The following is a 93,983-nucleotide window of genomic DNA, read 5'->3' as shown; positions in this document are numbered from 1 at the left end:
AAAAAAACCTTATTGAAACTGATTTCAATAAGGTTTTTGTAAATAATTTTAAATCAATACGTTACAGGGTTTTTACCAACTATTTTTGACCATTAGATCTTTTTTTAATATAAAAAACCGAAAAGATAAAGAGGGATTTTGTTTCCCATTCCATAGAGCATTTCATCTGCTGCAATGTAGGAATTTGGGATATTGGCTATCTGATCGAAAGTTTTATTTTTCCCTCCTACTTCAAATTCAAACTGATTATTAACTAAAAAATCCCCATTCTTGGCTGTAGTGAGTATGGAGCCACTATTTTCTAGTTGATTATAGAAAAATGTCTCTCTAATATTGCCAGAATTTTGATTTTCTAAAGCGAGAGCGTAAATAAGGTTAGTATTTGATAGGTAAATCTTGTCTGGTTTATTCATCATGCTTATCCCTTTAGAAGAGCTTCTCAAACTTTTGATCAGTTTAGAAACTTCCAGCATGTGTAGCATTTCGAGCAGTCTTGGTCTTGTTGTGTCTGTTTTTTCAGCAAGCTTGGTTATGTTTGGACTGAATGGTACAGAGGTGGAAATTAGATAGAGAAGTTTTTTCAATTTTGCCTGAGTACTTGTCGAAATGTCTTTGCCTTCCGGTAGATCATAATCAATGATAACATTGATGAGTTGGTTGATTTTTGAAATATAGTCTCTTTCATCTTCTAAAAAGAAAGGGTATGCTCCAATCTTTTTGTAGTTTTCAAAATGTAGCATCACATCTGGAACTGAAGCAAGAATGGGGTCGATTAGTTTTTGGTGATCTTTTAAAATTTGAGTAAGGTCGTATTTTTCCAACTCAATCTTCAATTTGAGACTCAAATATTCCCTAAAAGATAGTTCAGGTAATTCATAATAAACAAGTCTTCTACTCAAATCCGCTTGTGATTTTTGTAAAGCCAAAATTGAAGATCCAGATATGATTAGCTTGAGATCAGGATAGAAATCATAGATGTTTTTTACAGCGCTTTGCCAATCTTCATATTTATGTACTTCATCCAAAAGTAGATTTCTACCTCCTAATTGATAGAATCTCTCTGCTAAATCAACCAAGCTGTTTTGTTTGAAAAACAAATCGTCTAGACTTAAATATAAAGATTGATCTAGCGGTAGGTTTTCTTTAAGGTACTGAAGCATTAATGTAGATTTTCCTGTACCTCGAGCACCCAAAATACAGATAGCTCTGCCGTTCCAATTGATTTTATTGTAATGGCTCCTTTTAAAGTCTGTTTTGACAGACTTTAATAAGTTTCTATATCTATTGATTAATCCTTCCATTATATTTTCAAAGATACATAATATATTTTAAAGTGTATCTTTTAAGGTACGAAAAATACAAAAATTGTATTTCTAAAAGTACAATTGATTCATGCCAACTGGATTAAAAGAATTCGGTATTGGAAATTTTGGCTAAAGCCAACTCAAATTATGATCCTTTCTGAGGATGGGCTAAAACCACATCCCAATTGAATTATAAATACTTCTTCAATTGCCTCCTGCTTTTGCTGGAGGGAATTAGGTCAATGATTTTATCTAGGCTTTAGCCAAATAATTCCGCATTTATGTTTTTAGAATAAATAGAAAAAAGCCCCCCTTAAAGGGCTTTTAAATCTCAACTCAATTAACCAATAACTTATTCAACTTTCAACTCATTTGATCTCCAAAATCCAGCTTTCCAAAGGCTTTAAATCAACTCGAATTTTTGCTTGGCCAGAAGATACATAAAGTTTGGTTTTTGCCTTGCCATAGAGTTTTTCATCAAGTGTATATTCACCTTCTGACAATTCCCAAAGGTCCAAAATGCTGGGTGGCAGTTGTAATTCAAAACCGAAAGACTGTTCTGTGTCAAAGTTGGTGATGACGAGTAATCTTTGATCATGAGACCATCGGATATAGGAAAAAACACGATCATTGTACCATTCAGTATTTGTTCTGTTGAAGGAATGAATCTCGGCATAGTTTCCTGCTAGAGCAGGACTTTTGATGGTGAAGTTGAGTAAGCGTTTGTAAAAGTCTCTGAGTTCTTTTTCAGCTGGATTAAGTTGTCCTCCATCAAATTTTCCTTCATTCATCCATCTTTGGTGATGGGGAACACCTATATAATCGAAGATAGAAGTTCTGCTCGAAGTTCCAAAACCAGCATTTTCAGCACCTGGTTCGCCAACTTCCTGTCCAAAGTAGAGCATCATGGGAGCTTGATCTATTGTAGCAGACAAGACAGCCGCAGGCTTGGCAATTTCTGCCTTTCCAACAAACTCAGGGCTTGCGATGCGCTGTTCGTCATGGTTCTCCAAGAAATGCAACATGTGCCCGCTGATATCGGACAAACCTTGTTGGATGGATACTAAGTTATCGGTAGATCCACGACCTTGCATAATATTTTTGAGCGTGTCATAGAGTTCAACTTTATCATAGAGATAACCCATCTTCCCTAGTTGAATATAGTTTCTATACTCTCTTGGATTGTAGATCTCAGCAAGGAGGAAAGCATCAGGATTTTCCATTTTGATGGCTGAATTCATATAACTCCAAAATTCAACTGGTACCATCTCCGCCATGTCAAATCTAAATCCATCGACACCTTTCTTGGTCCAGTAAAGAGCCATATCTCTAAATTTCTTCCAAGAATCGGGTACATCCTTATCTTGCCAAAATTCATAATGTGCTTGATATGCTTCCTCTCGGAATTGTACAGGCAATTCAGGAAAATCTTTTGTGCCATCAGGCTTTATACCATAGTTGATTTTTACAGTTTCGTACCAGTCGTGGAAGTAAGGCTGAGCTTCACGAGAGCCATTTCCTGTCCATTTTGCGGGGTTTTCCTCGAATTTTCCATCTGACAAAGGATGATTTGCTCCTCCCAAAGGTTTATAATCATTCAAAGGTTCAGGTACTTGAAATGCTTTGCCTGGGATGTAATAAAAATTATTATCACGCTTGTATTCCATAGTCAGATCATCATCTGCTCCGAAATCTCTCACTCCCTCAGGATTGTTCTTTCCTTCATAATGACGAGCCACATGATTGGGTACGATATCAATCAAGACTTTCATTCCTTGCCGATGGGTTCTTGCTATCAGCGCCTCAAACTCCTCCAATCTTTTGGTAGGATCATCAGCCAAGTCGGGGTTGACATTGTAATAATCTTTGACAGCGTATGGCGAACCTGCACGGCCTTTGACCACATCGGGATCATCATTGGAAATCCCGATTTCAGAATAGTCTCTGATGACAGCATGATGGGGGATACCTGTGTACCAAACATGTGTCACACCCAAATCTTTGATTTCCTGAAGTGCTTTATCCGTGAAATCAGAGAATTTACCGACACCATTTTCCTCCAAAGTCCCCCAAGGCTTGTTGGTGGTATTGGTATTTCCAAAAAGTCGAGTAAAAACCTGATATACGACTACTTTATGCGTTTCTTCCATTTGGGATGCTGTTTCAATTGGTTTGTCGTCACATGCAAAAAAGCCAGCCAAGAGACCTGCTGCCAATGACAATGAGGTGATTAATTTCTTCATAGGCTTAAAGATAAAAAATGTTGGATATCCAAGAAGGAAAACTTCTGTATTTAGATTAAACATCTTTAAAAAATAGGTTTAGATTGGATTAAAATATATCCAATCTTTTGGTTTTATGTTAATATGTATATCCGCTTTCACACCAGCAGCGAGACAAAAATGGTGTGTTTTAAAGTAATTGATTCGCTGATAATTCATCGACTAATAACGATTATCCACAAAATTATTTGGCATCTATTTCGCCTAAGTTTTGTGTGTTGCCTCATTTGTGACATTTTTTAAAGATTGTGAGCCAAAAAGGAGACACGAAGTATCAAAGCGTTTTTTTTACAGAAATTTTATTTGAGCAGTAAATTTACACCTCCTATTTTAATCAATAATTAATAAAGCAACCGATAAACAAACAAAGTGCTTCTTTTGATCAAATCAGGATATTGCTTCATATTGATAGTTTCTGCTGGAGAATGGGCGCCTGATCCTGATGCACCAATACCGTCTATGCAATCCAAATATTCAGCGACATAAGAAATATCTCCAGCTCCTCTCGAGCCTGGATCTCCAGCTTTTACCACACCATAACCCATATCCAAACTCACTTGGCTCAAGATGTCTACTAAAGCTAGATTCCCTGCTGTCGGTGGCATCGATGGAATCCCATCTTCAAATTCTATTTCTGCAGTTGTCCTGTTCAAACTTTGACTGACGATATTTCGCATTTTTTCTCTAGCGGCTTCTTTCTGTGGTTCACCAAGGAATCTCAAATCTCCAGTTACAAATGCTTCTCTGGAGACAATATTGGTTTTGCCCAAAGCTTCTCCTTTTCCAGTTTCTGCATTGTAGCTGACATCTGAGCCGCCGATAAATTGACCAGGATTGAAGGTTAAATATTGTTCATCTGCGAGTTGAACTCTGAATTCGTTCAAAATTCTTGCAGCTTCGTAAATTGCTCCGTAACCCGCATTCTCTTTGAAAACTCCTGAAGAATGCACTTGCCTACCCGTGGTTTTCAAAGTCCACCCAGAAGCTCCTCTTCGAGCGACTGTGGCGATATTGAATCCTTGGGCAGTTTCATAGCCTAGGGCAACATCATGCTGCTTTGCCCGCTCTACAAAATCCAGCCTACTTACCCAACTTGGCTTGCCTGAATTCTCTTCATCTCCTGTGAAATAGACGGTGATTGTTCGGTCTTCTAATAATCCCAAATCATCAAGTGCTTTCAAAGTAGCGAAAATCATAGCATTGCCACCTTTCATATCATTGGCTCCTTGTCCTTTGGCAGTGTTTTCATCTACCATTTCAAAAGGATAAAAAGGCATGTCTTTTTCGAAAACCGTATCCAAGTGGCCGATGAAAAAAAGTTTCTTCCCCTTATTTCCTTTTCTAGTTGCTACAAAATGTCCTGCTCTTCTAAGTGAATCAGGCAAAGTGATCCACTCTGTTTGGAAACCAATTTTCGTAAATTCTCTTTCATAAACCTTGGCAACAGCTTTGACTCCTTCAAGATTGAAAGTGCCGGAATTGATGTTGACAGTTTCTTCTAAAAGCTTTACAGTTTCATGGTAGTTTCTGTCAATTGCTTCAATTAGCTTCCGTTCGGTGTCACTCAGTTGTTGTGCGGAAACTTGATATGAAATAATGAAAATGAAGAGGGTGATCAGCTTTTTCATAACTATTCAATTTCAACTCCTGTAAACCAAATAAATTTCACACCGTCAGCATTGAAATGCTCGGTAGCGAATGTAACACCATCAATCGTTTTTTCAGCTTCCCAAGTAAATGCTCTGCCTTCTGCGCCATTGCCTTTTCTGAAAACCCATTCTCGGATCATAAATGCTTCATCTAAATACAAGTCGTAAGCATCACCCGGCGTGTAGCCATCTTCATTGTTGTAGATAATGGTGAGTTTGGTACTGTTTTCTCCTGAAATTGGAGCAGCTACATCAGCAGTTTCTTCATAAGTATATCCGGTGTCCCAGATCAACTGAAAAGGATACATCAACCAATATTTATCATTGATAAAGCCAGCATCAGCTTTTGGTAATTCCTCCTTTGGAAGGTCAAGGCTGTAGGTGTAACTCGTATCTGCATCTGCATAGTACACAGTTCTATCCTTGATATTCCATTTCCAATCGCGTGTTCGAACTACATCCCCAGCCTGCACATTCCAAGTGTATGCAATGGAATTTACCTTGTCAAAATTATCATAGCCATAAGCCTTAGCTACTTTTTGTGGAGTCGTGAGCTCCTCTTGTGGGGTGGAACAGGCTAAAAGCAATCCTAGTACGAAAATGCTAAATATTTGAATTGAATTTTTCATTTGATTGGAGGTTGTATTTGTTTGATCTACAATTTAATTGATTCTTGAGTTAAAAAAAGAACCACCAACAAATAAATGCTGATGGTTCCAAAATATCTTGATTTTCAAAATAAGATTATATCATAATGATCTTAATCAATCCTCACAATATCTGCTCCTAATGCATTCAAACGCTGATCGATGTATTGATAACCTCGGTCGATCTGCTCGATATTATCGATGACAGACGTTCCTTCAGCAGAAAGTGCAGCGATTAAAAGCGCAACACCCGCTCTAATATCCGGTGAAGTCATTCGAATTCCTCTTAAGGGATATTTTCTGTCCAAACCGATAACCGTAGCTCTATGTGGATCACAAAGAATGATTTGTGCGCCCATGTCTATGAGTTTATCGACAAAGAATAAGCGGCTTTCGAACATTTTTTGATGAACGAGAACAGTTCCTTTTGCTTGCGTGGCAGTCACTAAGACGATACTCAACAAATCCGGTGTAAATCCTGGCCAAATTGCATCAGCTATCGTCAAGATAGAACCATCGATAAAAGTATCGATGATGTAATGCTTTTGAGCAGGAATAAAAATATCATCACCGCGGAATTCTAAGTTGATTCCCATTCTTCTGAATGTATCAGGGATTATACCTAATCTATGGATTTGAGCATCTTTGATGGTGATTTCAGACTGGGTCATGGCTGCTAGACCGATGAATGAACCAATCTCAATCATATCCGGAAGTAGCGTGTGCTCTGTTCCTTTCAAGGATTTTACCCCTTCGATATTCAATAAATTAGAACCTATTCCAGTGATTTTTGCGCCCATTCTATTGAGCATTTCGCAAAGCTGCTGTAAGTAGGGCTCACAGGCTGCATTGTAAATTGTCGTTTTGCCTTCTGCCAAAACTGCTGCCATTACAATATTTGCTGTTCCTGTCACCGAAGCCTCGTCAAGGAGCATGTATGCACCTTTAAGGTTTTTTCCATCGATATGGTAAATCTCTCTTTTACTGTCATAATGGAATTCTGCACCTAGTTTTTGAAAACCTGTAAAATGCGTATCCATTCTTCTTCTTCCGATTTTATCACCTCCCGGCTTGGACAATCTCCCTGTTCCAAATCTCGCCAAAAGTGGGCCCAAGATCATTACAGAACCTCTAAGGGCTGAGGCTTTTTGTAAAAATTCTTCTGTATCCAAATACTTCAGATCTACCTGATCGGCCTTAAAAGCATAAGATTCAGGGCCAGTTTTTTCCACTTTCACACCCATGTCAGAAAGCAGATCTATTAGCTTATTGACATCACGGATGTTTGGGATCTTGTTGATGGTGATTTTTTCTGGAGAAAGTAATACTGCGCAAAGAATCTGAAGCGCTTCGTTTTTGGCTCCTTGAGGAGTGATTTCCCCTTTGAGCTTTAATCCACCTTTTACTCTGAATGAAGACATTTATCGACGTTTTTTGGAGTGACCTCCGTTATTGTTATTTCTTCTTCTGTTATTTCCGCTGAAATTTCTTCTGTTGTTTCCAGTGTTTTCAGCCTCGATTGGAATCTTAAAATCTCTTCTTGTATTGGTTTCAAAAAGACCCATTTCCTTTACTTTCTCCAAGTCGATATGCAACTTGTCTTTTGAAAGCGTTTTGATATCGTCGAGGATAATTTGATCATCGAAGTTGTCTCTGTTCCAAGTGGAATGGAAACTTCGCATCAGCTGACCGATATAAATTATCGCTGCTTCCTGCTCTTCGTCATCTTCGATTTCTACCGCTTTTTCGATCAGCTTTTCAATGTTTCTACCGTAATGCTTGAACTTCACTTCTCCAATTGGGTAACCAATAGGAAGTGGTTTTTTGCCAAGCAATTCTTTTTCCGGCATCGGATAGGGACCGTCAATTTCTAAAGTAAAATCTGACATGATATACAAATCATCCCAAATCTTCTGATCACTTTCTAATTTCAGGTTTGGATTGAGCTGCTTGATGATTTCTACCAGTGTGTAGGCACTTTGAGTGCGCCTCTCACGATCTTCTAAGCCAGCAATATGCGTGACCAGTCTTTGGATATTCTTTCCGTATTCTTTCAAAATAACTGTGTGTTTGTTTCTTTCATTTAGTTTCATTGCCAAACCATTTGCTCCACCTCCTTGAAGGTACAAAAAATCATTTAAAATCAGTTTGGTTTATTTTGCTGTAATAATTTGGAAGCCTATGCTTCTCAGTCTATTATTCTGAGCTTTGCAAAGCTAAGTAATAAAGTCTTTTCTCCAAAATTCTCGAATTGTATCGTGGCTTTTTTATTGATTCCTTCTATTTCAATCTTCAAAACCTTGCCAAAACCGAATTTTGGATGCTCTACTAACATGCTTTCTGCAAGATTGTTAGTATTCGAAGGCTTAAAATCCGGACTTGGAGTGTGAACTTTGGCCGTGGTCTGTGGACGCATGGATGGATTTTTTTTGATGCCGATAAATCCATTTCTGCCCTCACTTCCTTCGTTTCTCAAAGCTCCCGATGGTGCTGAAGTCATCCGTTTGTTCACCCGGATACATGCAGGGTCGACTTCTTCGAGGAACCTACTCGGCTCACAATTCAGCAATCTCCCATAGCGGTAGCGTGTGAGTGCATAGGTAAGGTATAGCTTGTCCATGGCACGAGTCGAAGCGACGTAGAATAAACGTCTTTCTTCTTCCAAATCTTCTCTGCTTTGCATCATCATCTGCGATGGAAAAAGATCTTCTTCCATTCCCACCACAAATACCTGCTTAAACTCCAAGCCTTTGGAAGAATGTATAGTCATCAAGGTCACCGAATCGGTAGTGTCTTTGTCACGGTCATTGTCTGTCAAAAGTGCAATTTCCTGTAAGAATGCGCCTAAAGACTTATCCTCATTTTCAGGATTGTCAACATATTCCTTAATGGCATTCAGTAATTCTTGGACGTTTTCATACCGGTTGAGCCCCTCAATGGTCTTGTCTTCATACAAATCTTTCAACAAACCCGATTGCTTGGAGATTGATGTCGCTGCTTCAAAGGCATCCTTACGCTCCACTTCGATGCTGAAACTTTTGATCATCGTAGTAAAATCTTCCACTGCATTGGAAGCTCTTCCTGATAAGAAACTAGTCGCATTGGTCATGACTTCCCAAAGTGGAATATCATGCTCGTAAGCAGCCACGAGCATTCTCTCTACCGTTGTATCTCCAATTCCTCTTTTTGGATAGTTGATGATTCTTTTAAAAGCTTCTTCGTCGTCTCGATTGACCACAAAGCGCATGTATGCCATCAGGTCCTTGATTTCTTTTCTTTGGTAAAATGAAAGTCCACCGACAATTTTGTAGTTGATATTCATTTTACGCAAAGCTTCTTCCATCGATCTAGATTGAGAGTTGGTGCGATAGAGAATGGCAAAATCGCTGTTATTGAGCTTTTTGTTGTTCTTTTCTTCAAAAATTGTCGTTGCTACCACACGCCCTTCTTCATTGTCAGAACTCGCTTTGATCAGTTCGATCATGTCGCCTTCTACATTCTGTGTCCAGACGTTTTTTTGAAGTTGAGCTTTATTTTTGGCAATGATGCTGTTGGCAGCTTGGACGATGTTTTTGGTAGAGCGATAGTTCTGCTCTAGTTTGACTATAAAAAGATCAGGATAATCCTTTTCAAAATTCAAGATGTTTTGAATATCCGCACCTCTAAAAGCGTAAATACTTTGTGCATCATCCCCCACCACACAGATATTTTGATGGACAGCAGCAAGTTTTTTGGTGATCAGATATTGGGAGAGGTTTGTGTCCTGAAACTCATCCACCATCACATATTTGAAGCGCTGTTGGTATTTGTTGAGAACATCAAGGTGGTCTCTGAAAAGAATGTTGGTATTGAACAGCAAATCATCAAAATCCATCGCAGAGGATTTGAAAAGACGCTTTTGGTAGGTTTTGTAAATCTCGCCCATACGAGGCTTCATGGCTGCATCGTCGTCGGTTTTGATGTAAGGGTCGGTCAGGTAAGTTTCCCAAGAAATCAATCTGTTTTTTGCACCTGAAATTCTAGAAAGAACCGTATTCGCCTTGTAAACTTTATCGTCCAGTTTCATTTCCCTGACGATAGAGCGAATCAGTGATTTGCTATCATCAGAATCATAAATGGTGAAGTTGGAAGGGTAACCGAGTTTTTCTGCTTCCACACGGAGGATTTTGGCAAAGGTAGAGTGAAAAGTCCCCATCCAGGTATTTCTAGCTTCTAGGCCAATCAATCTTTCTATCCTATTTTTCATTTCGGCAGCAGCCTTATTGGTAAAAGTCAGGGAGAGTATATTGAAAGGGTCAACACCTTTGGCATTGATCAAGTGGGCAATTCGGTAAGTCAGTACCCGTGTTTTGCCCGATCCGGCGCCTGCAATGATCATCACAGGTCCATCAGTGTGTTCTACAGCTTCTTTTTGTGGGGGGTTCAGTCCTTTGAGGTAATCCATTCTTAATCTATCCGTTCTACAAGCTTCAAAGTTAATGGATTTTTTGGCTTTAATAGAAAGTGGATGACATGGATTTGAGGAATGGAAGTGGATAAAAATCATAGTATAATTGTTTACCCAATCGAACTTTTAAATAGTTTATTGAAGTTTGATTTTTGAAAGAAGTTTTTAATATTAGATCTTTGATATAGTTAGTTTAGTGGTTAAGACTAAATTTTTTCTTAAAAGTATTGAGAAAAATTATCTTGGATTTTAATGAAAATAAAGAATCATCAGCTCTTTTGAGTAAGGTTCCCCAAAATGATTTTGACTACAAGTTATAGTCCTTAATAAAAAGAACATTTAATATAAAAAATATAATCCTAATTACCTTAGTTACGGTTCTTTGCTTTGCATGTAAAAGTGAAAATGAAGTATTCATTATTCCCTCGACTTTGGAAATCATTGATGAAGTAGAAGGAAGCAAAGAGGTCTGTTTAGAATGTGAGCAAAAAATTGTTATTTATTGTGATTACTCTCTGAGAAGTTTGTATTTTCTGAAGCCCCTTATGTAAAGTTGGGTTGAAATCTCAGAAGAGTATCCTGATGTAGGTTTTTTATTTGTTTTTCACGGAAAAAATAAATCTACACTTGAACGTATTTTAAAAGAATATGAATTTCCCTTTCAAGTAATGTTTGATCAAAATAATGAGTTTTACTTTTTAAACAATCTTGATAAGTCTTCGACTGAGAATAAACCTTTGCAGGCTTTTCATCTAATTGGAATGAAGAAAATCATAAATGCGGAAATGGGAATGCCTAATTTGCTTAGAAAAGAGATCGAAGAGGTTAAGAAAAAGTAAGTGAACTTATCATATACTTACAAAATATTTTATTTATCTGTTCAATCAGTATAATCCCGATGATCAGGTCAGGTTCAGTGTTCTATTCTTCTTTCAGTTAGCTTGTGAGGTCTTTTAGTTTTAGCTATATTTCAAATCAAATATTAATTTAAAAGTATTTATTATGATAAAGAGAATTCGTGTTATTTCTGTTTTTTTGATCATTTTGTCTTGTAATAGTAAGCCCGGATTTTATGATGAAAGTGGTGTGCTACAGTTGAAACTTGAGGATGCAAAGTTGATAGATAACAAGTCATTTGAAATTACTGATCTAATTCCATTGGAGACGAATTTGCAAAATCTTATGACTATGGAACTCAGAATCAGAGCGCATAAGGATGGTTTTTTCATAATGGATGCTGAAAAATTTGATGCTGTTTATCATTTTGATCAGAGCGGAAAATACCTCGGTAAAAAGGCAGAAGTTGGTGAGGGTCCGAATCAATTGTTGGGACTTCAAGATTTTCAGGTTTCAGAAGACGGTGATTTGCTTCTTTTATCTTCAATCGGAGATCAAACTTCGATCTATCAGAAATCAAAATCTGGTGAATTGTCAAAAATTTCAGATGTTGACTACTTAGCAGGTTCATTTTTTAATCTCAAAGATCAGGGGTTTTTATTAGCTGGTGGGTATAATTCGCCTTTCGTATCTCATAGAGTGGTGAAGAGTGATTCCAAGGGGAATATTCAAGATTCTTTTCTTCCAAACGATTATACAAATACGATGATTCCTCTATCAGAACGTAGCTTTTATGAATCTATTGATGGGGTTAACTACACTGAAATTTTCAACAATAAAGTTTATGAATATTCAAATGGTAAATTTTCTACTGTATTTGAAATAGATTTTGGAAAATACTCGATTCCAGGTGAGTTTTGGGATGTAGATATAAATGAAGGTTTTGAAATCCTAATGGAAAATGGTTTTGCGACCTACAAATCGCTTTTTTCTAACTCAAATTTTTATTTGACAAACATCCATGTTCAGAGCAAATCAGGTTTTTACAAAAAAGTAGTTCTGATTAACAAAGAAAACGGAAGGTCATACTTTTGGGAAGCGAATACTCAAGATGAAGATTTATTTAGTGACCCAATTGGTTTTAAAAATGGCGAAGTGATGTTTTTGTCTTATCATTCTGTGCTTACTGCAAAGCTTGGTAATCAAGTGCCTATATCTTTTGAAAGCAAGCTTGAAGAAACTGAATTCGATTATCCTGTACTTGTGCGTGCTAAGATAAATGTTAAATAAATAGAAAATGATAGCTACAATTCCTCAGCTTATGAAATCTCTTTTCCTTGTAACAATTTTGACATTCATACTTAGTTCCTGTTCAGATAGGCCTCCTGAAACGATAGAATTTCCTGAAGGTTTAGAGCAAATTTATGTTGGTGAGGTAAACGAAAACTTATGCCTTGATTGTGATAAAAAAATGGTAGGTTATTTTGGGTTGCAAACAGGAAGATCTACCAATTATCTTATGCTCATTTCCAAGTCAATACATGAATTGAAAGAGAAGAACGAAGATCTTCCTGTGATATTTGTCTTTGGGGGTCAACATCCAAAAGGAGTTATCGATAAGGACTACCTTTTGAGAGTTTTAGAAAAAATAGATTTTCCATATCCTGTACTATACGATAGGGATGACCAATTTTATAAATTAAATAAGCTGGAGAATTATCCTCAAAAGAAAGATATTCAGATCTATTTGGTAGAAAAAAACCTGATTCACTCAGAAGCTGCACCAGGAATACCAGGATTTGATAAACAAATAAAAGATTTTTTGGAATAGCTATTTTAGTTTTTAGCTGGATAGAACACGGATAATGCGGGTTGAGCGGATGGTCACAGGTTAAAAAAATCAGTGAAAATCTGCTCGATCAGCGTCATTAGCGTGCTATAGAATATCATCGACTGACTTTCCAGCGGTTGTGGCTCCAAAGATAAAGATCTGGACTTTTGCGGATACTTTGCTCTGTTCGGCGGATAAATTCATCAGTGATGCTATGTTCCGCCGCATGATCATAAGGAGGACTGTCCATAAGGCTGTAGGTAAAGATATAATGGCCGCGTTTGGGTTTGCGTACTTCAGAATATATCACCGTATGCCCAAAGCGCTTGGCAAGCTTCTCTGCACCTTCAAAGAAAATTGTCTCTCGATTCATGAAAGGTGACCAATAACGGATTTCAGCTTTAGTTGGTCTTTGGTCTGCAGCTAGGACGATCAAGCGTGGGGTGTTCCTATTTCTCAGGTATTCCCGTTGAAAAGCCGCTCGTTCTACCAGCATTCCCCCAAATCTACTTCGGATGGTTTTCATCAGTTTTTCGAAAAAAGGACTGTTTACTTTGAGGTACACTACCTCGCATTGCGTACTGACATTGGCCATCATATGGAGCAAATGCATCTCCCAATTGAAGAAATGTCCCGTCATACCTACTACAACTTCACCTTTTGCGACAAGATCTAACGGAATGTGAGCATTTTCGATTTGAACTCTTCTCGTCAACTCCTCTTTTGATATGGTGTGCATTTTGATAATTTCCGCAAAAGAATCTGTCAGATTTCTAAAAAATTTCCGTTCAATTTCCAATCGCTCCGCTACTGATTTTTCTGGAAAAGCATGCAGTAGATTTTCTTTGATCACCTTTTTCCTATATCCAATCCCATAATATCCTATCAGATATAACAAATCTGAAAACAAGTAAAGGATGCTTAAAGGAAGGTAAGAAATAAGTTTGATTAGGAACATTACATGTTTGATCTAGAGGGTGAAGGTTAAAGTTAGGCTTTACAATTGACAAACGAAATCATGCTCATTATATGTCAACTGACAACGGTCGACAGTCCACAGCATTTTGGAAGTAACAAAGAGGGTTAGCTTTAATCGTTATTTGAGTAGAAAATGGACTTAATATTCAACTAGGCTGGTCTTTTTTCATCCACAAATATCTAAAATAGTAGCAATGTATAAACCTTTTACTACCTGATTTCTCAAAACTGTGGGCAATTGACTGTCGATTGTGGGCAGAATGAAAATCACTTTTTTCAAAAAAATTAGCTATAATTTGACCCATTGCTTACTTTTGATACTTATGTCTGAAGTGCAGAGAAAAAAATATTCCGATCAGGAAAAAAACAGGATTTTCGACGGGGAATTTATGCCACACATAGATTCCATGTATAATTTTGGTTACCGGCTAACCTTCGACGAGGACGATGCCAAAGACCTCGTGCAAGATACTTACCTCAAAGCCTACCGATTTATCAATTCTTTCGAGCAGGGTACCAATGCCAAGGCTTGGTTGTTCAGGATTTTGAAAAATAGCTTTATCAACGATTACAGAAAGAAAAGTAAGCAACCTGCTAAAGTTGATTATCAAGAAGTTGAAACTTATTACAACTCAGATGATGTTGATTATGGCATCACGTCTGACTTGCGGGTGGATTCTGTTAAGGATATGCTTGGAGATGAGATTTCCAATGCACTCAATAGTCTTGCTGTTGATTTTCGTACCGTGATCATTCTTTGTGATTTGGAAGGCTTTACTTACGAAGAAATGGCGAAGATCTTGGATATTCCTATAGGGACTGTAAGGTCTAGATTGCATAGAGCGAGGAACTTATTGAAAGACAAGCTACGTTCCTATGCTCAAGATATGGGCTACAAGACAGACGAAGAGGAATAATACAAGAGATTAGATAGAATAAGAGATATTATAGATTACCCTAGATTGAAAAGTAAATGGACAATAATTTAGAAGGAACAGGAGAAAGGAAATTGCAGTGTAATGATGTGAGCAAATGCTTTCAGTTGCTGGAAAGTATCTTGGACGGAAACGATGCGCCTGATTCACAGGAAGTCTTGAAGTCGAAGCTTGCCAAATGCCAACCTTGCTTTGAGCATTATCATCTGGAGGCTGCAATCAAGGAAGTGCTTAGAACTAAGTGTACCAAACATGAAGTGCCTTCTCAACTTGTGGAGGATATCCGTCAAAAAATCGAAGAGATTAAATAAAAAATATGTCATCAGGTAAAGCGATTATTTTTTCAGCTCCATCAGGTTCAGGCAAAACGACCATAGTCAGACATTTAATAGGGAAATATCCAAATTTGGGATTCTCCATTTCCGCTTGTACGAGAGATAAACGGGGGAGAGAAGAGGAAAATGGAAAAGATTATTACTTTTTAAGTCCCGACGAATTCAAGTCAAAAATTGATCAAGACGCATTTATAGAGTGGGAGGAAGTGTATGAAGGTAACTTCTACGGAACCCTCAAAGAAGAAATTCAGCGCATTTGGGATTCTGGAAAGCATGTAATTTTCGATGTGGATGTTAAAGGTGGTCTTAATCTCAAGAAATACTTCGGCGATCAAGCCATAGCGATATTTGTCAAAGTGCCTTCTTTAGAGGTTTTGACCGAAAGGCTGAAAGACCGAGGAACAGAATCAGAAGAGAGTCTTTCTCGTAGGCTTTACAAGGCCAAATTTGAGATGGGCTTTGAAAATAAATTTGATGTAACCATCGTCAATGATGATATGCAAAAGTCATTTGCAGAAGCAGAGACGCTGGTAGGAGAATTCTTAGCAAAATAAATTTGAAAATCGGGCTTTTTTTCGGATCTTTTAATCCTATTCACGTCGGCCATTTGATTATCGCCAATGTGATGCAAGATCAGACTGATTTGGATGAAGTGTGGTTTGTGGTCAGTCCTCAAAATCCCTTCAAAGCTAGAAAAACATTATTACATGAATTTGATCGGCTTAAGATGGTAGAGCTCGCCATCGCCGATCATTTCTTTTTTAAGGCTTCAGATGTGGAATTTCACATGCCCAAGCCAAGTTTTACGATAGATACCCTGACTTTTCTTTCAGAAAAAAACCCACAGCATGAATTTAGGCTGATTATCGGAGGTGATAATCTGCAGCATTTTCACAAGTGGAAAAATCACGAGCAGGTTCTCGAGCATTATGGGCTTTATGTTTATCCCCGCCCTGGTTCCAATCCAGATTTTGAGCATCCCAATGTACAGTTTATAGCTGCACCATTGATGGATATCTCAGCCACATTCATCAGAGAATCCATCAAATCAGGCCATTCTGTTCGCTATTTGTTGCCGGATAAGGTGGAGGAATTTATTAAGGATAAGAAGCTTTATTTTTAGATCAACTTGGTTTCAGTGATAGAACGCAGATAATGCGGATGGTCACGGGTAAAAAATAAAATCAGTGAAAATCTGCTCGATCAGCGTCACCTGTGTGCCAATAGAACGCGGATAAGGCGAATGGGCGCAGATAAAAAAAGAATCAGCGTTGATCTGTCCAATCAGCGTCATCAGTGTGCTAATAGACCAGAGATGACTTTGATTGAGCAGATTTCCATGGGTGATAAAAATCAAATAGACTTCCAAATCTTTCAATCCGCCACGGCGGACGAGCTCTTAAAACTTTTAGATATGCTTTTCTTTCCCTGAGGCGATTTCGAAAAGCAATTCTCTTGATCGGTGAAGTTGGGCCTTTACCGTTCCTAGAGGTTTGTCGAGTTCCTTAGCAATTTCGTCGTAAGAGAGTTCTTGGAAGTAGCGGAGTTCTACGAGTTTTCGATATTTGGCTGGTAATTTATCCACAAACACCCTCACCATCTCAATTCTTTGAGATCTGATGAATTCGTCCTGAGGGTTGTTTTCATCATCTTCTACGTCAATGGTCACAGAGTTTCCCCCATCATCACTGAGTGTAGTGTTGAGACTCATGGTTTTGAGTTTTTTCTTTCGGATAAAGTCAATGGTATTGTTTGTGGCGATTCTAAAAAGCCAAGTGCTAAAAGTATAATCTTTCTTGAATTTATGAAGGTTTTTGAAAGCTTTGGCGAAAGCTTCCATCGTGAGGTCTTCGGCATCGTCTGCATCGCGAATCATTTTCAGAATCATGAAGTACACCGCTTTTTTATAGCGCTTCATCAACGCAGCATAAGCTTGCTGATCATTTTGATCTACCGCACGATCGATGAGATCAAAATCTTCTAATGCTTTATTTGAAAAACCTCTTGAATTTACTTCCATCTAACTTTTTTTGACTGATACCCTAATGTGCCGATGATCCAAAAATACCCTAGATAAATGACATCATAAAGCGATGTCCAAAACACTTTGGTATTTCCTTCGAGTTTTTTTCTTGCCGATGTGACTACTGAAGTGAGCAATATCGATCGAACAATAGTTATACCCATAATTAGCGAAAATTGTTCCCAATTTTGACTTAAGCCTAAAAATATAGCTAGGGTAATACCTGATCCCCAAAATAATAGATGGGAAAATGAGTAAAGTCCAATTTTCTGTTTGTCTTTGCCCCTGTAATATTTCCCGGCATGAAAGTGCCTCTTCTTTTGTCTAAAGTAACTTTTCCATGTGGACTTGGGTCTGGATAAAGTAATGCTATCGGGGTGGATAACCACAGATGTATTTTTGCCATTCGCATATTTATTGATGAAAAGATCATCATCGCCACAGTCAATTTGCCAAAGATCTTTGAAGGCTTTTTTCTCCATAAAAAACCCTCTACGGTAGGATAGATTCCTACCTACACCCATAAAAGGAGCGCCCCAAAGTGCGAAGGAGAAATAAAGCAACCCTGTCCACAACGTCTCAAATTGTATCCATTTATTCAGAACTCCATGGTCCCTTTCATATGGAGAATAGCCAAGGGCGAAAGTTTTCCCTTCTTCCCGAACTGGTGCGGTCATCAACCGAATCCATTGATCTGACTGAGGAATGCAGTCAGCATCTGTCAATAATAGGACATCATTTTTAGCTACTTTGATCCCCAAAGTAAGCGCATATTTTTTTGAGGTGACATGGTCGGGAGTATATTTGATGGTTACGGTGCGGAGTTGTGGGTATTGGCCCATCATTTTCTCAAGAAGCACACGGGTACCGTCAAAGGAGCGGTCATTGATGATCATCACATCATAATTGGGATAATCTTGACTGCAAAGAATCGGAATCAACTTCTTTAGATTTTCTTTTTCATTATGCGCAGCGACGATGATGGTAACTCCCTCAGATGTGTTGGAGTTGGAAGTCGAAATTTTATTCCGATTAAAAAAAGAAAGCCGAGTAAAAATAAGAAGGATGTATATCAATTGCACGCCAAGCGCAACCAAAAACACAATCCACAAAACATCATTGATCATTCCAGATTATTTAACAGGCAAATATAAAAGCAAATTCAGCATTCAATTAAGAATAAGCTTATATTTTTGTGCTTGAATTTATCATTAAGTGCCAGCAATGCCTAAATTATTGCTAGGCTTCTTAAAAAAAATATATGAAGTTTACCTTACAACATACAGATCCTCAAAGTAAAGCGAGGGCAGGACTACTCAAAACTGATCATGGAGATATAGAAACTCCTATTTTTATGCCTGTCGGTACAGCGGGTTCGGTGAAAGCCGTACATCAGCGTGAGTTGACCTATGATATCAAAGCTCAGATTATTTTGGGAAATACTTATCATTTGTACTTGAGACCGGGACTGGGTGTGCTGGAGAAAGCAGGAGGACTTCATAAATTCAATGGCTGGGAAAAACCCATCTTAACAGACAGTGGAGGATATCAGGTTTTTTCTTTAGCCGGAACAAGGAAAATCACCGAAGAAGGGGTCGTTTTCAAATCCCATATAGACGGATCAAAACATATTTTTTCTCCTGAAGGTGTTATGGATATCCAACGTAGCATTGGGGCAGATATCATCATGGCTTTTGACGAGTGTACGCCTTATCCATGTGAGTTTGAGTATGCAAGAAAATCCATGGACATGACTCACCGTTGGTTAAAGCGTTGCATTGAGCGATTTGATAGTACAGAAGGGAAATATGGCTACAGCCAAACCTTATTTCCAATTGTTCAAGGTTCAGTTTATAAAGATTTGAGGAAACAATCTGCTGAATTTATTGCTTCCTGTGATCGGGAAGGGAATGCCATCGGTGGACTTTCAGTCGGAGAACCTGCAGAGATGATGTACGAAATGACCGAAATGGTCACGGATATCTTGCCGGGAGATAAGCCTCGATACTTGATGGGTGTAGGTACTCCTGCTAATATTCTGGAGTGTATCGCACTTGGCGTGGATATGTTTGACTGTGTGATGCCAACGCGGAATGCCAGAAATGGAATGCTCTTCACTTCAGAAGGGATTATCAATATCAAAAACGAAAAATGGAAAGAAGATTTCAGTTCGATAGACCCTGCGATCAATTCTTACGTTAGTAGTTTTTATTCCAAAGCCTATTTGAGACATTTGACGATTTCCAAAGAAATACTTGGTGCGCAGATAGCAAGTATTCATAACTTAGCATTTTACCTTTGGCTGGTAGGACAGGCGAGGGAGAAAATCAAATCAGGAGAATTCTCCTCGTGGAAAGATCAAATGGTCAAAAAAGTCAGCACAAGATTGTAATATGAAAATATTGGATAAACTTATCATTAAGGATTTTCTCAAGACCTACTTTTTTGTGGTTTTGATGTTGATCCTTATTGTGCTTGTTCTGGATTTTACAGAAAAGAATGATGCCTTTATCCGAAATAAAGTACCTGCAGTCCAAATCCTCAAGTATATGGCTAATTATGGCTTGTACTTGAATAATTTACTAACTCCGATAACCGTATTTATCTCTGTTATTTTCATCACTTCCAAAATGGCAGGAAGGACAGAGATAATTGCAATTTTGAGCTCAGGAACCAGTTTTGTCCGCATGTTGATTCCTTTTTTTGTAGGAGCAGCGATGATTGGTGCAGCCTCTTTTTTATTGAATGGATGGGTTTTGCCTGTGGCGACAGCAGGAGTGACTGAGTTCAAAACTCAGTATCTCGAAGAGACCAAATTTTACAACGAATCCAATATCCATATCAAAGTAGCCCCTGATGTCTATGCATATATTTCTAGGTATTACCCTGTGGGGAATATGGGCTATAGTTTCACCTTGGAACAAATCAGAGATGGAGAGTTGGTTGCTAAGTTCTCTGCGGATAGGATTGTTTGGGATACCGCCATCAACTCTTGGAGTGCCAGAAACTGGAATTTAAGGGTATTAAATGAAAGAGGAGAGACATATACCAAAGGAGATAATTTAGATACCTTACTTTCTATCACACCAGATGATTTCGATCTGCCTTCCAATCATCATGAAACCTTAAAACTCCCTGAGCTGTCTAAGCAAATCCAAGTCCTAGAAGATAGGGGTGCTGACAATGTGAATTATTATAAAATCGAGCGCTATGTGCGGTATATGTCACCTTTTGCAGCGATTATCCTAACATTTATCGGCGTGATTGTTTCCTCCAAAAAAACTAGAGGTGGCTCTGGTTTTCAGATTGCTTTGGGCTTTTTGTTGGCTTTTGTTTATATCATTTTGTTTCTCCTTTCCAGGACTTTTGCAGAAGCAGGGACGACCTATCCTTTGTTTGCTATATGGTTACCCAATCTAGTATTTGCTGTCACGGGTTTGGTGTTGTACAAAACAGTGCCTAGATAATTATGCTTCAGAACTCTACGATCAAGGATTATTTGATGCTTCATTTCATCGTGGTGATTTGGGGGTTTACTGCCATTTTGGGATTGCTGATAAGTATTCCTTCAGTTGAAATCGTCTTTTACAGAACTTTGCTGGCAAGTGGGTTTCTAGGCTTGGTTTTTTTAGTGAAAAAGCAAAAAATCAAACTCTCCAATCAAGAACTTGCTAAAGTCATCGGAACAGGCTTTTTGATCAGCTTGCATTGGATTTTGTTTTTCTGGGCTGCTCGGGTTTCGACCGCTTCGGTATGTCTTGCAGGCATGGCAACTACCTCGCTGTGGACAGCACTTATCGAACCAATGGTCAATAAATCAAAAGTAAAATGGTTCGAAATTCTACTTGGCTTGATGGTGATATCTGGGCTTTATGTAGTTTTCAGCTTTGAGGGAGGCTATTGGCTGGGTTTGACTATGGCAGTGGCTTCGGCTTTGATTGCAGCAATTTTTACTGTCATCAATGGCAGGTTGACCAAAAGACATTCACCTTATGTATTGACCTTTTATGAAATGCTGGGAGCTTGTATATTTTCGGTTTTATTTATGCCATTTTATGCAGCTTTTTTCACAGAAGGAGCAGGGTTACAACTGATTCCACAAGGTTGGGATTGGTTTTGGCTGTTTCTTTTGGGTGGTGTTTGTACAGTTTATGCTTTTTCAGTTTCTGTAGAATTGATGCGTCGATTGACAGCTTTCGCCATTAACCTTACCGTAAACCTAGAGCCTGTTTATGGCATTGTGCTAGCAGTTTTGATTTTTGGAGAAAAGGAGCAGATGACTCCAGGGTTTTATCTGGGAACATTGATTATTTTGATTTCCGTGTTGCTCTATCCAGTTTTCAATTATTTCAATAGGAGGAGGCAAGCGAAAAGGGTTTTGGGGGTTTGAATTAAAAATTAGGATAGGATGCAGATGACACCGAACCTGTCCCGATAATCGGGATTGACCTAATTTTCACAGATTGAAAAATCAAATAGAGTTTGAGGGGTGAAGTTGAATTTTTCTCTAGGATTTAGAGCCTTTCGTGATCATTAAGACTAAAGCGAGTTTCTATGATATTCAATCTAGAATCATTTACTAAAAAGTCTCCTTAAAGGTAGGATGTCTAAATGATAAGTTTCATTTTCTTGACGATATTCGTTTTTTAAATAGGTTATATTAAAGCCAATTTATCTTCAATAAATTATAAAATGTGAATTACAGAAAGTTCCGAGGTACTTATAGCGTTGTAATATCCCCCAGAGTTGTCAAAGCCATTTGAAGTTCCTTGTCGGAAATTCTCCCTATTTTTTCTACCAAGCGTTCTTTTGAAATGGAGCGAATATGAAACACCATCATTTCAGATATTTCCATCAGGTTGTTGGCAGTGTCAGGGATTAAAATTGGATTGCCTTGATAATTTTTGATTTTGGAAGTCAAAGGAACTGTAATGACTACTTTGAGGTGTTTGTTGAGCAAGTTTCCACTGATAATGACCACCGGACGGAATCCAGCTTGTTCGGAACCTTTGCTTGGATTCAGATCAGCATACCAGATTTCACCTTGTTTCATCTTCTATCTGCTTGAAATATTCCACCATCCCTTCTTCTGCCAAATCGATCATGTCCTTGTCTTCTTTGGCTTGACTATATGATTTTACATATGCAGCTCTTTTAAGATGCTCAAGGTATAATCTCAAGGCTTTTTCAATTAGCTTGTTTTTAGGGATTTCTAATTTCTTGGCATGCTCATCGAGCATTTCCAATAAGTCATTTGGAAGTGAGCTGGTGAAAGTTGTCATATTTTTACATTTGAAGTAAAAATACAAAACATATTTATGAAATGTAAATATAGATCTGTCATAAATGATTTATGAACTTTTCTACATCTCTCCCTCAAACACAAAATAACCTTCCTTCCAATTTCCCTTTTCAGGCTTTTCGTGAAACAATCCAAACACAGTTGAGCCTGACCCTGACATCGCAGCATAAAATGCACCCATTTCATACAGGTGTGATTTGATCGAAGCTATTTCTGGGTAGCGAGGGAAGATGCTTGCTTCAAAATCATTAACCAATTCATCCTTCCATCGACTTCGGTCTGCAAGTACTTCTTTTAAAATAATGGAGGAAGCTTTTGGAGCTACTCCAGCATAAGCTTCTTTGGTTCCGATATGAATATTAGGATTGATCAAGAGGAGGTGTTTTCCTGAAAGGTCCACCTCGACAGGTTCCAAGATTTCGCCTCTACCCGTAGCTATTTTAGGTGTATTTTCTATAAAAAATGGACAATCACTCCCCAACTGCGCCGCATAGTCTTCCAAAAACCAATCTTCTAGCAACAGATCAAAAAGATTGTTCATCATGCTCAAAGCAAAAGCAGCATCAGCAGAACCTCCTCCCAGACCTGCACCCATTGGGATGTTTTTATGCAGGTGGATATTTAAATGCGGTAATTCATTAAAATCCTTTCTCAGGAGTTTTAGTGCTTTGAGGATAAGGTTGTCTTTTTCAGAACCAGGGATTTCCAATCCTGTGTTCGTAAAAGTAGTTTTCTTATCCAAAATCATTTCCAAGGCATCATAAAGTGGAATCGGAACCATACAAGTCTCGATATCGTGATACCCGTCTTTTCTTTTGGCTGTAATATGGAGGCCAAGGTTGATTTTTGCGTTTGGAAAACTGATCATGTGCCGAAATTAAAAATTCCTGATCAAAATTAACTCATTCTTAAAAATTCATTTGTTTTTTTAATCTAATCGAAACAAAGTTTTGAAATCACCCTTTTATTCTTTCTAAAAAATTACGGGTTTTGTTGTGTATTCAGTTAATAGTAATTTTTTTTGTTATAAAAAAATCAATAAAAATAATCATTTATTAACATTAATGAAATTCGAAGCTTTATTTCAAAAATTTTAAATTATATTCATTTTTTGAAAATTTAATTTTGATATAATATAAAAAGCATTGCTTATATTTTTATAAAATAAATAATGGCAGATTCAAAAGATTGTCTTAATAATAAAAAAACAATTAAAATATTGTATCTGTGGAAATTGAGGTTTAATATTGTATCGTTGATTTATAACATAAAGAAATATTATCACATGCCACGATTAGTCAGCCTTATTGGATTTATTATTCTCATCATTGGAAAACAATGAGGCGCTAGACTATATAAATTAAACAACCATATAAATCTAAGTGCCTCATACAAGTGAGGCACTTTTTTTATACAAGCCTATCAAATAAACCTATTGAACCATGAGTTTGAAGAAATACAGTTGGGAAATCAGCCAAAATGAAGAGCATCCAGCAGGAAAGGCCATGTTGTATGCCACAGGAATGACTGATAAACAAATGAATCAACCCTTCGTGGGTGTTGCCAGTTGCGGATACGAAAGTAATCCCTGCAATATGCACCTCAATGACTTCGCCGGTCTGATCAAAGATGCCACCAAGGCAGATGGTCTGACCGGTTTGGTTTTTAATACCATCGGGATATCTGACGGTATCTCCATGGGTACTGCAGGAATGCGCTATTCTTTGGTTTCTCGTGAGATCATTGCAGATTCCATCGAGTCTTTTATACTAGGCCACTCTTTTGACGCATGTATTGCCGTGGCAGGTTGTGATAAGAATATGCCGGGTGCTGTCATGGGCATGCTACGCATCGATCGGCCCTCCATTATGGTCTATGGAGGCACAATCCGATCAGGGAATTACAAAGGAGAAAAATTAAATATCGTTTCTGCTTTTGAAGCCTATGGCAAACGTGTCAAAGGAGAAATGAATGATGTCGACTATCAAGGAGTTATTCAAAATGCCTGCCCAGGTGCGGGTGCTTGTGGTGGTATGTACACTGCCAATACCATGTCTTCGGCTATTGAAGCCATGGGAATGTCTTTGCCCTATTCCTCTTCTAGCCCTGCGGATAGCCCAGAAAAACTGAATGAATGCAAAGAGGCATCGAAATACATCAAGATACTTTTAGAAAAAAACATCACTCCAAAAGATATTGTCACCCGAAAAAGCCTTGAGAATGCAGTAAGGGTTGTCATTGCTTTGGGTGGGAGTACAAATGCAACCTTACACCTCTTGGCAATCGCGAAAACTGCTGGGATTGATTTTACGCTGGATGATTTTAAGAAAATCAATGACGAAACACCTTTGCTTGGAGATTTCAAGCCATCAGGGAAATTTTTGATGGAAGATCTTTACGAACAAGGAGGCCTTCCTGCATTTATGAAATACTTTTTGAACAATGGCCTTCTGCATGGAGACTGCATGACGGTGACTGGAAAAACGCTCGCAGAGAATTTAGCAGATATTGATCCAGTTGTTCCTTCTTTGGTCAATGTCATCCATCCGATCGAACAACCACTCAAAGCTTCAGGGCATTTGTGTGTTTTGAAGGGAAATTTAGCACCTGAGGGTTCTGTAGCCAAGATTTCTGGCAAGGAAGGCAAATCATTTACAGGTCCAGCAAGATGCTTTGATTCTGAGTTGGATGCGAATGAAGCCATCAAAAACAAGCAAGTTCAAAAAGGAGAAGTGATCGTAATCAGATTCATTGGTCCAAAAGGTGGTCCGGGTATGCCTGAGATGCTCAAGCCCACATCGATGATCATTGGTGCAGGACTTGGGTCTGACGTAGCCTTGATTACGGACGGTAGATTTTCTGGAGGAACACACGGCTTTGTCGTCGGCCATGTCACCCCAGAAGCGTATTTGGGAGGTCCAATTGGATTACTGAAAGATGGCGATTTGATCACCATAGATGCTGATTCCTTGGAATTAAGCTGTAAGGTGTCTGAGGAAGAATTTGCCGAAAGGAAAAAAACTTGGAAAAACAAAGACCTCAGCGGGCTTCAAGGCACATTAAAAAAATACAATTTATTGGTTTCCACCGCTTCAGAAGGTTGCGTAACTGACAAACAATAAAATCCTAACACCATGATAAGAGGAGCAGATATCGTAGTGAGATCTTTGATTGCGGAAAATGCCAAACACATATTTGGCTATCCTGGTGGAGCCATCATGCCTGTTTATGATGCGCTTTATGATTACAGTGATCAGATCAGGCACGTTTTGACACGTCACGAGCAGGGAGCAATCCATGCGGCGCAAGGTTATGCACGTGTTTCTGGTCAAGTCGGAGTAGCATTAGCAACTTCTGGTCCCGGAGCGACTAACCTTATTACTGGCTTAGCTGATGCGATGATAGACAGTACACCATTGGTTTGTATCACTGGCCAAGTGGCTGCTCATCTTTTGGGAACAGATGCTTTTCAGGAAACTGATGTAGTTGGTATTTCCATGCCTGTGACAAAGTGGAATATTCAGGTAAGAAGGGCTGAAGATATCGCACCGGCAATTGCCAAAGGCTTTCATATCGCAAGATCAGGTCGTCCAGGGCCAGTTTTGATTGACATCACAAAAAATGCACAGACTGAGGCTGGAGAGTTTAATTATGTGCCTTGTCTAAGTATTAGATCCTATAGACCTTATTTTGAAATCAAAAAAGATGAGGTTCAGAAAGCAGCTGAATTGATCAAAGCTGCACAAAGACCCTATGTTTTATATGGTCAAGGTGTCGTGATTGGAAAAGCAGAGGCTGAGTTAAAAGCTTTTTTAGACAAAACAGGGATACCAGCAGCTTGCACCTTATTGGGCTCGGGAGCGATTTCTGAAGAGCACCCTTCTTATGTAGGCAAGCTTGGTATGCATGGTAATTATGCTCCAAATATGCTAACTAATCATTGTGATGTGTTGATCGCTATTGGGATGCGATTTGATGATCGTGTGACGGGGGATTTGAAGCGCTATGCAAAGCAGGCGAAAGTTGTCCACTTAGAATTGGATCCTGCAGAAATCAACAAAAATGTATTTGCTGATGCTCCTGTTTTGGGAGACTGTAAGCAGAGTTTGTCCATGTTAACCGAGGCAGTTGAAATAAATAGCCATGATGAATGGCTTTCTAGATTCAAAGAATTGGAATTGCTAGAAAAGGAATCTGTCATCGCTAATGATCTTTCTCCAACCAAGGTTGGGCTCACGATGGGCGAAGTGATTCGTTTTATCAATCAATATAAAGCCGATGATGCTATTTTGGTCACAGACGTTGGTCAACACCAAATGATCGCTTGGAGGTATTTTGACTATAAAACTTCCAAGACCCAAGTGACATCTGGTGGATTGGGAACCATGGGTTTTGCCCTTCCTGCTGCGCTTGGTGCGCAAATGTATGATTATAGTCGTCAGGTTATCTGTGTTGTCGGAGATGGAGGAATCCAAATGACTATCCAAGAACTCGGGACGATTATGCAGACCAAAGCTCCTGTAAAAGTTGTGCTCTTGAATAATAACTTTCTTGGGATGGTAAGGCAGTGGCAGCAGATGTTCTTTGATAGAAGATATTCATTTACAGAACTGGATAATCCTGATTTTATCAAACTCGCAGAGGCTTACAGTATCAAAGCGTCAAAAGTTTCAGTAAGAGATGGACTGAGTGAGGCAGTGGCAGACATGTTTTTACATGATGGTCCCTATTTCTTGGAAGTGGTTGTGGAAAAAGAAGACAATGTATTCCCAATGATAGCCACGGGATGCTCAGTAGAAGAGGTAAGATTAAGCTAAATCCAGAATTTATGAATCGCTATACCATACTAATTTATACAGAGAATTTCATCGGTATCCTCAATAGGATTACGATCATTTTCACCAGAAGGGGGATCAATATTGATGCACTTACAGCTTCTGAAAGCCGCTTGGATGGAATCCATAAGATCACGATTGAGTGTGCTGTCACGGAAGAACAAATCATTCAATTGGTCAAGCAAATTGAGAAAATCACAGACGTGATCAAAGCGTATTATTTCATGGATACCGAAGTGGTCTATCAGGAAATAGCGCTATACAAACTTCCAATAGACAGCTTAGATGCGAGTTTGGAAAAAGTAATCAGACAATATAATGCCCATATTATCGCAGCTGAGAAGGAATTTGTGGTCATAGAATTTACTGGGCACAAAGAAGATACACAGGCTTTGTTGGAAACACTCAAGCCTTACAATCTTCTTGAATTTTCTAGGTCAGGCCGTGTTGCCATCGCCAAGCCTAGATTTTCTGTATCAGAGTATTTAAATAATCAAACCTTATAAAACCAAAAACTATGAAACTGAAATTTGGATCAGTAGAAGAAAATGTAGTAACCAGAGAGGAATTTCCACTGGAGAAAGCTAGAGAAGTATTGAAGGACGAAGTAATTGCTGTATTGGGTTACGGAGTACAAGGTCCTGGTCAAGCATTGAACTTGAAAGACAATGGCTTCAACGTCATCGTTGGTCAAAGAAAAGATTCTAAGACTTGGGACAAAGCAGTCGCTGATGGTTGGGTTCCTGGAGAGACACTTTTCGAATTGGAAGAAGCCTGTGAAAAAGGGACAATCCTTCAATTCTTACTATCTGATGCAGGACAAATTGCACTTTGGCCTACAGTGAAAAAACACCTTACTCCTGGAAAAGCTTTGTATTTTTCTCATGGATTTGGCGTGACTTACAAAGAGAAAACAGGTATCGTTCCGCCAGCTGATGTGGATGTGATCTTGGTAGCTCCAAAAGGTTCTGGAACATCTTTGAGAAGAATGTTTGTAGAAGGTAGAGGATTGAATTCTTCCTATGCCATCTTCCAAGATGGAACAGGAAAAGCAAAAGATAGAGTAGTAGCACTTGGAATCGGTGTTGGATCAGGGTACTTGTTTGAGACTGATTTTTACAGAGAAGTTACATCTGATTTGACAGGTGAAAGAGGGACTTTGATGGGGGCGATCCAAGGGATTTTTGCTGCACAATATGAAGTATTGAGAGCGAATGGACATACTCCTTCGGAGGCTTTCAATGAAACAGTGGAAGAATTGACGCAGAGTTTGATGCCATTGGTGGCAGAAAATGGCATGGACTGGATGTATGCCAATTGCTCTACTACAGCACAAAGAGGAGCCTTGGATTGGTGGAAGCCTTTCAGAGATGCAACTAAGCCGGTATTTGAAGAGCTATATGATTCTGTGAAAACAGGAAAAGAAGCACAAAAATCAATTGATTCAAATAGTAAATCTGACTACAGAGTAAAATTAGAAGCTGAATTGAAAGAATTGAGAGATTCTGAAATGTGGCAAGCTGGCGCAACCGTCAGGAAGTTAAGACCCGAAAATAACTAATATTATGAGTGAAAAGCTATGGATATTCGATACCACCCTTCGTGATGGGGAACAGGTACCGGGTTGTCAATTGAACACCCGAGAAAAGATTGTGGTCGCTAAGGCATTAGAGGAACTGGGAGTTGATGTGATCGAAGCTGGATTCCCAATATCCAGTCCAGGTGACTTCAATTCAGTTGTTGAAATTTCCAAAGCTGTATCAAATCCCATTATCTGCGCCCTTTCCAGAGCTGTGGAAAAGGATATTGATGTAGCTGCTGAAGCACTGAAATACGCCAAAAAAGGAAGGATTCACACTGGAATCGGTGTGTCTCCTTTTCACATACAATACAAACTCAGATCTACGCCAGATGAAATCATTGAACGGGCGGTCAGGGCGGTAAAATATGCTAAACGCTATGTAGAAGATGTGGAATTTTATGCAGAAGATGCCGGCCGTGCCGAAAAAGAATTCTTAGCAAGAATCCTAGAGCAGGTTATCAAAGCTGGCGCTACTGTAGTCAATATTCCAGATACTACGGGTTATTGTCTTCCCGAGCAATATGGCTCTATCATCAGACATTTAAAAGAAAATGTCTCTAACATTGATAAAGCAATCATAGCGACGCATTGCCACAATGACTTGGGAATGGCAACAGCAAATACCATCGCAGGGGTTCAAAATGGAGCCAGACAAGTGGAAGTGACGATCAATGGTATCGGTGAAAGAGCTGGAAATACCTCCATGGAAGAAGTAGTCATGGCGATCAAATGCCACCATGATATTCCAATTCATACCAACATCGTCACTCCAAGGATATATGAAACGAGTAGGTTAATCTCCAAGCTGATGAATATGCCTGTTCAGCCGAATAAGGCAATTGTTGGAAGAAATGCCTTTGCACATTCTTCGGGAATCCATCAGGATGGTGTATTAAAGCACCGAGAGAATTATGAAATCATCGATCCTAAAGATGTTGGAGTTCATGAATCATCGATTGTCTTGACAGCAAGAAGTGGAAGAGCTGCATTGAAGCATCATTTGGATGCTTTGGGAGTGGTATTGGAGGGTGAGGCCTTGAATGAAGTGTATGAAGAGTTTTTGGTATTGGCAGATTCTAAAAGAGATATTACGCCAAAAGATCTTCTTTCCTTGGTTGGAAAATACGTGGACGAATCTACTTTTATCGAATTGGAAAAAGTAAGTTACGAGTCTAATGGATCTATCAAAGCAACTGTCACTCTGAAAGTCGGTGACAAAACCGATCAAGCTTCTTCAAGTGGAAATGGCCCTGTTGATGCAGTGCTCAAGGCTATTGAGCAGATTGTAAAGCCTGATATTGAGTTGGAAGAATTTCTTATTCAGGCCATGACAGCAGGAAGCGATGATGTAGCAAAAGTCCATATGAGAATTATGCAAGAAAAAATCCCTTACTACGGTTTTTCTTCCAATACAGATATTGTGGTTGCCTCTGCGCAGGCATTTGTGGATGCTTTGAATAAAATACCCGTCAAAAATAAAGTGACAGTAGCTTAATTATGGAAAAGAAAACATTATTCGATAAAATTTGGGATGCACATGTGGTCAAATCTGTTCCTTCTGGACCGGATGTATTCTTCATTGATAAGCATTTTATCCATGAAGTAACTAGCCCTGTTGCATTTTTGAATTTGGAAAAACGTGGTGTTGGTGTACTTCATCCTCAAAGGACTGTGGGCACGCCAGATCACAATGTTCCTACAGTAGATCAGGATAAAACTATCAAAGACAAGCTTTCAAGAATGCAGGTTGAGAAGCTTCGTGACAACTGTAAGAAGCATGGCATTGAATTGCATGATTTGGGTTCTGCCCATCATGGCATTGTCCATGTGATTGGTCCTGAATTGGGAATTACGCAGCCAGGAATGACCATCGTTTGTGGAGATAGCCATACTTCTACCCATGGTGCTTTTGGTGCCATCGCATTTGGTATTGGTACATCAGAAGTGGAAATGGTCTTGGCTACGCAATGTATCATGCAAAGCAAAGCCAAGAAAATGCGCATCACAGTAGATGGTGACTTGGGTGCTGGAGTAACTTCAAAAGATATTATTCTATATATTATTGCAGAGATCTCTGCGGCAGGTGCTACAGGTTACTTTGTGGAATATGCAGGTTCGGCAATCGAAAGCCTTAGCATGGAAGCAAGGATGACAATCTGTAACATGAGTATCGAAATGGGGGCCAGAGGAGGCTTAATAGCTCCTGACGAAACAACTTTTGACTACCTCAAAGGAAAGCAATATGCTCCAAAAGGAGAAGAATGGGAGAAGGCAGTTGCTTATTGGAAGTCGCTAAAGACGGATGATGGAGCTGTTTTCGATAAAGAATATCATTTTGATGCAGCGGATATTGAGCCAATGATCACTTATGGTACCAATCCAGGTATGGGGATCAAAATCAAAGGGAATATCCCAAGTACCGAAGGTATGGAAGGAAGCAACAAATCTTCCTACTTGAAGTCATTGGACTACATGGGTTTTGCCCCAGGTGAAGCGATCCAAGGAAAGAAAGTTGATTTTGTCTTCGTAGGAAGCTGTACCAATGGCCGAATCGAAGATATCCGATCAGTTGCCAATTATGTGAAGGGTAAGAAAAAAGCGGATAACATCACTGCTTGGATCGTTCCGGGATCTAGGGAAGTAGAGAAAATGGCTCACGAAGAAGGTTTGGTGAAAATCTTGGAAGAAGCAGGGTTTGAGTTGAGACAACCGGGATGCTCTGCTTGTTTGGCGATGAATGATGATAAGATTCCTTCTGGAAAATACGCTGTCTCCACTTCAAACAGAAACTTTGAAGGCAGACAAGGGCCAGGAGCCAGAACTATGCTCGCTAGTCCTTTGACTGTGGCAGCTGTGGCTGTCAAAGGTGAGATATGTGACCCTAGAGAGATCTTTTAATTCTTAAAAAAGAAAAAAATGGCTTACGATAAATTTAATGTATTGACTTCAACAGTCGTCCCGCTTCCAAACGAAAACGTGGATACAGATCAAATCATCCCTGCAAGGTTCTTGAAAGCTACGGAAAGGGAAGGTTTTGGAGACAATCTTTTCAGAGATTGGAGATATGATGTAGAGGGCAATCCAAAAATGGATTTTGTATTGAATGACTCCACCTATTCTGGAAAAATTCTCCTCGCAGGTAGAAATTTTGGTTCTGGCTCGAGTAGGGAACATGCTGTTTGGGCACTGTATGACTATGGGTTTAGATGTGTCGTATCAAGTTTCTTTGCCGATATCTTCAAAAATAATTGCTTGAATATCGGTGTACTTCCTGTTACTATCAGCGCTGAATTTGCAGAGGTATTGTTTTCAGCAGTTGAAGCTGATCCGAACACAAAAGTAGAAGTGGATATAGACACACAAAAAATAACCCTGTTGAGCACAGGCCAATCAGAATCCTTTGATATCAATGCCTACAAAAAGGAGAATATGAAAAATGGCTTTGATGACATAGACTACCTTTTGAATTTAAAAGAAGAGATAGAGGAGTTTGAGAAAGAAAGAAAATAGAAAGGATGAAGGTTGAGGGATCAAGGATGAAAGATTCAAGAACCAAGACAGAGGATTTATATGTGGGAAGGTTAAATTTCGGTAAGATGGGAACGCTGAACCTGTCCCGAGCATCGGGATGACACTGATTTAGCTGATGATCACATATAATTGGGGATCTTGAGAGTATAAACTTAACTAATATTTGCTTAGAGCTTGGATAGGGTAATCATCTTCAAACTTCATCCTTCCTCCTTTCAAAATCTAAAATCTACCCTCTACAATCTAAAATCACATGGGAACACACCGAAAAATAGAAATCATGGATACCACACTGAGGGATGGAGAGCAGACCTCGGGCGTGTCCTTTTTACCTTCTGAAAAACTTCAGATAGCCAAGTTGCTATTGGAGGAATTGAAGGTGGATAGGATAGAAGTGGCGTCGGCAAGGGTTTCTCAGGGTGAGATGGAAGGTGTTAAAAAAATCACCCAATGGGCCGCCGAAAAAGGCTATTCCGACAGGGTGGAAGTACTTGGTTTTGTGGACACGCCTGCTTCGGTAGATTGGTTGGTGGAGGCTGGAGCGAAAGTTATGAACCTATTGACCAAGGGTTCTCTCAATCACCTGACCCATCAGCTCAAAAAGACTCCAGAACAACATTTTGAAGATATCCATACCTGTGTTAATTATGCTAGGAGCAAAGGGATCACAGTCAATGTTTACTTAGAAGATTGGAGTAATGGGATGAGAAATTCTATGGATTACACCATGGAACTGATCGGGTTCCTGAATGAAATCCGAGTGCGAAGAATTATGCTTCCTGATACGCTTGGGCTGCTACATCCTAGAGAAGTTTCCCATTTTGTGAAATTAATCACAACCGAATTTCCGGATTGTCATTTTGATTTTCATGCACACAATGACTATGACCTTTCCATTGCGAATGTGCTTGAGGCTATTTACAATGGCATTGCGGGAATTCATACCACTGTCAATGGACTTGGAGAGCGAGCTGGAAATGCCCCGTTGGAGTCAGTGACAGCTGTGCTCAAAGATTTCACAGATTACAAAATCAGTCTCAATGAAAGCAAAATCTACCGCGTCAGTAAGTTGGTGGAGCAGTTTTCTGGACAACATATTCCCGCCAATAAGCCTGTAGTTGGGGAAAATGTATTTACCCAAACTGCAGGAATCCATGCGGATGGTGATAACAAAAAGAACCTTTATTTCAATGACTTGCTTCCAGAGAGGTTTGGGAGACAAAGAAAATATGCCCTTGGCAAAACTTCCGGAAAAGCCAATATTCTCAAAAATTTACAAGAATTGGGAATATCGCTTGAGCAGGATGAATTGACCAAAGTGACGCAAAAGATCATCGAGCTTGGCGACAAAAAAGAACGGGTGACCACCGAGGATTTGCCATATATCATTTCCGATGTATTGCAGAACAATTCGATTTCGAAGAATATCTTTATCGAAGGTTACCACATGACCCATTCCAAAGGATTGAAACCAACGGTGCAATTGAAACTGAGCATTCATGGTAAATCCTTTGAAGAATCTTCTTCTGGAGACGGTCAATATGATGCTTTTATGCGCGCATTGGTGAAAATCTACAAGTCGCAGGGATTCCAGCTCCCCAAATTGACGGACTACCATGTTTCCATTCCTCCAGGAGGAAAAACAGACGCTTTTGTGGAAACAGTCATCACTTGGGATTTTGGGAAAATTTTCAAAACCAAAGGATTGGATTCCGATCAGACTGTGGCTGCGATGATGGCGACTGAAAAAATGTTGAATATTATTGATAAAATGGATACGAGGGCTTCTGATAAAGTGAAATTTCAGGAGCTGAAAAATCAAAACCCAGAACAAGACAAAGAGAATTTCTATGGAAATGAATATAGCGCTACTGCCAGGTGATGGCATAGGACCTGAGGTAATTGCTCAGGCAGTAAAAGTGGTCAATGCTGTTGGAAAGAAGTTTGGCCACACGATCAATTTCGAAGAAGCGGCTGTTGGTGCTGCTGCAATAGACTTAACAGGTAATCCCTATCCGGAAGCAACCCATGAAGTTTGCTTAAGAGCAGATGCGGTGCTTTTTGGGGCTATCGGAGACCCTAAATATGATAATGATCCCAAAGCCAAAGTAAGACCGGAACAAGGTCTTTTGGAAATGAGGAAAAAATTGGGACTCTTTGCCAATATCCGACCGACATTTACTTTTCCTTCCTTGATTCACAAATCTCCTTTGAAACTGGAAAGAGTGGAAGGCGTAGATTTTGTTTTCTTCAGAGAACTGACTGGCGGAATTTATTTTGGTGAGCCAAGAGGAAGAAACGAGCAAGGAACAAAGGCATTTGATACCAATGTCTACACCAAAGAAGAAATTACTAGACTTGCTAGAATGGGCTTCGAAGCTGCGCAAAAAAGAAGAAAATTGCTGACATGTGTGGACAAAGCCAACGTCCTAGCTACTTCCAGGTTGTGGAGGGAAACAGTGCAGGAACTTGCACCTGAGTACCCAGATGTCAAAGTGGAATATGAATTTGTAGATGCGGTGGCGATGCGCTTGATCCAATGGCCAAAGGCTTACGATGTTTTGATTACAGAAAATCTTTTTGGAGATATTTTGACTGATGAAGCTTCTGTGATTTCAGGTTCGATGGGTTTGATGCCATCAGCGTCGGTTGGTACAGAAAATAAGTTATTCGAACCAATTCACGGTTCTTACCCGCAAGCAGCAGGAAAAGACATCGCCAATCCATTGGCAACGGTGCTTTCGGCAGCTATGATGTTCGAGTATGCTTTTGATATGAAAGCAGAAGCCCAAGCCATTTCTGATGTGGTAAACAAGTCATTGGATGAAGGAATAGTAACCGAGGATATCGCCGAAGGTAGCAAAGCCTACAAGACCTCGGAAGTTGGAGATTGGTTGGCGGAGAATATTTGATTTTGAAATATTAAAGAATGAACAGCTGTTAAAGTTCAGTGTTTCTTCATTCAAATAAATATGAAAAAGCCCTGATAGAATGATTTCTATCAGGGCTTTTTTGATTAAATATTAACTCTAGGCAATATTCAGAAATCAGCTTTTTAGATTGTTATTTAAAGAAATAGTTTGTTTATTGTATTTTATATTTAGTTATGGAACTTTAATTTTATGATGTTAATATGAGGTTTTTTTCAGTTTTAACTCTTATTATTTTAATTTCTGTCTTCAACAGTTATGAATTACAAGCTCAATACAAGATTTCTAAAACTAGCGAGTTTAGCATTAATTCATTGAATTCAGTTGAGATTGTCGATTATGATCCAATCAAAAAGCACTATTTAGCTTATGAAAATAGGAGCAAAGGTTTTGTAGTCCTTCTGTTAGATGAAAAGGGGAGGATCCTTGTAAAAAAAGACTTAAATGGTCAAGGTCCTGGACAGTTTACAACTGCAATGAATTTTTTGGGTTTTGTAAATACAGGAGATGTATGGGTAATTACTCCAAACAAAGTGATCTCATTCGATAGGAAATTGAATTTTAAGGAAAGCACAAATTTTGTAATCGATAATCCATTCTTTGTTTATGGCTCAACTACTTCACCAATATTTTACTACAAAGATAACTTAAAGAATAATTTAGTTTTCGCTACTTATCCCTCAGGGACATCCAGATTTATGAGGGCAAAGAGTTTGGAAAAGCAGCATTTAATCGAATTTCATGACCTAAAGTCGAAAGCTACTTTCCATTTGGCTCCCGTGGTACAAAGACCTATCTACAAAAATTTTGATAATACAATAAACACGATGTATAAGCCGATCTTTACTCAGGATAAAAAGAGTAATAGACTTTTTGTAACAGCTTCGCTTGATAATGAAATTACAGTAATAGATCTTTTATCAGGAAAAACTATCTCCAACATCAAAATCAATCATGGAGATTTCGGCAGCTTTAAGAAATTGCCAATTTCTGATAAAACCTTGCCAAGTTACCCACCTTACACACTCGCTTCAGTGAATTTGAATATTTTACATTTGGATGGTGGACTTGTTTTACTGGATTATGTAAGAGAAATCCCATATGGTATTTTTGAGAAAAAGAATGAAGAGGATAAATACTATCATCATTTTTCTGACCCTGATTACCATAGAATAATCCTTTTTGATGAAAACAAGCAACTCAGCGAAGATATGAAAATTCCCTATGGGCAAATCAAAATCGCTATGCCCAATAATTCGATACTTATAAAGCTGATAAATCCCGATGAAGAAGAGGATTTTATCAGATACGGGGTGTATCAAGTTGCGAATGAGTAAAAGCTGAATCATAACTAGGATATTAATGAATAAGACTCTTTTATACTTATTATTTCTAACCTTCACATTTTCATGTAGCCAAAACAACAATGAAGGAAAATCTACTCAAAATGGAAATTTAAAAAACATCACTCTTGAAAAGATAGATAGTATTCAAATAGAGTATTTAGGAAATCCGATTGTTCATGACATTCATCCTAAATCGAAGACAGTTTTGTTTATGGAGATTGAGGAGTTTTCAAATGACATTATGCTGGCCGATTTTGAGGGGAATATTATCAACTCTTTTTCAAAGTTTGGCGATGTGCCAGATGGATATGGGAAACTTTTGGCACCTTTACAAATCCTTGGAAAAGATGAATTTTTAGCTCTTGGATTGAAAGGATTTTCGATTTATGATTTTCTGGGCAATTTACATTCTCAGGTTAGGCTAAATGAAATTTACTTCCCCGATTTCAGAAGAATTGCTATGGGGCATACAATGTATAAATTGGGGAACAAACATTTGAACATAGAGGGAGGAACAAGAGATATTAATTATGATAAGATAAATCTTCATTCTGACATTTTTTTATTTAATTTACTTGATCCAAGTACTGGATTTAAAGAACCAATAATACAATTTCCCAAAACCAGTATTTATAAAAGTGGAAAGACGTTTTATCGACATGCTTGGTCTCCTGTATTTACAGTAGTGGAGAACCAAATTTTTGTGGCTTTTGGTGGGGAACCAGTGATTTATAAATATAGTGGAAAATCACCTTTTGAATTGATTTCAAGGATTCCGCTTAATCTAAAAGATTACAACTATTTCGAAGGGCAAAACAGTGAATATTTGGAACATGATTTTTTTGGATTATTTAAGGCTTCTGGAAGAATAGAGAATATTAAAAAATTTGAAGACAAGTTTATAGTTGCCTATTTTCAGGGATATGATGAAGTTGATAAAGAGTTTCACTTTGCCAAGAAAACACCTGGTGAATCGAAAGAATTAAGAGAGAGACTGGACGAAAAATATCCTTTTAGACTAGCAATTTTTGATAGTTTAGGGAATCTATTAAATGATTTTGTACCAGAAGATTATGATCCAACTAGTATGCTTTTAAGAGAAGGGCAACTTTGGGTTAAGGAAAAGCCTGATCCTAATATTGAGAAGGAATATTTTAGATTGTATAGATTGGGGCTTAAAGATTAATAATTTTATGAATAAGGTATTTATTAGGTTGATTTAAACGCTTAATCTACTAATATTAAGTCAATGAATTTATTTCCTTTAATCTATCTCCTATTCCCAAGAGAATATATCTGCCTTTACTATGAGTTTTGAATTTTGGTTTCTGTAATTTTCGGCATCAACTCAACTTCAATGCAAAACAAACCCTTCACCTACCTTTTTTATATCCAATACCTAGGCCTTCGCTATCATGGCTGGCAGAAGCAGCCTGGTTTGAAAACGATCCAAGGGAAATTGGAAAAGGTTTTTAGGTATGTACTTGGTCATGAAGAATTCAATATTTTAAGTGCTGGAAGAACAGACTCGGGAGTTTCCTGCCACCGAGGAGCCTTCGAACTCTTTCATATTTCAGAGATTGACTTGGAGGATTTCATCAACCAAGTCAACGAAAATCTCCCCGATGATATCAGGTTGTTGGAGGGAAAGCGAGTTTCCTTAGATTTCAATATAATTCAGGATGTTATTGCGAAAGAATATCGATACTACTTTTCAACAGGGGAAAAGTTTCACCCCTTTGCAGCTGGGAATTTGACATACTTTATAGGGGAACTTGATATTGATTCGATGAAAGCTGCAGCTGCTGTTTTTGTTGGCGAGCATGATTTCCGAAGATTCTGTGCCAAGCATAAGCAATCTGATAACTACCGCAGACAGATTTTTGAGTCTGAGATTTTGGAAGATAACTTGTTACTGGCTGATGGGTCAAGTCTAAAAAGATATTGCTACAGGGTAAAAGGAAAAGGCTTTCTGATGCACCAAGTTAGACTGATGATGGGGAGTTTACTGGAAGTGGGAAAAGGAATCATCACCAAAGCAGACATTCAAGAAGCTTTAAAAAGCCAAGAGACAAGTCCTTTGAGTGGAAAAGTTCCTGCCAATGGATTGGTCTTATATGATGTGGAGTTTTAATGGCAATATATAGTTCTTGATTTTGCTTGAATCTGGAAATTTAGCATATCAAAATATGCACTCAGGCATACCTTTCTGAGACCTTGTGCGCTAACTCAAAAAGTGGTTTTGTAGCTGGAAATATTAAGGTTAAAATTGCCAAAATGATATTATGTACATATATTTGTACTAAATTAAATACAATATTATGCAAATTACAACTGTCTCAGAGTTTAGAAAGGACATTAAGACTTATTTGGATAGAGTTGCAAAAAACTTTGAAACTTTGATTATAAATCGTGGTAAAGATTCTGGAATTGTAGTCATGTCTCTGCAAGAGTACAATTCTCTTATGGCCACAAATCACGAATTATCTTCTCGAAAAAATGAACTAAGATTAGACGCTGCAATTGATAAACTAAAGAAAGGAGAAGCTTTTAATAATGACTTAATTGAAATTAAATGAAGTATATTTTTGTAGATGAGTCTTGGGAAGATTATTTGTATTGGCAAAAAACCGACAAGAATAAGCTCAAGAAAATAAATGAACTTTTAAAAGATATTGCGCGAAACCCTTTTGATGGAATTGGAAAACCTGAGCCTTTGAAACATAAGTACGCTGGATTTTGGTCTAGACGGATTGATAGCGAACATAGACTTATTTACCAATATAGAGAAGGTGAAATATTAATTGCAAAATGCCGATTTCATTATGACTAGAGTAAAAACATTAGGGTGAGAATTTTAATGGCACATTAAATCTTTGCGATTTTAGGTGAATTTTCTGTAATGAAATTTACAATTATTTCTCCAAATAAGAAAAGCTACCCAAAAGGGGCTTTAGCCCTGTGATCTTCCTAGAAAAACAAATGAAATTTATTCATTGTAGGGGCGTAGCCCTGACATCTTTTTGGTCCATCAAAGAATAATTCTTTAGCAAAAAATAGATTACAGGGCTACGCCCCATGTTTCACCTATATTCAATTTTTCTGCGAAGATATATGGACTACGTCTCTAGTTTTAGATAGAAATGATTTATAAAGATTTTACCCCAAAAAATAAAAGCTGCCCTTTCGGACAGCTTTGAGATTATTTGATACTGAATGGCACGCTTACTTTGATTTGATCCCAACTGAGGGAGATGACTCCTTCAGTGTCTGAGACTTTTTCAACTTCGTAGGTTAATCGCTGTACTTCATTATCTAGTTGGATTGGCTTGACGCTTACCCTTACCAGATCATCTGCTTCATCATATTCGTCTGCCAAATGTTGGTCATAATGCTTATTGATAATCAATGTCCATTCCTCTCTTCCGGGGATGGTAAAGAATCCATACATCCCAGCAGGTACTTCGACATCATTGATAACTACAACTTCTGAAAATGTCACTGCTGTGGCCCAGTGCGAACCACTGACCCATACTTGATCATAAGATACCAATCCATTCCAGATTACACGTCCTCTTTTTCCTGGAGAACCATAATTGATCGTGACAGTAGCATCACCAATGGAGCCAATAGCTTCTCTTCTAGCACTGCCTTTGAAGGTATCTTCTACCAAACCCGCATTTACACTGTCAGCATAGGCTGTTTTTTCAAGTGTATGTTCTTTTTCCAAATTTGAAAGTTCTTCCGTGTCCGCTTCAAGGGTAACTTCAGCAACTTCTTTTGTTTCTCCACCACAAGAGAATAATAAAGTGGCGGAAAGTATGGTAATGAGTGTTTTTTTCATGCTTTTAAATAGATATGAGACGTGAGACATGAGATTCAAGACATAAGAAAGTGAGATGGATTATTTTTGTATCAAGTACGATGTACCAAGTACCAAGAACTGAGGATTGTAAGGGTATGATTTTCAGGAAGGCTTCCAATCCAGATATTTATGACAAACGCTAAATCTTGCGCAAGCCAATCCCGATACTCGGGACAAGCTTTTCCAACTTTGAAACCTGCCACGGCGGACAAGCTATTCTAACCTTTCAACAATTTCTCAATTTTTCAACTTTTCAATTTTCCAACCTTCGAACCTTTTAACGGTTCGACCTCATTCCCCAGTCAATCCTTCCATCAATTCTTCAGATATTCCTGTTGTAGAATATCCTCCGTCGTGGAATAGGTTCTGCATGGTCACGTATCTGGTAAAGTCTGAGAACATGGTGATGATGTAATCTGCGCAAGCTTCTGCTGAAGCATTGCCAAGTGGAGACATCTTGTCTGCAAAGTTGTAGAAAGTATCAAAACCTCCGATTCCTGTTCCAGCTGTTGTTTTGGTTGGAGATTGAGAGATGGTGTTGACTCTTACTTTTTTCAACTTGCCATATCTGTAGCCATATCCTCTAGCGATGCTTTCCAAAAGTGCTTTGGCATCAGCCATATCTGTGTAGAAAGGATATACTCTCTGCGCAGCAATATAAGAAAGGCCCATGATGGAACCCCATTCGTTCATCACATCCATTTTCTCAGATATCTGCATCATCTTATGGAATGAAATAGCAGAAACATCATAAGATTTGTTAGCCCAATCGTAATTCAGGTCACCGTAAGATCTTCCTTTTCGAATGTTTGGCGACATGCCAATGGAGTGAAGCAAAAAGTCAAAATTTCCACCTAAATATTCCTTTGCCTCGGTATAAAGTTTTTCGATATCTTCCAAAGAAGTCGCATCAGCAGGAATGACAATCGTACCGCACTCCTGTGCCAATTCGTTGATTGCGCCCATTCTCATGGCGATAGGAGCATTGGTCAATACAAATTTAGCTCCTTGTTCGTGCGCTTTGAGGGCTGTTTTCCAAGCAATTGAATTTTCATCCAAAGCACCGGTGATGATACCGACTTTTCCTTTTAGTAGATTCTCAGGCATAATATTTTTGTTTGTTTTTTACGAATTTGAAGAGGTAAAAATACAGAAAAATTTGAGACGATTGTTGATCTTTTATGGTTTAGATGGCTTTAATCAAATTGAAAGTAGGTTCAATCTAATTTTTTAGCAATTCCCGTGCACTTTCAAATGCGCTTTCGGAAGGGTTAGAACCCGCAATCATCTTGGCAATTTCTGTGATGCGTTCCGTGTTTTCAAGCAGACGGATTTTAGAAATTGTTCTTGCCGAACTGTTGTCCTTGTACACAAAATAATGTTGATCTCCCTTGGCTGCAACTTGTGGCAAATGACTGATACAGACCACTTGGTGGTTTTTAGCAATTTGTTGCATCATGCGAACCATCTGCAAGGCCACTTCACCAGAAACTCCGGTATCAATTTCATCAAAAATCAAAGTCGGCAAAGCCATCTTGTCTGCCATGATATACTTGATACCAAAGATCAACCTTGAAAACTCCCCACCAGAAGCCACCTGCTTCAAAGCTTGTGGTTTCACACCTTTGTTGGCTGAGAAAAGTAAGTCGATCTGATCTATGCCATGCTTGCTAGGAGCAATCAATTGATGGGAGAATTCCACTTGAGCATTTTCCATTCCCAACTGCACAAGCAGAGATATCAGTTCCTTGGAAAATGCTTGAAATCCTGTTTTCCGTTTTTTACTGAGCAGCGCTCCTTTTTCTAATAGTGACTTGTGGGCGGCATGCATTTCAGATTTCAAGTCTTCCAATTGTTCATCCAAATTCTCTATCTGAAAGGCTTTTTCAGCCAATTCTTTCTCTAAAGTGATTAGCCCATCTACGGAATCCAAACCATGTTTTTGTTGGAGTTGGTAGATCTTGCTCAAGCGTTCTCTAGTGGCTTCAAGTTTTTCGAAGTCTACTTCGACTTTACTGTCTTCGTCTTCTAGACTTTCGGCGATATCTTTAAGTTCTATTAAAATGCTTTGGAATCGTTCTTTGAAAGGGTCGAATTTTTGGGCAAATTTCCCTAGTTGCTGAATGCCAAGATTTGCTTGACTTAGGATATTCAATCCTCCAAACTGCTCATCCTGAAGTTGAACAAGGATTTCTTGAATTTTGCTTTTGATCTCTTCGGCATTTTCGAGGATTTCCTGGTCACTTTCCAATTCTTCTTGTTCCCCGGATTTTAAACTTAGGGAACTCAATTCCTCAAGTTGAAATTGATTGAAGTCAGCTTCTTTCTTTAGTTCTAAAGCTTGTTCAGCTAATTTTTCGTAAGCTCTTTTTGCTTTTTGATAGCCTGAATAGGCTTGTGAATAGGAAGTGAATTCCTGTTGAGATTGAGTGTAGGCATCGATCAAGTCCAGTTGGTATTCTCCTTCACCTAGTTGCAAACTGTCGTGTTGAGAGTGAACATCCATCAAGGATTTTCCGAGTTCTTTGAGGATTTCTAATCTGACAGGCGTATCATTGATAAATGCACGAGATTTTCCATTTGGGCTGATTTCTCTGCGGATGATACAGACTTCTTCGAAGTCTAAGTCTTCACTTTCGAATAAATCTTGCAGTTTGTAATTTTTAATATCAAAGACACCTTCTACGATACATTTTTTTTCTTCGTTAAAAAGTGCTTTGGTATCGGCTCTATTTCCCAAAAGTAATCCAACCGCTCCGAGCATAATGGATTTTCCTGCCCCGGTCTCTCCTGTAATCATATTTAGAGAAGCACAAGGTTCCATCTCAAGTGATTGAATCAAAGCGTAATTGGCTATGCTAAGGCTTTTGAGCATGAATTTTTAAATTTTTTAATGATGCAAAACTAAGAAAATGAAATCAACCTTTCAGTAGGTCATTGTATTTTCTAGCATTATTTGGATCCACTTTCAACAAGAGTTCCACCGCTTCTGTTCGAATTTCCAAAGGAGCATTTTTGAAAATCTTGCTGATTTCATCTCCTTTTGCATCCATAAATGAGATAGTAAAAATACTGTTTGGCTGAGCGGTATTGGCTTCTTCGACCTTTTTGATGGCTTCAAGCATATTTTTGTAAGCTTCATTAGGGTCTTTATTCAGCAAATCCATGCCTTTTCGATGATAAAGGTAGATGGCTTCTCGAATCGGAGCGAATACCGAAGAAGTATAAATATCGTTGATCAGCCAATAGCGATTCCTTCTATCAGTCGGACTTTGATTCCATCCTGGACGATTTGACTGTTGGGCATTATTGACGATGCCATTTGCTATTTCAAAATATGGGTCTCCTCCTCTCAAAGTAAAAGAATCGTAATCAATGCCTAAGGCCATATTAGCATAGTAGGCTAGGAGAGAGCTGATGTTGTTAAGGTATGAAAATCGGTTGAATTCAAGTGGCTGATTTTGAAGAAATTCGAAAGTCCAGTTTCTATCAATAAAATTGAAAGTCATGCTCTCGTAATTCGTGCCATAGATAGGTCTTACAACTTGCACCTGAACAGTAGCATTGTAAAAACCAACCTGAGGCATGTCATTGATCGTGATGAGCATACTTCCTTTGATCCTTTCGATGGGTCTGAACTCGTCATTTGTCCAATTTCTACCATTTAAGTATTGTTCAAATGTCGTCTTCATATCTTCAAAGACATCTTTTTCTTGTGTTCTTGCTCTATCTGAATTGATAATCACTTGGAAATTCAATTCTTGAGAAAAAACGAAAAGTGGGGAAAGAATAAGAATGGTAAGGAAAATGAATTTTTTCATATCGATCTTTTATTGATCTAAAGATAACGATAAAAATATGTTTAGATTTCGACAGGAAGATTTTTAATACCCTTCAGAATCAAATCTGCGATTTGTGCTTTTGGTAAAACCTCTGAAGTTTGCTCGGATCCAGATTTAGAGAAAAGAGTAACTTTGTTGGTGTCAAGCTGAAAGCCTGCACCAGCCTCTTTCATAGAATTGAGTACAATCAAGTCGAAGTTTTTCTTCTTTAATTTTTCTTTAGCATGAAATGCTTCATTCTCCGTCTCGAGAGCAAAGCCAACATGGATTTGATGTGCTTTTTTCTCCTGACCTAATGCAGCTGCAATATCCACATTCCTCACCAACTCAATAGTCATCCCTTCCCCTGCTTTTTTGATTTTCTCTTTCGCAATTTCTTTGGGAGCATAATCTGCTACAGCTGCCGCAAAGACACAAATATTCATTTTTTGATGAAGATTTCGCGAAGCTTCATACATTTCAGAAGCACTTTTGACTGGATAAATATGGATATTAGAATGATCTGGTTTGATTGAGCCATGACCTAAGACTACATGCACTTCTGCACCTTGACTGGCAAAAGCTTCTGCTAAAGCAGCGCCCATCTTTCCACTTGAGTGGTTACTGATAAAACGAACTGGGTCTATAGCTTCTTGGGTTGGACCAGAAGTAATTAGGACTTGCTTACCTTTAAAGGTTTGCTTTGCTGAAAAATGATTCAACACATTTTCCAGGATGTGTTCAGGCTCCATTAATCTGCCTTGACCGGAAAGTCCGCTTGCAAGTTCTCCAGCCTCAGCATCAAGAATAAGGTTACCAAAGCTAGCTACTAAGGATAGATTTTTTCTTACTGATGGATGTTGATACATGTCTAAGTCCATTGCTGGAGCTATCATCACAGGACATCGGGCAGATAAATAGGTTGCTGTAAGTAGGCTATCGCAAATACCATTTGCAAATTTGGCCAAGGTATTGGCGGAAATGGGTGCTACTAAAAATAAATCAGCCCAAAGGCCTAGTTCGACATGATTGGTCCATACCCCATTTTCATCTGAGTGAAACTTATGATGAACAGGGTTTTTGGAAAGTGTAGCTAATGTCAATGGGGTTATAAAATCAAGAGCAGAGGTACTCATGATGATTTGTACCTCTGCTCCTTCTTTTACTAATAAACGTGTCAAATGGGCACTTTTGTAAGCAGCAATACTGCCTGTTACGCCCAGTAGGATTCGTTTACCTTTTAATTTCATTATCCTTCGATATCAAGATCTGGATGACGAGAGTAGATTTTTCCTTCTACAAACTCTTCCATTGCCAAAGTAGATGGTTTTGGCATTCTTTCATAGAACTTAGAAATTTCGATCTGCTCTTTGTTTTCAAAAACCTCTTCAAGGTTATCTACCGTAGATGCAAATTCAGAAAGTTTGCTATTGAGCTCTTCTTTCATTGTAGAAGAAATCTGCTTTGCTCTTTGGCCGATAACATGAATAGACTCATACAGGTTGCCAGTTGGTGCTGCAATTTTTTCTAAGTCTCTTGTGATGATAGATGGATTAACTGCCATGTTTATATATTAATTATTGTTTTCTGTAATTGGGATTGATTTAATGATTTCACCTTCTGGGGAAACTGCTTTTTCTTCTGCTTCAAGTTTGGCTTTTGCCATTCTCTCTTCAAAATCTTTCTTTATTGTCAAATGTGCGTTGTATTCTCTTGTCGCACTCAATACGATGGTTTCAACTTTTCCTAAATATTTGCTACTTGGATATTTCCTTTTGAATTGCTCCGCAAAAGCAAATGATTCCTTCAGACGTTCTTCTTTTTTGTCAAAAACACTTCTCTCTCCATATGCAGCTGATACTTCAACGAGTTTAAATGCGAGCTCTTCATTGTATTTGCTATCTGGATAACTTTTGGCGAAGTTCTGAAAATTGATAATGCAGGCTTTATAAAAATCACCAGGATATAGTCCTTCTGTTAATCTCAAGTACATGGAGGATTCTTGATATGCCTTCTCTTCGAATCTTTTTTGCAAATCATCAATCATGGCCATCGCTCTTTCGTAAGAATCTGACTCAGGGAATTTGTTGATGAAAAGCTGAATGGCATTCACAGCATCTCTGCTACTTCTTTGATCTAGATTGTAATCTGGAGAATCTAAGTAAAGAGAGTAGGCATTCATAAACATGGCTTCTTCTGCCATCGGACTTCTATTATAAGTCTGATAGAATGTGTTGAAGTAACCTGCTGCTTCTATGTATCTTTTGGTTCTGAAATGACAATAAGCGTAATTAAAATCAGCTAATTCTGCCCTTTCACTTCCTCTGATTACAGGGAGTACCTTGTCATAAAGTATAATTGCTTTATTGTACTCACCTTTTTCATAGTAGCTATTTGCCGCTTCATATAACTCTTCCCAATTGGTGCTTTTTTCCAGCTTGTAGAAGCTACCGCAAGAGGAAATCAGTATCAATAAAAGAAAGGGTAAAATATAATGGAGGGATTTTTTCATAATTTTCAAGGTGCAAATATAAGGGAATATTAATTTGTATCAAACTTAGGATGAACACCTAAGTGCTTGGTATTATTCGACAACGAGTTTTTTGGTAACTATATTTTTATTGTCTACAAATAAAGTGTAAAAATAAACACCTGGTCTTAGGTCTTCTACGTTCATTACCAATGTTTTTTGTCTTGGGTCAAGTCTGAATTCTGCCACTGGATTGCCAATAAAGCTATTGATGCTTATTTTGGCCGCAGCTCTGGGGTTTTTGAAATTATAATCAATTTGAGCAATGCGATTGCTTGGATTGGGATAGACACTTCCTATTGAAATATCTTTGTGATCCACTTCATTTTCATCATTGCTTGGATTTGAAACACTATAAATAGCGTCTATCACAAATAAATCTCTGTTATTTTCAGGGTTGATGAAATGTAATTCAAAATTCCCTTTCGTTTCAACTATCCCAAACTCTAGTTCTAGATATAAATCTGTGACAATCTCACCTGGTTTTAAAATTAGTTTAACTTTAGAAAGTTCTTTCCTCGGATCAAAACAAGTATCTCCAACGCAAATTTTAATGTTTTGAGAAGTTCCAATATTACCTCTCAGAAACCTTAAATTGTATTCTTTTCGTTGATTACTTTCGTTTTGGAGGATAAGTGATTTTCTTTGAGCCGCGCCAATTTTTCCATTAAATTCAATATTTTCTGACAACACGCGTACCTGTGCTTCTGAATGAACAGGAAGCAACAAGATGAAACATGTGCATATGAAAAATAAAGATTTCATGTAAAATTTTATCTATAAGCCTTTTGAATAATTGATAACACTAATTTCTAATACGTATAAATTTACCTAATAGGTTTGAGCATCAAAAGGATTAGGGGTTAAATTTTGTTAACCAAAATAAAATTTTTTAAAAAAGCTTACGTTCCTCGAAATTTGATCGTCTTTGAAAAAGATTTAGCCCACTATTTAATCTTATTTTTCAACCTTTCTTCAATGGATTTTTGGATTTCCTCGTCTGTTGGAATCGGAATGTTGACCTCAGGGATGTTGAAAAGATTTTCATCAAATCTTTTTCTTGATCTTGGAGTTCGCCATGCATATATAATCTCCATAGTGGGTTTCTCCTCTTCCCTCCATATAAAACCCTCTAATTGCTTATTTTCTTCCTTCAGCATATGCGGCGGAGTGAATTGGCCCTCAGGCTTGATCAAATAGTTTATTTTATGGACATTTCCTTCTTCAAAAAACATAATCATGTTGGCACAGATACTTTTATTTACACCTCGTAAAGTGCTGTCATTGAGTAGGTTGAAATAGAGAGATTCTCCATTTCCTGTAACATCGAGCCGTTGGATTTCCCCATCTTTAAAAGTCCCTATCATTTTCCGCCCTTTCAATTGATTAAAATTCCCAAGTGTGTCTCTCGTGACATTGAAGGCTTTCTGAGTTAAAAAAACCTTATCTAATTCTTCATTTGCTATCAAAATCCTAATGCTGTCAGCGGTAATTTGGCTTTTGTCATTCCATATTATTGGATCTTGGTACAAGTGAATTGTGGAGTCTGAATAAATATATGTTAAGGAATCTGCGCGACCGGCTAACTCAGATTTGATCAATCTTACATTATAAAAGGCTTGAAGAAATCTCTCTGTCTCCAATTCGCTATCCTGCGAAATCAAAGTGTCAGCAATCATAAACATGGTGTCGAGCTCAAAGTATTTTTGGACCAGAGCATTTCCATATACTTTACTATATTTTCTGTCTTCCCAATATTTGCCTTCTTCTCCAAAAATCTCGATTTCTCGCTCTTTATTGTAGACGCTCACATCCCCTCGGCCTTCATAATACTTTTGATTTTCATCATAATAGAGATTCTCCGCATAGACAAGCGAAGTTTCTGTCTCCACTTCACCATCGTAAAATCTAAAAAGTTTGTTTTCGGTATCGTAAAAGCTCCCTTTTTGTGCATTCAGTTTGTTTCCTTCAGCTGAGACAATATTAGTCAAGCCAACCGTTTCAGCTGTTTTTGGGATGGTTCTGTAAATCAAAAAGTTTGTTTTGAGTGTGTAGTCAGGATTGACCAAAATCACATTATCAGTAAAAGTGATTTTCTCAATTGATGTTTCATAAATGCCATTAGAACTTGTTAGTACGTTTGTACTATCGACCACTTTTCCGTCATTGAAATAATTGGCAATGCCAGTTTCTCGGTTATAATCCAAAAACTCTGTGTACAAAGTGGTAGACTCGTTTTTGAAGACGACCCGATTTCTCAATTTCGCAATTCTTGTGTTGCCATCATATTCGGCATATCTGCTTGTGGTAACCACGGGATCTTTTTGATCAACAATTCTAACATTACCAAAAAGTTTGGCTTTATTTTCTGTTTCGTAAAAGTAAGCAGAGTCACAGTAAATCAATGAATTTTGATGTCTCATGACAGTATTTCCTATCAAGCGCTGAAATCCTGAACTCCCGATCAGACGATCAGCCTTTTGGATTTCGAGCATGGTTTCTTGTTGTGCGAAAGTGGTGCTTGAAAAAAGAAGGAAAAGAAGGAAAATAATTCCGCTGTTTTTGATCATTTGATTAAGAGTCGACGACAAAATTAAGCAAAAATGGTATTTTTGAGTTATGGTTGACCATTTTATCCAACATATACGAGCAAAAAATCTTTTTGATGTAAGTAAACGCTATTTGCTGGCCATCAGTGGCGGGGTAGACAGTGTTTGCTTGGGACATTTGCTTCATGCTGCGGGAATTCAGTTTTCTTTAGCGCATTATAATTTTAAGCTTCGTGATCAGGAAAGTGATGGAGATGAAGTCTTTGTTAGGGAGATGGCAAGATTTTGGAATGTGTCGCTCTTTATTGAGCACGCCAATCCAAGTGATTTTGAAAAATCGGGAAAGTCTGTACAGATGGTCGCTCGTGATCTTCGCTATCAATGGTTTGGGAAGTTGATGAAAGAAGGGTTTTATGCCGGAGTCATTGTAGCACATCATTTTGAGGATCAGCTGGAGACGGTTTTATTGAATCTACTCAGAGGAACAGGTATCGAGGGTATTTATGGTATGGCAGAGAAGCGGGATTATTTGATTCGTCCAATGCTTTCCTTTAGTAGAGCAGAGATAGAGAAATTTATGGTGGATAATAAATTTCATTGGAGAATCGACAGCAGCAATGAAAAGAATATCTATAAGAGAAATTTTTTGAGGAATGAAATACTTCCGCAACTCCAATCGGGTTTTCCTGATGCTTTGCAAACGCTTGGCGACAGTTTTCAAAGATTGAAAGATACGGGAAAGGCATTTTTCCATTTGTTTACCTTATGGAAAGTAGAGAACATCATCGAGGAAGGTGCGTTTCAATATTTGAGAATCGCTGCTGTGGCCAATTTATCCGGAAAGCATTCCATGGTTTATTATTGGTTGCGGGATTATGGGTTTGGCTATCCTGATGTGGTAGAAATCTTAAATTCAATCCCCAAAGGTGAATCAGGAAAGTCTTTCTATGCAGGCAAATACATGGTCAACTTGGATAGGGATATGATTATTCTTGGAGAATATGACCTGAAGGAGGAAGAAAAGCTATTGGATGATACTTCCATTGCTTTGCAATTGCAATCTGGAAGTTATGATATTTTGCATTTGCCTAGCCCCGTGGAAGTTGACAGAAATACAGAAAATGCTATGTTGGATTTTGATAAACTTGATTATCCATTGACCATCAGGAGTTGGGAGCTTGGAGATAAATTTATGCCTTTGGGTATGAAAAATGATAAGAAAGTTTCCGATCTTTTGATAGATTTAAAAGTCCCTTTGATTCAAAAAAAATCTGTTTCAGTGCTTTGTTCGAAGGGAGAAATAGCTTGGGTAATTGGGTACAGGATTAGCGAGCAGTTCAAGTGTGATTTGAGTACCAAAAAAGTTTTATACTTCAAAAAAAGAAAATCATGATCAATCCATTTTCAAAGACATTCACAGCATCAGAACTTGCGATTTTTGAATTTCTTTCTCAAGTGAAGTTTTTTGAGAGACTCAAGCATTCAGAGATGGCGCGGTTTCTCCCGACTATTCACAACAGGAAATATGTCAAAGACGAGGTAGTTTTCTTTAGAAATGATCCTAGCCAAGCACTTTATATCCTGCGAAGAGGGCATGTGAGGCTAACCGTGGATGTGCTCGATACTTTTGAAACTATACTTGATGTGGGAAAGGGAGGAGCTTTTGGAGAGAATTCACTTTTGGAGAACACGAAGAGAATATACACAGCGATTGTGGATTCTGAAGAAGCTGAACTCTTGGTGATTCCACATTTCTCCGTACAGGAGATTTTTGAATCCCATCCAAAGATCAAAGCCAAAATGATGACTTCTTTATCAGAGTTTTATAATCAAAACAATCAGAAACTATTCAAGTCCTATCAAAATTCCTTTGGCTTTTTCAATTTGGCACAGATGTTTGATAATGAATCGTGAGTATTGTCTCAACCAAATGATTGCTTTTTATTCAGTAACTTCTTTTAATTTGAAGATTCGTCTATATTTTATTAGCAATTCATTTCAATCCAAAAGCAAGTATTCTAAGTCATTCCTTCATTAAATGTCCTTTGTTTAATAACTTAGCGCAACTTTTGAAAAATTCAATAATCTAATAAAAAAACATATAAATCATGGCAAAAGTAACCGTAGTTGGAGCTGGTAACGTAGGAGCAACCTGCGCAGACGTATTAGCTTACAGAGAGATTGCTGAAGAGATCGTTTTGATCGATATCAAAGAAGGTGTTGCAGAAGGCAAAGCTCTAGATATTTGGCAAAAAGCTCCAATCAATCAATATGACAGCAGAACTGTCGGAAGTACCAATGATTATTCAAAAACTGCAGGTTCTGACGTAGTTGTCATCACTTCAGGTCTTCCAAGAAAACCAGGGATGACAAGAGATGACTTGATCGAAACCAATGCTGGAATTGTAAAGTCTGTAACAGAAAACGTAATCAAACACTCTCCTGATGCGATCATTATCGTGGTGTCTAATCCACTTGATGTAATGACTTATCAAGCACATATCACGTCCAAACTGCCAAGAGCAAAGGTGATCGGTATGGCTGGAATCTTAGATACCGCAAGATACAGAGCATTTATTGCCGAGGAATTGAATATTTCTCCAAAAGAAATCCAAGCAATCTTGATGGGTGGACATGGTGATACGATGGTTCCACTTCCTAGATATACTACAGTAGCGGGTATTCCTGTGACTGAGCTTATCGCCAAAGATACTTTAGATGCGATCATCGAAAGAACAAAATTCGGTGGTGGTGAATTGGTAAAATTGATGGGGACATCTGCTTGGTATGCGCCAGGATCAGCTGCCGCACAAATGGTAGAAGCGATTTTGAAAAATCAAAGAAGAGTATTCCCAGTTTGTATCAAATTGGAAGGCGAATATGGAATCGATGATTGCTACTTAGGCGTACCAGTAATCTTAGGAAAGAACGGTGTCGAGAAAGTGATTGAATTAGACCTCAATGCTGAAGAAAAAGAACTTCTTGAAGTTTCAAGAGGACATGTCAAAGAAGTAATGAGTGTCTTAGACAAATTGTCAAGCAAGTAATTTGAATTTATTTTTAACCTAAAAGTCCCGGTTTTTTGATCGGGACTTTTAGGTTTTTATATTTATTTACTGATAGTAATCTACCAAACCCAGACCCAGTTCAGTGCCTAATTTCAAGCAAATCTTAATTTCTTTATTGATTATTGCCTTCGCAGTAGGAGGTTATTTTTTTTACAACAGTTCCTTATGGAAAGGGGAGAAAAATGCGCTGGAAGTAGTGTCACAGGATGCCATTTTTGTCTTTGAAACGGAAGAACCGGTGATGGCGTGGAATCAGCTCGTCAGCCAGCCGATTTGGACACGATTGACAGAAATCCCGTCCGTGAAAAATGCAGAGACACAATTGGTGTCACTTGATAGTTTGGTGGGAAGATCAGGGAATCTTGACAGGTCATTAAAAGGTAATCAAATGGTAGTTTCTTTACATCCTGTCGGGAAAGAAGAATTTGATTTCCTGTTTACGCTTTCTTTTAAAAATGGATCAGACCAGTCCTTTGTCCAAGCTCTTGAAGAAAATCTCCCGGACCTTTCTCAAATTACTACAAGAAATTACAGTTCAGTTCCTATTTATGAATTCCAAAGTGTGAATTTGAATAGGATGCTTTCATATTCAAAAATCGGAAATATTATAGTTGTCAGTTACACGTCTTTTCTGGTAGAAGAAGCGATTAGACTTTATCAAAACTCCTCTGAGGCAAATTTTAAATCCGTAAATCAAGAGCTTTTCAAAGCCTTGCAAAAACCTAAAGGTCTAGGAGTTTTTAGATTGTCTAGTTCGGGATTATCAAAATTCATCGCTGGAATCAGTAGAGACGACAATCTAAATCTTGTCAAACAGTTTTCAACAAATGAAATTTCCGGGAATTTTGAATTAAAGTTTTCAGAAGGAAAAATCACCTTGGATGGGACAACGTTCTTTCAAAATGGGAAGGAAGTTAGTTTTGCTCCAGGAAATGCTGATTACAGAAAGTTGATAGATTTTATTCCAAACCGAACAGCAGTTTTATTCCAATATAACCTTCAAAATTTCAATCAGCTAGCAACTCTTAAAAATGATAATTTTCAAGGTAAAGCAACCGTCAGTGGTGAGGTTGAAAAAAAATTAATTCAACGAGACTTTTTTAAAAGGCTATCTGGTGAAATGCTTTTTATGATTTTTGAGACAGCAATGAATCAAGAAGAGGATAGAATAGTTTTGATTGAGACAGAAGAATTAGCAGATCAAATTGATTTACTCAAAGGGTTTAGTGTGGATTCGGAAAATGTTCCTGTAGGATCAATTCCCGTGGATTTTTATCAAAACAATGAAATTTTTGTTTTGAATACAGAAGAATTCCCAGCTCATCTTTTTGATGGTAAATTCATGGGATTTCCTCAGACTTATGTAACAGGAGTGGAAGGAATGCTTGTTTTCGCAAATAGTACTAAGTCGATGAAAGTATTTTTGGATGACATCAAGGCTGACAATACATGGGGAAAAAGTTTGGCTCAAAAGAGGATTTCTACTAGCTTATCCACAAATTCAGGATTCAATTTTGTCATCAATGTTCCACGAATCTGGAATAGTTTAGAAGAAATCAGTTCGCCAAATTGGAAGGTGTTTTTTCAAAAATATGCTCCACAAATCCGTTCTTTAGATATCCTAACGTTAGGTGTTGGTGGTGATGAAAAAGTAAAACAATCCAAAATTAACATCTTGTATTCTCAAGGTCCCATCAAGGCTGTTAGCAGCGTGACGCTCACAGAGAATAGAATAGTACAATTTAGAGATGACTTGATTTTTGGGCCGAAAAGTATTCAGAATTTCAATGATAGAAGTTTTGAGTTTGTTGTTCAAGATGCTTTGAATCAAGTGCATCTGCTATCAGGAGAAGGTGAAGTGGTCTTTTCTCAAGCATTAGAAGGACCGATTATTTCTGATGTTTTTCAAGTTGATTTTTATAAAAATCAAAAGCTCCAGTTGTTATTTGCGACCGAAAGTCGGATTTATATAATTGATAGATTAGGAAGTATTGTTGCAGGATATCCACTTGAGATACCAGGTAGGAAAATCACCCACCTGAATCTTGTGGATTACGATGATAATAGAGATTATAGATTTTTTGTTGGGACAGATCAGGCAGAGCTCTATTTATTCAATAAAAATGGTGACGCTCTGGAAGGATGGGATCCAAAAAATATTGGGTCGAACTTGGCCGTGAAACCAGCACATCATCGTGTAGCTGGTGTTGGCGATCAAATGCTAGCCCTCAGTCAAGGTGGAGAGCTTTATTTTTTCAACAGAAGGGGAGAAGTTATGTTAGATTCACCAATTAAGTTAGGCGAAGGGCAGACATCTGACTATATCATAATTGAAAGAGGAAATGCTTCCTCAAGCAGATTTGTGACTGTAACTAAAGAAGGAGAAGTAGTCAATGTGAATTTTCAAGGTGAAATGGCTTATCGCAATCAGTTGTTGCGCCCTGATCCTGAGAGTCGGTTTTACTTGATCAAAGATCAAAAAGAAGACCGATTCGTGTATGTGGTACATGAATTCAATAAAATCACCATAATGAATGCTGAATATGAAGTTTTGTTTGATTACAACATTTTCTCAGAAAACTTGAAGTTTCAGCTATTCTCTTTTGGTGCTGATCAGAATATCTTTGTATTAGTGGATCCTGTTCAGGAATTTACTTATTTGTTTGACCTAAAAGGCTCGTTTTTGAATACATTGCCTATTAGCTCTAAAAATGAAATAGATATCAAATACTCTAGTAGTAAAAATGAGTATAGTATATATGCTACATCTGCAAATACATTCGTAGAATACAGACTACCGCTTTAGAATTATTACCTTTGCAATCTAAAAAAAACAAAGTTTAATGCGATTCAATTTATTAATAGTACTTTCTTTTTTTATACTTCAGACAACTTCAGCCCAAGTTTTACTTGATGAAAACCAAATACCAATAGCGCCTGAGGAGTTACATAGCTTTACTTCTCCATATTCCACTACGCTGACTTTTTTTTATAATCTTAGGGAGGATAATTATGATCCTAAGATAGCAGCTGAGGCACTTCGCCTTACAGATCAAGCTCCAGCGGAAGCAGAAAGATTAGCTGTTCAACTGAAGCAGATATTTGATGGGAATGGCGTGTACGTTAAGCTCAATAACATCCCGAATGACCCCAATTACATTGATTCTTTACACAACAATCAAGCAAGGTTTTTCTTTGATGTCAGGCTTCTTCCCGGAGTATATTTAGAAAAAAAGGATGGAGAATGGAAATTTAGTGATTTTACAGTCGATCAAATTAGAGACTTGCATCAAGAGACTTATCCTTATGGAACAGATAAGCTTTTGAATGTATTGCCAAAACTTGGAAATGAGGTTTATCTAGGCTTGCATTTTTGGCAGTTAGCAGGATTGTTTTTTCTGATTTTACTCTTATTTCTCTCTCACAAAGTCATTACACTGGTCTTAGACAAGGGGTTTTTGTACGCTTTGAATAGGTTTGGGTATGGCTATATAGGAGAGACATATTTATTACCCGTCGCCAAAATAACAAGTATCTACTTTATCATTTTGTTGACAACCTTATTTATCAAAATCCTTCAACTTCCGATTGAAGTCGTGTCGTGGGTTCTTCTTCTGTTGAACGCAGCCAAGCCATTCGTTGTCACGATTGTTTTTTATAAAATCGTCGATATTGTAGCCATGTATTTTGCAAAATTGGCCGAGAAAACGGAGTCTACTCTTGATGATCAATTGGTGCCGCTTTTGAGAAAAACGCTGAAAGCCTTTGTGGTGATTATCGGTACACTTTATGTTCTCAAAGAAGGATTGCAAGTTGATATTGTGCCATTCTTGACGGGTCTTTCTATAGGTGGTTTGGCCTTTGCTCTCGCTGCCCAAGATACCATCAAAAATTTCTTTGGTTCTATTATGATTTTCATTGATAAGCCATTTCAGGTGGGAGATTGGATTACGTCTGGGGATGTAGATGGTACGGTGGAAGAAGTGGGTTTCAGATCTACCCGGGTGCGGACTTTTAGGAACTCTGTCATGTACATTCCTAACGGAAAAATCGCTGATGCTACCATTGACAATCATGGGCTGAGACAATACAGGAGATTTTATACAACCTTGACTGTTACTTATGATACCCCACCACATTTGGTGCAAGCTTTTGTAGATGGGTTAAGGAAAATCGTAGAGAATCACCCAGATACGCGGAAAGATTATTATAATATTTATTTCAATAACCTTTCTGCCTATAGCCAGGATGTGATGTTTTATGTGTTTTTTGAAGTCCCAAATTGGACTGAGGAGTTAAGAAGCAGACATGAATTACTGATCTCGATCGTTACTTTAGCCAATCAACTTGGAGTACGTTTTGCTTTCCCGACACAAACTTTACACATGGAAAGTTTCCCAGAGAAGAAAACACTTGTACCAGAGTACAATTCAGATGCAAAATCCTACCAAGCAAAACTTCAGGAATTCTTGAATAATGAATTGACCAAAAAGGATGATGTAAACTGATCAGCGTTTTACAATTGAGTAAGTTACGCACCAAAAATAAGTGCATAGATCATCACGGAAACAAAAGCTAAAATTGGTCCTAGTACGATCATCAATAGACCCCCACTTCGGAAGTTCTTTTGCTCGATCATTCCAGTAGAAAACGCAATTGCATTTGATGGGGTAGAAACGGGTAGGAGTAGAGCGGATGAACAGCTTAATGCGACAATCAGTGGTACTGCAAATCCCCAAATCCCCGGCAAGGCAAGTCCAAGCGGAACTAGAATTGAGGCGGCTGCAGTATTGCTCATGATATTAGAAATCAAAACTGCAATAATTGAAAATACAATTCCTACTCCAAATAGCGGGATCGGAAGTTGATTGATTTTCTCCATGACAATATCAGTCAATCCAACATCTACCATCGCAATACCCAAAGCTAACCCACCTGCTACGAGCATCAAGGTGTCCCAAGGAAGTCGCCGAACATCCTCTGCTTTGATGATTTGAAATAAAGTGAGAAGCACGATTGGAATCGCAGATGTTGCTGCAATTGGGATATGATGAATCGGTTCTGTTAGCCAAGTAGCAACTGTAATGATCAAAGTAAATAAAACAGCATTTTTCTCAAATTTCTTTGGATTGCTTGTCTCATAGCTGAGCTTACTGAGATCAATTTCAATTGCTTTGATTCTTAAAGATCTTGTGAGGAATTTCCAAAACAAATATGTGGCAAGCAAAGCAGTGGGCAGTCCAAAGATCATCCATTCTATAAAAGTAATATTGATTCCTTTTTCCTGAAGCGCACCTACTGCGATAGCATTTGGAGTACTTCCGATGATGGTTCCCATTCCTCCCAAGGTAGCTGCTGCAGGAATTCCCACCAAAAGCGCCTTGGTATAAGCTGAGTTTTTGCCCATCATATGAGCCAAAGGCAAAATTGAAGAGATCATCATCGCAGTGGTGGCAGTATTTGACATTACCATGCTTCCCACGGCTGTGGTGAGCATCAGGCCCATCAGTAATCTCTCGGGTTTACTGCCAAATTTATCTAAGGTAAAGCGGAAAAGTGCTTTGTCTAATCCAACTTGGGACATAGCCTCAGCGAGGAAAAATCCGCCTAAAAGCAACCATATCACGTTGCTGGTCCATGTGCCGAGGTACATCTCTACTGGAGTCTTATGATCTTCTAGGATAAAATCGGTTCCAAAGCCAAGTAGAAGCCCTGCGATTATAAAAATACCTACCGCAAATGGAGGGATAGCCTCTGTGATCCAAAGTCCAATTGCCAAGACTGATAAGAAAAAAACGTAGTTCACATCATCAGGATATCCTAGTTTTTTGAAAAAATAACCGACTAACAGAGCGAGTAAAAAATTGCCTGTGAAAGTTGATGTATTAAATATCCATCCCAATCTGAGTTTTCGATATAAACGAATGGCTGTTTGCCTAGAGTCATTATAAGCCATATTTGTTTTTTTTTAGGAATAAACCTCCAATTTTATTTCATGCTCATCCTTTGAAATTTATCGTAAACTTGGTCCCAACATTTACTTCACTTTCGACATCTATAGTGCCATTGAGTTTGGTGATTTGATTGTGTATAAGGTACAAACCGATGCCTTTACTGTCTTCATGTGAGTGAAATTTTTGATTGAGTCCAAAAATCTTATCCTTCACTTTTTTCATGTCAAAGCCCAAACCATTGTCTTTTACAGTCAACTGGACATTGTTTTTAATTTTGGAACTTTTAATGACAATATGTGGAGGAATTCCAGGCTGAGCATATCGAATTGAATTTGTTATTAAGTTTAGAAAAACACTTTCTAAGTAGTCTTTATTGAAAGTGATTTCTTCGGCTTCGGAAAAGTCAAATTCTATTTTTGTATTTGAAGATTTGATAAGGGAATGAATAGATTCCATTATCTTATCAAGTGTGAAGTCGAATCGAATCACCTCTATTTCATTTTCACTTGAACTTCTTTTACTCAGTAAATCGATATAATTGTCCAATGTTTTTTTCAAATTCTCACTAGATGACTTTAAAAGGTCTAAAAGCTCTAAATTTTCTTCATCCTCAATTTTGGTCAGGTCGATTAGATTGAAAATCGAGAGAAAATTATTGACAGGGGATCTTAAATCATGGGTAGTCCTATAGGTGAGGTTTTCCAATTCCTTATTGATTGAAGTAAGATTGGAAAGTAGGAGATTGCGTTCTTTTTCTAGCTTTTTTTTGTAGGTAATATCTTTAGCTATCGCGAAAATTAGCTCTTCTTTCTCGAGAAACATTGAGGTCCAAGAAAGCCAGACAATTTCCCCTGATTTTGTTACATACCTGTTTTCAAAGTTGAGTAAAGGATTTTTCTTCGTCAATTCTTTCCTTGCTTTTGCTGTCAGTTCTTTGTCTTCTGGGTGAACAAATTCATTAATTGGAGTATTGAAAAGTTCCTCTTCATTATATTCCAATAGTGCGCTGACAGCGGGATTGATTCGCTTGAAGTAACCATCATATCCCGCGATACAAAAAAGGTCAGGAGTGATGTTGAAAAAAATTTCCAGCTTATTCAGTATTTCTGAATTCAATTTATCATTCATCGTAAAGTAAAATAGGTTTCTAGTAGCTTAACTGAGTTATTACAAACTTACATGCTTTACCCGAAACAATAAGAAGAGTTTATAATAAGTTGTCAATAAACTTATCAAAATTTTTATTCATCAAGCCCCATTTAAATTCATGATTAGGAGTTCGATAGCTATAGCCTTTGAAGCTGTTTTTGGTGACGACAGGAGATTTACTTACTTGAAATCCCGTCAGCCAACCATAAAATCCAATTTCTTCTTGAAGGAGATCGACCCAACCAATGACGACGAAGTCTTTGCTAATTGGATTTTGCTCTTGTGGATACCCATAAGTCCAATTATCATTTGGTGAGTTTGTGGTGGATTTGAGCGCTACTTTGACATCAATCTTTTTACCATTGATCAAGAAATCAAAATCATCTGAATTTCTGTTTTCGAAACCTCGATCGTCGATTTTATATGTTATTCTTTTTTCCTCTAGCCAATGTGTAAAGGCCAATTCCCCAAGGCATCCGAGATAAGCTTTATCTAATCTTTTGGTTGTATTGAGGCCAAATCTAGAGTATAGACCGTGTTCGATCATTTTAGAAGCTATTCTTCTAGCCCGTTGCTGCTGTGCCTCAAAGTCAAAATCCCTTACAATCATAAAAATCCATTTAGATGAAAGAATATTCAAGTCAATATAGGCAGGGGTATCTGCCTTGGTATTTATTTGGATTCGGTCAGTTCGTAGTACTTAAATCCAGAATCAATTCTTGAATTTAAGACAGATAATTTGGAGTGCAAGACAGTTAAACGTTTATGTGTGATTTCGGCAATATTTTTAAAATCATTTGTGTAGGCCTCAGAGTTAGGTCTTATTTCTTCTGGGATTTGCACGCAGATGTACTTTCTCTGTCCTTGGTCTTTTTCATTCATTTCTAAAACCGCCTGCGCTGTCGCTCCTGAGCCAGCAAAAAAATCCAAATAAATCCCCTCAGGATCGTCTGAAAACCCAAACAAATACTTGATCAAACTTGGAGGTTTTGGGAAATCAAAGACTTTAGCGCCTAACATTTCTCGAAGTTCCTTGCTTGCTGTTTCATTCGTACCTACTCCAACTTTATAATTGATCAAATTAGGTGGAACTTCTTCATCGTAAGCTAATTTCTCGTAAGACGGGCTAAGTTTGAGTGTTGGGATTTGGATAAGCGTACCATTTTTTATTTCTTCATCAAGCTTGGGTTGTGTCCATTTAAATTTGGCTTGAAGGATTACTTTTTTTATGAAGCATCCGTTTTGCACTTCTGTATCTTCTAGCAGTTTGACGCTATACTTATCGGTGCCATAATCTCCCTTAGGAATGATTCCGTCTGTGATTTTTGTTGAGACTTTGTTTTTGGGAAAAGTAAGGATGTTGACTGCATTGCTTTGGTTGAGGAGTCCATTGCTACTTGGACTACTTTTTTTGATGCCTTTGAATTTGGTTTTGTCTTTTTGCTTTTGGTAGCAAAGCACATACTCAGTGACCTTTTTGCTTTTTCTTGAAAGATTGGCAGGAGTTTCAGATTTCACCCAAGAAAAAATCTCAATGTAATTTTCTTCACCAAATACTTCGTCCATCAATAGTTTTAAGTTGGCCAATTCGTGATCATCAATACTCACAAACATGATCCCATCATTCCGAAGTAGCATTCTTCCTAAAATCAACCTTGGATATATCATAGAAAGCCAATTTCCATGCAAAGCTTCGAATGACTTAGAAGTGTTTTGATTTAATTTGGAGGAAGGTTTTTGTTCAGCAAATTTATCGGAGTACACGAAACTTTCAGAACCAGTATTGTAGGGTGGATCGATGTAAATGGCCTTGACTTTTTCCTGATGTGTTGGCAGGAGAAGTTTCAAAACTTCTAAATTATCCCCCTCAAAAAACATATTTTCCGTATTGCTTGAATCAATTGATTTTTCTCGATTTAGGTTTAGCTTGAATTTAGAAGAAGAAAAGGCTTGATTTTTAGCAGCCACTTTACCATTCCATTGCAAACCTGATTCCTTTTCATCAGATTCAAGAATTGCCTTCAGTTTTTCGAAATCAAGTTCATCATTCAAAAATGCCGATGGGTGCTTTTTTTTAAGCAAGTTCAAAAGATTTTCAAGAGTAAATGGGGTCATTTTGATGAAATAAGTAATTTGAAAATTTGAATTTCAATTTGCATAAAAAATCACATAAATTCATGTTATCTCAAAGTTTAAGTAGGTTTGTAAAAATGATGTTTAGAATATTTGTCTAAACTCTTTATTCTAAAAATCAATTAGTAAGACTCTCAGTTATAAAAGGAGACAATGAAAAATTTGAGTTATGGCAAAAAATGTATTTGGTGAAGAGTTGATGCTTTGTAGTTCTGATCCTTTGACAGGATATTATAGAAATGGCTGTTGCGAGACAGGCGAAGATGATTTGGGAACTCATACTGTCTGCGCAGTCATGTCAGATGAATTTCTGCGGTTTAGTTATAACAGAGGGAATGACTTGATTACGCCAAGACCAGAATACGCATTCTCAGGATTGAAAGCTGGTGATAAATGGTGTCTATGTGCTTCAAGATGGATGGAAGCCTACGCCGCAGGCTGTGCGCCAAAAGTAATATTGGAAGCTTGCAATGAAAAAACGCTCCAATACATCTCTCTCAAGGAGTTGGTTGAATTTGCTTATGTTTGATTTTGGCTGAAGCCTCAGATTGCCTCATAATTGATTTATCCTCCTGCTAAAGCAGTAGGCAATTGAATTAGAAATCAAATAACTAAACTGATTCTAGAGAAAGGATGCTTAGAATTATTTTTTAAGATTCAAAAAAGCAGAATAGTAATTCACGTCAAGATTAATTTTTCATTTCCTAGAAAAATTCAATTGGAATGTGGCTTTAGCCCATTCACTAATACAAAGATTATTTACAAAGGCTTTAGCCGAAAGAATTGATAAAGTACATACAAAACAGTTGATTTTCGAAAATCAACTGTTTTGTATCAACTTCAAAAAAGCAATCAAGCCAATCACTTCTGTATCATTTTTTATTGGGAATTGATCTGTACCGGAATAAAGTACAAATTTCTTTGTTGCTTGGATGTCCTCAGCTGCTCGGTGGAAACCCGAACTGATATTTGGGGCAAGTGATTTTTTGATTTCTATTGCCCAAACAACATCATTTGGTCCTTCCAATACCAAATCAATTTCATTTTGATTACTTGAGCGATAGTAGGAAGATTTCCAAGTGGATGGGAGATGATTGAGAATATTTTCTATCACAAAACCTTCCCAGCTTGATCCTACCACGGGATGGCCAAGTAGCTGATCGAAACTCGAAATATTCAATAAACTATGTAACAGTCCTGAGTCGCGAATATATACTTTTGGAGATTTGACCAATCTCTTTTTCGTATTGCCTGACCATGGCTGGAGCTGTCGGACCATAAAGAAATCCTGCAAAGTATCAAGGTATGTTCTGATCGTCGTATGACTCACTTCGAGACTTTTTCCTATTTCGCTGAGCACAGCTTGCTGCCCATGGTAGTGTGCCAACATGGTCCAAAACCGTTTCATTCTTGCTGCAGGGACTTGTGGACCAAAAAGAGGAATGTCTTTTTCAACATAAGTCGTGATAAAGTCATAGCGCCAGTCCCAACTATCCTTATCATTCACTGCCAAATAACTGTCTGGAAAACCGCCTCTAAACCACAGTTTTTCAAAATTGAATCCCAGAGAATCATCTTTAAACAGCTCCCAAGCGGTAAAAGGAGTCAGTTCCAAATATCTAATTCTACCTGCTAAGGTTTCGGAGGACTGTTGCAAGAGTTCTTTGGATGCAGAACCGAGTAGTAGAAAATGCCCTGCTTTTTCACCTGCTCTCTTGCGAATATCAATAAGCCCTCGGAGCGTCTTAAAAAGCTCGGGCTTCCTCTGTACCTCATCTATGATCAAAAGTTGATTATCAAATCGTCTCAAATAGCTTTCTGTATCATCCAGTTTTGCCAAATCAGAATCCAGTTCCAAATCCAAATAATGGATTGGTTTATCAATTGCCGCACGCGAAAGCTCCAAAGCCAAAGTAGTTTTTCCAACTTGCCTTGGTCCTAAAATCACAGCTACTGGCATGGTACTTAAACCGTGTTTCAACTTATCCTCAAGCTCTCTCTGTATCATTATAACTTTCAATTTGCATGAAAAATAATAAAAAAGTATGTAATCTGAAAGTTTAACTTTCAGATTACATAAAATAATTATTTTATTTATGCAAATTGAAAGTTTGTGTAAATGTTTAGATTTAGTAAAACTATTTGGCTGAAGCTTCAGATGACATCATGATTAATTGATTTTTCTGCTAAAGTAGGATGCAATTGATCGTAGAAAGGATGTTGAATGATTATAAATGGGATGATTTCTTTTTAAATCAGAATTTATTAATTCCATAAATTCAGCCAAAATTTAATAGGAATACGGCTTTAGCCAATCTAAAAATGAATGAGAAATTAGCTCTAGCCGAAAAAATCAAAATGCCTATTTTATACCGATTGCTTCTCTAAAATTGGTCATTATGTTATTAAATCATTTGTCCCACCACCATTTGATTTTTGAAAAAACGAAAACTTAATCAAGATGATAAAGCAATCATGTGGGGATTGTTCCTTTTTATAGTTATTTAACTACAACAAGTACTCTCAAAGGTTAGAAATTGCAAGCCGAATTTTTAGGTTTCCAATAAACTTTAACATTTTGAATAGAATTGAAATTGATACCTTCCCCTTCAGAAAAACTTAAAAACCCTAATAAATTTTCCTCAGAATCATAAACCGGAGCAACAGAATTGCAATTTGGACAACAGTTTCCAAAAATGTAAACTGTAATCCCTTCATAAGTTCCGGTTAGTATATTCAAATATTTCCCGAATTCTTGATCTTGTTTCATGTTTTCTATTCTTAAGTTCAACCAAGCAATATCTTCCCTTGGCTCCTCTTGTTCACCACAAGAAAATAGAAATGCTGACACAAAGATCATAAGATAAAGAAGTGTAAAGTGATTTTTCATATGAGTTGTAGTTTAAAATAAATGGTTTGTGTTAAAGTAAAATTTACAATACTAGAAAATAAGGTTCAATTTTATGATTTTTAGTTACATAAGCCTAAACGGAAAAAGTAAACTTTATGTCTCAAAACTATAAGAAAAATACTAATCCCAGTTTTTTTTAACAAATTAATTTAAAAATCACTTGGCAAAAGGTCTTACTTAGAATAGTGGTTTATTCTATCATATTTGATATTTTAAAAGGAATAGTAGGGATTGAAAAAATATATGTCTACTATAATTTCAGATTGTAGCTAATAAAAAAAGCTCCATCTAATAAAGAAGGAGCTTTTTATGTACCCAGAGCCGGAGTCGAACCGGCACGCCTTGCGGCATTGGTGTTTGAGACCAACGCGTCTACCAATTCCGCCATCTGGGCAAATGGTTTATCCATTCCTTGCTGAATGGGATGCAAATATGATTACTATTTTTTTTCTGTGCAAGCCTCTCAAGGGAGTTCTACTAATTTTTTTGCACTGAAAGTGCTGGGTTTTTCTGAGAAAAGTGGCTTGGTGACCGCCCATACAGATTTAAAGAGTTCAGAATCACGATATTGATTCAATGCCGATTCATCATCCCAAAAACTATAAGTCATGAAAATATTTTTGAAATTTTCATCTTGCCATAATTCCAAATGGTGACAACCGGGGAAGTTTCTGATTTTTTCCTTGTTTTGATGGAAATTCTCCAAAAACTCTTTCACTTTATCTTCCTGAAAAGTCATTCTGACTACACGTCTAAGCATTTTGTTCGGCAATTTCAAAGTTGATGTAAATAGGACTGTCTAGTCTGAGTCCTAGTAAATCCGAACCATGACCATGATTGATCCCAATTTCTAAAAGATCGAGGCTATTGAAGAAAGCAAAGCAGTCTCCTGGTTCTACGTTATCATAAGATTTATTGATCTTGGTCAGTCCCTCCCTGCTAAATTCAATCACAAATTTTCCAGGATTGAGTTTTTCAAAAGCATCTTTTCGGATGTTCGTGATTAAGTTTCCATAATTATCCACACGGACAACATGTCCTACAATTTGCTTGCGGGTAGCTTTAAACTGACGGGACATCATCTTTTTCATTTGCATCAATGGACCACCAAAATCATGAATAGCAGCTCCAGAGGCTACTTTCGCAGCAATCGGGGCAAGAATATCTTTCGCAGGGAAGGTGCTGTCTTTGAGGTGAATATCTGCAAATTGAACTACTATGCCTGGGTCATAATCAGCCAAAAGGCTCAAAACACCATTGTTGGGACCAATAAAAATATGTTCCTCCAATTTGATTCCGATAAATCCCTCAGTCATGTTACTTGTCCCATTGAGCGCTACAAGATGAACAGTTCCTTTTGGGAAATCTTTATACACTGCCCGCAAAATAAAAGCAGCATGGGCAATATCATAGGTGTCAATTTTATGGGAAATGTCAACAATATTCAATTGGGGGTTAATGGATAACATTTTCGCCTTTACTGCCGGAACGTAATAGTCCCCGTCTCCAAAATCTGAAATGAATGTTATCAGTGCCATAAGAGCAAGTCGATTAAAATTTATATTTTTGTGATAGGTGTGAACAAAAATAGGGATTTTATCCTTACACCTTAAAGAAACTCTTAAATCAAATTCAATAGATTGGTAGAAAAAGTAATTACTTTAGAAAATATTTCGCTGCTGGACTTTTTGGGCTCAGAAAACGAGAATATCCGTCAGATTGCAGCTGCTTTTCCACAAAGCAAGATTGTATCCCGAGGTAACGAAATCAGGATTCAAGGTCGTGCACCAGAGATTTTAAGGATAAATGACGTCATCAATATGCTGCTTCAGCATTTCAATAGATTTGGACACATTACACCTGATCATGTAAAAGAGTACATTACATTGGAGGGTGTTCCTTTTGAAGAAAATCAGAGAAATGACGTCATTGTCTATGGAAATAAAGGACTTGTAGTAAAGCCAAAATCGGCCAATCAGCGCAAGCTAGTAGAATCAGCTTTCAAGAATGACTTGGTTTTTGCACTAGGTCCTGCGGGTACTGGTAAAACTTATATCGCTGTAGCATTGGCGGTAAGGGCTCTGAAAAACCGTGAAGTCAAGAGAATCATCATTACGAGACCTGCTGTGGAAGCAGGGGAAAATCTAGGTTTTTTGCCTGGTGATTTGCAAGAGAAATTGGATCCTTATTTGAGACCCATCTATGATGCATTGAGTGATATGGTTCCTTCGGAGAAATTGAAGTTCTACCAAGAAACACGTGTGATCGAAATTGCTCCTTTGGCCTATATGAGAGGGAGGACTTTACATGACGCATTTGTTCTGTTGGATGAAGCGCAAAATACGACAAGTGAGCAGATTAAGATGTTTTTGACTAGAATGGGGCCAAATTCAAAGGTGATCATCACAGGAGATCAAACTCAGGTCGATCTTCCAAAAAGACAAAAATCTGGATTGAGTGAATCTTTACACGTACTCAAAGATGTAAAAGGAATTGGGGTGGTAAATTTGAGTGGTAAGGATGTAATCCGACATAGACTTGTAAAATCCATCATTGAAGCCTACGAAAAGGACGAGGCTGAGAAAGTTCAAAAAAGAGATGAGTATAAAAGTAGAAAAAGCAAAGACGAAGGAACAGTTTGATGCGATTTTTAAGATACGGAAAGATGTTTTTGTAATCGAGCAAGAAGTAGATCCTGCCGAAGAATATGATGAATTTGAAGATTCATCAACTCATTTTTTGGCAAGTGTAGAGGGTTTTCCTGCTGGAACAGCTCGATGGAGATTCACAAAAAATGGTATCAAGCTGGAAAGATTTGCTGTTTTAAAGAATATGCGAGGCGAAGGTATAGGGCAAGCGCTCGTGCAGGCAGTTTTAAGTGATATAGCCGAATCTCAGGAAAGTAAAGGTAAATTACTTTATATGCATGCTCAACTTCCCGCAATACCGCTCTATGCAAAGTTTGGATTTGAGAAAGTTGGCGAGATGTTTGAAGAGTGTAACATCAAGCATTTCCAAATGGAAAAGTATTTATAACAATACAGGCATTTAGATTTAAAGAATTTAGGAACTAAAATTTTATAGACATGAAAAAAATAATACTCTCAACATTTGTTTTTTTTCTGATAGGCACTGCTACATTTGCCCAGATAGAAACTGAAAAAGACTACAGCACTGGCGAAATCAAAGTAAACTTTCTGAATACAATCCTGCTGGGATCTGTGGAGCTTGGTTACGAACATTTTATCGCAAAAGATCAATCTATTGGTATCGAGGCGCATTTCAACGATAGATTTGCTTATGTCAGAACAAGTGATAGCAAGAAATTTGATGCTACATCGATTCAAGCTTCTTACAACTTTTATTTTGAAGGAGATGAAACAGGTAAAATCTACATTTTCCCATTCCTTAAATATAGATTCGGAGAATATACAGAAATCTCTGACGGACTTTTGAATACTACAGACATGAACAGCTTCCTACTTGGCTTAGGTGGTGGTTACAAATGGATATTCAATGATAAGTTTGCTTTTGGACCCTACGCTTCAATAGCTAGAGGTTTTAGTTCTGAAGTTAATGACACTTTCGCCGCAGTAGAATTCAAAGCAGGTTTTTCTGTAGGCTTTAGATTCTAAAAATAAACGTTTAATTTACTTGAAAAGGAGTCATTTATGGCTCCTTTTTTATTTTTCTTGACTAAATTGAAGTAAACTTTTAGGTTTATGAAATTTAGCGAATTTCCATTTTTAAGATATCTCCTCTTTTTTATGATAGGAGTATTGCTCTATCCCAAATGGAGTTTTCTTACTCTAGAAATTTTGATGACCGTCTTAGGGGTTTTATACCTCGTTTATTGTGTCTTGGTAGTTAGGAATAAGCTTCTCAAAACGTATCAATTTAAAGTCGCTATTCCTATTTTAGCTTACTTTCAGCTGTTTGTATTAGGATTGACTTTTACTTTTTTGAGGGATCTTCACAATCAAAAGGATCATTTGATCCATCAGACCAATCGATCAGAAATGTACTTGGCAATTGCTTTGGCAAATGATGAACCCAAGCCAAACTCTACGGCGAATAGCGTAAGATTACTCATGCAAAAAGACTCTACTGATCAGATCAACCATATCCGAGGAGAGGTTTTGATTTACCACAAGTTGGAGGAAAGCATCTCTCCGGGAGATTTGTTGATCATCAGCGGAAATCCAGAGCGAATTGCACCACCTAATAATCCGAAAGAGTTTCATTATGCAAATTTCATGGAACGTCAGCAGATTACCCACAGTCAGTTTGTAAATGACAAGGTTTTGAAAGTAGGGGAGTCTTCCATACAGCCAATTGAGGATTATTTTTTAGCATTAAGGGCTGGGATCATGGAGAAGATGGATCTTTTGATATTGGATAAGTATGCGAACCAAGTAGCCAAAGCACTCTTATTGGGTCAAAAGAAAAATCTCGAGAAAGAAGTCAATGATGCTTATGTCACAGCAGGTGCGATGCATATTTTGGCCGTTTCGGGGCTGCACGTGGGGATTATCTATGGTTTCTTTTTTCTTTTTGTCAAACCCTTTCGACTTCAGGTGGGCAAAAGGGTTCTTTACCTTTCAGTCATTATTCTTTTGATTTGGGGATACGCTTTATTGACAGGAATGTCACCTTCTGTGATGCGAGCGGCTACCATGTTTTCGATCATGGCATTGGCACAGATGAAATCTAGAAGCCCTTCTATTTTCAATGCAATTGCGCTTTCAGCATTAATCCTGCTTGTCTATGATCCATTCTTGATTTTTGCAGTTGGATTTCAATTGTCATATTTGGCACTCGCAGGTATTTTATTGATTCAGCCTATTTTGGTGAAATTGTGGACCCCAAAGTCAAAGGTGGTGGAGTACATTTGGCAAATCAGTACCGTAGGTATTGCTGCCCAATTAATGACATTTCCGATCTCTGCTTATTATTTTCATGTTTTTCCATCATACTTTATCCTTTCCAATCTTGTAGCCATCCCTGGAGCATTCTTGATCATGTCTTTTGGTGTTCCATTTATGCTATTTGCGCAAATTCCATTTCTTGCCAAGCCGCTAGCATGGATTACAGAATGGTTGATTAGAATTGTCAATCAACTGATTTTTGGTATTCAGGAATTGCCTTTTGCCAAGATTGAAGAGATTTTTTTAAGGCCTGATTTCATGTTTGCTTATTGGCTTATATTAGTTTTAGCTTTGCTACTTGCTACTAAGCCGGAGAAGTGGCAGTTGTATGGTATTGTGGTAGTTCTTTTGGGTTTTGGCTTCTTAAGATTTGAGAAAATATTCAAAGAAGAGCGTAATGACTTGATGATTTATAGTCTCAACAAAGGCTTTTCAATAGATTTTCAAGAGAAATATTACTTTGACTTTGAAGTTCCCGAGTCTGATTTTGGTTATAAAGTTATGCCCAATAGGCTATCTTCTTTTGGTCGAGAAAAGTACCCTTTGATTGCTTTTAAGGATGAATCTGATATGAAAATTTTTCTTCCAAATCAGAAAAAGCCACTTGTTTTGAAGGAATTGAAATCTTTAGAAATTGATGAATCATTCAGGGAGATCCTAACTTTCGAACAAGGGGATTGGCAACAACAAATACCATTTACAGATTTTAGATCGAGGGATAAAGCATATAAATTAGCATTAAAGTAATTAGCTTTTGGATGAGCAAATCTTCTGCCTTATCTTTCTACATAAGCCAATTTATTATTAACTCAATTTGACCAAAATCAATATGATGAATCAACCTGTTCATAGTTTTGTCCAAGAAAGGATAGGCTATCTGGTACTCAACCGACCTGAAAAGAGGAACGCACTTAATGCAGAAATGGTCGCATCTATGAAGGATGTGCTGAAGGATTTTGAAAGTAATGATCTGGTAAAGATCATTGTGATCAAAGCTGCTGGTAAAGTCTTTTGCTCAGGAGCAGACTTGGCATCGCTTCAAGATTTGCAAACGAATTCTTATGAAGAGAACCTGCAAGACAGCAGGAATCTGAAAGATTTATTCTATCAAATTTACACTTCTCGCAAAGTGATCATCGCACAAGTTCAGGGACATGCTTTAGCAGGTGGATGCGGATTGGCAACAGTTTGTGACTTTGTTTTTTCTGTACCTGAAGCCAAGTTTGGATATACGGAAGTCAAAATTGGCTTTATTCCTGCGATCGTAAAAGTGTTTCTTTTGAGGAAGATTGGAGAAGGGAAATCCAAGCAATTGTTGCTTGATGCGGATCCTGTATCTGCAAAAGAAGCTAAGGAATTGGGACTGATCAATTTCATTGTCGATGAAGAAGAATTGGGGAAGACTGTTTTTGATTATGCTCAAAAATTAGCTACGCAAAATTCCGGGACGGCTATGGGGCTGACCAAGGAAATGATCGCAAGGGTGCAAGAAAAAACACTCGAGGACGGTTTAGAATACGCGGCATCAATGAATGCCAAAGCAAGAAATTCAGCAGATTGTAAAAGTGGAATTGCAGCTTTCTTGAATAAAGAGAAGCTCAGCTGGTAGATGAAAACACAAGCAATACAGATTCTTCAAAAGTTTTTTGGATATGCCGACTTTCGGCCATCCCAATTAGAAATCGTGCTTTCGGCGATGGAAGGGAAGGATTGTGTCGCTTTATTGCCAACAGGTGGTGGAAAGTCTATTTGTTTCCAAGTTCCTGCATTAGCGCAAGAAGGAATCTGCCTCGTAGTCAGTCCGCTTGTGGCTTTGATGAAAGATCAAGTTGATAATTTGCGGAAAAGGGGAGTTCTAGCTGCCGCAGTGTACTCTGGAATGCGAAAGAGAGAAATTGACACCATTTTGGATAATTGTGTGTATGGGAATTATAAGTTTCTCTACGTCTCTCCCGAAAGATTGAAAACAGAAATCTTCATCGAACGCTTCAAAAGGATGAATGTCAATTTGATTGCAGTAGATGAGGCCCACTGTATTTCGCAATGGGGTTATGATTTCCGTCCTCCTTATTTAGAGATTGCAAAAATCAGAGAATTTCATCCGAATGTTCCTTGCATGGCATTGACAGCCTCTGCCACTTTGAAAGTGAAAGAGGATATCATTACAAATTTAGAACTCAAAGATCCCAATATTTTTGTTAGATCTTTTTCCAGAAAGAATCTCAGCTACTCGGTCAGAATGGTGGAGAACAAAATCGAAAAAGCCATACAAATACTCAGTAGAATCCCTGGTTCGGCGATCATTTATTCTAGAAATAGAAAAGGGACCAAAGACATTGCTAAGGAGCTTTATCAAATGGGTGTTTCAGCTACTTTTTATCATGCGGGTTTGGATAGCGCTACCCGAGAACTCAGGCAGCAGGAGTGGAAAGCAAACAAAATCCGCGTCATGGTAGCGACGAATGCCTTTGGGATGGGGATTGATAAGCCGGACGTGAGGGTGGTGATTCATTTGGATTTGCCTGAAAATTTAGAGAATTATTATCAAGAAGCAGGTCGTGCAGGACGAGATGAACTCAAGGCCTATGGGGTTTTATTGACCAACAAACAAGATATTCAAAAGCTTACCGAGCGCGCAGAATTGGCTTATCCACCCATAGATTACCTTAAAAGAGTCTATCAGTCTTTGGCTAATCAATATAGGATTGCTGTGGGCAGCAGTTTATTTGTAAGCTATGACTTTGATTTAACAGATTTTTGCTCCACTTATAAATTGGATGTTTTGATGACTTACAATGCTATGAAAGTGTTGCAGGAAGAAGGTTTTGTTGAGTTAAATGAAAGTTTCTTTTCTCCTTCAACGATTCATTTTCTTGTCGATCAATCCAAGTTGTATGAATTTCAAATTGCCAATGCGAGACTAGATCCCCTGATCAAAGCGCTATTGAGGACTTATGGAGGTGAATTATTTATGGAATACATCAAAATCCAAGAGCCGAGATTGGCGAAAAGCCTAAATCTTCCCGAGGCAGAATTGGTGAAGCAGTTGGAGTTGCTTGATCAGTTTGCTGTATTGGCCTATCATAAGCGCAAAGAAAAACCACAAGTGACTTTTTTGACCCCAAGGCATGATGCAGGGAAGTTGCCCTTGAATACCAAAAGGATTGCTGAAAGAAGGGAAAATGCAATCTCCAAAGCTGCTTCCATGGTGACATATATTCAGAATGTTACACTTTGTCGAGCCAATCAGATTTCACAGTATTTTGGTGAGGAAAGCGATGACTATTGCGGAATTTGCGATGTCTGTATGGAACGTAAAAAAAAAGCTGATACGAGAGTGAAGCAGCTCAAATCAAAAATCCTTCAAACTTTAAGTGAGGGTAGGACGTTTTCATTGCAGTCACTTCCTACTGCTACCGGAATCAAAGATGATCAAGAGACTCTTGATATTTTGAGGGGAATGGAAGACGAAGGACAGATAGTATCTGAACCTGATGGCACATACAAACTCAATAAATAATGGCTTCATTCATAGATGATATATTTGGTAAAATTTTCCCAAATAAAAAGACCCCAGTCAAGCACAAAGAGAATTTTATTCAATCAGAAGATGCTATTGCGTCTACGACAGCTTGGAAAGAATCGAAAGAAGGTAAATTATTGATGAATCTGGTTCAGAAAAATTACCATTTCAAAACCTCAGGAATGAATGCTAGCCCTGAGGTGCATATTTTAAAATCTCCTTATGCCAATGGATTTGCGATAACTTTCGAAAGTCCCTTTGATAGTAAAAGTTTTTCGCAACTTTTCTTTGCTTTTGGGCAGCGAATGTTAGATTTGGGATATCAAAAAATCAGTTTAGACAGAAAAATTGAAGAAATCAATGATGATGTCAAGACGACAGAGAAGCAATATTTCAAGCCACCGCTGAGCAATGTGGACTTCTCTCAAAGGATCGATCAGCTTTATGGAAATGTGAGCATTGAGAAGATCAGTGTAAATGAAAATCCTAGCTTTATGAAAGTGTTGGTGACAGTTTATTCAGATCATCTCTACTTGACAGCAAGACCTTTTGAGCAATTTATTGATGACTTATTTGAAAATTAATATCCGATGGATAGAAAACTACTGAGACAAAGTCTCGAGAATTACAGAACACCATTTGAAGAAGAAGCGAGTTTCATAGACGAATTCATTGACTTGACGCATGAAGATTCGGCTTTTTTAAGATCAAGGTTAGCCGGACATTTTACAGGTTCGGCTTGGATTGTGAACAAAGGGAGAACACACACTTTATTGACTCTACATAGAAAACTCAATCGTTGGCTCCAATTGGGAGGACATGCTGATGGGGTAGAGAATCTTTTAGAAGTGGCAATGACAGAGGCTAGAGAAGAAAGCGGATTGATGTCTTTGAGGATTGTTGGAAATGGTATTTTTGATATCGATAAGCATATTATTCCTCAAAAAGGAGATGTGCCTGAGCACTTTCATTATGATGTGAGGTATTTGATCGAGGCAGAGCTCAGCGAGCCCCTGATTATCAGCAAAGAAAGTAAAGATTTGGCTTGGGTTCCTTTTGATTCAGTAGAAGATATGATCGGCTACAATCCATCTATTATCCGAATGTTAGAAAAAACTAGTAGATCAGAATACGCTCTTTAAGATGAAAAAATATATAATTGAGGAGGTTAAAGCCTCCTTTTCTTTTTCTGTACCTATTCAAGTCAGGTTTTCTGATATCGATGGTTACATGCATGTGAACAACGGGATTTATTTCAACTATTTCGAACATGCAAGAGCGCAGTACCTCTTTCAAGTATGCAATTGGAACATCATGTCAGTGGGAACTGTAGTCGCGAATGTAAACATCAATTATTTCAGTCCTATTCATGCGCAGGATTCTCCAGTGGCATATGTAAATATTTCTCACATTGGGAATACTTCTTTTGTGATGGAGCAGGTTATTTTGGGAAAAACACCAAGTGGAGAAGAGAAAATATTTGCTTCGGCTAATGTGACAATGGTATCTGTAGACATGAAGACCATGAAGCCCGTTCCGGTTCCAGAAGAGTACATAGCAAAAATGAAAAATACCGCTTCAACCGCTGGATAAATCCTTATCTTTGCACCCAAAATCTAGAAAAAGTGAAGAAAATCTTATTGGGAATTATAGCTATCGTCATGATGACTGCATGTGGAGCATCTGAACAAGAACTGTTTGATGAAGGAGTGAAATCGCTTGATGCAGGTGATTTCTCAAAAGCGGTTGAGTACTTTGATCGAGTAATTGAAAAAAATGAATCAAACACTTCTGCTCACAATGCTAGAGGAGTGGCCTTTTTTCAGCAAGGAAAATTCGACGAAGCCATTGTCGCTTTCACCAATTCTATTCGAATTGATTCTACTTCATACAAGCCATTTTTCAATAGAGGGAATGCTTATTTGGAAAAAAAGGCGTTCAAAGAAGCTGTCCGAGATTACAATTATGCAAATGGACTAGATCCGCAGCAAACGGATATTTATTACAATAGAGGTTTGGCGCTACTTGCTACTGAAGATTACGAAGATGCCATTATGGATTTTGATCAAGCACTGCAAGTAAATCCAAATCAAGGCCTCGTTCATTTCAACAAAGCAAAAGCACAATTGGGAAACAGAGATCCATTAGGTGGTATTCAGTCTTTGATCAGTACAGTGAATTTGGACAAGGATAATGCTGCGGCTTATTACCTTTTGGGAGTAACGCAATTGAGTGCTTTAAGTCAAAAAGAAGACGGCTGCGCCAATCTTAAAATGGCTTTGAACTTGGGGTATGCCGATGCACAAACTTGGATAGATGATTTCTGTCAAGAATAATGGCTGAAATAGGAAAAGATATTGCCAAGGCAAAGCAAATTCTAGAGGCAGGTGATTTGGTGGGAATTCCTACCGAAACCGTCTATGGACTAGCAGGAAATGCACTGGATGCAGATGCTGTTGCCAAGATTTTTGAGACTAAAAAAAGACCGAGTTTCGATCCTTTAATTTTACATACTTCTAAAATAGACCGTGTTTTAGACTTTGTAATTGAAATTCCTGAAGAGTTAAAACCTTTGGCTGAGGCTTTTTGGCCCGGTCCGCTTACTTTGTTGCTTCCGAGGAAATCAATTGTACCTGACCTTGTTACAAGCGGACTAGACACTGTAGCTGTAAGAATTCCTTCCCATCCTCTGACAAGAGAGCTTTTGGCTGCTTTGGATTTTCCATTAGCAGCGCCAAGTGCGAATCCATTTGGCTACATTAGCCCAACCCAAGCGAGCCATGTGAATGATCAATTGGGAGAAAAAATCGATTATATCCTAGATGGCGGATCATGTGAAGTGGGATTGGAAAGTACGATTGCAGGACTTGAAGATGGGCAAGTGACTGTTTATAGGCTTGGAGGCTTGGATGTCAAAAGGATAGAAAAAGTGGTGGGGAAAGTGCAGGTAATGACACATTCCTCGAGTAACCCTAAGGCACCTGGACTCCTTAAAAGTCATTATGCTCCGACAAAGCCATTTGTCCTTGGAGACTTAAAAAAATTAATTGAAGAATATACCAATAAGGGAATTGAATTTGCTGTATTGAGCTTTAATGACTCGTTTCAATCTATGATTGGAGAGAGGAATTTTGTCCTTAGTCCTGAGGCTGATTTGCATGAAGCGGCTAAAAATCTTTTTGCAGCCATGAGGATTTTGGATAGCATGGATGTTTCCGTAATTTTAGCAGAGCTTTTACCTGATGAAGGATTAGGAAAGGCTGTTAATGATAGATTGAGACGGGCTTCCGTACAAGAGTAGAGCAATCAAATAAAAGTAATTGAACCTAATAAACACTATAAATCATGAACAAAAGAATCAAAAACGTCGATAACCTAGATTTTTCGGGAAAGAAGGCTCTTGTAAGAGTAGATTTTAATGTCCCTTTAGATGAGCACTTGAATGTAACTGATGGTACAAGAATCAGTGCTGCAATCCCTACAATCAAGAAAATCTTGAATGATGGCGGCTCCGCTATTCTGATGTCTCACTTAGGCAGACCAAAAGATGGCCCAACTGATAAATATTCTCTGAAACATATTGTGATGGAACTGCAGAAGCTTGTTGGTTCTTCCGTGAAATTCGCTCCTGATTGTATTGGTCAAGAAGCAGTTCAATTGGCTCAAAGTCTAAAGGCCGGTGAAATTTTATTGCTGGAAAACCTTAGATTTTATAAAGAAGAAGAAAAAGGTGATGAAGAGTTTGCTAAGAAGCTAGCTGCTTTGGGTGATGTATATGTCAACGATGCATTTGGAACAGCGCATAGAGCTCACGCTTCTACAGCTGTGATTGCGAAGTTTTTTGACACCAAAGTCAGTGGATATTTGCTACAGTCTGAATTGGAAAATGCGGACAAAGTAATGGAAAAGCCAGAGAGGCCTTATACAGCGATCATGGGTGGAGCCAAAATCACGGATAAGATTTTGATCATCGAGAGGTTGTTGGACAAAGTTGACAATATGATCATTGGTGGCGGGATGTCTTATACTTTTGCCAAGGCACAAGGAGGATCGATTGGCGATTCTTTATGTGAAATGGACAAGTTGGATTACGTGATGGAATTGATGGAAAAAGCAAAATCTAAAGGAGTGAATTTGATTTTGCCAGTTGACACAGTGATTTCTAAAGCCTTTGCAAATGATGCAGAACAAGGACTGGCGGTTAGTGGAGAGATTCCTGATGGTTGGATGGGCTTAGATATTGGACCTGAGACAAGAAAATTATTTGCTGATGTAATCAAAAACTCTAAAACTGTTCTTTGGAATGGCCCAATGGGTGTTTTTGAAATGAGTAGCTTTGTTCATGGAACAGTTGCTATCGCGGAAGCAGTGGCAGAAGCAACAGAAGATGGAGCATTTTCGCTGATTGGTGGAGGTGATTCTGCAGCGGCGGTGAATAAGTTTGGTTTCACTGACAAAGTTTCCTACGTATCTACAGGCGGAGGAGCACTTCTCGAACATATGGAAGGGAAAGTTCTTCCAGGTGTAGCAGCATTGGTGCCTTAAAAAGTATTTATATTAATAATTGAAAGCCGCTGTCTTTGAGATAGCGGTTTTTGTGTTTTTAAGAGATGTGCTTTTTAAAAAAAATAGAATTTATTTAGGGAGTTGATTTTCAAGTCATTTTCTTATTTTTGAAGAGAAAAGCAAATGATTGTTATGCGCAGAGTTATAGGATTGATAGTGGTTTTGTTGACTTTCAATGGATGTGGTTTTCTTCAAGAATTTGAAGAAGTAGATGGTCCATGTATAGTTTTTTTATTTGAAACAGATGACTCTGGAATGCAGGCTTCCTATGTGATCGATCAAGATTTAAGACGAAATAAAAAAACAGGTGTTTTTACTTATCGTATATTGGAAGCAAATGGCTCCTCCAAATTGTGGTCTATTTCTAGAGCTTCTGAACCGGAGGAAGATGGTACTTACAAGTATTTTTCTAAAAGCCAAGATGGTACTTCAAAAGAAGTAGATAGAATCGAATGTGGAAATCAGGTATATCTGAAAAAAGATGAATCTGATGGGGATTGATTGAATAGGATTATCCGCAATTTGACTCTAAGTGATTTCGATAATTGATTTATGGCGGATAATTGTCAACTGCCGACAGTCCTCAGCAGATGTAATTAAAGTGTATGCATAGTTTGATTGGTTACTGAAAAAAACTATTAGGGTAAAACACAAATCACTTCATTGGTGAAAATGAAAGCGCCTTAAGATATTTTGAATCAATTTTTTCAACAATTGCCCCATCCATTTCTGAAGCATCTCTCACCTTGTTCCAATCTGCATCTTCAGCAAATTTGGAGAAGGCATACTGCGCTCTTTTCTCACTTTTATGCGCCAATAGATAGACTAACTTTGGTTGAGAGCCATCTTTCTCTACAGTATACCAATACATCACATTGGTCATGTCATATCTTGAAAACAACTCTCGGGTGTAGTCTCTGAATCTTGCATTGATGGCTTCTATTTTCCCTGGATGAAGGTGATATGTTCTCAGCTCGAATATTTTCTTTTTTGAATTGAGTTTACTCACCTCGGGACTCAATTCAGTCGCTATTTTCATGAAAGTTTGATCGACATTGGCTACCAATTTTCCGTTAGCCTCAGAAGCTTTCGCTGCTTCTATCCACTCTGGGTCACTGGCAAATTTATTCCACAATTCATCCCTGGATTTTTCGTCAGGATAAGCCAAAATAAAAGTCAAAGTGTAATCCTTAGGGTCTGTTGGAATAAAATAAGCAATATTTTCTATGCCATTTTTTTCAAAAAGCCTTAAAGTGTGATTTTCAAATCTACTGATCAAGTCTGATCTTTTGCCTTCGTGAGCAGTATAAGTTCTCATTTCAAAATACCGAGTATCCTGCGCTGATAAAGAAAAAGCAGTTGAAAATAGAAATAGGAATAAACTGGATTTCAAAATGTTCATAGTTCGCTTAGTTGCTTGTGTTTTGATCTACTTCTTTTACAAATTTTATTAGCCCTTCAAAGAATACTTTTTGATCATCGTATTGAGCTAGGTGACTTCCGTCAGGGCAGAATAAATATTGCCCGTTTTGGACTTCTGTGGACATCCACTCCATGTGTTTTGGATCCATGGTATCGTGACCTGCACCGATCACCAAGGTAGGGACTGCAATGTTTTTAAGATCTGCTCTTCTATCCCAACCTTTTAAAGTTGCTCCTGCGGTAATTCCGAATTCTGAATAGCCTTGCATGTAAACATATACATTTGGATTGACATGTTTGAGTGTTCTCAAAATTGCTTCGGGCCATTCTGCAAGCGGTTTTCTGAGTACATGGTCTTGATAATGATGTTCCATCAACAATTCTTCATAGCGTGGATTTCCAAAATCCTCTTCCTCTTCAATCTTCATTATTTCCTGAAATACCTCTTCTGGCATTTGAGGGCCAAGCACTTCTTTGGCATATTTTTCATACTCGTCTAAACTAGACATCATATTTGAAATCACAAGTCCTTTGAGCTTATCCTGATGCTTCAAAGCATACTCCATTGCGAGCATTCCGCCCCAAGACTGTCCAAAGAGGTAGAAATTGTCTTTATCAAGTCCCAAAGCGATCCTCACTTGCTCCACTTCATCCACAAATCTATCGATCGTCCACAATTCCTGATCTTCAGGTTGATCGGAATAGTAGGATCCAAGCTGATCATAATAAATGTACTCGATTCCCTCAGAAGGAAAATACCCATCAAAACAAGAGTACAATTCATGTGTCATTCCTGGACCTCCGTGAAGTAAAAGCACCTTCATCTTTGGATTATTTCCTACCCGCTTTGTCCAAACATTGAATTCACCTTTTGGTGTGCTGATTGGAATCATTTTTATTCCACCTTCATACTGATCGTCCCTCTCTGAAAAATCAAGGTAGGAGTCGTTTTCAATGGTTTCATTTTGCTGAGAAGGAGCGCATTGCAAGAAGAAAATGGCAGCGACTAGGAGAAGAATCGATGATTTTTTCATGAGAGGTGTTGTTAGTGATGATAAATGAAGTAAAATTCAAGAATAATAATTGAATGTACTCAAAATCGCGCTTTTATCCAATGTCATAAATTAGACTTATATCAGGTAAGACTTCCCGTATATTTAAATTTTCTTCAAAATAGATAGCGCATTCAGATCTAAATATTAAATTAATGCCTTGGTCTTTATTTTCTCCCAATCAATATGGTTTCATTAAGATATATTTTGAGTGCGATTGTGGTGCTTTCTGTGCTTGTTTCTTGTCAAAAAAAGGAAGAAAAAGAGATTGACTTGGAGGAGTTGACTATCTCTGAGATTTTCGCTGCTTATCAAGGAGGGGTATATACTAGTGAAGAGCTTGTCAAAGCTTATATCTCGAGAATCGAGCAGTTTGACGAGGAGATCAATTCGATTTCAATCATCAATCCAGAGGCAATTTCTATTGCAAGGGCACTTGACGAGGAATTTGCCCAAACCGGGAAATTAAGACCCTTGCATGGGATTCCGATCATTGTCAAAGACAACATCAATACCAAAGGTTTGCCGACTACAGCTGGTGCGCTAGCATTGAAAGATTTTATTCCTGAGGAAGATGCTTTTATCATTCAGAAGCTAGTAGATGCTGGAGCGATTATTTTAGCCAAGTCAAATATGGCTGAATGGGCTTTTAGCGCTATGCATACTGAAAGTTCTACCGTCGGAACTACAAGAAATCCATACAACTTAGATCATGTTCCGGCTGGTTCGAGTGGAGGGACAGCTGCTGCGGTGGCCTCTAATTTCGCCACAATTGGTTTAGGAACAGATACCGGAAACTCGATTCGAGGGCCATCTTCACACAATGCTTTGGTAGGGTTTAGGACTACACTCGGATTGGTAAGCAGGTCTGCTATTGTGCCTTTGTATTTGAGAAATGATGTGGTCGGCCCAATAGGTAGGACGGTAGAAGATGCAACGAGAATTTTGGAAGTGATTGCTGGAATCGATGTTGAAGATCCCATAACAAAATATTCTGAAGGAAAAACTCCAGACAATTATCTCCAATTTTTGGATGCAGATGGGTTAAAAGGAACTCGGATTGGGGTTTTCAGAACGCTAAGTGATAGAAATGTAGACCCTGAGATCAAGAAGATTTTTGATATGGCACTTGTCGATATGCAGAGATTGGGAGCAGATATCATCGATGATGTTGAAGTCCCTAACTTTGAAGAATTGAGAAAAGATCAGTGGTGCGCTACTTTCAAAGAGGATTTAGAAGATTTTCTGGCGAAATATGTGAAGAATGATACTATAAAAACACTAGAGGATGTGATTAGAATTGGGAGTAAGTCAGAGTTTGCAAAAACAAGACTCGCTACTTTTCAGGAAAATCTAGGAAGATGGGAGGATGGGGATGTTCCATGCGGAGATGCATTTGCAGATCCGAAAAGAATTACTTTTAGAGAGGCTTTCGAAAACACGATGGATTCTTTGAATCTTTCTTTTATGGTCTATCCAACATGGAATCAAAAAGCCGCTCGGATCGAGTTTTTTCAAGAAGAATATAAAGGAGACAACAGTCAGATCATTGCTCCACATACTGGAATGCCTGCATTTACTGTCCCAATGGGTTACACAGAAGGAAATCTACCAGTAGGGATACAGTTGCTAGGACGGATGTTTGACGAGCCAACATTGATCAAAGCAAGTTTTGCATACGAGCAAGCGACGCAACATCGAAAATCTCCGAATCAAGATCTAAAGAAATAGAATGGATAAAGGAAAAATTCTTAAGCATTATTTTGATAGAATTGGAGACAAGAACTTTGAACTGGATCAGGTTAGAAGGGAATTGGAAAGTGCTGATTTTGATGATGCAGACATCAGATGGGTTGTCAAACAAGTGGATAATGAGATTCAAAGGAGATTGTTCGCAGGTTCTTCTTCAAACTATAAATTCGAGCTTACCGGATGGGGGGTAATTATATCTCTCATTGGTATCATTTTGATATTTTTGACACGCCTGGAAGTTATTGATTATTCTTATGGAGGGTGGATCAATTATGGTGTTTTGCTTTCAGGTTTGTCTTTGTTTTTTACCAAAAAAGTGAAAGAAAGGACAAAGAAGTTTAGAAATTAAATCTGACATACCCTTCTCTATCGTCTGATTCTTGACGCCCCATTTTGAGATAAAACCCATTGGGTGTACTGAATCCCAAGTTATTGATTTCTCTATCAGAAAATTTCACTTCTCCTATTTTAGTGAGTGATTCATCGAGGATGATAAAGCTGTTTTTGGAAAAGACTATGTTATCATCTTGTCCTTGCTGAATAATAAGGTGTCTTAAAATCAATCCCTGATAAGGGTCGTGCATCATCCACTTGTATCGGCTCGTTTCAACGCTAGGCGAAAATACGGTGTACTCTCCTCTTGCTTCTGTTGTTCCTTTTTTGAATTCTAGGTTTTCATTGCTCCCCGCATAAGCTTTAGATCTTAGATCATCATGGATCACCAAAAGAGAATCAGAAGCAGGAAACCCAACGAGGTGTTGGTTTTTATCTTTTAGAAATAGATGAAAGTAAATTCCCAATTCAGGATCGTCCAAGAATTCGCTATATGGCTCTGGAAATTTAAACTGCGCTGCAACTTCCTTTTTCTCTTGTTTAAAATCAAACTCCCAAATCCAATCTTGATAATTTAGAATGGGTTCCTTAAGTAAGAAAGGTACATCAGTCACCATCAAGGTCTGTCGCTCTGAATGCCAGTACATTTTATTTCCTTGTTGAGCACTGAAATTAGCCGCCATTCTATTCTCAGTGGTAAATGGGAGCGAGATTCTCTTACTGACTTTGCTATCAAAGTCAATATGAAGGACTTCCTTTTGATTGGAAATAAAGAAAATTCCATCGCTGGTAATTAATTTCCCAGAAAAGTAACCCCCAATTCCATCAGGACCTTCTTTTTCGAAAGTAATATTTGATATCAGTTTTCCCGATGGATATTCATATTTTAAAAGATTGAAGTCTGACATGCCGTAAAGAAATTCTTTATCGCCTTCCTTCTGATAAGTGAATTCCAGCGGAAGAGATTTTGTGGTCAAGTCTTTTTCAAAGTAAATGGTATCTGTAGCGTAGTCTGCCAAGTCACCTTCAATATTGGCTGATTTTAGATTTTCTTCAGAAGAACAGGAAAAAAAGATAATTGAAATAAAAGACAGTAGGCTGAAACCCTTCAATTTTCTCATTTTACTTTGACGTTGTATTTTAAGAGAATAGGATCTTCTTCATCTTCAAGGCTTTCCATTGCTGCTTCGAGCTGTGCAGTGTATTTCCCAAAGTAATTGCTCTCGAGATAAGCTAAAATATTTTCAGCGAACAGCACTTCATAAAAGTAACCGTCTTTTTCATATCCTTTCCCGCCAAAAGCTCCAAAAGCTTTCGTGACTTTAAATTCCATACTTGGGTATTGAATGTAAAGGTGCTGAATTGGAAATGAATCCAAATCATCTTGAATGATTTCTTGAGATTTTTTTATACCGAATACGGCAATTCGGACAACATCATTTGCTGCTAAGGCTGTACCAACATTAATGTTGTTTGCTTGATTGATTAAGATGTTTTCAAAAAAGTATTCAGGATCTAGTTTTGAATCTTCAGGTACATTGTTGTCTGCAAGATTGAGTTTGATCCAAGGTTTGATGCTATCACTTTTGTAATGATAAACCGTATCTGAAGCACCAAAATTCAAGATATAGGACCTATCCGTTAATTCTGTGATTTGTCCTTCGATGAGATTTGCAGTAACTTCTCTGGTTTTAGGAGATAGAGGTTTGATCTCCTCAGTTTTTTCATCCAAAAGTTGGAAAACTGGGTAATAGCTATCTTCATCGACTTCCCCGCTATAATCATCCACCAAAATCCATTTCCCATCCCCTAAAGATTGATAAAAGGGAATGAAATCAATATTTACGCCAGCTAGTTTTTTGACACCTTCAAAATCAAAGTTTGTTTTATTATAAAGCTTGAAGGTTCCGCGCTCATCCCAAATTGCTAATTTGTCATCGATCAAGTCAATTCCATTGATATACGGATATTCCTCAGGTCCATCACCTTGTTTTTTGAAAGTTTGTTCATACTTCCCATTAAGAGCAAAAACATGAATGGAAGCATCTCTGAAATCGCCTACTGAAAAATAGATTTTATCATCAATTTCCAGATGTGGTTCGTTTGCTGAGAGTTTTAAAGGAGAATCTTCTGGAATCACAAATGGAATAAATTCGATTTCATTGACTACTTCATCAAAAGAAATGATATCGGCCTCGGTAATTTTTATTTCTCGAAAACCCATATCCTCCTCAGTGGAAGAGTTACAGGAAAATAACAAACCGAATAAAGAAATTGCTAGAAAATGGTAAAAGTACTTCATGATTGCTTTTTAAAATGATTTAATATAAAGTTAAAAATAAGGTCTTTGTTCAGAAACTAAAAGCCAATGGTCAAGAAAATCAATGATTTAAAAAGTTTTTGGGGTCATCACAAAAAAAACACCCTAAGAAATTAAGCTTAGGGTGTTTTGCTTTATTTGATATAGCTTTTGACTACTAACTGATATTTAGTTCAACCCCATTCGGGGTTGACGAGTCACTTGCTTACTTTAATACCCGGGTAGCAACCCGGGGTTCCGCCACGGCGAACAAGATAATTAAGGTTTAACCACTTCGTGGTTGTTAATTCAGTTAACAGAAATGTTTTCTTCAAATCTCATTTCTGGTGTCTTTTGTCTAACGTCTCAAATCTTGTATCTCAAATCTAGCCCCTTCAATCAATCCTCCCCAAGGAATGGATATTTATAATCCACTGGAGATACGAAAGTTTCTTTGATTGTTCTTGGAGAAACCCATCTGAGTAAGTTGATCATAGATCCTGCTTTGTCATTGGTTCCTGAAGCTCTGGCGCCACCGAATGGCTGCTGCCCTACAACTGCACCTGTTGGTTTGTCATTGATGTAGAAGTTACCCGCTGCATTTCTCAATTTTTGAGTAGCTAATTCGATAGCATACCTGTCTGTAGAGAAGATTGCACCAGTCAAGGCATAAGGAGAAGTTTGATCTACTAATTCCAAAGCAGTTTCAAAATGCTCAGCATTGTACACATAGATCGTCAATACAGGGCCGAAGATTTCTTCTTTCATGGTTGTGTACATTGGGTCTGTTACGACCAAGACTGTAGGTTCGATGAAGTAGCCTTTTGACTTGTCAAAATTTCCTCCAGCGATGATTTCTACTCCTTCAGCATTTTTTGCGTCAGTGATGTATTTGCTGATTTTATCAAATGATTTCTCGTCAATGACAGCATTGATGAAGTTGGTGAAATCTTCCGTTGGTCCCATTTTCATGTCTGCAAGATCTTCAAGCAAGTATTTTTTCACATCATCCCAAAGGTTGCTCGGGATATAGGCTCTTGAAGCAGCAGAACATTTTTGTCCTTGGAATTCAAATGCTCCTCTAGAAAGTCCCACGGCTACAGCTTTTGGATTTGCGGATTTGTGAGCCAAGACAAAGTCTTTTCCGCCAGTTTCTCCGACGATTCTTGGATAAGACTTGTACTTGTAAATGTTCTCTCCGATAGTTTTCCAAATGTGTTGGAACACACCTGTAGAACCTGTAAAGTGGATTCCTGCGAAATCAGCATGATTGAAAATAACATTACCCGCTGTTGGTCCATCGACGTAGATCAAATTGATCACCCCATCAGGAACACCCGCTTCTTTGAAGACATCCATCAAAACTTTTGCAGAGTAAATCTGCGTGTAAGCAGGTTTCCAAACAATGGTGTTACCCATCATGGCAGCAGAAGTAGGAAGGTTTCCTGCGATTGCGGTAAAGTTGAATGGTGTCAATGCGAAAATAAAGCCCTCAAGTGGTCTTTGTTCCAATCTATTCCAAACGCCATCACCTGAAACAGGAGGCTGCTGTGCGTAGATTTCAGTCATGTACTGCACATTGAATCTTAAAAAGTCAATGAATTCACAAGCTGCGTCAATTTCAGCCTGCATCGCATTCTTGGATTGACCAAGCATGGTTGCTGCATTGATTTTTGCTCTGTATGGTCCAGCAAGTAGGTCGGCAGCTTTCAAGAAAATAGCAGCTCTTTGTTCCCATTCCATAGATTCCCAAGCTTCTTTTGCTCCCAAAGCGGCATTGATTGCCTGCTCCACGTGAGAGGCATCGCCTTCATGGAAATGCCCAAGGATATGTTGATGGTCGTGTGGAGGAGACATTGGTCTTTTCTTGCCTGTTCTCACTTCCTCAGAACCGATATACATCGGTACATCAACTTCCTGAGCTCTAAATTCTTTAAGTGTTTTTTGTAATTCTATTCTTTCCGGAGATCCCGGTGCGTAAGCCTTTACCGGTTCGTTTTTCGGTGTAGGCACATTGAAAAAACCTTTAAGCATATTATTTGGATTTTATTTGATTTCTGAATGTGACAAATATAAGAAACTAGGCTTGGAATGCCTTGGAGAACGAAGAAAAGGATTGCTTCACTTTACTTATAAAAATCCTTCCAATTCCTTCAAATGTTTGATCGTGTGGGTTGGCTTCATTTCAATGCCTTTGTTATGAGGATCAAAATAGACTTGATCGATTTTGGCATTGATGGCACCGAGAATATCTGAATTTGGGTTGTCTCCGATCATGATGACATCCTGATTGTTGATTCCCAAATTATCGAGTGCATATTGGAAAATTCTTGGATCAGGCTTCTTATGACCCGTAGTTTCAGAAGTGACAATCAGATCAAAGTAAGGGCTCAATCCTGAGGCATTGAGTTTTTTAGCCTGACTTTCGTTGAAACCATTGGTGATGATATGCATCGGATATTTGGGTTTCAGGTATTCTAAAATCTCCATTGCATAGGGAAGAAGGTAATTCTTCGAGGAAGTGCGATGCATAAAGTCAGGCTCGAGTAATGTAGGAACACTTTCCGGATCAACACCAGCGTTTTCAAAAACCAATTTGAAGCGAGTGGCTCGCAGGCTATCTCTATCGATTTTTCCAACATCATACAATGCCCAAAGTTTGAAATTGACATTATAGAAAGCCTGAATCAGTGCTTGAGCATCTTTTATTCCAAGCCCATTTAGTTGGTGGACATCATGCAGTTCGGTGAGTGATTCCTGAACATTGCGGTCATAATCCCAAAGGGTATGATCTAAATCGAAGAAAATGTGTTGGTATTTTTTCACTAAATTTTATTTGCGGTAGGGGTTGTTTTGGATTTTGTTGATGGCCAACTCCCGGTTAGAATGTAAAATTTCATAGACCTCCTGATCTTTGATCAAGTTGATGTCTTTTTGTATAAACTTAAAAATCTGATTAATGATTTCGATCGCCTCTTCCAAAATGTAATAAAAAGTCCATTGATCCACTCGTCGGCTACCTACTAGTCCTGCATTTTTGAGATAAATCAGATGTCGACTTGTCTTGGTCTGTGTGAAATCAAGAATATGTTCTAAATCGGAGATGGATAGCTCTTTGTTCTGGATCAAAAGATGGATGATTCGCACTCTAGGCTCTTCTGACAGTGCTTTGAAGACCCTCATGCCATAATTCAAACTTATATTTTTGAGTCTCATTAATAACTTTTAACGAATAAATCGGGTTAGATATTGAGTAAATCAGCCGAAAATAGGCTATTATTATACCGTGATTTAAACATAGGCTTTTCTTAGCCGTAATTAAAATAAAAGCAGAAAAATTGACACGCCATAAAAAATATATAGTCTCACTTGTCTTTTCCTTGATGTTCTTGTTATTTTTTCAAAATCTACAAGCGCAAGACCAAAAGGAGAGAAGAGTGATCCAACTTTCTGGGATAATCTTAAATGCTGACAGTACAGATGCTGTGCCTGGAGTGAACGTGTATGTTCCCAAAAAGGGGAGGGGTACAAGTTCAGGGAGATTTGGATATTTCTCCATGCCAGTTTTAGAAGGTGACTCAGTTGTTTTCACATTTGTGGGACTCAAAAGACAAACTTTCAACATTCCACAGAATATGGTTGATGATAAAATCAGTTTGATCATTACCATGCAAGAAGATGAAATTGCTTTGGCTGAGATAGAAGTGATGCCTTATCCATCAGAAGATGAATTTAAGCGTGCTGTGTTGGCGATGAATTATGATGCGCCGATGTCGATAGATACAAGGGGGAATATGAGTCCTGAGACACTTTTGAGATGGGCTGAAAATATGCCTGCATCTGGCAACGAAAACTTCCGAGGATTCCAACAGGGACAGATTATGCAGATTCAAGATCGCTATGGCCCAAGACCTTTCAGACTACTTGACCCATTCGCCTGGTCACAATTCATCCAATCTATCAAGAGAGGGGATTTGAAGAAGAAAGACTGAGGAAAGGATGAAGGATGAAGGATGAAAAGGGGGAATTGTAGATTGTAAAATGTAGATTTTAGATTGTAAAGATGATGCCAAAAGAATGGTGAATAGATTAGTAAAACCTTGATTGGTCTTTTTGAACAAAACTAGGGATGTTTAAAATACGAAAACCGCTGATTCTTTGAAAATCAGCGGTTTTTTTATGACTTATTCAAGAGAATTTTAATAAGTAGGTGTCTTGGTACATTGTACATGGTACTTAGTACAATATAATCACTACATCGACTTCATCAGCTTCTGCAAAATCCCTTCTTCTTTCATGGTTTTCTCAATATCGGCAATAGTACGAGGGACAAATTCACTTAGGTTTTCATGGCCATTCTCAGTGATCAAAATATTATCTTCTATTCTAATTCCAATACCCCACCACTTTGGATCGCAATCAGCACCATTTGGAATGTAAATTCCTGGCTCGATGGTAAAGACCATTCCTGGTTCAAAAGCTCCATATCCACCTCTGTCATGTACATCCAATCCCAAGTGATGACCTATGCCATGTGGGAAATAAGGGTGTCTCGCTCCAGCTTTGATGATTCCTAAATCTGCTAATCCTCTGTCGATAATTTCTTTGGAAATGGCTCCGATTTCTTGGAAACTAGAACCTGGTTTACTTGCTTTTGTACTCTCTTCCAGTGCTTTCAAGACGATTTCATAAATGGCTTTTTCTTCAGAGGAAAATTTTCCTTTTACGGGTACTGTTCTCGTAATATCTCCTGAATAGCCTCTATACTCTGCGCCAATATCCATTAGCATGACACCTTCTTTCAGGTCTCTTACACTGTTGTAAACATAATGTAGAATCGTACTGTTGTTGCCTGCTCCGGCGATAGAACCATAGCCTACGTATTCTGCACCCATGGCTTTATGCACAAATTCGTGGACGCCTTGTATTGCTCTTTCTGACACTCCGGGTTTGATGGATTTGAAGGATTCAACATGTCCATGTCCTGTGATTTCGATGGCTTTTTTCAAAATCACTAATTCCTCAGCAGTTTTGACCGCTCTCATTTGATTCATGATCTGGCTGAGCACCTGATCAGCAGGTCTTGCTGGACTTGTATTGACGGCTTTGAAAGCCTCTGTCATGGCTCTTAATTCTGCATTGTGTCTTCCGCCTTCGATTTCAGGTAAATTAAAAGAAAGAATTTGTGTAAACGCTGAAAAATCAATTGCTGGATTTTTTAGAAAATCAGCATTCAAAAAAACTGATTTAAATCCTAACTTTTCTTTCACGCCTTCGATTCCCAATCTTTCACCTTCCCATTGCTCTGTTCTTGGATCTCTTTTTTGAACAAAGATTACTTCATTCACTTCTTGTCCATCGATCATTTGAGGAGTTTTGAATACGATCAAAGCTGAATTTGGCTCTCTAAAACCTGTAAGATAGTAGAAGTCTGAATTTGGTCTGTATTCAAAGTCAGTATCATTAGATCTGTTTTTGACAGGGTTATTGAAAAATACGGCCACAGCATTTTCTGGCATTTTTTCTCTGAGCAAATCTCTTCTTCCTTGGTGAAATTCAGGACTCAAGCCATCATCAAACCAAGACTGCGCAAAGCTTGGCGAAAAAGCAGTAGAACTGAATAGAATGATGGTGAATAAATAAACAAGCTTTCTTTTCATGATTAGGTATATTTTGACTGAAATGAAAAGGAAAGATACGTTTCATTTCCGAAAATCAGGAAACCATTGGTCAAAATCTAATTTAGAAATCTCTTTCCCACCTCACAATGCTAGCTGAATGCCATTCAAATGATTTAACACAAAGGTCATTTTGGCTTCATTATGAATCCCTATATTTGTGGCAATACATAAAAAGAAACAATGAAAAAGACATTTGTACTTTCCTTATTTGCAATGATCATTTGTTTTTCTGCTTTTGCGCAGGAAAAATCAAAACCTAAGCTTGTTGTTGGAATTGTGGTCGATCAGATGAGACAAGAATATTTTTATAAATACCAAGATCGCTTCACCGAAGGTGGTTTCAAAAGGTTAATGAATGATGGTTTTGTGATGAAAAATGCCCATTACAATTACATTCCAACCTACACAGGACCTGGGCACGCATCTGTTTACACTGGAACTACTCCTGCCACACACGGAGTAATTGCTAACAATTGGTATGTAAGAAGTCTAGGAAGAAGTATTTATTGTGCTGAAGACAGTACAGTCGTAGCAGTTGGCGGTTCTGAAGGAAATGGTCAGATTTCTCCAAGAAATATGCTTTCAACGACAATTTCTGATGAGTTGAGATTTTCAACAAATAAGCGTTCCAAAGTAGTTGCCCTTGCGATCAAAGATCGGGGAGCTTCTTTGCCTGCGGGTCATTTGGGAGATGCTTATTGGTTTGATAGTAAGACCGGTAATTTCATGACATCGACCTATTATTACGATGAGTTGCCAACTTGGGTGCAAGCTTTTAATAATAAAAAACTAGCAGAAAAGTATCTTTCAGGCAAGTGGGAGACACTTTTTCCAATTGAGACTTATGTACAAAGTATTGCTGATGACAATGAATTCGAAGGGCCATTTATAGGAATGGACAATACAGCATTTCCTTATCATTTGAAATCCTTGATGAAAGATAATGGGGGATTTGGCTTGATTTCTACCACTCCATATGGAAACTCCATTACTTTGGATATGGCTTATGCGGCTTTGGAAGGTGAGCAATTGGGAAAAAATGGGGAGACAGATTTGCTAGCAGTGAGTTTTTCTTCTCCGGATTACATTGGACATAGATTCGGGCCCACTTCTGTAGAAGTGGAAGATAATTACCTGAGATTAGACAGGGAGTTGGAGAAGTTTTTTGCTTACCTGGATAAAGAATATGGGAAGGATGAATATTTAGTTTTCTTGACAGCAGATCACGCAGTTGCAGATATTGTTGATTACATGAAAAGTGAGCATGTCCCTGCGGGTAATTTCAATAATAGATTTATCCTGACACAAATGAGAGGGTTTACTTCGGAGAAATTTGGTGAAGGTAATTGGATCTCTAATTTTTCTAACGAGCAGGTATTTATCAATCATGCTTTAGCCAAAGAAAAAGGAGTAGCCGTAGAAGAAATCCAAAGAGCCTTGGCTGACTTCCTTCTTGGTTTTGAAGGAATCAAAGAAGTGTATACCGCGACTGACATGAAGAAATTTGAGTACACGCAAGGTAAAAAGTCTTTACTTCAAATGGGCTTTAATCACAAAGCTTCAGGAGATTTATTGTTGATCTTGGAGCCAGCTTGGTTAAGTAGTTCTTACAAAGGAACCACGCACGGAACAGGCTATACTTATGATACCCATGTGCCGATTGTATTTATGGGATGGGGAGTGGAAGCAGGAAGTAGCTCACGTTATGTAACTGTTACCGATATTGCGCCTACTTTATCTATCATGTTAGGAACCCGTCTTCCAAATGGAGCCACAGGACAGCCGATTTTGGAGATTGTGGATGGGAAATGAGACTAATTTAAGAGACAAGAAGCAAGAGTAAAGAAACAAGAGATTAAAAATCAAAAACCGCTTTTCCTTAATTTAGGATTAGCGGTTTTTTTATTGCTTCCATATTTTTTAATTTCCGATTGTCAATTCAAATCATCTTATGAAGAAAACGATACTAATTCTACTGCTGAGCATTTTTCTTTTTCCCCTAGAACAAATAGCTCAAGTCATGCCATCCCCTGAGAGAAAAGAAGGAGAAGGACCTTATGGTAAATTGATCATACGGGGAGTCACCCTGATTGACGGAACTGGAGCACCACCGATTGGGCCTATTGACATTGTTGTTGTTCAAAATAAGATCGCTGAAATCCGTGTTGTGGGTTATCCCGGGCTACCAATCAAAGAGAACCGAAGACCACAAGCTGGTCCAGAGGACAAAGTGTTGGATTTGGAAGGTCACTATTTATTACCAGGCTTGATTGATATGCATGGGCATATTGGTGGAGCAGGGCAGGGGACACCGGCTGAGTATGTGTTTAAACTTTGGATGGCGCATGGCATCACTACGGTGAGAGATCCCTCAGCGGGGAATGGATTGGACTGGGTATTGGAGCATAAGAAAAAATCTGCTGCCAACACGATTACTGCCCCTAGGATTTTGGCCTATACCTCTTTTGGTCAAGGAGCAAAAAAGACGATCACGAATGACGCTGAAGCGAGAGCATGGGTCAATGAAAATGCAAAAAAAGGAGCTGATGGAATCAAGTTTTTTGGTGCAAAGCCAGAAGTGATGCAAGCTGCTTTGGAAGAAAACAAGAAAATTGGGCTTCGCTCTGCCATGCACCATGCGCAGATGGATGTTGCCCGATGGAATGTTTTGAATTCAGCGAGAGCGGGATTGACCACGATGGAGCACTGGTATGGACTTCCAGAGGCTTTATTTGAAAATCGCACGATTCAAGATTATAGGTTGGATTACAATTATCAAAACGAGCAACACCGATTTGCAGAGGCAGGAAAACTATGGAAACAAGCTGCCCCACCTTATTCGGAGCATTGGAATAAAGTCATGCAGGAATTGCTCGATTTGGACTTTACCATTGATCCCACCTTCAATATCTATGAAGCCAATCGGGATTTGATGCGCGCCAGAAGAGCGGAATGGCACGAGGAGTACACCTTGCCATCCCTTTGGAGGTTTTACAAGCCAAGCCGAGAATCCCATGGATCCTATTGGTTTGACTGGACGACTGAAGAGGAAATCCAATGGAAAGAAAATTATAGGCTTTGGATGACTTTTGTAAATGAATACAAGAATCGTGGAGGGCGTGTTACTGCGGGATCTGATTCAGGATTCATTTATCAACTTTATGGCTTTGCCTTTATCCGTGAATTGGAATTGTTGAGAGAAACAGGATTTCATCCCTTAGAAGTGATCCGAGCTGCTACGATGCATGCTTCAGAAGCTTTAGGCTTGGATCAAGAAATCGGTACGGTGGAAGTTGGGAAGTTGGCTGACTTCGTTATTTTGGAAGAAAATCCCCTAGCAAATATCAAAGTTCTCTATGGTACAGGCGCTATTCGTATCGGGGAGGACAATGAACCTGTGCGCGTAGGAGGGGTAAAATATACTGTTAAGGACGGAATCGTCTATGATGCCAAGCAACTGCTAGAAGACGCTCGTCAGATCGTTTTGCAGCATAAAGCCAGGGAAGAACACCGAAAGTTGAAGCAGCCGGGGTTAGATTGGTAAGGGTTATTGATAGTGCCTGAAAAAAGTTGTCACATTTTGTTTGTGTTTTAACACACTACCAAAATGAAAAAGGAATATCAAATTAAGCAACAGCGCTTATTCAGTGAAG

At 38.2% G+C, this 93,983-nt stretch carries 86 protein-coding genes and 1 tRNA gene; 48 read left to right on the top strand and 39 right to left on the bottom strand.

Features of this window, described 5'->3' with window-relative positions; genetic code table 11:
• Positions 1–104: 104 nt before the first annotated feature.
• The 7 genes from IEV57_RS16720 to IEV57_RS16690 all read right to left on the bottom strand — a co-directional run bounded on the left by IEV57_RS16720 (position 105) and on the right by IEV57_RS16690 (position 10,326).
• Entirely contained in the window at positions 105–1,301 is a 1,197-nt protein-coding gene (locus tag IEV57_RS16720; RefSeq protein ID WP_188444192.1) for an ATP-binding protein, read from the bottom strand.
• A 371-nt stretch (positions 1,302–1,672) separates the two neighbouring features.
• The gene (locus tag IEV57_RS16715; protein WP_394801656.1) at positions 1,673–3,454 is read right to left on the bottom strand and encodes an alpha-amylase family glycosyl hydrolase; all 1,782 of its coding nucleotides are present in this window, start codon (positions 3,452–3,454) and stop codon (positions 1,673–1,675) included.
• A 473-nt stretch (positions 3,455–3,927) separates the two neighbouring features.
• A complete protein-coding gene (locus IEV57_RS16710) occupies positions 3,928–5,214 on the bottom strand; it encodes a M20/M25/M40 family metallo-hydrolase (RefSeq protein ID WP_188444190.1) in 1,287 nt (428 codons plus the stop codon).
• A gap of 2 nt (positions 5,215–5,216) precedes the next feature.
• A complete protein-coding gene (locus IEV57_RS16705; protein ID WP_188444189.1) occupies positions 5,217–5,864 on the bottom strand; it encodes a hypothetical protein in 648 nt (215 codons plus the stop codon).
• Between the two features lie 131 nt (positions 5,865–5,995).
• Complete coding sequence (gene murA, locus IEV57_RS16700) at positions 5,996–7,303, bottom strand: UDP-N-acetylglucosamine 1-carboxyvinyltransferase (RefSeq protein WP_188444188.1); 1,308 nt, start codon at positions 7,301–7,303, stop codon at positions 5,996–5,998.
• Positions 7,304–7,975, bottom strand: coding sequence for a DUF4290 domain-containing protein (locus IEV57_RS16695; protein ID WP_188444187.1), 672 nt, complete (start codon positions 7,973–7,975; stop codon positions 7,304–7,306).
• Between the two features lie 95 nt (positions 7,976–8,070).
• Positions 8,071–10,326, bottom strand: coding sequence for an ATP-dependent helicase (locus IEV57_RS16690; protein ID WP_188444195.1), 2,256 nt, complete (start codon positions 10,324–10,326; stop codon positions 8,071–8,073).
• Positions 10,327–10,997: 671 nt separating this feature from the next.
• On the opposite strand from IEV57_RS16690, the gene IEV57_RS16685 reads away from it, so the two are divergent.
• The 3 genes from IEV57_RS16685 to IEV57_RS16675 all read left to right on the top strand — a co-directional run bounded on the left by IEV57_RS16685 (position 10,998) and on the right by IEV57_RS16675 (position 12,997).
• Positions 10,998–11,168, top strand: a complete 171-nt coding sequence (locus IEV57_RS16685) for a hypothetical protein (protein ID WP_188444186.1) — start codon at positions 10,998–11,000, stop codon at positions 11,166–11,168.
• Between the two features lie 163 nt (positions 11,169–11,331).
• Positions 11,332–12,456, top strand: a complete 1,125-nt coding sequence (locus IEV57_RS16680) for a DUF4934 domain-containing protein (protein WP_188444185.1) — start codon at positions 11,332–11,334, stop codon at positions 12,454–12,456.
• 7 nt (positions 12,457–12,463) lie between these two features.
• Positions 12,464–12,997 (top strand): hypothetical protein, encoded by a 534-nt coding sequence (locus tag IEV57_RS16675; protein WP_188444184.1) that lies wholly within the window; start codon positions 12,464–12,466, stop codon positions 12,995–12,997.
• A 115-nt stretch (positions 12,998–13,112) separates the two neighbouring features.
• Here IEV57_RS16675 and IEV57_RS16670 read toward each other — a convergent pair whose 3' ends face one another.
• A complete protein-coding gene (locus IEV57_RS16670; RefSeq protein ID WP_188444183.1) occupies positions 13,113–13,955 on the bottom strand; it encodes a lysophospholipid acyltransferase family protein in 843 nt (280 codons plus the stop codon).
• Between the two features lie 343 nt (positions 13,956–14,298).
• On the opposite strand from IEV57_RS16670, the gene IEV57_RS16665 reads away from it, so the two are divergent.
• The 4 genes from IEV57_RS16665 to nadD are packed head-to-tail and all read left to right on the top strand — an operon-like array spanning position 14,299 to position 16,368.
• Positions 14,299–14,892, top strand: a complete 594-nt coding sequence (locus tag IEV57_RS16665; RefSeq protein ID WP_188444182.1) for a sigma-70 family RNA polymerase sigma factor — start codon at positions 14,299–14,301, stop codon at positions 14,890–14,892.
• Positions 14,893–14,948: 56 nt separating this feature from the next.
• Positions 14,949–15,221 (top strand): anti-sigma factor, encoded by a 273-nt coding sequence (locus tag IEV57_RS16660; protein WP_188444181.1) that lies wholly within the window; start codon positions 14,949–14,951, stop codon positions 15,219–15,221.
• Between the two features lie 5 nt (positions 15,222–15,226).
• Positions 15,227–15,799, top strand: a complete 573-nt coding sequence (gmk, locus tag IEV57_RS16655; protein WP_188444180.1) for a guanylate kinase — start codon at positions 15,227–15,229, stop codon at positions 15,797–15,799.
• 2 nt (positions 15,800–15,801) lie between these two features.
• Positions 15,802–16,368 carry a nicotinate (nicotinamide) nucleotide adenylyltransferase gene (gene nadD / locus IEV57_RS16650; RefSeq protein ID WP_188444179.1) on the top strand — a complete coding sequence of 189 codons (567 nt, stop codon included), beginning with the start codon at positions 15,802–15,804 and terminating at the stop codon, positions 16,366–16,368.
• A gap of 285 nt (positions 16,369–16,653) precedes the next feature.
• Here nadD and IEV57_RS16645 read toward each other — a convergent pair whose 3' ends face one another.
• Both IEV57_RS16645 and IEV57_RS16640 read right to left on the bottom strand, forming a co-directional pair.
• Positions 16,654–17,265 (bottom strand): RNA polymerase sigma factor, encoded by a 612-nt coding sequence (locus IEV57_RS16645; protein WP_188444178.1) that lies wholly within the window; start codon positions 17,263–17,265, stop codon positions 16,654–16,656.
• Complete coding sequence (locus tag IEV57_RS16640) at positions 17,256–18,395, bottom strand: glycosyltransferase (RefSeq protein ID WP_188444177.1); 1,140 nt, start codon at positions 18,393–18,395, stop codon at positions 17,256–17,258. The genes IEV57_RS16645 and IEV57_RS16640 overlap by 10 nt, the downstream gene beginning before the upstream one ends.
• Before the next feature lie 134 nt (positions 18,396–18,529).
• On the opposite strand from IEV57_RS16640, the gene tgt reads away from it, so the two are divergent.
• From tgt to IEV57_RS16625, 3 genes are read left to right on the top strand one after another with little or no spacing between them, the layout of a single operon-like run.
• Positions 18,530–19,660 (top strand): tRNA guanosine(34) transglycosylase Tgt, encoded by a 1,131-nt coding sequence (tgt, locus tag IEV57_RS16635; RefSeq protein WP_188444176.1) that lies wholly within the window; start codon positions 18,530–18,532, stop codon positions 19,658–19,660.
• Position 19,661: 1 nt separating this feature from the next.
• The gene (locus IEV57_RS16630) at positions 19,662–20,735 is read left to right on the top strand and encodes an LptF/LptG family permease (protein WP_188444175.1); all 1,074 of its coding nucleotides are present in this window, start codon (positions 19,662–19,664) and stop codon (positions 20,733–20,735) included.
• A 2-nt stretch (positions 20,736–20,737) separates the two neighbouring features.
• Complete coding sequence (locus IEV57_RS16625) at positions 20,738–21,658, top strand: DMT family transporter (protein WP_188444174.1); 921 nt, start codon at positions 20,738–20,740, stop codon at positions 21,656–21,658.
• A 330-nt stretch (positions 21,659–21,988) separates the two neighbouring features.
• On the opposite strand, the gene IEV57_RS16620 is transcribed toward IEV57_RS16625, so the two are convergent.
• The 3 genes from IEV57_RS16620 to ispE all read right to left on the bottom strand — a co-directional run bounded on the left by IEV57_RS16620 (position 21,989) and on the right by ispE (position 23,438).
• Positions 21,989–22,321: a type II toxin-antitoxin system PemK/MazF family toxin gene (locus IEV57_RS16620; protein ID WP_188444173.1), complete on the bottom strand. Its 333-nt coding sequence runs from the start codon at positions 22,319–22,321 to the stop codon at positions 21,989–21,991.
• A complete protein-coding gene (locus IEV57_RS16615) occupies positions 22,308–22,550 on the bottom strand; it encodes a ribbon-helix-helix domain-containing protein (protein ID WP_188444172.1) in 243 nt (80 codons plus the stop codon). Before IEV57_RS16615 ends, IEV57_RS16620 begins: the two co-directional genes overlap by 14 nt.
• Positions 22,551–22,631: 81 nt before the next feature.
• Positions 22,632–23,438 carry a 4-(cytidine 5'-diphospho)-2-C-methyl-D-erythritol kinase gene (ispE, locus tag IEV57_RS16610; RefSeq protein WP_188444171.1) on the bottom strand — a complete coding sequence of 269 codons (807 nt, stop codon included), beginning with the start codon at positions 23,436–23,438 and terminating at the stop codon, positions 22,632–22,634.
• A 574-nt stretch (positions 23,439–24,012) separates the two neighbouring features.
• On the opposite strand from ispE, the gene ilvD reads away from it, so the two are divergent.
• The 14 genes from ilvD to IEV57_RS16540 all read left to right on the top strand — a co-directional run bounded on the left by ilvD (position 24,013) and on the right by IEV57_RS16540 (position 39,627).
• Positions 24,013–25,692, top strand: coding sequence for a dihydroxy-acid dehydratase (gene ilvD / locus IEV57_RS16605; protein ID WP_188444170.1), 1,680 nt, complete (start codon positions 24,013–24,015; stop codon positions 25,690–25,692).
• Between the two features lie 12 nt (positions 25,693–25,704).
• Positions 25,705–27,387 (top strand): biosynthetic-type acetolactate synthase large subunit, encoded by a 1,683-nt coding sequence (gene ilvB, locus IEV57_RS16600; protein ID WP_188444169.1) that lies wholly within the window; start codon positions 25,705–25,707, stop codon positions 27,385–27,387.
• 11 nt (positions 27,388–27,398) lie between these two features.
• The gene (gene ilvN, locus IEV57_RS16595; protein WP_089237780.1) at positions 27,399–27,911 is read left to right on the top strand and encodes an acetolactate synthase small subunit; all 513 of its coding nucleotides are present in this window, start codon (positions 27,399–27,401) and stop codon (positions 27,909–27,911) included.
• Between the two features lie 11 nt (positions 27,912–27,922).
• The gene (gene ilvC, locus IEV57_RS16590; protein WP_089237782.1) at positions 27,923–28,966 is read left to right on the top strand and encodes a ketol-acid reductoisomerase; all 1,044 of its coding nucleotides are present in this window, start codon (positions 27,923–27,925) and stop codon (positions 28,964–28,966) included.
• A gap of 4 nt (positions 28,967–28,970) precedes the next feature.
• Positions 28,971–30,482, top strand: coding sequence for a 2-isopropylmalate synthase (locus IEV57_RS16585; RefSeq protein WP_188444168.1), 1,512 nt, complete (start codon positions 28,971–28,973; stop codon positions 30,480–30,482).
• 2 nt (positions 30,483–30,484) lie between these two features.
• Complete coding sequence (leuC, locus tag IEV57_RS16580; protein WP_188444167.1) at positions 30,485–31,885, top strand: 3-isopropylmalate dehydratase large subunit; 1,401 nt, start codon at positions 30,485–30,487, stop codon at positions 31,883–31,885.
• 18 nt (positions 31,886–31,903) lie between these two features.
• Positions 31,904–32,497, top strand: a complete 594-nt coding sequence (leuD, locus tag IEV57_RS16575) for a 3-isopropylmalate dehydratase small subunit (protein ID WP_188444166.1) — start codon at positions 31,904–31,906, stop codon at positions 32,495–32,497.
• Positions 32,498–32,771: 274 nt separating this feature from the next.
• Positions 32,772–34,400 (top strand): hydroxymethylglutaryl-CoA lyase-like TIM-barrel protein, encoded by a 1,629-nt coding sequence (locus IEV57_RS16570; protein ID WP_188444165.1) that lies wholly within the window; start codon positions 32,772–32,774, stop codon positions 34,398–34,400.
• Entirely contained in the window at positions 34,369–35,430 is a 1,062-nt protein-coding gene (leuB, locus tag IEV57_RS16565; protein WP_188444164.1) for a 3-isopropylmalate dehydrogenase, read from the top strand. The genes IEV57_RS16570 and leuB overlap by 32 nt, the downstream gene beginning before the upstream one ends.
• A gap of 221 nt (positions 35,431–35,651) precedes the next feature.
• Positions 35,652–36,785, top strand: coding sequence for a hypothetical protein (locus IEV57_RS16560; protein WP_188444163.1), 1,134 nt, complete (start codon positions 35,652–35,654; stop codon positions 36,783–36,785).
• A gap of 25 nt (positions 36,786–36,810) precedes the next feature.
• On the top strand, positions 36,811–37,980 hold the full coding sequence (locus IEV57_RS16555; protein ID WP_188444162.1) for a hypothetical protein: 1,170 nt from the start codon (positions 36,811–36,813) through the stop codon (positions 37,978–37,980).
• Positions 37,981–38,151: 171 nt separating this feature from the next.
• Positions 38,152–38,928 carry a tRNA pseudouridine(38-40) synthase TruA gene (truA, locus tag IEV57_RS16550; RefSeq protein ID WP_188444161.1) on the top strand — a complete coding sequence of 259 codons (777 nt, stop codon included), beginning with the start codon at positions 38,152–38,154 and terminating at the stop codon, positions 38,926–38,928.
• A gap of 187 nt (positions 38,929–39,115) precedes the next feature.
• Entirely contained in the window at positions 39,116–39,373 is a 258-nt protein-coding gene (locus IEV57_RS16545) for a type II toxin-antitoxin system Phd/YefM family antitoxin (protein WP_188444160.1), read from the top strand.
• Positions 39,370–39,627, top strand: coding sequence for a Txe/YoeB family addiction module toxin (locus tag IEV57_RS16540; RefSeq protein WP_188444159.1), 258 nt, complete (start codon positions 39,370–39,372; stop codon positions 39,625–39,627). The genes IEV57_RS16545 and IEV57_RS16540 overlap by 4 nt, the downstream gene beginning before the upstream one ends.
• Before the next feature lie 369 nt (positions 39,628–39,996).
• Here the strand turns inward: IEV57_RS16540 and IEV57_RS16535 are convergent, their stop codons facing one another.
• From IEV57_RS16535 to IEV57_RS16495, 9 genes are all read right to left on the bottom strand, one after another.
• Positions 39,997–40,638 (bottom strand): DUF2911 domain-containing protein, encoded by a 642-nt coding sequence (locus IEV57_RS16535; RefSeq protein ID WP_188444158.1) that lies wholly within the window; start codon positions 40,636–40,638, stop codon positions 39,997–39,999.
• Positions 40,639–40,950: 312 nt separating this feature from the next.
• A complete protein-coding gene (locus IEV57_RS16530) occupies positions 40,951–41,766 on the bottom strand; it encodes an enoyl-ACP reductase FabI (RefSeq protein WP_014771079.1) in 816 nt (271 codons plus the stop codon).
• Between the two features lie 115 nt (positions 41,767–41,881).
• Positions 41,882–43,534, bottom strand: a complete 1,653-nt coding sequence (gene recN / locus IEV57_RS16525; protein WP_188444157.1) for a DNA repair protein RecN — start codon at positions 43,532–43,534, stop codon at positions 41,882–41,884.
• A gap of 43 nt (positions 43,535–43,577) precedes the next feature.
• Entirely contained in the window at positions 43,578–44,480 is a 903-nt protein-coding gene (gene porD / locus IEV57_RS16520) for a type IX secretion system protein PorD (protein ID WP_188444156.1), read from the bottom strand.
• 41 nt (positions 44,481–44,521) lie between these two features.
• Positions 44,522–45,730: a bifunctional phosphopantothenoylcysteine decarboxylase/phosphopantothenate--cysteine ligase CoaBC gene (coaBC, locus tag IEV57_RS16515; protein ID WP_188444155.1), complete on the bottom strand. Its 1,209-nt coding sequence runs from the start codon at positions 45,728–45,730 to the stop codon at positions 44,522–44,524.
• A complete protein-coding gene (locus IEV57_RS16510; RefSeq protein WP_188444154.1) occupies positions 45,730–46,044 on the bottom strand; it encodes a DNA-directed RNA polymerase subunit omega in 315 nt (104 codons plus the stop codon). Before IEV57_RS16510 ends, coaBC begins: the two co-directional genes overlap by 1 nt.
• A gap of 9 nt (positions 46,045–46,053) precedes the next feature.
• Entirely contained in the window at positions 46,054–46,992 is a 939-nt protein-coding gene (locus tag IEV57_RS16505; protein ID WP_188444153.1) for an outer membrane protein assembly factor BamD, read from the bottom strand.
• 72 nt (positions 46,993–47,064) lie between these two features.
• A complete protein-coding gene (locus tag IEV57_RS16500; RefSeq protein ID WP_188444152.1) occupies positions 47,065–47,775 on the bottom strand; it encodes a T9SS type A sorting domain-containing protein in 711 nt (236 codons plus the stop codon).
• A 182-nt stretch (positions 47,776–47,957) separates the two neighbouring features.
• A complete protein-coding gene (locus IEV57_RS16495; RefSeq protein ID WP_188444151.1) occupies positions 47,958–49,580 on the bottom strand; it encodes an OstA-like protein in 1,623 nt (540 codons plus the stop codon).
• 49 nt (positions 49,581–49,629) lie between these two features.
• On the opposite strand from IEV57_RS16495, the gene tilS reads away from it, so the two are divergent.
• The 5 genes from tilS (at position 49,630) to IEV57_RS16470 (ending at position 57,135) form a co-directional block, all read left to right on the top strand.
• Complete coding sequence (gene tilS, locus IEV57_RS16490; RefSeq protein ID WP_188444150.1) at positions 49,630–50,952, top strand: tRNA lysidine(34) synthetase TilS; 1,323 nt, start codon at positions 49,630–49,632, stop codon at positions 50,950–50,952.
• Positions 50,949–51,473 (top strand): Crp/Fnr family transcriptional regulator, encoded by a 525-nt coding sequence (locus IEV57_RS16485; RefSeq protein ID WP_188444149.1) that lies wholly within the window; start codon positions 50,949–50,951, stop codon positions 51,471–51,473. The genes tilS and IEV57_RS16485 overlap by 4 nt, the downstream gene beginning before the upstream one ends.
• Positions 51,474–51,667: 194 nt before the next feature.
• Positions 51,668–52,606 (top strand): malate dehydrogenase, encoded by a 939-nt coding sequence (mdh, locus tag IEV57_RS16480; protein WP_188444148.1) that lies wholly within the window; start codon positions 51,668–51,670, stop codon positions 52,604–52,606.
• A 103-nt stretch (positions 52,607–52,709) separates the two neighbouring features.
• Positions 52,710–55,433: a hypothetical protein gene (locus tag IEV57_RS16475; RefSeq protein ID WP_188444147.1), complete on the top strand. Its 2,724-nt coding sequence runs from the start codon at positions 52,710–52,712 to the stop codon at positions 55,431–55,433.
• A 37-nt stretch (positions 55,434–55,470) separates the two neighbouring features.
• A complete protein-coding gene (locus IEV57_RS16470; RefSeq protein WP_188444146.1) occupies positions 55,471–57,135 on the top strand; it encodes a mechanosensitive ion channel family protein in 1,665 nt (554 codons plus the stop codon).
• A gap of 23 nt (positions 57,136–57,158) precedes the next feature.
• Here the strand turns inward: IEV57_RS16470 and IEV57_RS16465 are convergent, their stop codons facing one another.
• The 4 genes from IEV57_RS16465 to IEV57_RS16450 form a co-directional block, all read right to left on the bottom strand.
• Entirely contained in the window at positions 57,159–58,583 is a 1,425-nt protein-coding gene (locus tag IEV57_RS16465; protein WP_188444145.1) for an SLC13 family permease, read from the bottom strand.
• 43 nt (positions 58,584–58,626) lie between these two features.
• Entirely contained in the window at positions 58,627–59,709 is a 1,083-nt protein-coding gene (locus IEV57_RS16460) for a PAS domain-containing sensor histidine kinase (protein WP_188444144.1), read from the bottom strand.
• Positions 59,710–59,788: 79 nt separating this feature from the next.
• Positions 59,789–60,340, bottom strand: coding sequence for a hypothetical protein (locus IEV57_RS16455; RefSeq protein ID WP_188444143.1), 552 nt, complete (start codon positions 60,338–60,340; stop codon positions 59,789–59,791).
• A gap of 62 nt (positions 60,341–60,402) precedes the next feature.
• Positions 60,403–61,845 (bottom strand): site-specific DNA-methyltransferase, encoded by a 1,443-nt coding sequence (locus IEV57_RS16450; protein WP_188444142.1) that lies wholly within the window; start codon positions 61,843–61,845, stop codon positions 60,403–60,405.
• A gap of 187 nt (positions 61,846–62,032) precedes the next feature.
• On the opposite strand from IEV57_RS16450, the gene IEV57_RS16445 reads away from it, so the two are divergent.
• Entirely contained in the window at positions 62,033–62,392 is a 360-nt protein-coding gene (locus tag IEV57_RS16445) for a DUF2237 family protein (protein WP_188444141.1), read from the top strand.
• Positions 62,393–62,683: 291 nt separating this feature from the next.
• Here IEV57_RS16445 and IEV57_RS16440 read toward each other — a convergent pair whose 3' ends face one another.
• From IEV57_RS16440 to IEV57_RS16420, 5 genes are all read right to left on the bottom strand, one after another.
• On the bottom strand, positions 62,684–63,871 hold the full coding sequence (locus IEV57_RS16440) for an ATP-binding protein (RefSeq protein ID WP_188444140.1): 1,188 nt from the start codon (positions 63,869–63,871) through the stop codon (positions 62,684–62,686).
• Between the two features lie 522 nt (positions 63,872–64,393).
• The gene (locus IEV57_RS16435; RefSeq protein ID WP_188444139.1) at positions 64,394–64,753 is read right to left on the bottom strand and encodes a hypothetical protein; all 360 of its coding nucleotides are present in this window, start codon (positions 64,751–64,753) and stop codon (positions 64,394–64,396) included.
• A 333-nt stretch (positions 64,754–65,086) separates the two neighbouring features.
• A tRNA-Leu gene (locus IEV57_RS16430) sits at positions 65,087–65,168 on the bottom strand.
• 69 nt (positions 65,169–65,237) lie between these two features.
• A complete protein-coding gene (locus tag IEV57_RS16425) occupies positions 65,238–65,534 on the bottom strand; it encodes a putative quinol monooxygenase (RefSeq protein ID WP_188444138.1) in 297 nt (98 codons plus the stop codon).
• Positions 65,527–66,312 carry an SAM hydrolase/SAM-dependent halogenase family protein gene (locus IEV57_RS16420; RefSeq protein WP_188444137.1) on the bottom strand — a complete coding sequence of 262 codons (786 nt, stop codon included), beginning with the start codon at positions 66,310–66,312 and terminating at the stop codon, positions 65,527–65,529. Before IEV57_RS16420 ends, IEV57_RS16425 begins: the two co-directional genes overlap by 8 nt.
• 102 nt (positions 66,313–66,414) lie before the next feature.
• Here IEV57_RS16420 and IEV57_RS16415 point away from each other — a divergent pair, with 102 nt between their 5' ends.
• The 13 genes from IEV57_RS16415 (at position 66,415) to IEV57_RS16355 (ending at position 78,292) form a co-directional block, all read left to right on the top strand.
• Positions 66,415–67,416: a PhoH family protein gene (locus IEV57_RS16415; protein WP_188444136.1), complete on the top strand. Its 1,002-nt coding sequence runs from the start codon at positions 66,415–66,417 to the stop codon at positions 67,414–67,416.
• On the top strand, positions 67,373–67,810 hold the full coding sequence (locus IEV57_RS16410; RefSeq protein WP_188444135.1) for a GNAT family N-acetyltransferase: 438 nt from the start codon (positions 67,373–67,375) through the stop codon (positions 67,808–67,810). The genes IEV57_RS16415 and IEV57_RS16410 overlap by 44 nt, the downstream gene beginning before the upstream one ends.
• Before the next feature lie 50 nt (positions 67,811–67,860).
• Positions 67,861–68,409, top strand: coding sequence for a DUF3575 domain-containing protein (locus IEV57_RS16405; protein WP_188444134.1), 549 nt, complete (start codon positions 67,861–67,863; stop codon positions 68,407–68,409).
• Positions 68,410–68,496: 87 nt separating this feature from the next.
• A complete protein-coding gene (locus tag IEV57_RS16400; protein WP_188444133.1) occupies positions 68,497–70,449 on the top strand; it encodes a ComEC/Rec2 family competence protein in 1,953 nt (650 codons plus the stop codon).
• 82 nt (positions 70,450–70,531) lie between these two features.
• Complete coding sequence (locus IEV57_RS16395) at positions 70,532–71,311, top strand: enoyl-CoA hydratase/isomerase family protein (protein ID WP_188444132.1); 780 nt, start codon at positions 70,532–70,534, stop codon at positions 71,309–71,311.
• Positions 71,312–73,222 carry a RecQ family ATP-dependent DNA helicase gene (locus IEV57_RS16390; protein WP_188444131.1) on the top strand — a complete coding sequence of 637 codons (1,911 nt, stop codon included), beginning with the start codon at positions 71,312–71,314 and terminating at the stop codon, positions 73,220–73,222.
• The gene (locus IEV57_RS16385; RefSeq protein WP_188444130.1) at positions 73,222–73,809 is read left to right on the top strand and encodes a hypothetical protein; all 588 of its coding nucleotides are present in this window, start codon (positions 73,222–73,224) and stop codon (positions 73,807–73,809) included. The genes IEV57_RS16390 and IEV57_RS16385 overlap by 1 nt, the downstream gene beginning before the upstream one ends.
• Before the next feature lie 6 nt (positions 73,810–73,815).
• Complete coding sequence (locus tag IEV57_RS16380; RefSeq protein WP_188444129.1) at positions 73,816–74,367, top strand: NUDIX hydrolase; 552 nt, start codon at positions 73,816–73,818, stop codon at positions 74,365–74,367.
• Between the two features lies 1 nt (position 74,368).
• Complete coding sequence (locus IEV57_RS16375) at positions 74,369–74,818, top strand: acyl-CoA thioesterase (protein WP_188444128.1); 450 nt, start codon at positions 74,369–74,371, stop codon at positions 74,816–74,818.
• A 32-nt stretch (positions 74,819–74,850) separates the two neighbouring features.
• Complete coding sequence (locus IEV57_RS16370) at positions 74,851–75,561, top strand: tetratricopeptide repeat protein (RefSeq protein ID WP_229744542.1); 711 nt, start codon at positions 74,851–74,853, stop codon at positions 75,559–75,561.
• A complete protein-coding gene (locus IEV57_RS16365) occupies positions 75,561–76,526 on the top strand; it encodes an L-threonylcarbamoyladenylate synthase (RefSeq protein WP_188444127.1) in 966 nt (321 codons plus the stop codon). Before IEV57_RS16370 ends, IEV57_RS16365 begins: the two co-directional genes overlap by 1 nt.
• A 44-nt stretch (positions 76,527–76,570) precedes the next feature.
• Complete coding sequence (locus IEV57_RS16360; RefSeq protein WP_188444126.1) at positions 76,571–77,770, top strand: phosphoglycerate kinase; 1,200 nt, start codon at positions 76,571–76,573, stop codon at positions 77,768–77,770.
• 153 nt (positions 77,771–77,923) lie between these two features.
• Complete coding sequence (locus tag IEV57_RS16355; protein ID WP_188444125.1) at positions 77,924–78,292, top strand: hypothetical protein; 369 nt, start codon at positions 77,924–77,926, stop codon at positions 78,290–78,292.
• A gap of 154 nt (positions 78,293–78,446) precedes the next feature.
• Here IEV57_RS16355 and IEV57_RS16350 read toward each other — a convergent pair whose 3' ends face one another.
• Both IEV57_RS16350 and IEV57_RS16345 read right to left on the bottom strand, forming a co-directional pair.
• On the bottom strand, positions 78,447–79,193 hold the full coding sequence (locus IEV57_RS16350) for an NIPSNAP family protein (RefSeq protein WP_188444124.1): 747 nt from the start codon (positions 79,191–79,193) through the stop codon (positions 78,447–78,449).
• A gap of 7 nt (positions 79,194–79,200) precedes the next feature.
• Complete coding sequence (locus IEV57_RS16345) at positions 79,201–80,247, bottom strand: proline iminopeptidase-family hydrolase (RefSeq protein ID WP_188444123.1); 1,047 nt, start codon at positions 80,245–80,247, stop codon at positions 79,201–79,203.
• A gap of 204 nt (positions 80,248–80,451) precedes the next feature.
• On the opposite strand from IEV57_RS16345, the gene IEV57_RS16340 reads away from it, so the two are divergent.
• Positions 80,452–81,996: an amidase gene (locus tag IEV57_RS16340; protein ID WP_188444122.1), complete on the top strand. Its 1,545-nt coding sequence runs from the start codon at positions 80,452–80,454 to the stop codon at positions 81,994–81,996.
• 1 nt (position 81,997) lies between these two features.
• Positions 81,998–82,366, top strand: a complete 369-nt coding sequence (locus tag IEV57_RS16335; protein WP_188444121.1) for a hypothetical protein — start codon at positions 81,998–82,000, stop codon at positions 82,364–82,366.
• On the opposite strand, the gene IEV57_RS16330 is transcribed toward IEV57_RS16335, so the two are convergent.
• The 5 genes from IEV57_RS16330 to IEV57_RS16310 form a co-directional block, all read right to left on the bottom strand.
• Positions 82,356–83,471 (bottom strand): DUF4221 family protein, encoded by a 1,116-nt coding sequence (locus tag IEV57_RS16330; RefSeq protein ID WP_188444120.1) that lies wholly within the window; start codon positions 83,469–83,471, stop codon positions 82,356–82,358. The two genes, IEV57_RS16335 and IEV57_RS16330, sit on opposite strands and share 11 nt — an antisense overlap.
• Positions 83,468–84,652 (bottom strand): 6-bladed beta-propeller, encoded by a 1,185-nt coding sequence (locus tag IEV57_RS16325; RefSeq protein ID WP_188444119.1) that lies wholly within the window; start codon positions 84,650–84,652, stop codon positions 83,468–83,470. Before IEV57_RS16325 ends, IEV57_RS16330 begins: the two co-directional genes overlap by 4 nt.
• 396 nt (positions 84,653–85,048) lie before the next feature.
• On the bottom strand, positions 85,049–86,683 hold the full coding sequence (pruA, locus tag IEV57_RS16320) for an L-glutamate gamma-semialdehyde dehydrogenase (RefSeq protein WP_188444118.1): 1,635 nt from the start codon (positions 86,681–86,683) through the stop codon (positions 85,049–85,051).
• A gap of 96 nt (positions 86,684–86,779) precedes the next feature.
• Positions 86,780–87,475, bottom strand: coding sequence for a YjjG family noncanonical pyrimidine nucleotidase (locus IEV57_RS16315; protein WP_188444117.1), 696 nt, complete (start codon positions 87,473–87,475; stop codon positions 86,780–86,782).
• A gap of 6 nt (positions 87,476–87,481) precedes the next feature.
• Positions 87,482–87,865 (bottom strand): ArsR/SmtB family transcription factor, encoded by a 384-nt coding sequence (locus tag IEV57_RS16310; protein WP_188444116.1) that lies wholly within the window; start codon positions 87,863–87,865, stop codon positions 87,482–87,484.
• Positions 87,866–88,032: 167 nt separating this feature from the next.
• On the opposite strand from IEV57_RS16310, the gene IEV57_RS16305 reads away from it, so the two are divergent.
• A complete protein-coding gene (locus tag IEV57_RS16305; RefSeq protein ID WP_188444193.1) occupies positions 88,033–88,641 on the top strand; it encodes a carboxypeptidase-like regulatory domain-containing protein in 609 nt (202 codons plus the stop codon).
• 261 nt (positions 88,642–88,902) lie between these two features.
• Here the strand turns inward: IEV57_RS16305 and IEV57_RS16300 are convergent, their stop codons facing one another.
• The gene (locus IEV57_RS16300; protein ID WP_188444115.1) at positions 88,903–90,309 is read right to left on the bottom strand and encodes an aminopeptidase P N-terminal domain-containing protein; all 1,407 of its coding nucleotides are present in this window, start codon (positions 90,307–90,309) and stop codon (positions 88,903–88,905) included.
• A gap of 201 nt (positions 90,310–90,510) precedes the next feature.
• Between IEV57_RS16300 and pafA the strand changes: the two genes are divergently transcribed.
• Entirely contained in the window at positions 90,511–92,142 is a 1,632-nt protein-coding gene (pafA, locus tag IEV57_RS16295; RefSeq protein ID WP_188444114.1) for an alkaline phosphatase PafA, read from the top strand.
• Positions 92,143–92,281: 139 nt separating this feature from the next.
• The gene (locus IEV57_RS16290) at positions 92,282–93,874 is read left to right on the top strand and encodes an amidohydrolase family protein (RefSeq protein WP_188444113.1); all 1,593 of its coding nucleotides are present in this window, start codon (positions 92,282–92,284) and stop codon (positions 93,872–93,874) included.
• The last annotated feature ends 109 nt before the right edge of the window (positions 93,875–93,983 follow it).

Origin of the sequence: Belliella aquatica (genome assembly GCF_014637795.1) — a bacterium.
Classification (GTDB): Bacteria; Bacteroidota; Bacteroidia; order Cytophagales; family Cyclobacteriaceae; genus Belliella; species Belliella aquatica.
Note: the sequence above shows the minus strand (reverse complement) of the source record. Positions and strands in the feature narration are given on the sequence as shown.

What these genes read in the sequence shown, in the direction of transcription:
- IEV57_RS16720 (WP_188444192.1), bottom strand. Translation starts at nt 1,301, where the DNA reads ATGGAAGGATTAATCAATAGATATAGAAACTTATTAAAGTCTGTCAAA.
- IEV57_RS16715 (WP_394801656.1), bottom strand. Translation starts at nt 3,454, where the DNA reads ATGGAAGAAACGCATAAAGTAGTCGTATATCAGGTTTTTACTCGACTT.
- IEV57_RS16710 (WP_188444190.1), bottom strand. Translation starts at nt 5,214, where the DNA reads ATGAAAAAGCTGATCACCCTCTTCATTTTCATTATTTCATATCAAGTT.
- IEV57_RS16705 (WP_188444189.1), bottom strand. Translation starts at nt 5,864, where the DNA reads ATGAAAAATTCAATTCAAATATTTAGCATTTTCGTACTAGGATTGCTT.
- murA (WP_188444188.1), bottom strand. Translation starts at nt 7,303, where the DNA reads ATGTCTTCATTCAGAGTAAAAGGTGGATTAAAGCTCAAAGGGGAAATC.
- IEV57_RS16695 (WP_188444187.1), bottom strand. Translation starts at nt 7,975, where the DNA reads ATGAAACTAAATGAAAGAAACAAACACACAGTTATTTTGAAAGAATAC.
- IEV57_RS16690 (WP_188444195.1), bottom strand. Translation starts at nt 10,326, where the DNA reads ATGGATTACCTCAAAGGACTGAACCCCCCACAAAAAGAAGCTGTAGAA.
- IEV57_RS16685 (WP_188444186.1), top strand. Translation starts at nt 10,998, where the DNA reads ATGTTTGATCAAAATAATGAGTTTTACTTTTTAAACAATCTTGATAAG.
- IEV57_RS16680 (WP_188444185.1), top strand. Translation starts at nt 11,332, where the DNA reads ATGATAAAGAGAATTCGTGTTATTTCTGTTTTTTTGATCATTTTGTCT.
- IEV57_RS16675 (WP_188444184.1), top strand. Translation starts at nt 12,464, where the DNA reads ATGATAGCTACAATTCCTCAGCTTATGAAATCTCTTTTCCTTGTAACA.
- IEV57_RS16670 (WP_188444183.1), bottom strand. Translation starts at nt 13,955, where the DNA reads ATGTTCCTAATCAAACTTATTTCTTACCTTCCTTTAAGCATCCTTTAC.
- IEV57_RS16665 (WP_188444182.1), top strand. Translation starts at nt 14,299, where the DNA reads ATGTCTGAAGTGCAGAGAAAAAAATATTCCGATCAGGAAAAAAACAGG.
- IEV57_RS16660 (WP_188444181.1), top strand. Translation starts at nt 14,949, where the DNA reads ATGGACAATAATTTAGAAGGAACAGGAGAAAGGAAATTGCAGTGTAAT.
- gmk (WP_188444180.1), top strand. Translation starts at nt 15,227, where the DNA reads ATGTCATCAGGTAAAGCGATTATTTTTTCAGCTCCATCAGGTTCAGGC.
- IEV57_RS16645 (WP_188444178.1), bottom strand. Translation starts at nt 17,265, where the DNA reads ATGGAAGTAAATTCAAGAGGTTTTTCAAATAAAGCATTAGAAGATTTT.
- IEV57_RS16640 (WP_188444177.1), bottom strand. Translation starts at nt 18,395, where the DNA reads ATGATCAATGATGTTTTGTGGATTGTGTTTTTGGTTGCGCTTGGCGTG.
- tgt (WP_188444176.1), top strand. Translation starts at nt 18,530, where the DNA reads ATGAAGTTTACCTTACAACATACAGATCCTCAAAGTAAAGCGAGGGCA.
- IEV57_RS16630 (WP_188444175.1), top strand. Translation starts at nt 19,662, where the DNA reads ATGAAAATATTGGATAAACTTATCATTAAGGATTTTCTCAAGACCTAC.
- IEV57_RS16625 (WP_188444174.1), top strand. Translation starts at nt 20,738, where the DNA reads ATGCTTCAGAACTCTACGATCAAGGATTATTTGATGCTTCATTTCATC.
- IEV57_RS16620 (WP_188444173.1), bottom strand. Translation starts at nt 22,321, where the DNA reads ATGAAACAAGGTGAAATCTGGTATGCTGATCTGAATCCAAGCAAAGGT.
- IEV57_RS16615 (WP_188444172.1), bottom strand. Translation starts at nt 22,550, where the DNA reads ATGACAACTTTCACCAGCTCACTTCCAAATGACTTATTGGAAATGCTC.
- ispE (WP_188444171.1), bottom strand. Translation starts at nt 23,438, where the DNA reads ATGATCAGTTTTCCAAACGCAAAAATCAACCTTGGCCTCCATATTACA.
- ilvD (WP_188444170.1), top strand. Translation starts at nt 24,013, where the DNA reads ATGAGTTTGAAGAAATACAGTTGGGAAATCAGCCAAAATGAAGAGCAT.
- ilvB (WP_188444169.1), top strand. Translation starts at nt 25,705, where the DNA reads ATGATAAGAGGAGCAGATATCGTAGTGAGATCTTTGATTGCGGAAAAT.
- ilvN (WP_089237780.1), top strand. Translation starts at nt 27,399, where the DNA reads ATGAATCGCTATACCATACTAATTTATACAGAGAATTTCATCGGTATC.
- ilvC (WP_089237782.1), top strand. Translation starts at nt 27,923, where the DNA reads ATGAAACTGAAATTTGGATCAGTAGAAGAAAATGTAGTAACCAGAGAG.
- IEV57_RS16585 (WP_188444168.1), top strand. Translation starts at nt 28,971, where the DNA reads ATGAGTGAAAAGCTATGGATATTCGATACCACCCTTCGTGATGGGGAA.
- leuC (WP_188444167.1), top strand. Translation starts at nt 30,485, where the DNA reads ATGGAAAAGAAAACATTATTCGATAAAATTTGGGATGCACATGTGGTC.
- leuD (WP_188444166.1), top strand. Translation starts at nt 31,904, where the DNA reads ATGGCTTACGATAAATTTAATGTATTGACTTCAACAGTCGTCCCGCTT.
- IEV57_RS16570 (WP_188444165.1), top strand. Translation starts at nt 32,772, where the DNA reads ATGGGAACACACCGAAAAATAGAAATCATGGATACCACACTGAGGGAT.
- leuB (WP_188444164.1), top strand. Translation starts at nt 34,369, where the DNA reads ATGGAAATGAATATAGCGCTACTGCCAGGTGATGGCATAGGACCTGAG.
- IEV57_RS16560 (WP_188444163.1), top strand. Translation starts at nt 35,652, where the DNA reads ATGAGGTTTTTTTCAGTTTTAACTCTTATTATTTTAATTTCTGTCTTC.
- IEV57_RS16555 (WP_188444162.1), top strand. Translation starts at nt 36,811, where the DNA reads ATGAATAAGACTCTTTTATACTTATTATTTCTAACCTTCACATTTTCA.
- truA (WP_188444161.1), top strand. Translation starts at nt 38,152, where the DNA reads ATGCAAAACAAACCCTTCACCTACCTTTTTTATATCCAATACCTAGGC.
- IEV57_RS16545 (WP_188444160.1), top strand. Translation starts at nt 39,116, where the DNA reads ATGCAAATTACAACTGTCTCAGAGTTTAGAAAGGACATTAAGACTTAT.
- IEV57_RS16540 (WP_188444159.1), top strand. Translation starts at nt 39,370, where the DNA reads ATGAAGTATATTTTTGTAGATGAGTCTTGGGAAGATTATTTGTATTGG.
- IEV57_RS16535 (WP_188444158.1), bottom strand. Translation starts at nt 40,638, where the DNA reads ATGAAAAAAACACTCATTACCATACTTTCCGCCACTTTATTATTCTCT.
- IEV57_RS16530 (WP_014771079.1), bottom strand. Translation starts at nt 41,766, where the DNA reads ATGCCTGAGAATCTACTAAAAGGAAAAGTCGGTATCATCACCGGTGCT.
- recN (WP_188444157.1), bottom strand. Translation starts at nt 43,534, where the DNA reads ATGCTCAAAAGCCTTAGCATAGCCAATTACGCTTTGATTCAATCACTT.
- porD (WP_188444156.1), bottom strand. Translation starts at nt 44,480, where the DNA reads ATGAAAAAATTCATTTTCCTTACCATTCTTATTCTTTCCCCACTTTTC.
- coaBC (WP_188444155.1), bottom strand. Translation starts at nt 45,730, where the DNA reads ATGAAATTAAAAGGTAAACGAATCCTACTGGGCGTAACAGGCAGTATT.
- IEV57_RS16510 (WP_188444154.1), bottom strand. Translation starts at nt 46,044, where the DNA reads ATGGCAGTTAATCCATCTATCATCACAAGAGACTTAGAAAAAATTGCA.
- IEV57_RS16505 (WP_188444153.1), bottom strand. Translation starts at nt 46,992, where the DNA reads ATGAAAAAATCCCTCCATTATATTTTACCCTTTCTTTTATTGATACTG.
- IEV57_RS16500 (WP_188444152.1), bottom strand. Translation starts at nt 47,775, where the DNA reads ATGAAATCTTTATTTTTCATATGCACATGTTTCATCTTGTTGCTTCCT.
- IEV57_RS16495 (WP_188444151.1), bottom strand. Translation starts at nt 49,580, where the DNA reads ATGATCAAAAACAGCGGAATTATTTTCCTTCTTTTCCTTCTTTTTTCA.
- tilS (WP_188444150.1), top strand. Translation starts at nt 49,630, where the DNA reads ATGGTTGACCATTTTATCCAACATATACGAGCAAAAAATCTTTTTGAT.
- IEV57_RS16485 (WP_188444149.1), top strand. Translation starts at nt 50,949, where the DNA reads ATGATCAATCCATTTTCAAAGACATTCACAGCATCAGAACTTGCGATT.
- mdh (WP_188444148.1), top strand. Translation starts at nt 51,668, where the DNA reads ATGGCAAAAGTAACCGTAGTTGGAGCTGGTAACGTAGGAGCAACCTGC.
- IEV57_RS16470 (WP_188444146.1), top strand. Translation starts at nt 55,471, where the DNA reads ATGCGATTCAATTTATTAATAGTACTTTCTTTTTTTATACTTCAGACA.
- IEV57_RS16465 (WP_188444145.1), bottom strand. Translation starts at nt 58,583, where the DNA reads ATGGCTTATAATGACTCTAGGCAAACAGCCATTCGTTTATATCGAAAA.
- IEV57_RS16460 (WP_188444144.1), bottom strand. Translation starts at nt 59,709, where the DNA reads ATGAATGATAAATTGAATTCAGAAATACTGAATAAGCTGGAAATTTTT.
- IEV57_RS16455 (WP_188444143.1), bottom strand. Translation starts at nt 60,340, where the DNA reads ATGATTGTAAGGGATTTTGACTTTGAGGCACAGCAGCAACGGGCTAGA.
- IEV57_RS16450 (WP_188444142.1), bottom strand. Translation starts at nt 61,845, where the DNA reads ATGACCCCATTTACTCTTGAAAATCTTTTGAACTTGCTTAAAAAAAAG.
- IEV57_RS16445 (WP_188444141.1), top strand. Translation starts at nt 62,033, where the DNA reads ATGGCAAAAAATGTATTTGGTGAAGAGTTGATGCTTTGTAGTTCTGAT.
- IEV57_RS16440 (WP_188444140.1), bottom strand. Translation starts at nt 63,871, where the DNA reads ATGATACAGAGAGAGCTTGAGGATAAGTTGAAACACGGTTTAAGTACC.
- IEV57_RS16435 (WP_188444139.1), bottom strand. Translation starts at nt 64,753, where the DNA reads ATGAAAAATCACTTTACACTTCTTTATCTTATGATCTTTGTGTCAGCA.
- IEV57_RS16425 (WP_188444138.1), bottom strand. Translation starts at nt 65,534, where the DNA reads ATGCTTAGACGTGTAGTCAGAATGACTTTTCAGGAAGATAAAGTGAAA.
- IEV57_RS16420 (WP_188444137.1), bottom strand. Translation starts at nt 66,312, where the DNA reads ATGGCACTGATAACATTCATTTCAGATTTTGGAGACGGGGACTATTAC.
- IEV57_RS16410 (WP_188444135.1), top strand. Translation starts at nt 67,373, where the DNA reads ATGAGTATAAAAGTAGAAAAAGCAAAGACGAAGGAACAGTTTGATGCG.
- IEV57_RS16405 (WP_188444134.1), top strand. Translation starts at nt 67,861, where the DNA reads ATGAAAAAAATAATACTCTCAACATTTGTTTTTTTTCTGATAGGCACT.
- IEV57_RS16400 (WP_188444133.1), top strand. Translation starts at nt 68,497, where the DNA reads ATGAAATTTAGCGAATTTCCATTTTTAAGATATCTCCTCTTTTTTATG.
- IEV57_RS16395 (WP_188444132.1), top strand. Translation starts at nt 70,532, where the DNA reads ATGATGAATCAACCTGTTCATAGTTTTGTCCAAGAAAGGATAGGCTAT.
- IEV57_RS16390 (WP_188444131.1), top strand. Translation starts at nt 71,312, where the DNA reads ATGAAAACACAAGCAATACAGATTCTTCAAAAGTTTTTTGGATATGCC.
- IEV57_RS16385 (WP_188444130.1), top strand. Translation starts at nt 73,222, where the DNA reads ATGGCTTCATTCATAGATGATATATTTGGTAAAATTTTCCCAAATAAA.
- IEV57_RS16380 (WP_188444129.1), top strand. Translation starts at nt 73,816, where the DNA reads ATGGATAGAAAACTACTGAGACAAAGTCTCGAGAATTACAGAACACCA.
- IEV57_RS16375 (WP_188444128.1), top strand. Translation starts at nt 74,369, where the DNA reads ATGAAAAAATATATAATTGAGGAGGTTAAAGCCTCCTTTTCTTTTTCT.
- IEV57_RS16365 (WP_188444127.1), top strand. Translation starts at nt 75,561, where the DNA reads ATGGCTGAAATAGGAAAAGATATTGCCAAGGCAAAGCAAATTCTAGAG.
- IEV57_RS16360 (WP_188444126.1), top strand. Translation starts at nt 76,571, where the DNA reads ATGAACAAAAGAATCAAAAACGTCGATAACCTAGATTTTTCGGGAAAG.
- IEV57_RS16355 (WP_188444125.1), top strand. Translation starts at nt 77,924, where the DNA reads ATGCGCAGAGTTATAGGATTGATAGTGGTTTTGTTGACTTTCAATGGA.
- IEV57_RS16350 (WP_188444124.1), bottom strand. Translation starts at nt 79,193, where the DNA reads ATGAACATTTTGAAATCCAGTTTATTCCTATTTCTATTTTCAACTGCT.
- IEV57_RS16345 (WP_188444123.1), bottom strand. Translation starts at nt 80,247, where the DNA reads ATGAAAAAATCATCGATTCTTCTCCTAGTCGCTGCCATTTTCTTCTTG.
- IEV57_RS16340 (WP_188444122.1), top strand. Translation starts at nt 80,452, where the DNA reads ATGGTTTCATTAAGATATATTTTGAGTGCGATTGTGGTGCTTTCTGTG.
- IEV57_RS16335 (WP_188444121.1), top strand. Translation starts at nt 81,998, where the DNA reads ATGGATAAAGGAAAAATTCTTAAGCATTATTTTGATAGAATTGGAGAC.
- IEV57_RS16330 (WP_188444120.1), bottom strand. Translation starts at nt 83,471, where the DNA reads ATGAGAAAATTGAAGGGTTTCAGCCTACTGTCTTTTATTTCAATTATC.
- IEV57_RS16325 (WP_188444119.1), bottom strand. Translation starts at nt 84,652, where the DNA reads ATGAAGTACTTTTACCATTTTCTAGCAATTTCTTTATTCGGTTTGTTA.
- pruA (WP_188444118.1), bottom strand. Translation starts at nt 86,683, where the DNA reads ATGCTTAAAGGTTTTTTCAATGTGCCTACACCGAAAAACGAACCGGTA.
- IEV57_RS16310 (WP_188444116.1), bottom strand. Translation starts at nt 87,865, where the DNA reads ATGAGACTCAAAAATATAAGTTTGAATTATGGCATGAGGGTCTTCAAA.
- IEV57_RS16305 (WP_188444193.1), top strand. Translation starts at nt 88,033, where the DNA reads ATGTTCTTGTTATTTTTTCAAAATCTACAAGCGCAAGACCAAAAGGAG.
- IEV57_RS16300 (WP_188444115.1), bottom strand. Translation starts at nt 90,309, where the DNA reads ATGAAAAGAAAGCTTGTTTATTTATTCACCATCATTCTATTCAGTTCT.
- pafA (WP_188444114.1), top strand. Translation starts at nt 90,511, where the DNA reads ATGAAAAAGACATTTGTACTTTCCTTATTTGCAATGATCATTTGTTTT.
- IEV57_RS16290 (WP_188444113.1), top strand. Translation starts at nt 92,282, where the DNA reads ATGAAGAAAACGATACTAATTCTACTGCTGAGCATTTTTCTTTTTCCC.